The sequence below is a fragment of the Ereboglobus sp. PH5-10 genome (genome assembly GCF_029504735.1).
Lineage (GTDB): Bacteria > Verrucomicrobiota > Verrucomicrobiia > Opitutales > Opitutaceae > Ereboglobus.
On record NZ_JAQFIP010000011.1, the window covers coordinates 57,672 to 143,761 of the forward strand.

Annotated in this window: 56 protein-coding genes, 2 tRNA genes and 1 pseudogene (1 of these 59 only partly in view); 27 read left to right on the top strand and 32 right to left on the bottom strand. The window is 57.3% G+C overall.

Annotation, left to right across the window (positions count from 1 at the left end; all coding sequences use genetic code 11):
* From M2447_RS09850 to M2447_RS09860, 3 genes are all read right to left on the bottom strand, one after another.
* Window positions 1-8,146, bottom strand: the 5' portion of a protein-coding gene (locus tag M2447_RS09850; RefSeq protein ID WP_277558467.1) for a TonB-dependent receptor. 962 nt of this gene lie to the left of the window's left edge; only the first 8,146 of its 9,108 coding nucleotides appear in the window; it begins with the start codon at window positions 8,144-8,146; its stop codon lies beyond the left edge, outside the window.
* 276 nt (window positions 8,147-8,422) lie between these two features.
* Entirely contained in the window at window positions 8,423-9,562 is a 1,140-nt protein-coding gene (locus M2447_RS09855; protein ID WP_277558468.1) for a LacI family DNA-binding transcriptional regulator, read from the bottom strand.
* Between the two features lie 9 nt (window positions 9,563-9,571).
* The gene (locus tag M2447_RS09860; RefSeq protein ID WP_277558469.1) at window positions 9,572-16,018 is read right to left on the bottom strand and encodes an Ig-like domain-containing protein; all 6,447 of its coding nucleotides are present in this window, start codon (window positions 16,016-16,018) and stop codon (window positions 9,572-9,574) included.
* Between the two features lie 169 nt (window positions 16,019-16,187).
* Here M2447_RS09860 and M2447_RS09865 point away from each other — a divergent pair, with 169 nt between their 5' ends.
* From M2447_RS09865 to M2447_RS09895, 7 genes are all read left to right on the top strand, one after another.
* A complete protein-coding gene (locus M2447_RS09865) occupies window positions 16,188-19,283 on the top strand; it encodes a sensor histidine kinase (protein WP_277558470.1) in 3,096 nt (1,031 codons plus the stop codon).
* Between the two features lie 18 nt (window positions 19,284-19,301).
* Window positions 19,302-19,940, top strand: coding sequence for a response regulator transcription factor (locus M2447_RS09870; protein WP_277558472.1), 639 nt, complete (start codon window positions 19,302-19,304; stop codon window positions 19,938-19,940).
* Between the two features lie 419 nt (window positions 19,941-20,359).
* A complete protein-coding gene (locus tag M2447_RS09875; RefSeq protein ID WP_277558473.1) occupies window positions 20,360-24,109 on the top strand; it encodes a TonB-dependent receptor in 3,750 nt (1,249 codons plus the stop codon).
* Between the two features lie 180 nt (window positions 24,110-24,289).
* Entirely contained in the window at window positions 24,290-25,345 is a 1,056-nt protein-coding gene (locus M2447_RS09880; RefSeq protein WP_277558474.1) for an IS630 family transposase, read from the top strand.
* Between the two features lie 151 nt (window positions 25,346-25,496).
* The gene (locus tag M2447_RS09885; RefSeq protein ID WP_277558475.1) at window positions 25,497-28,406 is read left to right on the top strand and encodes a glycoside hydrolase family 2 TIM barrel-domain containing protein; all 2,910 of its coding nucleotides are present in this window, start codon (window positions 25,497-25,499) and stop codon (window positions 28,404-28,406) included.
* 350 nt (window positions 28,407-28,756) lie between these two features.
* Window positions 28,757-30,796 (top strand): glycoside hydrolase family 88 protein, encoded by a 2,040-nt coding sequence (locus M2447_RS09890; RefSeq protein WP_277558476.1) that lies wholly within the window; start codon window positions 28,757-28,759, stop codon window positions 30,794-30,796.
* A gap of 124 nt (window positions 30,797-30,920) precedes the next feature.
* Window positions 30,921-32,240, top strand: a complete 1,320-nt coding sequence (locus M2447_RS09895) for a DUF2264 domain-containing protein (protein WP_277558477.1) — start codon at window positions 30,921-30,923, stop codon at window positions 32,238-32,240.
* A gap of 138 nt (window positions 32,241-32,378) precedes the next feature.
* Here the strand turns inward: M2447_RS09895 and M2447_RS09900 are convergent, their stop codons facing one another.
* The 4 genes from M2447_RS09900 to M2447_RS09915 form a co-directional block, all read right to left on the bottom strand.
* Window positions 32,379-33,209, bottom strand: a complete 831-nt coding sequence (locus M2447_RS09900) for a DUF6602 domain-containing protein (protein ID WP_277558478.1) — start codon at window positions 33,207-33,209, stop codon at window positions 32,379-32,381.
* A gap of 644 nt (window positions 33,210-33,853) precedes the next feature.
* Window positions 33,854-35,116 (bottom strand): type II toxin-antitoxin system HipA family toxin, encoded by a 1,263-nt coding sequence (locus tag M2447_RS09905; protein ID WP_277558479.1) that lies wholly within the window; start codon window positions 35,114-35,116, stop codon window positions 33,854-33,856.
* A gap of 3 nt (window positions 35,117-35,119) precedes the next feature.
* A complete protein-coding gene (locus M2447_RS09910; RefSeq protein ID WP_277558480.1) occupies window positions 35,120-35,419 on the bottom strand; it encodes a helix-turn-helix transcriptional regulator in 300 nt (99 codons plus the stop codon).
* A gap of 105 nt (window positions 35,420-35,524) precedes the next feature.
* Window positions 35,525-38,497 (bottom strand): glycoside hydrolase family 2 TIM barrel-domain containing protein, encoded by a 2,973-nt coding sequence (locus M2447_RS09915; RefSeq protein ID WP_277558481.1) that lies wholly within the window; start codon window positions 38,495-38,497, stop codon window positions 35,525-35,527.
* A 244-nt stretch (window positions 38,498-38,741) separates the two neighbouring features.
* On the opposite strand from M2447_RS09915, the gene M2447_RS09920 reads away from it, so the two are divergent.
* Window positions 38,742-39,434, top strand: coding sequence for a metallophosphoesterase (locus M2447_RS09920; protein ID WP_277558482.1), 693 nt, complete (start codon window positions 38,742-38,744; stop codon window positions 39,432-39,434).
* Between the two features lie 814 nt (window positions 39,435-40,248).
* Here M2447_RS09920 and M2447_RS09925 read toward each other — a convergent pair.
* Window positions 40,249-41,307: a Panacea domain-containing protein gene (locus tag M2447_RS09925; RefSeq protein WP_277558483.1), complete on the bottom strand. Its 1,059-nt coding sequence runs from the start codon at window positions 41,305-41,307 to the stop codon at window positions 40,249-40,251.
* A 301-nt stretch (window positions 41,308-41,608) separates the two neighbouring features.
* Window positions 41,609-41,989 carry a hypothetical protein gene (locus M2447_RS09930; RefSeq protein WP_277558484.1) on the bottom strand — a complete coding sequence of 127 codons (381 nt, stop codon included), beginning with the start codon at window positions 41,987-41,989 and terminating at the stop codon, window positions 41,609-41,611.
* Between the two features lie 134 nt (window positions 41,990-42,123).
* On the opposite strand from M2447_RS09930, the gene M2447_RS09935 reads away from it, so the two are divergent.
* Window positions 42,124-42,399 carry a hypothetical protein gene (locus M2447_RS09935; RefSeq protein WP_277558485.1) on the top strand — a complete coding sequence of 92 codons (276 nt, stop codon included), beginning with the start codon at window positions 42,124-42,126 and terminating at the stop codon, window positions 42,397-42,399.
* Window positions 42,400-42,438: 39 nt separating this feature from the next.
* Here M2447_RS09935 and M2447_RS09940 read toward each other — a convergent pair whose 3' ends face one another.
* Window positions 42,439-43,050, bottom strand: coding sequence for a phospholipase D-like domain-containing protein (locus M2447_RS09940; RefSeq protein ID WP_277558486.1), 612 nt, complete (start codon window positions 43,048-43,050; stop codon window positions 42,439-42,441).
* Window positions 43,051-44,000: 950 nt separating this feature from the next.
* Window positions 44,001-45,155: a hypothetical protein gene (locus tag M2447_RS09945; RefSeq protein ID WP_277558487.1), complete on the bottom strand. Its 1,155-nt coding sequence runs from the start codon at window positions 45,153-45,155 to the stop codon at window positions 44,001-44,003.
* A 234-nt stretch (window positions 45,156-45,389) separates the two neighbouring features.
* On the opposite strand from M2447_RS09945, the gene M2447_RS09950 reads away from it, so the two are divergent.
* Window positions 45,390-46,127 (top strand): hypothetical protein, encoded by a 738-nt coding sequence (locus tag M2447_RS09950; RefSeq protein ID WP_277558488.1) that lies wholly within the window; start codon window positions 45,390-45,392, stop codon window positions 46,125-46,127.
* Window positions 46,128-46,214: 87 nt separating this feature from the next.
* Here the strand turns inward: M2447_RS09950 and M2447_RS09955 are convergent, their stop codons facing one another.
* The 5 genes from M2447_RS09955 to M2447_RS09975 form a co-directional block, all read right to left on the bottom strand.
* A complete protein-coding gene (locus tag M2447_RS09955; RefSeq protein WP_277558489.1) occupies window positions 46,215-47,699 on the bottom strand; it encodes a Fic family protein in 1,485 nt (494 codons plus the stop codon).
* A gap of 562 nt (window positions 47,700-48,261) precedes the next feature.
* Window positions 48,262-49,221 carry a hypothetical protein gene (locus M2447_RS09960; protein ID WP_277558490.1) on the bottom strand — a complete coding sequence of 320 codons (960 nt, stop codon included), beginning with the start codon at window positions 49,219-49,221 and terminating at the stop codon, window positions 48,262-48,264.
* On the bottom strand, window positions 49,172-50,155 hold the full coding sequence (locus M2447_RS09965) for a hypothetical protein (RefSeq protein ID WP_277558491.1): 984 nt from the start codon (window positions 50,153-50,155) through the stop codon (window positions 49,172-49,174). The genes M2447_RS09960 and M2447_RS09965 overlap by 50 nt, the downstream gene beginning before the upstream one ends.
* Window positions 50,156-50,171: 16 nt before the next feature.
* Entirely contained in the window at window positions 50,172-51,260 is a 1,089-nt protein-coding gene (locus M2447_RS09970) for a helix-turn-helix domain-containing protein (protein ID WP_277558492.1), read from the bottom strand.
* Window positions 51,261-51,297: 37 nt separating this feature from the next.
* Complete coding sequence (locus tag M2447_RS09975; protein WP_277558493.1) at window positions 51,298-51,654, bottom strand: hypothetical protein; 357 nt, start codon at window positions 51,652-51,654, stop codon at window positions 51,298-51,300.
* Between the two features lie 808 nt (window positions 51,655-52,462).
* On the opposite strand from M2447_RS09975, the gene M2447_RS09980 reads away from it, so the two are divergent.
* Entirely contained in the window at window positions 52,463-52,714 is a 252-nt protein-coding gene (locus M2447_RS09980) for a hypothetical protein (RefSeq protein WP_277558494.1), read from the top strand.
* Window positions 52,715-52,863: 149 nt separating this feature from the next.
* Here the strand turns inward: M2447_RS09980 and M2447_RS09985 are convergent, their stop codons facing one another.
* From M2447_RS09985 to M2447_RS10025, 9 genes and pseudogenes are all read right to left on the bottom strand, one after another.
* Window positions 52,864-56,103 (bottom strand): type I restriction endonuclease subunit R, encoded by a 3,240-nt coding sequence (locus tag M2447_RS09985; protein ID WP_277558495.1) that lies wholly within the window; start codon window positions 56,101-56,103, stop codon window positions 52,864-52,866.
* A gap of 85 nt (window positions 56,104-56,188) precedes the next feature.
* Window positions 56,189-56,779 (bottom strand): Fic family protein, encoded by a 591-nt coding sequence (locus tag M2447_RS09990; protein WP_277558496.1) that lies wholly within the window; start codon window positions 56,777-56,779, stop codon window positions 56,189-56,191.
* Between the two features lie 6 nt (window positions 56,780-56,785).
* On the bottom strand, window positions 56,786-56,959 hold the full coding sequence (locus tag M2447_RS09995; RefSeq protein ID WP_277558498.1) for a hypothetical protein: 174 nt from the start codon (window positions 56,957-56,959) through the stop codon (window positions 56,786-56,788).
* Entirely contained in the window at window positions 56,956-57,915 is a 960-nt protein-coding gene (locus M2447_RS10000) for an HAD family hydrolase (protein ID WP_277558499.1), read from the bottom strand. Before M2447_RS10000 ends, M2447_RS09995 begins: the two co-directional genes overlap by 4 nt.
* 9 nt (window positions 57,916-57,924) lie before the next feature.
* Complete coding sequence (locus M2447_RS10005; RefSeq protein ID WP_277558500.1) at window positions 57,925-59,073, bottom strand: restriction endonuclease subunit S; 1,149 nt, start codon at window positions 59,071-59,073, stop codon at window positions 57,925-57,927.
* A 17-nt stretch (window positions 59,074-59,090) separates the two neighbouring features.
* Window positions 59,091-59,249: pseudogene (locus M2447_RS10010) on the bottom strand (cell filamentation protein Fic); the annotation flags it as partial.
* Window positions 59,250-59,302: 53 nt separating this feature from the next.
* Window positions 59,303-60,916 carry a class I SAM-dependent DNA methyltransferase gene (locus M2447_RS10015; RefSeq protein ID WP_277558502.1) on the bottom strand — a complete coding sequence of 538 codons (1,614 nt, stop codon included), beginning with the start codon at window positions 60,914-60,916 and terminating at the stop codon, window positions 59,303-59,305.
* Window positions 60,917-61,099: 183 nt separating this feature from the next.
* Window positions 61,100-62,404 carry a hypothetical protein gene (locus M2447_RS10020; protein WP_277558503.1) on the bottom strand — a complete coding sequence of 435 codons (1,305 nt, stop codon included), beginning with the start codon at window positions 62,402-62,404 and terminating at the stop codon, window positions 61,100-61,102.
* Window positions 62,405-62,638: 234 nt separating this feature from the next.
* Window positions 62,639-62,715, bottom strand: a tRNA-Pro gene (locus M2447_RS10025).
* A 242-nt stretch (window positions 62,716-62,957) separates the two neighbouring features.
* Here M2447_RS10025 and nusA point away from each other — a divergent pair.
* The 11 genes from nusA to M2447_RS10080 all read left to right on the top strand — a co-directional run bounded on the left by nusA (window position 62,958) and on the right by M2447_RS10080 (window position 77,794).
* Window positions 62,958-64,181 carry a transcription termination factor NusA gene (nusA, locus tag M2447_RS10030; protein ID WP_277558504.1) on the top strand — a complete coding sequence of 408 codons (1,224 nt, stop codon included), beginning with the start codon at window positions 62,958-62,960 and terminating at the stop codon, window positions 64,179-64,181.
* Window positions 64,182-64,286: 105 nt separating this feature from the next.
* A complete protein-coding gene (gene infB, locus M2447_RS10035) occupies window positions 64,287-66,860 on the top strand; it encodes a translation initiation factor IF-2 (RefSeq protein WP_277558505.1) in 2,574 nt (857 codons plus the stop codon).
* A gap of 107 nt (window positions 66,861-66,967) precedes the next feature.
* Complete coding sequence (gene rbfA, locus M2447_RS10040) at window positions 66,968-67,324, top strand: 30S ribosome-binding factor RbfA (RefSeq protein WP_277510932.1); 357 nt, start codon at window positions 66,968-66,970, stop codon at window positions 67,322-67,324.
* 73 nt (window positions 67,325-67,397) lie between these two features.
* The gene (locus M2447_RS10045; RefSeq protein WP_277558506.1) at window positions 67,398-68,405 is read left to right on the top strand and encodes a bifunctional oligoribonuclease/PAP phosphatase NrnA; all 1,008 of its coding nucleotides are present in this window, start codon (window positions 67,398-67,400) and stop codon (window positions 68,403-68,405) included.
* A gap of 124 nt (window positions 68,406-68,529) precedes the next feature.
* Window positions 68,530-69,255, top strand: a complete 726-nt coding sequence (gene truB, locus M2447_RS10050) for a tRNA pseudouridine(55) synthase TruB (RefSeq protein ID WP_277558507.1) — start codon at window positions 68,530-68,532, stop codon at window positions 69,253-69,255.
* 483 nt (window positions 69,256-69,738) lie between these two features.
* The gene (gene dnaK, locus M2447_RS10055; RefSeq protein ID WP_277558508.1) at window positions 69,739-71,688 is read left to right on the top strand and encodes a molecular chaperone DnaK; all 1,950 of its coding nucleotides are present in this window, start codon (window positions 69,739-69,741) and stop codon (window positions 71,686-71,688) included.
* A gap of 145 nt (window positions 71,689-71,833) precedes the next feature.
* The gene (locus M2447_RS10060; RefSeq protein ID WP_277558509.1) at window positions 71,834-72,238 is read left to right on the top strand and encodes a hypothetical protein; all 405 of its coding nucleotides are present in this window, start codon (window positions 71,834-71,836) and stop codon (window positions 72,236-72,238) included.
* Window positions 72,239-72,520: 282 nt separating this feature from the next.
* A complete protein-coding gene (locus M2447_RS10065) occupies window positions 72,521-74,038 on the top strand; it encodes an RNA-binding domain-containing protein (protein WP_277558510.1) in 1,518 nt (505 codons plus the stop codon).
* Between the two features lie 72 nt (window positions 74,039-74,110).
* A complete protein-coding gene (locus M2447_RS10070; protein ID WP_108825293.1) occupies window positions 74,111-74,407 on the top strand; it encodes a co-chaperone GroES in 297 nt (98 codons plus the stop codon).
* Between the two features lie 79 nt (window positions 74,408-74,486).
* Window positions 74,487-76,112 carry a chaperonin GroEL gene (gene groL, locus M2447_RS10075; RefSeq protein ID WP_277558511.1) on the top strand — a complete coding sequence of 542 codons (1,626 nt, stop codon included), beginning with the start codon at window positions 74,487-74,489 and terminating at the stop codon, window positions 76,110-76,112.
* Between the two features lie 167 nt (window positions 76,113-76,279).
* Window positions 76,280-77,794, top strand: a complete 1,515-nt coding sequence (locus M2447_RS10080) for a TonB family protein (RefSeq protein WP_277510924.1) — start codon at window positions 76,280-76,282, stop codon at window positions 77,792-77,794.
* Between the two features lie 23 nt (window positions 77,795-77,817).
* Here the strand turns inward: M2447_RS10080 and M2447_RS10085 are convergent, their stop codons facing one another.
* The 3 genes from M2447_RS10085 to M2447_RS10095 all read right to left on the bottom strand — a co-directional run bounded on the left by M2447_RS10085 (window position 77,818) and on the right by M2447_RS10095 (window position 79,832).
* The gene (locus tag M2447_RS10085; RefSeq protein WP_277558512.1) at window positions 77,818-78,543 is read right to left on the bottom strand and encodes an SOS response-associated peptidase; all 726 of its coding nucleotides are present in this window, start codon (window positions 78,541-78,543) and stop codon (window positions 77,818-77,820) included.
* Between the two features lie 12 nt (window positions 78,544-78,555).
* Complete coding sequence (locus M2447_RS10090; protein WP_277558513.1) at window positions 78,556-79,362, bottom strand: tRNA threonylcarbamoyladenosine dehydratase; 807 nt, start codon at window positions 79,360-79,362, stop codon at window positions 78,556-78,558.
* A gap of 92 nt (window positions 79,363-79,454) precedes the next feature.
* Complete coding sequence (locus M2447_RS10095) at window positions 79,455-79,832, bottom strand: nucleotide pyrophosphohydrolase (protein WP_277558514.1); 378 nt, start codon at window positions 79,830-79,832, stop codon at window positions 79,455-79,457.
* A gap of 319 nt (window positions 79,833-80,151) precedes the next feature.
* On the opposite strand from M2447_RS10095, the gene M2447_RS10100 reads away from it, so the two are divergent.
* Window positions 80,152-80,553: an Hsp20/alpha crystallin family protein gene (locus M2447_RS10100; protein WP_277558515.1), complete on the top strand. Its 402-nt coding sequence runs from the start codon at window positions 80,152-80,154 to the stop codon at window positions 80,551-80,553.
* Window positions 80,554-80,663: 110 nt separating this feature from the next.
* Here the strand turns inward: M2447_RS10100 and M2447_RS10105 are convergent, their stop codons facing one another.
* Complete coding sequence (locus M2447_RS10105) at window positions 80,664-80,831, bottom strand: hypothetical protein (protein WP_277510917.1); 168 nt, start codon at window positions 80,829-80,831, stop codon at window positions 80,664-80,666.
* 104 nt (window positions 80,832-80,935) lie between these two features.
* The gene (locus M2447_RS10110) at window positions 80,936-81,358 is read right to left on the bottom strand and encodes a hypothetical protein (RefSeq protein ID WP_277558516.1); all 423 of its coding nucleotides are present in this window, start codon (window positions 81,356-81,358) and stop codon (window positions 80,936-80,938) included.
* A 12-nt stretch (window positions 81,359-81,370) separates the two neighbouring features.
* Here M2447_RS10110 and M2447_RS10115 point away from each other — a divergent pair, with 12 nt between their 5' ends.
* On the top strand, window positions 81,371-81,775 hold the full coding sequence (locus M2447_RS10115) for a hypothetical protein (protein ID WP_277510913.1): 405 nt from the start codon (window positions 81,371-81,373) through the stop codon (window positions 81,773-81,775).
* 108 nt (window positions 81,776-81,883) lie between these two features.
* Here the strand turns inward: M2447_RS10115 and M2447_RS10120 are convergent, their stop codons facing one another.
* Together M2447_RS10120 and M2447_RS10125 are read right to left on the bottom strand one after the other, a co-directional pair.
* Window positions 81,884-82,699 carry an MBL fold metallo-hydrolase gene (locus M2447_RS10120; RefSeq protein ID WP_277558517.1) on the bottom strand — a complete coding sequence of 272 codons (816 nt, stop codon included), beginning with the start codon at window positions 82,697-82,699 and terminating at the stop codon, window positions 81,884-81,886.
* Between the two features lie 22 nt (window positions 82,700-82,721).
* On the bottom strand, window positions 82,722-83,798 hold the full coding sequence (locus tag M2447_RS10125; protein ID WP_277558518.1) for a lactonase family protein: 1,077 nt from the start codon (window positions 83,796-83,798) through the stop codon (window positions 82,722-82,724).
* 196 nt (window positions 83,799-83,994) lie between these two features.
* On the opposite strand from M2447_RS10125, the gene hflX reads away from it, so the two are divergent.
* From hflX to M2447_RS10140, 3 genes are all read left to right on the top strand, one after another.
* Window positions 83,995-85,314, top strand: a complete 1,320-nt coding sequence (hflX, locus tag M2447_RS10130) for a GTPase HflX (protein ID WP_277558519.1) — start codon at window positions 83,995-83,997, stop codon at window positions 85,312-85,314.
* 28 nt (window positions 85,315-85,342) lie between these two features.
* Entirely contained in the window at window positions 85,343-85,750 is a 408-nt protein-coding gene (locus M2447_RS10135) for an ACT domain-containing protein (protein WP_277558520.1), read from the top strand.
* Between the two features lie 69 nt (window positions 85,751-85,819).
* Window positions 85,820-85,893: transfer RNA gene (locus tag M2447_RS10140), tRNA-Gln, on the top strand.
* The last annotated feature ends 197 nt before the right edge of the window (window positions 85,894-86,090 follow it).

Genomic DNA, 86,090 nt, shown 5'->3' on the forward strand with positions numbered 1-86,090 from the left:
CCCCAGTCATTATGTTTAATTTCGCAATGCGCATGGACCCCATAAGGTAGCCAGCATATACTTTCTCGTTAAAACGACGGGCATAGGTTTTTGCAGACGCATCGTAGGTTTCCTGATTGAAGGTAAACATGTCGGGGTTTTGGGCATAGTAGTCATAAACCTTCCAAGTGCTTATCCAGTTGGGAACAACGGTGTTGCTCTGGTTCCAAGAATCCTTGCGAACTGGATCGTAGAATTCACCGTAATTGGGGCGCGCGGCGCTGGTATCGTTGAGCGTCATGTTTGCGCGCTTGGCTGCGGCCGTGCGTTCCCAGTCTGTGTAGACAACGCCTGATTGAATAAGAAGGGGTTGCCCGAAGAGACGGGTCGGTATGCGAATGTTGGCCTTGCCGCCCCATTTTTTATCCACCGAATTGGCCTCGCGTATAGACATGGTAAGCGTATCGTAGTTGTCGAGGTTAAGATAGTCTGTTTCGGGTGTTATATCGAGTTGCTGAATGGTGAACCCCGACTTGGATTGAAGATCGCGAATAATAAAATGTCCCCTGGGACTTCTGTAGCTTGTGCTGTAAATGCCTCTTCGCGGCTCTTTGAAAGAGCGCGAATAATAACCATCGTAATCTATCTCAATGCCGCGGAACTTGTGTTTGACTCCGGGGTTGATGTGCCAGGCCTGGTTGCGTTCGCGCCGTGTCGGCGCGCTGCCCGCGCTGAGCTGCATGTAAGCGTTTTCAATTTCCACGGTATCGTAATTGGAATTGGCGGTGATCACGGTGCCGTAGGAGCCATCAAGACGGAAGCCAGCCGCTTGAGCAGCAAGTGTCTTGCCATCATTGTAGGAGGTGCGCAGGAAAACGGATGTGGTGCGGGAAAGCTTATAGTCTAGGTTGAGGGAGGCGGAGCGATTCTGCTTCCGACTGGACGATTCCGTCGATTGAATGGAGCTCATGTAGCCGGGTGAATCGCTTGAGGGAAGTGTATTGGTCGGTATGTCGAAATAGTAACTGGCTTGGCCGATTTGATTGGAAAAGCTGTAGGTTTCGTAGGCATTAAGATTGAGGCTTATGCCAAGGCGGTTGCCGAGAAACGCTTCCGAATATGCCAAGCTAAACCCGGGCGCCCAAGGGCGATCGGGCGTGCGACCGCCAACGGCCACAGGAGCGAAGTTGAGTGCGGCAGTGTTTAAACGAAGGCTACCTGCCATGGTGAAGCGACGGCCTTTTTGATCGAAAGCGTTTCGCGTCTTGGCGTTGATAACGCCGCCGTTGGCATTAGCGGGCGACGAAGGAGGCGGGGCCTTGAAGACTTCGAGACTTTCGATGTTGTCGATGGACATCGTTTGGAAGGCGACACCGCGGTTGCCGGAATCGGTGCCGATGTTGGTGGGATCTGTGGTGCTGTTGGCAAACTCGTTGCCGTCAACGGTGAAGCTGCCCTCGTTGCCGCTGATGCCGCGAATGCTCATGGTGGAAACGGTGTCCCCGCCAGTGTAATCAACGAAAACGCCCGGGAGGTTTTTTAGAAGCTCGCCGGGGTTGCTGTCGATGAGGTTGCCGAAAGCGTCAGCGGTGACGACCTCGACCATAACGTCGGACTGGCGCTGGCGTTGGATGGCGGCGGCCTGGCCCTCGCGCTCAGCGGTGATTGAGAAGCGTTCGAGCATGTAAATTTCGGAGGTCATTGCAAAATCGAGGTTCGCAGTGGCGCCGGATTCGAGTGCGACGGATTTGGTTTGAGGGTCGAGGTCGGAATAGGTGACGCGCACAGTGTAGTCGCCGGGTTCGAGTCCGCCAAAGCGGTAGGAGCCGTCGGTTTGCGTGATGGTGCGCGTGGTTTTGCCATCCAGCGCACTAAGCGTGACTTCGGCAGCAGAGAGCATAACTCCGCTTTTTTCGCTACTCACCACCCCGGTAATGACACCGTTGTTCGTGGATTGGGCGGGGAGTTGGGAGGGAGCGAACGCGACGAAAAAGGCAAGGATGATGAAAGACGTCACAGAGGTCGCACCTCCATTACTCGCGCGAAACACGCGGCGCGCGAGGACGAGGAACGCGAGCGCAAGCAGATACAGCCAGCCGGTCGCACCGCCGCCGCTGCCGCTGATCATGCCATCGCCTGTCGAGGGCGGTGGCACGGCACCGTTTATGCCGAGGACGGCGGAATCACTTTGAGCGGAGCCGGTCGCGTTTGTGGCAATCACAAAATAGGTGCCGGCATCGGTGCGCTGTGCCGAGGTGATGGTGAGCGTTGAATCAGTTTCGCCGGCCAAAGGCAGAGTGTCCTTATACCATTGGTAGGTTGGCGAGGGCGCACCGGAGGCTGCGACAGTGAAGGTGACCGCGGTGCCTGCATCAACCGTGCGCCCAATGGGCGAAGTAATAATGCGCGGCCCGGTTTGCAGGACGAGGATGGTGTTGTCGCCGGTATTCGTAACGTAGATTTCACCGACATCGTCGATGACGATGCCGCCGGGGGCGTTGAGTGTGCCGGTGTCAGTGATTGTGGCGGCGATACCCGTGGACGCATCAATGGCGCAAATGGCGTTGTTACCAGTGTCGACCACGTAGAGGATGCCGGCGGAGTCAACGACAAGCGCTTGCGGCGTGTTGAGGGTGACGCTGGTGACGTCGAGTGTGTCAACAAGGGCGGTAGCGAGTGTGATGACGCGGATGGCACTGTTGCCTGTATCGGCGACGCAAAGGAGTGAGGCGTCGGCGTTGAGCGCAAGGCCCATCGGCATATCGAAACTGGCTGCGACACCCGTGTCGTCGGTGGAGCCGGGCGTGCCATCGGTGCCAGCGAGGATAGTCATCGTGCCAGTGGCGGTGTCGATTTTTCGGATGATGTGATTACCAGTATCGGCGACGTAGAGATTGCCTGTTTCATCGATGGCGAGGCCGTGCGGAGTGTCGAGCACGGGCGTGCCAGTGATCGCAAGCGCAGTCACTGTGCCAGTGGCGGTGTCGATTTTCTTGATGCTGTTGCTGCCAGTGTCCGCGACATAGAGAATCGAGCCTGCGGTGTCGATGACGATGGCGGACGGCGAATTGAAGCCGGTGGCAAAGGTCGTGACGGTGCCATCGACGGCGATTTTGCGGATGACATTATTGTCGGTGTCGGCGACGTAGAGATTGCCTGCTTTGTCGGCAGCAGCGCCGGTCGGCGCAGAGAAACGCGCGTCCATGCTGGAACCGTTGACGAGCCCGGCGGGTTCGCTTGCCGAGCCTGCAAGCGTGGTAAGCGACGATTCGCCAGTGATGACAAGCGTGATGAGTTTGGTGCCCGGGCCAGTGCCATTCATTGCCACAAGACTGACAGTAAACGAGCCAGTGGCTCCGGGTTTTCCAGTAATGAGGCCCGTGGAAGTATCGACAGAAAGGCCGGCCGGAAGGTTTAGGGCGGCATAACTCGTCGGGTCGTTGGTGGCATCGATTTGATAGGTGAAATCCGCACCAACCATGCCGGATGCGGTGTCGGCATTTTGTATAACTGGCGCGGGAATGAGGACGGTAATGGTGACTGTCGCGGAACCGCTGCCGACAAGATTTGATGCAAAGACAGTGGCAGTGGTTGTGCCGGTTGTCGCAAAGGCTCCCGTGACAAGGCCCGTGGTGACATCGATATTGAAATCGACGGGAAAGCCGTCCGCCGAATAACTGAGCGGGTCATTGCTCGCAGTAATTTGATAAATAAAGGACTCGCCCTGAATGGTCGTCACAGAGGCCGGACTAGTGATTTCCGGCGGCGGCAGGGAAACAGTCAGTTCAAGTTGTGCGGTGCCAGTGCCGGCGATATTCGTGGCGTAAAGCGTGACGGCGTTTACCCCGGCGGCTTGAGCGATACCGCTGATCACGCCGTTGACGGCATTGATTGAAAGGCCGTCTGGCAGGTTGTCGGCGGCGAAACTTGTCGGATCGTTGCTGGCAGTGATGTTGTAGATAAAACCTTCCTCGCCGACAGTCGCCACTGCCGACACGGGACTCGTGATGACAGGGACAGGCGGCAATGTGTCGTAGATAATGATCACAAGCGTGGCGGTTGTGGCACCGCTGCTGTTGGATGCCGAGATCGTGAGATTGTATCTACCTGCCGCGGGTGTGCCACCGATGACACCTGTTGCGGAATCGAAGCTCAATCCGGTGCCATCGAGGCCATCGACACTCAACTGCGTGGGGCTGGCCGGGTCGTTGGTGGCCTCAAATGTGTATTGAAACGGGCCGGCAAGCGCATCGACGGTAAGCGCGCTGGTGATTGTCGGCTTGGCGATCGCGCCGCCGGCGATCGTGACCTGAAGTTTGTTGGAGTTGATGACGGAGAATGTAGCCGTGATCGCAGGATCGTCAGGATACGACCATGTGAATGTAGGTGTGTTAATGAAACCGCCGTCAGCCTCGAGGATCGTGTAGGTGCCGTTGACGAGGGTAACTCCATCGGGAGCGACGGGCGTAACGGTGAAACCTTGCGCATTGGCAGCCGGAAAGGTGACGCTGCCAACTACGGTGAGGCCGGCGAGCGCGCCTGAGCCGTCGGAGTCGGCGAGGAGCACCGCGTTATCGCCGTAGGAGACATCGGTGGCGACGATGCCGGAGCCGCCGAAAGCAGCGGAATCGGCGATGACGAGCGTGGTGGCGCCGAGTTCCCCTGTGGAAGCGACGCGAAGCGCGCCAGCGGCGACGGTGGTGGTGCCAGTGTGAGTGTTCACGCCTGCGAGCGTGAGCATGCCCGTGCCGATTTTTTCGATGGAGATGTTGGTCCCGCTAAACGATCCGGCAAAGGTGGTATCGAGGTTTTTTGCACCGATACGGTATGTCACCTTGCCTGTCGAGGCAGCGAGATTGCTGCGCGCGCCAGCGGCAAAATGCCCGCCGGTGCCGGAGAGCGCGGCTATAGGAAGCACCTGATTGGTGTTGTTGCCAACAATCGGCACGAGGGTGCCGGAATTAAAGACCAGCGAGGTGTCCGCCCAGCCTTCAGTCGCGAAATAATTAACACCCGAGGAATTCCTATCGGTAATGGGCAGTCGCAAATTTCCGACACCCGTTCCGGTGATTTCCAGTTCACCGTGAAAACCAGTGAAGTCGGCGCCAAACTCGGCAACGGTTGTTCCAATATAAACCGGGAAGTTCAAGACGAGCGTGCCCGAGCCTTGAAAGGAGCCGTTGTAGCGATACAATGCGGGCATGTTGAAGGTGCCGTGCTTGCCTTCCGGCACGATGATCGTGGTTCTGGGAATCGCACGCGCGCCCGTCGACAAATAGGTTGTCGAGAGCGTGCCGCCCGCCAAGACCACGGGGCCGAGCCCGAAATCGCCGTTGGACGGGCTCGTAATCCGGAGTATGCCGGCCTCGACGGTGGTCGTGCCGGTGAAGCCCGAGTTTGTTGCGGAGAAAGCAAGCATGCCGGCGCCTTTTTTGAGCAGGGGGACGGCGCCACTGAGTCCGTTGCCAGCCGTCGGAGTGAGTATAAGAGTGCCAGTGGTATCAACGGTAACTGAGGCGGGCGCGACGGGCGTGGTGATGCTGACCGAGCCGGTCACCGCCACGGAAGCGTCGTTGAAGAGAACTTTGTCGCCGTCGTTGTAATTGGTCGGGAGGCCGGCCATCGTCCAGTTCACAGTGGCCTTGTCCCAAATGTTATCAGTCGTGCCAGCCCAGACGAGTGCGTCAACGGCAGCGGGTTCGATGATGGCAATGGTAAGAGCAACCGTGTCGCTGGTTCCGTGACTGTTGGCAGCGGCGATGTAAACTTTGGAGAGACCGATTTCCGTTGGTGTGCCGGAAATGAGGCCGCTGTTTTCAGAGAAGGCCAAACCAGCGGGAAGCTCGGTGGTGGTGTAAATCGTCGGGGAATTGGTGGCCTCAATTTGGTAGCTAAAGGCCTGGCCGATCGTGCCGGTTACAGTGAGCTCGCTCGTGATCGAAGGCGCGGGCGACCAAGCGGCGGCGATGTCGAGTTGCAGTTGCGCGGTGGCGACACCGACTTGGTTTGTCGCGCTAATGGTGACCGTGGTCGTGCCCGCCGCCGTGGGCGCGCCCGAAATGACGCCGCTTGCCGGGGCGAGCGTGAGGCCATCGGGAAGGCCGGTTGCTCCATAGCTGGTCGGATCACCGGTTGCGACATTAGCAATCGAGAAACTAAATGCCTCGCCGACCGTGCCGCTCGCGCTGAGCGGACTTCCGGAAATTGCCGGCAATGGATAGGCGTTAAGCGTGAGTGTGGCCGTGCCGGTGCCGGAAGCATTGATCGCGCTGAGCGTGATTGTGTTCACGCCGGCGGCGGCCACAGCCAGCGTCCCGTTGATAAGTCCTGTCGATGTGTCAACCGACAAGTTTGCCGGCAAGGGCGTCGCGTTATAACTGTCGGGCAAATTGGTCGCTGCGATTTGATAACTGAAGGGCGCGTCAATCGTGCCAGTGACAGTCAGCGTGCTGGTGATGGCGGGCACTGGCGCGGCGGCGATAGTGATTTCGAGCGTCTTGGAGTCGGAACCGCCAAGGTTTGTCGCGGTGATGGTGACATTACTCACGCCAGTGCTCGTGGGCGTGCCAGAGATAACTCCAGTTGAAGTGTCAATATCAAGCCCGGCAGGCAAACCGGTCGCTGTGAAACTCGCGGGATTGTTGTCGGCGGTAATGGTGTAATTGAACGCCACGCCCACCGTCCCTGTCGCCACAAGTGAACTCGTGATTGAAGGCGCGGGTGGAAGCGCGGCGGTGATAGTGACGGTGATGGAATCGGCTGTCTGGCTCAATGAGGCCGACACGCCCGTGTCGGAATAATCCCATGCGAGTGTTGGCGTTCCCGTAATGCCGCCGGTTGCGTGCAAAACGGTGTAGTTGCCGGAAAGCACCGCCTCGCCATCGGAGACGACAGGGGTGATTTTGAGCGTGCTGCCAAGCGTGACAGAGCCAACAACTTTGAGGCCGTGCAGTGCGCCGGAAACAGAGGCGTCAACGAGCAATGTCGTGTTGTCTTCAAACGTGACAGTGCTGGTCGTGATCGTGCCGGAGCCTCCAAGGGCCGCCGAGCCGGCGACTTCAACGGCAGCAGTGTTGGCGAGCTGTCCGGTGACGTGGAGCGCACCCGCGCTCACGGTCGTCGTGCCCGTGTAAGTGTTCACGCCGGTGAGCGTGAGCATGCCCGTGCCGACCTTGGTGAGCGCGGCGTTGGCGCCGATGATCGCTCCGTCAAAAGTGGTGTCGAGGTTTTTGGCGCCGATGCTAAAAATAGTGGTGCCCGTAGCCCCTGCGACTTGGACGGAAGCGATGCCCGCGTTGTTGACGCTGCCGAGCGCGCCGATATCAAGAGTGCGCGTGGTGCCGGCGCTGGCATCCGAAATCAATCCGGCGGTGTCCAGAATCATCGAGGTGTTGAGCCAGCTCGCATTGGAAAAACCGGTGTTGGCGCGCGCGGTGGCCGAGCCGACAAGACGGAGTTCGCCGGAGAAGCCGGAGAAGTTGCCCGTGTTAAAGTCGGAGCGGGGCGCGGTGTGCGTTGCGAGGTTCATCGTCAATGTGCCGGAACCCAAAAAGGTTGTCCTGGTTTGGAAAGTGCGGGTCATGTTCATGACTCCATGAACGCCTTCAGGTATCGTGACAGGCGCTCCTAGCCGGAGGACGGAGGTTGCGTTCGATGAATTTGAAAACGTAACGGTGCCTCCGGATAACAAAATGGGAGTGCTGAATGTCCAACTTGATGAAGTTACGTTTCCATTGACGGCAACCATGCCGCCCTCGACGGTTGCAGTGCCTGTAAAGCCCGGAATGCCCGTGATGCTGAGCACGCCGTCATTTTGTTTAAGAAGCGGGCTGCCCCCCGTTATCATAGTGCCGCCGGCAAAGGCAAAATCGCCGCCCTTGTTCACCGTGATGGCTCCTGGCGAAACCGCGGCGGGAATGCTCACACTGGTCGTGGACGAAGTGTCGTCGAAACGCACGGTGTCGCCGTTGGCGAAGGCGGACGCGGCGCCGCCGGGGCCAATCGTCCAGTTTTGCGTGGCGGTGTCCCAGTTGGCATCGGTAGCGCCGGTCCAAACGAGGGAGTTTTGGGCAAGTGCATTGCCCGCAAGCAACAACGCGAAAATGGTTGTGATGATAAACGTGCGCACAGTGGCGGCAGCGCCGGAGTAGGAGGGTTTGTTGTTCATGTTATTTTGCGAAATTAGTTTTGGGTTTTGAGGGTAGAATGCAGGCACGCTGCGCATGTCAGAGAGCGGGATATAGGTAGAGGTTGTTGGGATGCGGGTAAGGGTTTTGGTGTTTGTTATAGAATAACAAAACGACGTGCTCATTTTCATCACAAAAACTGGTGATTCGCGCCTCACCAAAATTGGTGGGGGCGTTAATGGATGTATGGACACACCGCGCCGTTCATTCGAAAATAACAGGCTTTGTTTAACGGAGGGGCAGGCATGGCGGTTTGCCTAGTTTAGAGGCTGCTCCAACGGTTTTATTAAAGAAGCAGGATTCGTGGTAAATGATGGCGCAAGTGGTTGCTCGGCGTTCGGTTGGCGCAGCGTCGAGCCATCGACCCAGTGCGGCGAAATTGTCGTTGTCGCCGGATGCCCGGGGATGCCGTGTTCATTGCGATAAATCTGCCCGATGACTTGCTCCATCCCCAGTGCCCCGAGGACGCGCGCGTTCTGGTCGATGCCCGCGCAGGCATAATCGGGATTCTCGGTTATGTTGAGGCTGCAAAAGCCGTGTGTCTCCGGAACCCTGGCCCCGCACTCGCGCATCCAATCGATAAACTCCACAGTGTGCCCGATCACGACATCCGGATTGTGGGTTTCAAACCAGTGCATGAACTCGCGGCGTTTGTCATCCGATGACAGCAAAACGGGCGGGCCTCCGTTGCCGTGCTTGGATTGAAAAAGCGTGAACGCGTCGCTCCAGCGATGATGCAGCCGCTCGTCGCCACGTTGCTCCACCGCCAGCCCTGGGCGGCGGTAACCAAGCGCATGCAGCCGGTCGAGCATCAGGCGCATGGCGCCAAAATGATCCGGACAAATGCCGTGCGGCATACTCGGGCCTTCGCAGTAGTCGGCATAAACCGTCGCATGATGCGACCATTCCAGCCAGTCGAACGCGGCATGGTTTCTAACGGGCAGAATAAACGCGGCATGAATGTCCTCGTGCTTGAGCGAGGCGGATGAGACATCGTGGACTTGTCTCCGGACAAGTCGTGTTTTGAAGCCAAGCTCCGTGGCGCGCTCGGCGGCGCCTTCGATGAGTTCGCGAATATACGACGACGACGCGGGCGGGCGCCCCTCGGACCCGTCGAGATCGACAATCGCAACAGTGCCTTGAAACGATGCTCCGCGTTTGCGGCGCATCCCGGCCATGAGAGCCCCGACAAGCGGAGAGCATTCGTATCCGGCGGCCTTGGCTGCTTTCTGGATGCGTCTGCGCGTCTCTATTTTGACCGTCGGCTTGTCTCGAAGAGCCTGGGAGACCGTCGTGTGTGAAAGGCCGAGCATGTCCGCCAGTTCGCGCAGCGAGGCCGCCGGCGCCATGTTATCGCACGCATTGGCGCTCTTTTTATCGGCACGTGTTTGTGACATGGAAGGTTCTTATTTTTTCGAGCGGTTGGAGAGTCCCCGCAACGCGGCGAGGAGCGCGAGTGCGATGATATAATGTAATCCCGGCGCGCCACCACCTCCTCCTCCGCCGCCGCTTTCACCGGAGGTTGGCGGCGTGGTCGTGCCGCTCGTGGTGCCGCTGGTCGTGGCGGTCACGGTGAGCATGGCCGCATTGCTTGTAACAGAGCCGAGTTCGTTTGACACTACGACGGTGTAGCTGCCTGCGTGCGTTGTTTGAGAGGAGGCAATTGTGTAAACATAACTGGTCGCGCCTGAAATGGGCGATCCGCTTCGCCGCCATTGATAGGTCGGATTGGGCGCGCCGATGGCAAGCACGCTGAAGCTGGCCGCGGAGCCGGCGGTGACGTTTTTGTTTTCCGGATGTTTCAAGATGCGCGGACTGTCGAGCAATACGCGGATGGTGTGGTTGCCCGTGTCGGCTACGTAGATGTCGCCGGTGGTGTCGTCGATTGCCACGCCTGCGGGCGAATCAAGGCGCGCGTTTTCGCCGAGGCCGTCGGCGCTGCCGGAAACGCCGATGAGGCCGGCGCGGGTTGTGACTTGGTTTGTGAAGGTGTCGAGATGGCGGATGGCGTGGTTGCCGGTGTCCGCGATGTAGAGATTTCCCGCGATGTCGATTGCGAGGCTTCGCGGGTTGTTGAAGCGCGCGGCGGCGAGCGCATCGCCGTTTGCCGTGCCACTCACGCCTGGATCGCCAGCGATGGTGACGGTGGCTCCAGTGGTGGGGTCAATTTTGCGGATGGCGTGGTTGCCGGTGTCCGCGATGTAGAGATGGCCGTCGGGGCTGAGCGCAAGCGCGCCAGGGTTATTGAATCCGGTGGCGAGCGTTGAGGAAGTGGTCGCGCCCACGGCAAATTTGAGGACGATATTGTCCGACGTGGATATGTAGAGATTGCCGGCGGTGTCGCGCGCGAGACCTGCGGGGCGATTGACACCGGTGGCAAGTGTGGCGAGTTGCGCAGTGGCGAGATCAAGAGTGCGCACGGCGTTGTTGTTTGTGTCTGCGATGATGAGCGTCGCACCGCCTCCGTTGATGATTGCGCGGGGGGCGGCGAGTGTCGCGCCGTTTGTCGCAAGCGTGGAGACGATGCCGGGCGGGTCAATGAGCCGGATGGTGTTGTTGCCGGTGTCGGCGATGTAGAGGTTGCCGTCGGCGCGCGCGTGCAGCGCGGCAGGGGCATTGAAGCGTGCGAGCGTGGTTTGGCCGTTTGTCGCGCCGGTGCTTTTTGCCTGGCCCGCGAGTGTAACAAGCGCGGTGTGCGCGTCGGTGTCGGCGGCGGGCGCGATCGTGAGCGTCAGCTTTAAATCGGTGGAGCCGGCGGCGTTGGCGGCACGGATGGTGATCGTGTAGGTGCCGCTCGCCGTGGGTTTGCCTGAAATGATGCCGGTCGCGGCGTTAAAGGAGAGTCCCGGCGGGAGTCCGGTGACAGTGTAGACGGCCGTTGCGCCGCCTTCGAGCGTGGCGGCGTAGGTGAAATCGGTTCCGGCGCGCGCGGTGTCGGTTGCGGGACTGGAGAAGACGGGCGGGAGTTCGGTGGTCGCGGAAGCGACGGTGAGCGTGAGTGTCGTGCCGCTGACGGTGATGGTGCCGACGAGGTCGTCGTGGAGCACGATTGGAGCAAAGTCAGCCGAAGTGAGCGTGGTGACGCCAAAAGTGCCGAGCACTCGCGTGGAGCCGGCGGCGAGCGCGGTGGAATTAATGAGCGTGATGACGCGCGGAGTGGAACCGCTCTTCGCCAGCGTGCCTGTGACGACGAGGCGGTCGCCGCGCGAGATGTCGAGTTGGAGCGCGGCGGCGGAATCCCAGGTAAGCTTTGCAAATTTGGAGAGCGTGCCGCCAACCGCGAGCACGCCTTCGTTGATATTCGCCATGCCGGTAAATGTGTTCGATCCGGAGAGTGTGAGCGTGGCCGCGCCGGTTTTGGTGAAACCTCCGGTGCCGCTGAGCGTGCCGGCGAACGCGATATCGTGGGCGGTGTCGATGATGGTGTTTCCGGTGAGAACGACGGGATGCGCGGTTGTCCACGCGGCTTTCGCGCCGAGCGTGCCGCTGGCGAGCGTTATTCGGCTGGTTAGTGTGCTGGCTCCGTTTTTCACAATGCCGCCGGAGCCGAGGTGGAGCGCGCCGCCATCAACCGTGATTGCGGCGGTGCCGGAGGTGACGGTGTTATCATAACCGAGCGTGATTTTTTCAAATGTTGCCGAGCCGCCGCTGAAGGTCGCGATGCCGGGTGTGTTGACGTTCGCGCCGTTGGCTTTAGAGAGGATGAGACCATTGCTCGTTTCGATTGAGACGAGCTTGCCGCCACTAACCCGCAGGCCACTGGCGCGGCCGGAGGTTGTTTGGTTTCCAATGGTAAATGCGCCGGTAACGAACACACGGCCCCCCTCGACGGACATCGCACCACTGGAGTTGGCGGTGCCGATGCCGACTGTCGCAGCCTCGACTTCACCACCGCGCACGATGAAGCCAGTGGCGTAGTTAATGCTTCCGGCGCTACGGCGAATATTGATTTCGTTGGCGATGAACGTGCCGCCGGTGACGAGAACGTAGCCGTTGTCGGCGGTGGCGGAGCGGAAGGTGCCCATGCGCGCGCATCCGGATTCGACGAGGAACGCGGATCCGCCGCCACCGTCCATACGGCTGGTGGTTTGAAGGAGGCCGCCGTTGACTATGAGGCGCGCGGCGCCGGCGATACTAAAGACGCTGTTTCCGATGTTGAGCACGCCGCCTTCGCCGACGGCCATGTCGCCGACGCTCACGGTGACGCCGCCGGTGAGCGCGTTGGAACCGGTGAGCGCGAGCATCGAGCCGCCGGTTTTTATGAACCCCTGATTTCCGACGAGAGGGACGGCGATGGCGGCCTGCACATCGAGGGCAAGGCCGGAAACGTTGATTTCGGGTGTGCCGCTTGCCACGGCAAGGCGGAGCGTTGGCGCGTTGCCGGCCGCAGGCGGGGCGATGAGCCAGCCGCAAGATATTTCCGGATCGGAATCGCTAAAAAAGATTTTCCCAACGGTGCCCGATGTGTTCAAGAGGACGGTGGTATCTTCCGCAAGATTGAGTCTGCTGAAATCAGCCGTTTTGCCGATGCCTTGTGCTCGTGTGCCATCGATCCAATTGTCGGCGTCGCTCCAAAGACCGCCGGGCGTTGTGTTTGCCCACACGCCGTCGCCGAAACGGACTCGGGTAACGGTTTCGCTTGTGACCGGGGTGTCCGCGAGCGCATTGCCGGCGATGTCGGTGATGCCGGAAGAGATATTATTAATGTCGAGACGAAGCGTGCCGTCGCCGTCGAGATTACCGACAGTAACATTGAGAAATGCATTGTTGACTAGGGCGGTCACGTCGGTGATCGCGCCGGTTAATCCGTCGGCAAAAACGGGCGCAAACGATGCGATGGACGCGCCCGCGACAGTTTCGCTGAATTCAACTTGAAAGGTGACTGTCGAACCGGCCCCGGATTCGGGGCGAGTGATCGCCTTAACAACAGGTGCAACCGTATCGACGGTGACGGCAAACGCAGGCGCGGCAAGGCTGTTGCCAGATGAGCCGCCCTCCCCGCGGGTGGCGATGGCGGTAAACGCATAGTCACCATCAACGAGTCCCGATGCGTTCGCACATGCGATGCTCCATGCGCCGCCGGCATCGACTGTGGTCGAGCCAATGCTGCCGCCGGATCCCATGATTGAAATCGTGACCATATCGCCAACTGTCGCGGTGCCGTGTAGTATGACGTGTTTGTCGTTTGTGATGCCGTCCATGCTCGAAACGCCGGTGTCGTTTTCGAGGTGGGAAATCGTGGGTGTGGCGATGGATGTATTTATTGAAAAACCCGCGGAAGGCGAGATGGCGGCATTGCCAGCCTCGTCAACAGCACTTGCAACAAACGTGTAGTTGCCCGCGGAAAGCGGCTCGCATTGGAAACCCCACACTCCGTCGGCATCGGCCCGCACGGTGCCAAGATCGCCATAGGGCGACGCCGAGACGGTGACAAGACAACCGGGCTGCGCGGAACCGGCGAGCGTGTATGCGTTCGCATCGTCGGTGATGCTTTGAATGACAGGCGCGGGCGGCGTTGTGGTCATGACAACAACCGTGAGAGGTTGCGAGGATGCGCCGGTATAGCCATCGGCTCCGGTGGCCGTGGTGGTAAAGTATGATTTGCCTTCGGGAAGATTGATCGCGGTGCAATCGAGCATCCAGATTCCCGACACATCGGCGACAACCATGCCGATGACTCCCGTGCCGACGAGAGTGATGTTGACCGTTGCGTTTGGCTCGGCGAAACCATGGAGAGTGATGTTGGGATTTGACGTGATGAAATCAGCCGCTGAAAACCCGGTGTCGGGCTGGATGGCGGTGATGACCGGTGCGGGCGGGCCAAGAAGTTCGCCGAGTCTGGTAACGATGTTTGACGCGGGCGGCTGGCGCATGGCGTGGCCTAGGTAGAAACTCGGGCACGGGGCCTGCCTGTAACCGACATTTTGGCAGACTATGGCCATGCGATACTGGCGGTCGTGCATAAGCGTGTGGATGCGGTGCGTGGTCGGAATGGCCGTGGTGTAGATGCGCAGGGCGCGGCCGTCGGGCTCGGGCATTATCAACTCCTCGCGCCAGTCGCCGAAGAGGTCGGCGCAGAGCAGCGGCTTTTCATCGGCGGCAACTTCTGCGGAGGAAAACATCGTGTCGAGCTTGTTGGCGCTCCAATTCCATTTATATATAATATTATTATAAACGGGCGAGCGGAGCAGGTCGCCGTCCCACCATGCGGCAAAGGTCATGGAGGTTTTCATCGGGACGAGTTCCCTGTGCGTGATGGAGGAGCGGATGTTGCAGCTCTGCCCCCAGATTTCAAAGCCGGGACTGCGCGGGTCGATGTCGGCGGCCATGGCGCCGTCGGTGTCAGCGGTGGCGGGGATGCTGAAGAGCACCTCGCCAGTGGACGCCTTGCGGAGCGTATGACCGATGTAACCGTTTTTGCTAACTTCCTCGTGACATGCCCATACGAGGATGTCGTTGCTGGCCGGATCCATTTTGGAGATGATCATTTTGTCGCCGTGACGGAGGCCGGTCGAGTAAAGGCCTGTGCCGTCGTGATCGATAGTGCAAGCGCCGTAGATGATTTCGTCGCAGCCGTCGTCATCAACATCGGCAACGGCGATCTGATGGTTACCCTGGCCGGCATAGGCTTCGTTTCCGGGCGTGGCGGAGTCGAAATACCAACGTTGTGTGAGTTTTGCGGGTTGGTCGCCATCTTTGCGAAAATCCCAGGCGGCGACCACAGTGCGAGTGTAGATGCCGCGACTGTAAACAATGCTTGGGCGCTGTCCGTCGAGATAGGCGACACAGGCGAGGAAACGATCCATGCGATTGCCGGTTTTGTCACCCCAGATCGCGTTTTGACGGTCGAGCGTGGGATTGTCGTCGTGATTATCGGGGTCGCGTTGCGGCAGATATTGAATGGTGTCGAGCGCAGCACCGGTCAATCCGTCAAACACGGTGAGATATTCCGGACCGGAGATAACGCGCCCCATAAGTGTTTCGGTGTTGGAACGATGTTCGCGATGATCGGCGGCTGGATCGCCGATGACATTACCCAAACCGTCACGAGTGCCATCGCCAGTCTTAATAACGATCTGGGCCCTGCCGCTGCCTTCAAAGTCGTAAACCAAGATGTGATTGTGATGATAGGAGCAACGAATGTTTATGCCCATGTCGATGCGCCAGAGACGCACCGCGGAGGGGGCGGCGGTTTCTGTGGCGGGAACAAGTTTGTAGGCATCGTAATAAACATTGCCGTTGTAAGTGCCGCGAATACCGAGAGCGGAATCGGCAGAGGAAATCTGCATATTGGAGGGAATCCATTTGAGAATAATTTCGTATTGGCCGTCACCATCAAGGTCGGCGACGGAGCTTGCGCCCGGAAAATAGGAGCAAGTGGTGCCATCGGGCATGGTCATGTCGGCAGGGGGCGTAAGCGGTATGCTGAGGTAATTTCCCACGGGCGCGCCGGCGGGCAGGATAACCGTGTCGCCAGAATCGTCCATTGAGGGCTGCTCCAAGCCGCCGATAACTGGACGCACGATGTAAATGTTGGGGCGCGTAAAATCCGCGGTAGTGTCGGTGTAGTTTGTGCCTTGCGTGAGCGGCGAGGAGTTGAGCAGCACCGGCGCGCCACCATCGGTGATCCGGTAGAGATTGAACGCGGTGTCGGCGAGCTCGGTGCCGAGCAAGCGCCAGCTCACGAAGGCGCCTGTGTCCGAAACGCGCACGGCGACCACGCCGCGGTCGAGTTTCTCCATAAGCGAAGGGAGCGGCGCCGCGGCAAGGGTTGCGGGGATCGCAAGCAATGCACTGAAAGCAAACAGGGCCGCGCCAAAACTGCGCAGCAGCTTGAGGTATTCGTTTCTCATATATAAAATACTGTGTGCGTATAAACGCAAAAATAGTTTCAGGGTTGGGTTATTGTTATCGGCTCCACACCTTGTATAATACCAAACGCCCCTCTCCGATTGCGTCACCAAATCTGGTGAGATTTTCGCCATTGCACTTCGCGACGTCACAAATGAGATAATGCCAGACATGCTTCCCCTCGCCTCTCATGCTCCATGTATCCTGCGCGCGGCGGCCCGGCGCATCGCCCCGCCCGTGTTGTTACTTGCGGCATTATTGATTGGGATCGCGGAGGCCGCGGCGAAAACCTCCCCGTTGCGCGACGAGGACTTCGTATTTCGCGAGTGGTTTGTCGAGGACGGCCTGCCGCACAATGTCGTCAGCAACCTGCTGCGCGATCCGCGCGGTTTTCTTTGGGTGGGCACGCTTGGCGGTCTCGCGCGCTTTGACGGGAGGGAGTTCGTCAAGTTCAACATGCCCGACGAGTATATGGACGGCGGCTACAATATTCGCGGCCTGGCGATGGAGGACGAGCACACGCTGCTAATCATCACGGGAGGCAACAAACTCGTGCGCTTGCGCGACGGCGCGTTTGAGCTGCATCCGGCAAACGCGCTGCTGGAGGGGTTGCGTCCGCGCGACATCGCCGTGGAACCGGACGGCACCCTGTGGATTGGCGTCGGCACAACAATATCGTCAATCGTGCGCTGGGACGGCAGGGGCATGAAAACATTCGGGGCTGACGACGGAATAACGGGAAGGGGCGCGCATTTCTGCTTTGTGCATGACCGCCAGAACAACCGCATGTGGATAAGCGGCGCGGATTTTTTCGGCTGGCACGATGATGCCGGGCTGCATCGCTATGAAGGCGAGGCGGGGCACGAAATCATAATAGCGCCGGCCCGCTCGGGGGGATTATGGATTGGCGCGCGCGAGCACCTGGCCCGGTTCGAAAACGGAATATGGAGCGAAGTCATGTCCGGCGACGCATGGAAGGATGCGGGGAGTCTTGGTATACGCGACATCTTCGAAACAGTCGACGGCACCGTATGGATAGCCACGCGACGCGACGCGGTATTTCGCCTCGTCAACGGCACGCTCGAACGCGTTCCCTTGCGCTACGAACGCATACTGGCGATCACGGACGACATTGACGGAAACATGTGGGTGGGCGTTTACGGCGGCGGCTTGGTGCGCGCCACGCCGCGGAACTATGCGCTGCTAAACACCGCCGCGGGCATGCCGACGGACATGAGCTACTCGGTCTGCGAGGACGAGGAGGGCGCGCTCTGGTGCGCAAACCAAAACGGAGGCCTCGTGCGCGTGAAAGACGGCAATGTCAGCGTGGCCACGCTTCCCAATGGAAAAAGCGTTTACATAAGCATCGTTTGCGCGGACCGAAACGGCCGCGTATGGGCAAGCACAACCGGCGGGCTTCTTTGGACAACGAGCAAGGGCCAGCTCAACGACAACACCCAGGGAGGCGGGGCGCAAAAGTGGATTTTGCAACGCTACGAAGTGCCGATGCGCAATGTGCAGACGCTTTTTTGCGCGTCCAACGGCGACCTCTGGATCAGTTGGGACTACACGCACCTCGGCTTTCTGCGCGACGGCAGGTTGCACACGTTCAAGCACGCCGAGGGTTATCCCGGCGTTCGCGTCGCGGGCATTGCCGAGCGGCGGGACGGGGAAATCTGGGTCTGCCTTGAGCAAGGCAACCTGCTCAGGCTCGACAAAAACAGCGGCAAGTTTGTCGAGGAAACCAATTTCGACGACACACGCTCGATCCGCCTCATGACGCTGTTCGTGGACAGTCACGAACGCATTTGGCTCGGCACAACACACGGACTGTTGCTCTGGCGCGGCGAGCAATCGCGCTTCTTCACCACGGCGGACGGCCTTCCGGACGATATTATCAACCAAATTTTGGAGGACGGACACGGCCGCCTTTGGATCAGCAGCCGGGGAGGCATCTTTTATGTTTCGCTCGACCAACTCCTCGCCGCCGTTGACTCGCCGGGCGAAAAAATTCCGGCAACCCTGCTCGGCCGAGATGAAAATCTCACAGGCATTTCCGGCATGTCGGGAGGACAGCCAATGGCATGGAAAGGGCGCGACAATCGCGTCTGGTTTGTCACCTATCGCGGCGTGATCGGCTTTGACCCTCCGAAACCAACCGATGCGCGCCAGCCCTTGCGCGTCCTCATCGACGGCATCTCCACAAACTGCGGGCCGCTGCAAATCACGCCGCCGGAAAACACGATGCGCGTGCCATCCGGCGCCGCGCCGATGGAGCTGCATTTCACGGCGCTCAATTTTTCCACGCCGGAGCGCACGCGCGTGCGCCGCATGCTTGAGGGATTCGACATGGACTGGATCGACACCAGCAACGAAAACATCGCCATCTATCCCCGTCTTCCACCCGGACGCTACGTGTTTCGAGTGCAAGCCGGCACCGCGGGCGGCGGCATGGCAAGGCAATCGGAGGCGTCGCTCAACATCATCGTTGCCGCCGCATGGTGGCAAACATGGTGGGCGCGACTGCTGGCGGTGCTCGCATTTGCCGCCATCGTCGCGCTGTGCGCGCGCCGCGTTTCCAACCGCATCCTCAAGCAACGCCTCCGCCGCCTCGAACACGAGCACGCTCTCGAACGCGAACGATCCCGCATCGCGCGCGATCTGCACGACGACCTCGGCAGCCACATCACCAAAATCGGCTTCGCCGCCGACCGTCTCCAGCGAAACCATCCGGAGTTGTCCCGCGAAGAATCGCTCGGGCGCATCATAACGCACTCGCGGCAGTTCTCCGAGGATCTGCACCGCATCATCTGGACCGTTAATCCACAAAACGATCGCTGGCATCAACTCGCCACCTACATAGCCCACTACGCGCAACGCCATCTCGCTGACACAGGAATCATCTGCACCGTCGAAGGCGTCGATTTGATTCCAGACCTCCCTCTGACGCCCGAAATTCAGCATCATCTTCTCGCCCTCACCAAGGAGGCGCTCAACAACATGCTCAAGCACTCCAAAGCCGACCGTGTCACGATCCATCTCGCGACGCACAATGGACGCTTCCTCATGGAAATCGCCGACAACGGATGCGGTTTCGACACGAACGCCGCGAACACCGACGGCAACGGCCTCGCCAACATGCGCGCGCGCATGGCTGAAATCGACGGCTCCATCAAAATCACCAGCCATCCCGGGCACGGCACGCAAATCGCGGTCGATGTCCCGCTCGAATACAAGCCGCCAACCCATTTGACCAACACCCCCTAACCGCCAATACTCCCAGCCATGCCCATCTCCATCGCCATTGTTGAAGACGACGCCGACATCGCGGACGAAATTTCAAAACTCATCGAGGAAACACCCGATTTCAAACTCTCCTGCTGTTGCCGCAACATGCACAGCGCCCTTGAGCGCATCCCCGCGCTTGCGCCCGACGTCGTCATTATGGACATCAACCTGCCCGACGGCTCCGGTATTCAAGCCACCGCGCAAATCAAACGCATCCTCCCAAAAACCGAGGTGATGATCTTCACGATCTACGAAAACACAGAGGATATTTACCAGGCGCTCGAGGCCGGCGCCAGCGGCTACCTGTTGAAGCGCTCCAGCTCGAGCACGATAGTTTCATCAATCCGCAACATGATGAAAGGCGAGGTGCCGATGACCGCCGCCATCGCGCGCAAAGTCATCCAGTCATTCCAGAGGAAGGAAGCCTCCACGCAAAGCAATCCGGCAATGGCGAGCCTGACTCCGCGCGAATTGGACATACTGCAACTGCTCGCCAAAGGCCATCCGACCAAGGAAATCGCCAGTCAGCGCTCCATCAGCGTGGACACGGTGAATACGCATCTGCGGAGAATCTACGAAAAGCTCCATGTCCACTCCCGTGCAGAGGCAATATTGAAGTATTTGGACAAAAAATAACACACCACGAAGGGGCGAACTGCGGCCGTTTGATTCGCCCCATCCAAACACACCTACTGGCGGGAATTTAAGCCGAAAAAACTCCAATGGGGTGGGCCGGCGCAGGCAATAATATTGCTTACTGCGAGTTCTCGTCAATTTTTCAAAAACCACCAAAATTAGTGAATAAAAATCACCATTTTTGGTGACGCATAGTGTCCATTGTTTTTGTTATTATCGGGCAAGCATAGCAAACCCTGTCCCATAAATCCCCATACTAAGCCTGCCTCTATTATCATTTCGTGCCCCTTGTTGCCATCAGCGATAAACACTGACTGTTTTTCAGCAACGAAAACTCCCGTTTGTTGAAAAGAGCCGGATGTGCGCGCCTCACCACCACACATAAACTGTGGCTATGACATTCACCCATACCTACGCATATGAACTACACACCAAAACGTAATATATTAATGCGCCTCATCGCGATGTCAGTCAGTAGCCTGCCTGCATTAACCTCGTTTGTTATGGCGCAGGCTCTCAAGCAGGATGCAGCAACAGCATCACCTTCCGATGCCGGCATTCCTGTTATTACTCAAAGCATTGCGCCATCATCAAATTCAGAAGATGTTATAATGATGTCACCCTTCCAGGTGGATGCGACGCGTGACAAAGGTTATTATGCCGAAAACACGCTCGCTGGCAGTCGCATGAAAACCAACATCGCCGACCTTGCCTCTTCGATTTCCGTGGTAACCAAGCAGCAGCTCGAAGACACGGCATCCATGGATATAAACGATATTTTCAGGTATGAAGCCGGCACTGAGGGCACGCACACCTTCACATCCTATACCATCGACAAAAATGGGGGTGTCTCGGACGTGGGCGCAGGTTATGCACCCGGCGGCGGAGGAGGCACGCAGACGGCGGCAACCGCCAACCGCATTCGCGGGTTAAGCGCGCCAGACGCCTCTCGCAATTTCTATTCCGTTTCCTCCCGCATGCCGCTCGATTCGTATAATACGCAATCCATCGAAATCTCCCGCGGCCCCAATTCGCTGCTGTTCGGCAGTGGAAGCCCCTCCGGCATAGTCAATCAATCGACAACCGACGTCGATCTACGAAAACAACGGTTCAAAGTTCAGTTTCAAGTTGATAGCAACTCATCCACGCGCGTTACACTCAGTGCAAACGTGCCCTTGGTCAAAAACACCCTCGGTTTTTATGTCGCCGCACTCTACGACGACAAACAATTCGAGCGAAAACCCTCCTATGATATTACGAGACGGCAATACGGAGCCATTTCGTTCAAGCCATTCAAAACGACTCTCATTAAGGCAAATGTTGAAAATTATAATAATGCCAACCGCAGACCCAACACTGTGACACCCCGCGACGGCGTTACAACATGGCTGGACTCCGGCATGCCGGCCTATGATCCCGTCAGCGGAACTATCACAAAACTGGCGACAGGCGAAGTTGTCGGCCCATTTGTTTCCAGCACCACATCGGCCAACTATGTTGCCTCCATCAACCAAACACCCGCTTACTGGACCGCCAAATATGCCGCCGACGGTCGCCCTAACGTCAATATGTTCGCGAATGGCGGCGATGCGCTCAATTCTGTCAATTCCTACTGGCATATTCCCGGCATTGTATTTCAAAGCGGACTTAGCCGCCCCCTCATGCGTGTCGCCAACGGCTCCCTCGTGGATTATTGGGCCAGGCAGCCTTCCACTGTTTCGTCAAACAACGTCCAATATCCCTCCACCGCATATCCAACACAAGCGACTATAACTGCCGATCCGGCCATGCAGGCCATGTATGAACGCCGTTGGACGGCGTCGTCCCTGCCAACCGCACCAACCCAATATAGCAGTTATTACGCCCCCGGCGTTACCAACAAAGACATATATGACTGGGAGCATGTAAACACCATCCAAGCCAATCACGGCACTGTTAAGGGCGCCACTTACAACGTCGAGTTTGAGCAGCAGATTCTCCGCGACCTGTTTTTCAGTGCCGGGTGGCTGCGGCAGGATCTCGATTATAAAGACAGTTACACCATCTCACAACAATCTGGAGCCATATTGTTTATTGATACCAACTACCGGCTCCCAAATGGAGAGCTGAATCCTTACTTCGGCTTGCCCTATGTGGAAGATTCGGCGCCCGACACATTCACCGGCTCCGAGCTGCGTGATAATTATCGTGCGATGCTCTCGTTCACGCCTGACTTTACCCAAAACAAAGGCTGGACCAAATGGCTCGGCAAATACCGTTTTCTCGGCATGTGGGCCAAGGAACGCGTCACCACAAGCATGAAGCGCCACCGGGGCACACTCACTTCCGCAGATAACTACGATGGCAATCTCCGCTATCTTCCAAACAAGGCCAACGCCAAAGGCTGGCGCTATGCCGACACCACCATCAGACGCTCCTTCTATCTCGCAAATCCGGGTGATCCTTACGGCAAAGTCACTCAAGGAACAGGCAGTTTCGGCAATCCCGGCACATCGAGCGCCGACATCATGACCTACAACTGGGCAACCGGACAATTTGAAGCCGACACCGTCGGATTGGAGACCGTCATGATGCATGATAGCAGCGGTCAGAAATTCCGCGAAATCGAATCATGGAATCTGGGCATGCAGGCCAATCTTCTCGATGATCGCATTGCAGTGACAGTCGGCTGGCGTCGCGACAAATACAAGGCCCGCTCCACAACCACAGGAATCATAAGCGATCAAGATGGAAACATGCTCGAACCCGCGATCAGCAGCAACAAGGGACTCCTGTATCCCAACGGCTACGCCAACGAAGACTTGATTATGAATCGATGGAATCAGCAGTGGGACAAGCTTAATGCGGAAACCACCACGACGGGCGTTGTCGTCCGCCCCTTCAAAGATGTCTGGAGTAAAATAAGCATCGCTGCCGAACGAGGCAATGTCGCCGCCGAGTTCTTGAACAACATATCATTTCATTACAACAAATCGGACAATTTTAATCCGCCCCCGGATGCCAAGACCGACATGTATCGCCGCGCATTGCCAAAACCCGAAGGTGAGGGCAAGGACTGGGGCGTCAGCTTTAATCTCTTTCAAAACAAGCTCTACGCACGCGTCAACTGGTATGAAACTGTCAGCTACAATGAACGAACCAATTCGGCATCGTCATACCTCGGCAGAATGCGTGCGATCGATGATAATTTCATGGTGCCGTGGGCAACAATGATTGTTCGCATCCAGGATACGCAACCCGGCGAGCTTTACCCTTGGGAGCTGGGCTACTCAAATGTCACGCAGCCCGCGCTCACCGATGCGCAGCTGGATCGTGTCTGGAAAATGATCGGACTGCCCGCCAAATATTACGATGGCATTGATTATGCCGCCACCCAAACCAACCGCTCCAGGGGCACGGAACTCACCGTTATCTATAATCCACGCTCCAACTGGACTATCAAATTCACCGGTTCCAGAACCAAGGCCATGTATAATGACGTTGCGCCCGAAGGAGACTCCTGGCTTGCCAAACGCCTCCCATACTGGAAATCGGCCACGATTCCCTCCGGCTTGCCCGCAGAAGCCTATGCGGTGTTTGGTTACAACGGTGAAACCGTCACGAATAATCCATCCGGATCAGATTATTACATTGGTGATTTTTGGAACTCGTTTGGCTATAAGAGCGAAATAAAGCTGAACAACTCCGGTGACAAAACCCTCAAGGAATATTATACAACAACCGTCGAGGGACAAATTGCCATGGCAAAGGCGCTGCAAGGCCTTCCATCACCCAGCCTCCGTCGGTATCAAGCGGCTCTCACCACAAACTACAATTTCGACAAGGGCTCGCTGAAAGGATTTTCGATTGGCGGCAGTCTTCGATACGAGTCCAAGGCCGCCATCGGCTACTACGGCAAGGAGGGCGACCCGGATCGTCCCGGAATCATAACGATGAGCGACGTCAACCAGCCCATTTACGACAAAGAAAACTATTACACCGATCTTTGGGTTGCCTATAGAACCAAAATTCTCGGTGGAAAAGTTAGCATGAAAATTCAACTTAATGTATATGATGTCTTCGAAGACGGCGGCCTGCGCACCATCGGTGTAAACTGGGACGGCTCCCCATACGCCTACCGCATCGTCGACTCCCGCAAGTTCATCCTCAGCACGACATTTGATTTCTAGTGGTCGTTGCCAATGGAGCGCAAAAGGGCCGCTTAAAATAGCGGCCCTTTTGCGTTCCAGTCGTGTTTATTACTCTCGGGAACATGTCCAACAGCCATGCAATTTAGAAATTGGTGGTTAATACCAGCAGCCACTAGCTTTTACACTTTACAAGAGGGAAAGCGCCGATAGAGTGGACGCATGAGCCGAAAACTGCCGCCGGTGGGAATTGAAAACGCAAAACAGATAGAACAGGCCTGGGCAAAGCCGCAGCCTGAGTGGGCCAGACAAAGGTTGCTGGTTGCCCGGCTCATAGCGCGGCACCAGCTCAGCGCCGGCCAAATCGCAAAAATTGCGGATGTGAGTCGCAAAACCGTGTTCAACTACCGGGACAAGATTATGAAAGGCGGAATTGAGGAGTTGCTCAGGCGCGACTGGAAGGGGGCGCGCACGCCGGCGGTGCATGGCATGCTCGCCGGGGAGTTTGTCGAAAAACTTAAAACCGGACGGTTTCGCCAGGCCAGCGACGCGCAGGCGTGGATTAAAAAACGCACGCGCAAGACGCTGAGCCTGAGCGCAGTGCGCAAGGTGCTGCGACGATTCGGAGGCAGGCTCAAGAAGCCGAGGAAGTCGCACGCCAAAAAGGACGCGGCCAAGGCGAGCGAGTTCAAGGAGGAGCTGCCAGGACGGCTTGCGGCATTAAGCGAACAAGCCGGTGGCAGGCCTGTGAGGCTGTGGGTGCTCGACGAACATCGTTACGGGCTGCTGCCGGTGATACGCAGCACATGGGGGTTGAGAGGCGTGCGGGTAACCGCGCCCTATGCGACGCGCTACAAATGGGGTTATCTGCACGAGGCGCTTGAAGTGGACGCCCAGAACAGGTGCGAGCTTTTGTTCACACCGGCAATAGATCAGGACATCCACGCGCTATTGCTCAGGCAGATTGCCGAGTCGGATCCGGAGGCGCTGCACATAGTCATCGAGGATCAGGCCGGTTTTCATCTTGGGGCTGGGGATCCGCGCGTGCCCGCAAATGTGAAGCTGCTGCCATTGCCGCCGTATAGTCCCGAACTCAACCCGGTGGAGTGCTTTGGCTCGATGATAAAGGCGGGGGTATGCAACCGGCTGTATGAAAGCCTTGAAAAGCTCGAAAAACACATAGAGGCGGTGGCGCGACGCTGGAGCGAGCCATCAGCGGTGCGCGGACTCATCCACGACTGGCTGCTTGAAAAAACAAACGATGGCGCGACGGCCTAAAGTGTAATTGCTAGTGGGTGTTGGTATAAGTTTATTGGAAGTGATTATGTCCAAAAATCACCACATTTGGTGATGCGAAAAAACTGCTGTTCTTGTTATCATGGAAATCTGCCAAAGCCGCTCCGATACCCGTGATACAACACATCTCCCGATGAAAACTCCCCTGCACTTGTTCCTCTCCCTCGTTATGATTTTCGGCGCCACCATGGCGCGCGCGCAAACATCCGCTTCCACCGTCATCCCCGACACCACATTCTCGCTTAACGGCACATGGCAATTCGCGCTGGCCGCGACCGGCGCGGAGGCGGATGCGCTGGCCGATTTTCACAAGCCGGGTTTCAACGGCGAAAACTTCACCCCCTCCCCCGTTCCCTCGAACTGGTCCGTGCTCGGCTACGAGGAACCGGTCTACCGCGGCTTCAAGGACGATAAGGCGGGCGAAGGGTTCTATCTGCACGATTTCACTCCACCGAAGAATTGGAATGACAAGCGCGTGCTGCTGCATTTCGGCGGCGTCTGGTCTTCCGCTGAAGTCTGGCTCAATGGAGTCCGCCTCGGACGACACGACAGCGGTTACACCAGTTTTTCCTTCGACATCACCGGCAAGTTCAAGGCGGGCGAAAGCAACCGCCTCGCCGTTCGAGTGCGCCAGATAACGCGTGAATACAAGTTCGACGTTTACGACGACTGGACGCTCGGCGGCATTTACCGCGACGTCTCGCTCGAGGCGATGCCGCAAAAACGCTGGATCGACAGCGTGGTCGTTCAAACCGTGTTCGACGATCTGTTTCGCGACGCCGACCTGCGCGTGCGCGCAATGGTGGGCGACCGGCACAAAAACACACTGCCGGGCAATTATCCGAGTCCCGGCGAATCTTACGATTTGCGCGTCACGCTTTCCACGAACGAAGGCATCGAGATCGCGCGGCAGCAACTGACCGTCCCCGCGCACACGGCGACGGATCGCGAGCTGCGCCTGACCCTGCGCGCGCAATCCCCGCGCCACTGGAATGCCGAGACGCCTTATCTCTACAACCTGCGCGTCGATCTGTTGGAAAAGGGCGAGATCACGCACACGCGCACCGAACGCGTCGGTTTCCGGCAAATTTCAACCGATGGCGGTGTTTTCCGAATCAACGGACAGGCCGTGAAGCTTCGCGGCGTGAATCGTCACGACGAGCACCCCGATGTCGGACGCGCGACAACGCGCAAGCACTGGCTGCAAGACATCACGCTCATGAAGGTGGCGAATATCAACTTCATCCGCCTCGCGCACTACACGCCCACGCGAGGCTTCATCGAGTTGTGCGACGAATTGGGAATGTATGTCGGCAACGAGGTCTCGATCGGCGGCGCCGGCGACCTCATGTATGATCCGTCGTTTTCCGCCGCCGCGCTGCAACGCGCACACGAAACCGTCGTTCGCGACATCAACAGCCCGTCGATCGTCTATTGGTCGGTCGGCAACGAGGACCCGCTGACCTCGATCCACATGGCCTCGGTGAAACTCGTCAAGGCGCTCGATCCCACGCGCCCCGTCCTGCTGCCATGGCGTTGGGAGGAGTGGCTTCCGCCGGAAATCGACATGCTCGCTCCGCACTACTGGCACCCGCGGGAATACGACCGTCTCGCCGGCCGCGCCAACCGGCCGATCATCACCACGGAATACACGCACGCCTACGGCACCGACGGGTTCGGCGGCCTCGAGGCGCGCTGGAGAGAATTGACAAAACACCCCGCCGGCGCGGGCGGCGCGATCTGGCTCTGGGCCGATCAGGGAATCAAAACCCCGGTGCAAAAACCCAAGGGAAAGTCCGGCGACCGCAGCGACGGCGACGAATACATGCGCCTCGACTCAGCCGGCTGGGACGGCATCGTCGACGCCTACCGCAACTCGACGCGCGACTACTTGGAAACCAAAGCCGTTTATGCGCAGGTTTATCCCGCGATGGATAAAATCACCTTCACCCCCGGCGAAGCCTCCGCGCGCATTCCCATTCAAAACGACTATGACTTCACCGATCTCGATACCGTGAAAATCGCGTGGTCGATCCGCGAGGATGAAAACGAACTCGCCTGCGGCTCCGGCTCGATCAGCGGCCAGCCGCACTCCGTTTCCGCGTTCAAGCTGCCCTTGGAAAAACTGAAAACAATTCACGCGGGGAAAACCTACTACGCATGGTTCATTTTCACTGGCGCCGACGGTGCCGAAATCACACGCAAGGCTGTCGAGCTCGTCCCCCTCGCGAAACCCTCGCCACGCATTTCCACGCCGTTAAAACTGACAGTCTCGCAGGGGGAAAGCGTCACCGTCACCGCTGGCGGAGCGCGTTACGTTTTCGACCCGAAAATCGGGCGCCTCGTTTCCGCCGCGTTGCACGACAAAACGCTCATCACCGATTTGCGCCCGGTCATCTGGCGAAAACTCGACGACAGCGAAGTCAGCGTTGTCGGACGGCGCGCCGCTCGCGAGGCGAGCGATCTCAACCGTTACACGGCCTCCGCGACGACATGGGACGTCACGGAAGAAAACGGACGCGTCGCGATTCACGCAAAAGTGGATTACTCCATCGACGAGAAAAACCGCTTCGCCACGACCTACGACTACGAAATCGGGGCCGACGGCGGCCTCGAAGTTCGCTACGAAATTCTGCCCGAAGTCACGGTGCCCTGCGTTCCCATTGTTGGCATGGTTGTGCAATCCGCTCCGGAACTCGGAGCCATCCGCTGGCTGGGACTCGGTCCCGACAACGCGTATCCCAACAAACGCTCCGCGCCGATCCTCGGAGTATGGGGCGGCGCGGCGGGAAGCGCGGATGTGGCCGGCACAAAAGCCATGCGCTGGCTTGAACGAACCGGCGCCATGGGTGGCTTTCGTATTTCGAATGTTGGATATTTTGAGCACGACACATCCGCACCGGACACGGTGCGCATTTTGTCCGGTGTGGCCGCCCGTCCCGAAAAAGGCCGCAAGGCGGACGATGACTTTCCCCAACTGGCAACCGGTGCCGGCAAACCACTCGTCGGCTCCCTGAAAATCGAACTCAAGGGAAACGATTAAATGCACAAACGCTCCTGTTAAACAGCGTGCCATTCGCCGCCAAAGTTAAGGACAAGAAACCGGTGGCCGGTGGCCTCGCTGCCGGTCGAAACGAGTTCAGCATAACTCAAGCGATAAAAGATATAAGTGCTTATTTTTCCGCAATGGAGGGCTTCCCCACGAGGCCTCCCCATTCTGAGCGTTTTCCAAACCGGACGACTCGAAGGCCGCCCTTCCATTTCACGCACAACCGTGCCACCAGCACTGGTTAGGATAGAATCACCACATTTGGTGATGCGAAGACACAGTCAGTTTTGCTATTATCGGCACAGCAATCAATCCCGACCCTTGCTACGCAAAAACCTCTTTCGATGAAAACACCTCTGCTTCTATCCCTCGCTTTTGCCATGGCTTTCGGCGTGACGCTGCGCGCGCAAACAACCAAGCCCAAACCGCCCAAAAATCCGCCCGCAACTGTTAGTAAAATTGCCTACGGCGAACATGAGCGGCATGTGCTCGATTTCTGGCGGGCGCCCTCCGACAAACCCACTCCCGTGCTTATCTACATCCACGGCGGCGGCTGGGTGCGCGGTGACAAAAAGGAAGTGCCTTACGTGCAAAAATATCTCGATGCCGGCATCTCCGTCGTTTCGATAAACTACCGCTTTACCTGGCAGGCGCAACTCGCCGGTGTGAAACCGCCCGTTTCGTGGCCTTTGCGCGACGCCGCCCGCGCCGTGCAATTCGTCCGCTCAAAAGCCGCCGAGTGGAACCTCGACAAAACCCGCGTCGCCGCCTCGGGCAAATCCGCCGGCGCATGTTCAAGCCTCTGGCTCGCCTTTCATGATGACATGGCAGACCCGAAAGCCGCCGATCCCGTCGCCCGCGAATCCACGCGTCTCTGGTGTGCCGCCGTGAACATCGCGCAGACGACGCTCGATCCACAACAAATGATAGAATGGACACCCAACAGCCGCTACGGCGGACACGCCTTCGGCTTCATGGACCCGAACGACCTGAAAACACGCGACACCCGTTTCGCCGAATTTCTCGCTCACCGTGAAGAACTGCTGCCTTGGATAAAAGCGTATTCCCCCTACGCACTCGCCACCGCCGACGACCCGTCCGTTTATCTATTCTATACGGATCCGCCCGCCCTCGGAAAATCCCCGCGCGACCCGACGCACACCTCAAACTTCGGCGTGAAGTTGAAGGAAAAACTCGATCCCCTCGGCGTCGAATGCGAGCTTGTCCATCCCTGCGCCACCGATGTGAAACACGAGCGCATTGAGGATTACGTGATAAACAAGCTCGGCACAAACACCCCCGTGCCAAAATCAAACCGGACGACACGGCGCTCGTCCCTCCGTCAAGCGGACATCCTCGCCGCGATGGAAAAATCCGCCGACTGGCAGCTCGCAACCGAGGTCAACCCTATCCATAAACCCACGGGTTGGGTAATGGGCGCGTTTTATGCGGGTCTCATGGCAACAGCCGACACCTCAAAAAGCCCGCGCTTCCGCGAGGCCATGATCAAGATTGGCGAAACCAATAAATGGAAACTCGGAAAGCGTGTGTATCATGCCGACGACCACTGCGTCGCCCAGGCATACATTGAACTCCACCTGAGCGAAAAAAATACGAGGCCGGACAAAATCGCGCCCACACGCGAGCGGTTTGATTATATTCTCAATAATCAGAAAACCAGCGACACGCTCTATTTTGACAAAAAGCGGCGCGGCAACGGCGACCGCTGGTCATGGTGCGATGCGCTCTTCATGGCCCCGCCCGCATGGATCGGTCTCTGGAAGGCAACCGGCGATGCGCGCTATCTCGATTTCATGCTCTCCGAGTGGAGCGCCACATCGGAACTCCTCTACGACAAAGAAGAGCACCTTTTCTATCGCGACAGCCGGTTCTTTCCGCCGCGGCTTGAGGCCAACGGTAAAAAAATATTCTGGTCGCGTGGCAACGGCTGGGTGCTTGCGGGCCTTGCGCGGGTGATGAATTACCTGCCAAAGGATCACCCGGCGCGCCCGCGTTTTGAGCGGCAGTTCAAGGAGATCGCCGCAAAGGTCGTTACCTGCCAGCAAGCGGATGGTTTTTGGCGCGCCAGCCTTCTCGATCCCGAAAGCTACCCGAACAAGGAGTCCAGCGGCACGGGCTTCTTTGTCTATGGCCTTGCATGGGGCATCAACAACGGGTTGCTGGACGCAACCACATACGAGGCGCCTGTGATGAAAGGCTGGGCCGCCCTCATGTCGTGCCAGCAGGCGGACGGAAAAATCACAGGCATTCAGCAAATCGGCTCCAGCCCCACCGCCCATAGTGACGACAACAGCGAGCCCTACGGCGTGGGTGCCTTTTTGCTGGCGGGTTCAGAAATGTATAAGCTTGTGGATAAAAAATAGTTTTCAAACGCGGATGAATACAGATAAGCGCAGATAAATATCGTAAAGGCGTCGTTTGCGGCGCCCGGTTTGTCATCCGAATCAATCCGCTCAGTCCGAGGTTAAAAACAAATTTAATATAATCATGAATCAACGTCGCACCTTCATCAAAACATTCGCGCTCGCGGGCGGCACGCTCGGCCTTGCAAAGGTCGCGGGCCTGCGCGCCGAAACTCCGGCGAAAACCGCTGCTCCCGCGCCCTATTGGGCGTATGACAAAACCAATGTCGCCGCGATTCGTCCGTATTGGTGCGACATTGCAAAACGCCTTTCAACGCCCGTGCTTGAAGCGCTCTCCAAGCGTCAACTCAAGGCGACCATGCCGGTCGAGCCAAAGGGCACCATGCAACGCGAGGTGACTTACCTCGAAGCGCTCGGGCGTCTGCTCGACGGCATCGCGCCCTGGATCGAACTCCCCGCTGACGACACGCCCGAGGGGCGTGAACGCGCGCGCTTTGCCGCGCTCGCCCGCGAGGCCATTGACGCCGGCACCGATCCGAAATCGCCCGACTACATGCACTTCGGCGCGGCAAAAGTGAGGCAGCCGCTTGTCGATTCCGCATTTCTCGCGCAAGCCATGCTCCGGGCTCCGCGTGAGCTTTGGGAAAAACTCGATTCGCGGGTAAAAACCAACGTCATTGCCGCCTTAAAGCAATCGCGCTCGGTCGGAGCCAGCGTGCGCAACAACTGGGCGCTCTTTGCCGCGATGGTTGAAACGTTCCTGCATCGTCGCGGAGAAAAACGCGACGAGACTCGCCTCTTTCGCGCGCTCACCCTCTTTCGCGAATGGTATGCCGGCGACGGTTGGTATGGCGACGGCGCATCCTTTCACATGGATTATTATAATTCCTTCGTGATTCATCCCATGCTCGTGGAAATCCTCGACGTGGTCGGCGATGAAGCTCCCGAATGGAAAACCTTGCGCGACTCGGCCAATGCCCGCCTCACGCGCTACGCGGAAACGCAAGAACGCTTTGTCGCGCCGGACGGCTCATATCCTGCGGTTGGCCGCTCCATCATATACCGTGGCGGAGCATTTCAGGCGCTTGCGCTTGCGGCACTGCGCAAACAATTGCGAGGAAAACACGCCCCCGCCCAAGCCCGCACCGCGCTCACATCGGTGATGCGCCGCACGCTCGAAGCCCCCGGCACTTTTGACGAAAGCGGCTGGTTGCAAATCGGCCTCTCCGGGCGCCAACCCAGAATGGGCGAAAAGTATATAAGCACCGGCAGTCTTTACATGGCGAGTCTGGCGCTTTTGCCACTCGGTCTGCCGCCGGCCGACACATTCTGGACATCCCCGCACGCGCCCGGCACCTGGGAAAACGCCTGGGGCGGAGCCAACATCCACGCCGACTCTGCCCTCCGAGGCGAACACGGCGACCGTTGGATGGCGAAGGCATAAGACGGGGCCGTCCCATATTCAAAAATTGTCCGAACGGGCCAAAAATCCGCACAATAATAGCACGACACAACGATCTGTGTTTGGGCAAAAGTCGGCGCTAAAAATCAGCTCAGCTAGCCCTATTTTTTGCTCATAAAATCATGAGATTTTAGGAATTGGGCCGATGCATACTTTTGTTGGTTTAAAGCTTTGAATATATGGGTCTGGATTCAGGCAAGCAGACGAAAATGAAACGACCGACTGATTAATAAGAAGAAATAACATGAGAAGACTTCCATATCCGACATCAGACATTAACCATTGAAATGAATATGCTTCTCGCATAATATCATTAATATAGTTAATTGCGGTGTTATCAAAGTGTATAAAGCCTCGCCCCAAAACAAAAATCGCGTCAATGGAAGGACTTGCAATAGAAAACCGCTGCTGATGTTGTGGTGGTAACATTGGCATCTCTATACCTAGGCCTGAATGACTATTCTCCAACCAGCGATAGGCCGTCTGCATAGTCGATGGGCCATCATATGCCACAACATATGAAAGTATGCTTGGCGGCGGTTGTCCGATGGAAATTGTCCCCATCATGGTGCTGCGTTTAAGTTTTTTCAATTTGGAGGCAACCAACGCACTCTGATCTAATGCTGCTTGATTTAGCACAGATTTCACTTCTATTGTCGCAATGACCGATTCGGCCAGAAACCCATTTATGCCGCCGCCGAAATCCAGCTTAGGATAGTCTCGTTTATAAACAACTATATCAATCTGGTTACGTGGTTCTCCTGATTTCGAGTCTGCATCAATAATTTCTCCAGTTCCAATAGCTACACGTTCACTCAAATGTCCTGACAAAAATTCCCGTATGAAAATTTCACGAGGTGTTCCTTTATGCAAGTTGTGCCCCGTAGTCGATTGAACATCGGAGTGAGCTAATATAGATTTCTCAACTTTCTCAAAATGATTTGGTAGCATATCTTCGTAAGAAATTAGCCCACCATCCTTTTTGTGCAATTATTTTTTAATCACGTGATATCAAATCGAAGATCAACTATTTTATTATACCAACGTCCCTGAATTATTGAATTTTGGCGGGGCGAACCCTAAGGGGCGAGCTAGAGCGACGCCGACTCACTCGGAGAGTTCTTCCTACTCTGGATAGTCTGACGTTGGTATTAATCGTTACAGCGTAATACATTGAGGTTGCCTCGTTTTGTTTAGAACTGCAACGAAGTCTGTTGCGTGGTGTTTCATTTAATGCTCCGCTGCTTGCTGAGAGGTTTTTACTAAAAATATTTTCAGCAACTCACCCACGCATCGGCACAACCTCGAACGTTCCCTTGAACACCTTGGTCTTTTCCAAATCCAGATGCCACTCGAGACGTTCAGGCGGGAAGAGCTTTGTCCAGCCGCCGGATTGGTGCGTGAGGACTCGCATCGTATATCCTTTTGCCGCATCGCCGCCGAGTCGCGTGGCTTGCGCTCCCCGGATGTGAAGACTGGCGCCCCCAACCGTCGTGAGGCGCGTCCAGTCAGGGATCCATTTGTTGCCTTGCGCATGCGCTTCGGCCGGCGCGTAGCTCCGCGTGTGGCGGCCGCCATTCGCGGTTCAATTCAATCTACACGGCGAGGCTTGCAATCCCGGTGTTCCAAGCGTGGCGTATTTTTTCCAAAAACTCGCGCTCCGTGCCGCCACTCGACGCATCCGCCATGTGCGTGTCCAGTTCTGGCAGCGTGGCGCGCACGGCATCAACGGTTTTGTCGATGCTTTCACGCGCTTGCCGCGCGGTGAGCAGGCAGGAGTTGACGCCAAAACGCATCAGCTTCTTCCGGCTCGGCCAGCGTTTGCTGCCGTCCATCAGGAGCGCCCAGGTGTCGTTGGGCAGGTAGGGCGTCGTCGTGATGATGTCGTAGATCGGCGCGAGCCAGACTTGCCCCGGCGTGTCGTAGAGAACGCCGAAATTTTTCCTGTGCGCGTCGCCGTTGCGCACGGCGCATGAGAGAACGAGGGATTCGAAAAATATCCGCAACGCGCCAACAATCGGGACGCCGGCGACGGTTTGCGCGATGAGCTTGGCGGTTTGCTCGTAGGTGCCGTTGTATTTTTCAACGGAAGTCCTGCGATCCAGCGCGCAGCAATCCTCGAAGGCGAGGTAGCCGCCGTCCGGCTTCGTGTCGAAACGCTCGACGACGAGGCACCGGCGGTTTTCCGCGAGCCACACGGCGGGCACGGGCAGGCCGGCTTTTTTCGCCGCTTGCAGGCAGAGAAATTCGTTGGTGGCCAGCGCGGGATATTGCGCGGAGTCGAACATTTTCACGATATGCGTCGTCCCCGTCGCTGTGACACGCTCCGGCGTTTTGTCCGCGGAGGCGGTCGGCGACGCGGTTGACGGACTGAAGTAGCCCGCCGTGGAGGCCAGTGATCCGTTGTCGCGGGCGAGGACCTTTGGCTGCGCGCCGGCGATGCCGGAGTAACGCGCATAGTTTTCCAGCAAGTCGTCGAACATGTCCTCCGTCCCCGCGGAGGCGAGCAGGTCGTGCAACGGACGCTCCGGCACGGCCTTGATTTCCTCGACGGAGCCCGCAACGCGCAACCTGCCGATTTGCGAACGCCCCGTAATTTGCAGCATCGTGAGTTTGTCGATTTCCGGCAGCACTTTCAGAAACATCCTCCGGATTGCCTCGTGCAGCGCGCCTTCGGGGAGGTTCATGTCAAAAATGGGGTGGATTTCTCCGGGAGGCGCGAGGTAAGGCGTCTCGCTGAGCGGCATCGTCAACGAAACTGTTTGTTCGGGGCCGGCTTCGCGTTGGTAGCTGAACCGGACGTTTTCGCCCGTTCGTCCGAGCGCGCCAGCGTGTGCGTAATTGGCAAAAACATTCATGCCTCAGCCCAACCTTCCGTTCAGGATTTTATCAGTCTCGGCCAGCGCGGCGGCGCGTTCCGCCGAACGCTGCTTCATCAAGTCGTCCCACGCCGGCAATTCGAGTGGGGCCACGGTCAAGTCCAGCTTCAATTGCGCGCATATGCGCATCAATTTCCGCACACCCAAGTCGGTGATGTCGCCGGTTTCCAGCAGGGAAATAGTGCTTCGGCTCATCCCCAGTTCCCCGGCCAAATCCTGCTGGGAAAGTTTGCGAAGTTTGCGCTGCTTGCAAATTGTCGCGCCTATTTCAGAGAGGTTCATGTTTCACATAAGAAACAAAATGGCGCCAGATGTCAATAATTTGGTCGCGTTTGTTTTACACATGAAACATTAAATGTGTTCCACACTCACTATTAACGCGACCGCTTATTCTCGCACCGGAACAATCTCGAACATCCCCTTGAACACCTTGGTCTTTTCCAAATCCAGATGCCACTCGGGACGTTCTGGCGGGAAGAGTTTTGTCCAGCCGCCGGATTGGTGCGTGAGGACTCGCATCGTATATCCTTTTGCCGCATCGCCGCCGAGTCGCGTGGCTTGCGCTCCCCGGATGTGAAGGCTGGCGCCGTCAATCGTCGTGAGGCGCGTCCAGTCGGGGCTCCATTTGTTTCCTTGCGCATGCGCTTCGGTCGGCGCGTAGCTCCACCAACCGAAGCGTGTGGCTGCCGTTTTACCGGCAATCGAATTGAGCGGGCCATGGCCGAGCCATGTCAGGCGGCTGAGGTTTTTGCCGATTGAAAACTCAAGACCGCACTCGGGAATGAACGGCGCGTCGAGCCTGGGCTCCACTTCGAGCGCGACTCGCAGCACGCCGGTGTTCGTTATCGTGTAGGTGTAGGTTGCAACGGCGGTGTTGAGATCGTCAGCGCGGTATTCGGCCCTGGCTGTGATGCTCACTGCATTGGCAGACTCGGCGATGTTCCACTTGATGAGCTTGGGCGCTATATTCCGCATAAACGTGTCCCAGTCGTATTGACGTTCGCGTTTGTCGAGCGGATTGCGTTCGCCATAATCCACGGGCCGCCAGACGACAAGCGTCGCGCCATCGGTGAGGCGTTTGCCGGCCATGTCGATGGAGGCAATTTCGCCGGTGGAGGAGTTGAATTCATAGCGCGTCGCGCCCACCGCGACGGAAACAATGTCGCCGTGTTTTTCGATTTTTGGCTTGGTCGGGTTGTCCGCGGCGGGTTGCGGTGTGGCTTCGCAGCCGATGCGAACGCTTTTCCTTGTCATTTCGCTGCCATCGGCGCGGATGAATGCGATGTCGGCGTAATAAACGTGCTGTGCCAAATCAGTGATCTTGTCCGTGGGGACCTCGAGTTGCGCGATGGCTCTCGGAGGCGCATCAAGGGTGACTTCGTTTTTATCCATGACGTCGGCATCACGATAAAGGGTCCAGACAATCTTGACGGTATTTAGATTGAGGAAATCGTGATCGTTACGCACGGGGATGCGGAGCACGGGCTGGTTTGCGTTAAAGGCAATCCGCTCGGTGAGCACGCGCACGGGGGCGTAAACCGCCTTTGTTTCCCAGTAGTCGCGTTGCGGGGTGCGGTCGGCGTTGACGATGCCGTCGGCCCCGTCGTTGCCGTGTGCGTCGATAATCGCGGCGCCGTTTTCGATGATGCGTTCCGCGACGAGCTCGGTGCCGTAGGGCGTGTAGCGTTTTTTGTCGCGCATGGGGTGCAGGACTTCGCGTCCGTTGACTGGGCGGCGAATGCCCTGGTCGGCCCATATCCAGATGCAACCGCCCGCTCCCGCGGGATGCGCGGTGAGTGTGTCGAAGCGTTGCTCGAGCTCACCAAAGTCAAACTCGCCGGGGCCGAGCGCGTGCGAGTATTCGGTCGTGACGATGGGACGGCGCGAGTCGGCGGCGAGCTTGTCGTAGTCGGCGGCGCTCCAGTAATGCGGCGCAAGGATGTCGATTTCAGGCGGCAGGTGAGTGTCGGCGCGAAATGGCATGAGCACGGGACGCGTGGGATCGAGCCCCTTGAGCATGCGCAGGCCGGCGAGGTGTATTGACGTGAAAGGGTCTTCGTTTCCGAAATCCCAAATAATAACCGACGGGCGGTTGCGGTCGCGCGCGACGGTTTCGTGGAGGCGCAGAAACAGGCCCTCGGCAAGGATGGGGTTGTTCAATTCGCCGCCACCGTAACCGGTCGGTATTTCATTGAGAACATACATGCCCATTTCGTCGCAAAGGCGCAAAAATCCCTCGGCTGGCGGATAGTGCGCGCAACGAACCGTGTTTATGTTCGCGGCTTTCATCAGTTCCAAGTCCTGCCGCCAGTGCTCGGCGCGTGTGGCACGCCCCACATCGGGATATTCGTCGTGGCGATTGACGCCGCGCAGTTTCACCGGCTGTCCGTTTACGCGAAGAATGCCGCCGGTGGTCGAAACGTCGCGAATGCCGATGCGGTCGCTCCATGTGTGGACGTGTTTGTCGTGATAATAAAGATCGACGCGCAAGTCGTAGAGGTTGGGCGTCTCGGCAGTCCACGCGGCGGGCGAATCGACTCGCAGCGTGACCGGCACATCGCGGCCGTTATGACCGCTTGTGATCGTGGCGGCGGTGTAGGTGTGCGTGGCGACAATTTTGCCGGCGCGCGAAAGGGTGGCCTTGAGTTCGAACGGAGGCGACGGGGCGAAGATGTAGGCTTTTTCATTGCGGGAAACCATAGCCCGCACCTCGACATCGGCGTTGCGATACTCGGAGTCGAACACAGTGCGCACATCGACACTTTCGATATACAGCTCGCGAGGCGTGTCCTCAATCCATACGCTGCGATAAATACCCGGCAGCGCCCAGTCATCATTGGTGTCGAAGCGGTGCGACTGGACACGCTGACGCACACGAACGGCAATCTCGTTCTTTTTCCCGGGCCTTATGTTTTTTGTAACATCAAATGCGAATGAAGTGAACCCGCTGTCATGCCGGCCGATATTCTTTCCATTGAGCCAGACCTCGGCCGATACCCACACGCCATCGAAATGCAGCAGCACACGCCTCCCCTTCAGTGATGCGGGAGCCTCAAAACTGTGCAGATAAAACCCCTCGGAAAACGTAGGCCGGCGGTAATGCGGTGACTCGAACTCGTCGTTCGTCGTCCAGTTCGACGGAACGGTGATGGGCTTGAACGCGGAGGAGTCGAAGGAAGCCTCGTAAAACTTGCCAAACTTCGCATCGGCCTCCTCCGCATTTTGCGCCAGTGCAAACCGCCACTGACCGTCGAGCGGAAGTTGCCCGCTTGCAGAGGAGGAGGAGGTGCGCGCATTGAGCAAGTTGATGCCAAGCAAAAATACGAGGCCCAAGGAGAGGGGAAGGATTCGAGGTGTCATGATGCAAATTTATTAGTGAGGGTGAGTGTGACGACGGGCTCCGAAAATTAGGTTTTAAGCATAACAGTATGCCAAACCCACAGGTCCGATTGCATCACCAAATCTGGTGAATTCTAGAGGATATAATGCTGGCGAAAAAACGCCTGGATAAATCCCATTTTGCATGGTTTCGCTGTCTCATGATGGCTGCATGATTGCGTCTTTGTCGTTGAGATCACGTCATGGACTCGCTGAAATCCCCGCCATGCGCATCTTGCACGTAGCCGACCTGCATTTTCGGAAGGAGTGGTATGAATGGGTCGCGAGCCAGTCCGACGACTATGACGTGCTCGTGATCGCGGGCGACCTGCTCAACATGCTCCCGGTCGAAGCGACACCGTTGCCGCAGCAGGCGCGTGTTGTCCGCGACTGGTTGCAGGCGTTGCCGAAGCCGGTGGTCGTGTGCACCGGCAACCATGATGTCTGGCGGGGCGACCCGCTCGTCCCGACCGACGCCTGGGCCGAGGGCGGCTGGCTGCAGTTGTGCAAAAGCGAAAAACTCGTCGTTGACGGGCAGGTTGCGGATTTTCACGGCGAACGCTTTGCTGCCGTAAAATGGGGCGAATCGGATTGGCCGGACGAAGCGAGTCTCGTGGTCGCGCACGCTCCGTCTGCGGAGTCTCGCGTGGGCACCGACGCGAATGACGTGGATTTGGGCGACCTCGCCATCGCCCAACGCATCGTTGATAAACGCCCAAAATATATCCTCTCCGGGCATGTGCATAGGGCGCGTGACTGGGTGGCTTTTGACGGAAACACATACAGCTTCAATCCCGGTTGCGACTGGTTGGCGCTGACGCCGAATCATATTTTCATAGACACCGAAAACCGCATCGCTCGCTGGCACTCCGCCACGAGAGGCTGCGGTGAAAGAGCGTTGGATGAACGTGGTCTGTAATAATTGTCTGCATCCGATGCCATATCGCCCCGCGGCAAGCTCTGCGGCGGACGATTAAATAGAATGAAACTCGAGAATTGTATAATTCGATGATTTCGCCGTCCAATTCTGTCGAATTGCCATCCTTGGGAAATGCTCAAAACCCAATATTTGAAAAAGGGACTGTCGAAGGTAACTTTCCTGCCGTCGCGGGAAAAAATCTTCTTGGCAATCAAGCTGGTCACGGTGGAGTTCATTGAGCTGGGCGACTTGATTTTGTAATCCACGAGGGTTTCGCTGGCAAAAAGGGGACCGCACGGAGGCAATAACTTTCAGGGCTGTTTGCTGAATGAGGGAAAGCTGTTTCCAGACGGTTTTATAACAGGCGTTAAACTGATCGAGGGCAATGGCCCGGAGGGCTTTCGCGACCACCTTTCAGCCGGGATGATGTTTTAAGCGGCAATTGCAAACGCGATGTTGGCAAGGTGGATGATGTCTCCGGTGCAGGGCCCGGCCGCCGCGACAATTTCCGCCCGAGATTGAAGTTCGGAACCGCGGCTTTCTTTGCCGTTTGGTTCATCCAGTCCACCAGATGCTGCGCAGGAATACGATCAACATGCATGAGCAGCCGGCGCCCTTTCCCGGCGCATAGTTTTTTCAACCCGCGAAGTTGTCTGTCGCGGTTCGCAAACGACCAGCGCCCCGCCGGGCACGGTTTGTCTTACCGCATCCGCCAACTCCCGGATCTTTCCGGATAAAATATAATCTCTGGGAGTTTTATTATTTAAATCTTCACACTTTGTTCCCAGCCATTTTACAAAATCTGTCGTTGGCCTCAGCGTGTGCATTGCCTTGACGATTTCCTCGAACGGGGCGAGTGCCTTTTGAATGCCTGGGCTGCAAGGAGAGGGCTCAATGGATAGGGGCGGTTTGCCAAGTAGTTTTGAAAATTCGGACACGTTGATGCCGTATATTTTTCCATTATTCTAACATCCAGCCGTCCGTTCTCGTTTCGAATTGGCGATAGGTGCAGCTTGTCTTTTCCGCTGGAGCCCATGTGCAGGTAATATTCCATGATGAACTTGATGTAAGCAATGGCTTCTCTTTCGTTTTTTCCCGAGACACGACAGCATGTGACGCCATTGCGTGACAGAATCCAGCTCCCTCTTGACTTCCTCAGCGTCAAGGGCGCGTGCGCGTCATGGATAAACCATGGCGTGTCCGGCCAGATAGCCAAAATATCCTGGTGCGCCTTGATGCTGGCTTGCGCGCGTTCTTTATTCTTCGGGGTCAGCAAATGACAAAGTTCCGTTTTCGGAATCTCGGAATCCTCCAGAAACTCGAAGTAATTCATCAATAGGCGCGCCCTTGGCGCGGCAATGTATTTCTCACACGCTTTCCATTCGGGATAACGGCGGACGTATGCCGTTAATTCACGCGTTGATAGCGTCCGAAAATTGCCCCATGTCCATTCGAACGCCTTCATTTCCAATTCCGCAAGCGAAGCGGTATCCAATGGTCTTACGGTTCGATACGAGGTTTTGTTCACAGGCTCTATGTAGCTGCTGTTGTAAGCACGAAACTCTTCCCGGATGATGTCGTTTTGGGCAAATTGTTTTGCATTCCACGCCATGGGCCCGATTCGCGTGGCGTAGTAGGTGTCCCCGGTGATGGGACGCCAGCGATAGCGCAAATAATACCGGTCGGAAAAATATATAAGCATTAAAGCCCTGTTTTTGTTTATGACACCCCCGGCTTTGATTGCAAAAAAGTTAAGCGCCTGCGTGGTGGTGGTGCCTTTGAATTGAAAAGGCTCGGACAGGCAGCCGAGCGTGGCGTATGCCTCCCGGGATGCCGTCTGCTGAAATGTGCTCTTCGGTATTATATTAGGCATTATTGAAAATTGTTATATATGCGCTCCAGTATCGCGGAAATCATCTAATCCCGGTAAATATCCAGCTATGGCTTCACGCTTACGATACCCGGGCGGTTCCTGGTCAACCCGCGCGTGGCTGGCCTCGATCCATACTTGAAGAAGTTCTGTATCGGTTAACGGTTCGATTGGGAGCCCTCTTGCTGATGGAAAACCGGCATTTTTAGCGAAATCATATCGTCCGCCGGGCAACCCGTCGCGTAAGCGAACGCCGTGCCGTCTGGAGTTAAGCCTGCAAAATGATCGGGTGTCAGATAAACGCCTAACATGCGGGCGGGCTCTGTCTGCGTTTGCAGGGTGGCTTGTTGAGAGTTGCAATAGCTTCATTAAAAGCGGCGTCGGCCTCGTCCAGTAGCCTTTCTCGTCTCAGGTCATGGGATGCGGCTCGGATGCGACGGGAGAAACCTTGTCCGCTGGCGCGCACTTGTTCCAGTGGCTGGTCGGGCGCAGGCGCGTCTTCACCGTCTGTTTCGAGGACGGCAAGCATTCCGCCGAGAGCGATGCGCGCCTCGGTAAGCGCTTCTTCCTCGGTGGCGCCGTCCGCTAGCAAGCCGCGAAACGCGGGCACACGGGCGAGGTAGCGTTGACGCTCCGCGCTCCACCCGACTATGACACGGTAATCGTCTATTGTTCTTTTTTTCATTTACCCCCGTAATGTTTGGGTAGTTTTCCTTCTTTTGTCAGGACTCCTAATCTAATCAAAAATTTCATATTTTCGGCGGGGGATGATCTGCGCAGGCGGTTTCTCTGGATTCGCAGGAGGAGCAATTCCCTTTTTTGTTTCGCGGCACGGGAGGTGTTTTCGAGTCGGAATACGAATCTGCCGTTTACGACAGTTTTCTCAAAAATTTTGACCTGACTGATCAGGATTGCGAGATAGTCCTTTTGGTCGGGCGTCAATTTTTTGCCGGCGAGCGCGTCAATCATTTCGATGGTATTGTCGTAGGCGGTTTCGTCGTGGATTGGCCGGAGCAGGAGGATATTTGCAAGACCTCCGTAGGTTTTTGGGAGGCGCTTGGGGAATCTTTTGGGAATCGTTTTCAGGGTTCGTGATTTCGTTGATTTTGTGCGTTTCATATTGTGATTATATGCTCATCTTGCGCCCTGTGGCTTGATTTCCGGTGAGAGATTTTCGTTCGGAGCCATCCTTCTTGTTTCAATGCCATAATCGCCCTCCATACGCGGCCCCGGCGTCGAGGGTAAACCCACGTTTGTCGCTCCGTTCCAGATTACCGCGTCAAAGCGCTCAACCCAGCCGCTTATAATATCGGGATTGTTGGCCGACAAATGTCCATGATGGCTCGCCTTGTCCTCCTCGAGGAGGAATCGTTTTTCATCAACAATGCAGAAATTAATGTGCAAATCCCTCGGGTTCGCGTTCTCGCACACAGTTTTAAGCTGGATGCCGTGTCTTTTGATAACATCCATGAACTCCCTGTCATCGCCGTTGGGATTTTGATCCTGAATGACAATGGTGAAAACAACGCCCCTGTTCGCGGCATCGCAGACAGCCTTGGCAAGCGCCGGGCTCGCGAATATTTCGCCGTCCAGCCTTTCACTTAAAATGCGGACGGTCTTTTGGGCGCTTTTAATAAATTGATGGATTATGATTGATGCCTGTTTGGATCTCCAGCATTGCGCAACCAGGGGGGACTCTTCCACGATAAGGTTTTTAATGAATTTATTGTAATCGGATTTTTTCATATCAGCACCTGCTCCGGGTTTTTCAAGAGAGCACCCACGTCACAGGTTGTTTAAACCGGGCACCCGGTCATGGATTGGTTTATCATACGGAGGAATTCGGAGGAGTTTTCCGATGAGGGCATGCAGGCTCGCCCGAAACTTGAGGAAGTTGTTTTTGTTCTCCGGCTTTTCGAAAAAATGACTCCAAAGGTGTCGGGCAGGCGGTTTGTTGGAAGGATGTGTCATGTGTGCTTGGAATGGGAGTTGATGGCGGCGGGGCACATGCCGCCAAGTGTCGCGATGGGTTCTGTATTCCGTCGCAATCAAGATGCCGGTTGAAGGCCAGCGGCTTAAACATGGCTCCACTGGCATCCCTATATAGACGAGACTGGAAATTTAATTATTTTTTAGTAGATGATCCCGTTGGTGGAGTGATTTGTGTATTGATGCAAGATTTTTTTGAAAATTTATAGACATCCAGATTCGCAGAAACGAATTTCTGGAAAAGTTTTCTTAAACAAACTTATATTCAATGATTCTCACTCTAAACATTTTTAAAGTTACATGCGGTTATAATCATAGGTTTCCCTCGGAAAAATGAAACTTTCATATCGACCTGGATCTTAACTTCAGATTGGCATTGATAGGTTTTAATGTGATGTTTTTCAACCTGATTGAAACATTCATTTAACATTCAGCGCTATTGAATGTTTTCGCCTGAAAATGTTTTTGCTGAAATGTTCCAATCTCACCCTGGAAGTTTTTTGACCAAACTTATGTTGCTATTTTAACCGTTCATTGTCCGTTAAAGATTATTTGTGTTTAATATTTTAATAAGGTTATTTTTGATTTTCATTATTTATAGTTGACCTCGGAAAAAATGCTACGATGTCGCATGAAAAATGCGCGCCGTGCGGAACACGCGGGGGTCGCGGCCCGAAGGACCGCGACTCTCGCGTCGCCACATCTGCTCAGATGCAATCGTCCGGAAGCGGCAAAAGCTCCACCCATCCGAACGTCTCGATGATTTTTTCCTTCGCAATGCGCCGTTTCACCGCCGGCAGTTTTCCGAACTCATCCGCCTCCGGCCATGTCCCCGAGGTGAAAGCTCCAAACCTGTCGGTGACGAAGGAATAAAAGGGATTCACGCCCTGCGACGGCGGCGATTCCATCTCGACGATTTTGTCCAGGAGGTTGTTGACGATGACACTTTCGGCTTTCGTCAGCCCGGTGGTTTCCGTCGCGTCATCGCCCGCCTCGACCCACTGGAAGGCGTCCTCGATTTTGTCCGCCTTCCAGATGGCCCTCAAAATCGCCGGCAGGCGCAGCCACACCTCGTGGGAGATTTCGCGCTCGAGCCTGGTTCTGGCGTGGAAGTAGGCGTCAACCTGCCATTCGATGTCGGGCTGGTCCGGCAGCGCGTCGAAGAACTCTCGAAATGACTCAAGGAACGCTTGGTCAAGGCTGCGATGCTTGTGATCGGGCCGTCGCAAGGCGCCATGTTCATCGGGACGGATTTCGACGAGCGCGTGGGTGACGCCACCGTCCCCCGTGAGCGATTTGCCCTCAAGGAAAGTGCGAACCTCGCTGGCAAACTCCTCGCGTGTCATCGTGGTGAAGAGCGAGGATGCGATGAGGTTGAGCACCTCGTGACGTCGCACGAGTATCCAGCGATCCTCGGTCGTGGATTCATCCGGGGGAGACTTGAGGTTCGCCCTCATCGCGATGATCATGGCGTCGATTGATTTGTATGGCACGACGCAGACGGTGTAGGCCCAGCCCTCGTCGGGAGTGAAGTCTATCGCGATGCCGTAGAGCCGGGTAAACGCGGTGCCATCCGCGCTGATGGTGAGTGTGTCGAAGCGCAACTCCAATGCCGCGTCGCGGTCGGAGCGTTTCGTCCCGGGGTCCGGAGAGACGATGCGTTCGAGCGTTTTGACTTGGGCGGCTGTCGGAGTGAATCCGTCGAACATGGCGGCCTTCGTGAGAGCGGCGCGGCGCTCGCCGCCGGTTGATGTTTGCGCGGTTTGGGCCGCGCGAAAAAGGCGCAGGAATCCCTCCGGCGCCAGTTTGATTTCCCCTGTTTCGGTGACGAACTTCAGGGGGACGTTGTGTTGTATATTCATGTGTTTAAGAAAGCCCCCCGCACGAACCCCACCGCCGCGGATTGCGGACGGTTATAAAAGAGCCATGCAAGGGGCGATCAGCCCAACACACCCGCGCAAACCGCAGCCCGAAGGGCTGCGGTTTGCGACAAAAAACATATAACATTTTGAATATAAATATTTTAATTAATCAAAAGAGGTTCCTCGCTATTTTGAGTGGAAAGAGGGGACAGTAGTCAAAAGCTGAGGGGAACAATGACACCGGAAAATCTATTTCATCAATTACTGGGACTTGGGGACGAATGGCGGGTGAGCCGTTGCGAGTTTGAAGCGGAGCAAGGGGAGGTGAACCTATGGGTCGAGGAGCTTCCGCACTTTTGGGTGGTGGAGAGCGCGAGGCAAAAGCAGAGGGTGAGGATTTACGACTACACCAAGGAGCTGGAATGGCGCCATCTCAATGTGTTCGAGCACCATTGCGTGTTGCGTTGCCAGCTGCCGCGAGGCAGGCGGGAAGATGGAAGTGTCTATCGGGTGATCCGCACGTCCGGTTTGATGAGGGACGGGAGCGGCAGGTTGAACCACTTCCTGCTGCTTCTGCCTACTCTACAATATATTCTTTTATATAAACCAACCGCGGATGCCAAAAAGCCCTTCGTGGCGGGTCTCGTGGATGTCGAAACCTTGCGCAAAAAATACGCTGCATCTACGCCCGAATCTGCCAGTGTGACGGCGGCAAATGCAGCCTCGGTTAAACCAAAAGCAAACGGCAGAGAGGCCATGCCGCATCCGCATACGGACGACACCTCCACACCCAAACCGACGAACACTGCGCTGGCCGCGCCGCACACCAACGGGAAGGCCGCCTCAAAAATCGAATTGCAAACAACGCCAAAACCCAGAATGCGCAGAAGCAAAAACACTAATGATAAGAACCAGACCGATTTCGGACTGTGTTTCGGCGACGCATCCGGTGGCCTTTTCGACCGAACCTGAGCCAAAATGCGCCCGCAATGCCCCCGAAGCCTCGCGCTTCGGGGGTGTTTTTTGTCCATTCAAAATTGCTCCGGAACCCGCCCGCCCTCAGTCAAGAATCGCCGGCAGGCCAAATGGAGCGGCATGTTCGTCGAGCGCCTTGGTGCCGCGGAAATATTCGTGGGTTTTTTCAAACGACTCGAATGGCATGCGGCTGTTTAGCTCAATGAGCTTGTGGCCAAACGCGATGAAGGGCTCGGCGTCGCTTCGCAACGTGAGCGCCTCCAGCACCGTCAAATAATCGCTGCGGAAAGAAGTGGGGATGATCAGGCGCATCCGGCCCGCCGCCTCCAGATCCGCATTCATGCAAAGGCGCGAGATGCGTCCGTTGCCATCGTTGAAGGGATGCACCTCCGCCATGAGAAACAGCACGTAAAGCGCCCTCGCGACCGGCGACGGCAACGCGCGTCCCAGCGTCCATCCGCGCGCGAGTGTTTCAACAACGAGCTCCGGCGCGACAAACACCCGCGAGCCGACCTCGTTGTTTCGCGTCTTGAGGACACCCGGCTCGACCGACGCCCTGCCGGCCATCATGCGGGCATGGCGTCGTTTTATGAGGTCGATCAACTCGGACGGGCTTTCCGTCACCGCCGCGCTGATATTGGGATCGGCGACAAGCCGATAGGTTTCGCGCACATCGTGAGCGTCCTCGGGACGCGCGCTTTGCAGGCGCCCGGCCGCCGCGCCGGCGTAAACAATTGATTGCGCTTCCTCGACGGTGAATTTTGTGCCCTCGATGAAGTTCGAGAAATACGCTTCCCAAAAGGCTCGGTTGTCGAACTCCGGGGCCGGGGGCGCCGGCAGCTCCTTGAATGCTTCCGCCGCGAGGCGCGCGTGAAGGTTGCGGAAAAGAATGTCCCGCTCGGGGTCGTAAGGTTTTCCGTGGGCGCGCGAACGCGAAAGGTCGCTTGTGAGCCGGTAGGCGGAACGCCGCCCCAGCAATGCGTCGGCCAGATTTTGAAATTCCCGCTGTTCATTTTGCCAGCCAAGCCGCTCCGCCACTCCGGCTGTGCGCGTCCGCATCTGTTCAAGCCAGTCCGTGCCGAAGATGCGAATTTGGCGGTCAATCCAGTGCTCAAGTTCGGATTTCGAGAGGATTTTTGGTTCATCCCCGGCGCGCGCGCGCGCAATTTGCATGTTCTCCAAAAGCGCGCGCGGCTGGCTTGCGGTGAATAGCTTTTCGCTGTCGCCAAATGTCACCGGAATGTCGTCGGGTTGCGCCGCCGGGCCTCGCCAAAGCCGGATTTCCAAACCGGGCAACTTGCGCACGGGAGCCACCGCGTCCGGCACGCTTACATGAAGTTTGCCCGCAGGTGACGGTTTGTTGTCGATTGCAGAGCGATGGCTGATCACCGCGCCCGGATAAAAATGCGCGATAATCTCCAGGCGGTGCCGCTGCACGATAGTTTCGACAGGCGAGGTCATGTCGTCCGTGTAAATCTTCGTGGCAATTTTTCGCAGTTTTCCGGATGCGACTGCACGGGCGACTTTACTGGAGCGGATTGGATCGGATGAGCCGAAGATCAGGGACATAAATTTTCTATAGTTGGAGCATTGAAACAGACATGGTATGTTAAATTTCATATAAATAAAGGATAGATATGCCAATTTTCACAATAATAAACTGCTGATCGAGAGGACATTTGTCCTGAAGGCGGAGGCAAGAAATCTCGAAAATAGTCGTCGATATCATCGAAAAAGAAGAATTTAAGATGATTAGAAGTTAAATGTGTAAACTTTCATCGCATTTGAGCAATTATGACGCTCAACGCCACGTCTATGCTTCGGTGCACCCAACCTCAACAGGGTGCCAAGCGGCGAACAAGCCGGGCAGCACCGCCGCCGCCACCGGACGAGCTGTTATTGCCGCCGGTGTTGCCGCTACTTGTGGTGACGGTCAACTGTCGCCCGAATATGTATGAGTCTGGGCACAATGTGTCCGGCGTTGCGAGAATTGTTTCAGTGAAACATCATGGGACGTAAACTGCGTTGTGTTGTGCAACGACGGGCAAGGTAGAGTTTCGTTATACCCGTTTGATGCCTTCACTATTATAAATGTGATGTTTCATTGAAACACCATTACTCATCACGTGTTTCACGGGGCGCGGGGTGGTTCTCCGACGGGGGGTGGTTTGGGTGACTGCGGAGGGGGCGGCTGTGGGGCGGGGGCGATCTTGGGCGGGATGGGGACGGGCGCGCTCGCGCAGGGTGTTGCGGTCGCCGTGGTCTTGGATGCGGGCGTTTGCGTGACGGGGTTTGATGTGACCGTGTTGTCGGCTGAGGGATATGGACGGATGCCGATGGTGGCGAAGAAATCCATGACGAGGCCGAGATAGGTGGTGCGAGTTTTCCACGCAGATTGGATGTTCGGTTTGTTGCCGGGGTGGACGCTTTGCTTTGCCGAAATGTCACCCAGCTTTTGCAGGATGTGCTGGGCCTCTTTGAGGCTGCTGATGCTGAATTGTTTGGACGCCATGATTCCGTGCAGGATTAGTTTCCCCTTGTTCAGCGGCTTTTCCACCTCGTCGAGTATGCGTATGCACTGGTCGCGGCAGGTATTGGTAATTTCGCGCATCTTGGGCGTGTCGTCATCTTGATGCACCAGCCAATGACGGACGGCGATGGCGAGCTCGCGCGCGAATCGGTCGATGGTGCCCACAATGTCCCTCACCTCCTCGACCGAGTAGGCATGTGGCAGGTCTAAGCGCGGCTTGACGGAGGCCGCCTTGTCGATAGCAACACGGATGGCTGCGGAATTCGTAGTCACGCGACTGGTGCGCTTGATGGCGGTAAGCTTTTCAACATCGCTGCGGCTGCAACGGAGGATTATGCTAAACTCCCTTTTTTCTTTGCCGGGCGGCGGCTGTGCGGGCTCGGGTTTGGCGTCGCAGACGGCGACAATCTCTGCCTTGGTTTTCCCATCGAGAAATTTTTGAACATCCAATTCTTCGAGAAGATAGATCTCCAGTTTTGCGTGGTTGATGGCGGTATTTTTTTGACCGGTATCACGCAGACAATTCTGGATAATGCGGGCTAGTTTTTTGGTAGGTTTCATGATGTGAATGCTGACTCTGTATTACATGATTTTTTTGCGGTGTATCACGCCGGACGGGGTTCTTGGAAATGTATGACGCGCGCCACGTCTTGGCTCTGTTTTTGAATTTATCCTCCTGAGTCTCGGACGCGAATTGGGCGAGATAGCGTTCGACGAAACCCAGGAAATACGGGAGCGAAATTTCCAATGGAGGCTGAGCCTTGACGGGTTTATTAGCGGCTGTGCGGCGACCGGGTGGGGTCCAATAAAACTGGAAGTTGGAGTCGATTTCCCATTCGTCACGGTGGAGCCCGGCGGCGACGAAAACGCGGGGTAATTTTTCCCTTTCCATGGGCGAGTCGAGCAGCGATGGGGTGTTCCGGATGGTGTCGCCAATGAGGTTCACGAGCGGGGTAAAGGCAGGGGCGTTGTCCGCGTGCCAGGCGCGCTTTTGGCCTATCGCTGGGATGGGAAACTCGCCACAATCTTGGCGGGTTTCACTTACCTCCTGCTGCCATTCATCGGCACGGTGCCGGGCTCGGCGGATGAGGTTTACGTTGCTGGGACGCGCTAGCGCCGGACGATCCCCAAGGGTGATGTGGGGGATGATGAGGTTGAGGTCGGCAGCGCCGGAAAATTTGTGAATGTGCCAGGTTACGACGCAAAATTCAAAGCAGTCGAGGGCGCGCAAAATTACATTGAGGAATTGGGATTTTTCGAAATCGTCGAGGTAGCTGCCGGGCGCGAAGGCCGCAATCCACCATGTCGCGGCCGTGCGGATTTGATTTGAAGGGGCGCGCTCCATGTTCAAGAGGCGGAGCGCCTCATCCAACAGGGTCTCGAAATCTTGTGCATTTTCCGCGCCAAAAACCTGAGCGTGATCGATGTGGTAGAACCTGTGGTTGTGATGCTCTTGGTTTTCAAGATACCTCAACGCCCCAGAAGTCGCGGCCACGGATTTGATGGACTGCTTATTTACAACTGGCATCGGAATAGTCCTCGTTTTTGGGATCGTTGGGCGTGGTAAAAAAGTAGGCCAACTTTGTCTTTAGGTAACGTGTTATCGGATGAGCCGAGAGTTTGAGGCGCGCGCGAGTGTCTTTGGCGACGCCTGGTTCCCATTCGCTGGCAATTCTTGAGGCGACGCGCTTCACGGCATAGGTTGTCAAGTTTACTTGTTCTGCTTCCACGTCGGAGTTTTTGAGCTTTTCAATAAGAGGGATTAACGCCAGCAGGGACTCGCGAGCATCATAAGACGCGGCCCTGGAATGTCTCTCCATGTCCTCAAGCGCGCGGGTGACTGTGGATTTGGAAACATTCAGCGCTCGGGCTATATCGGCTCTGCATGTGTCACCTTTGCGCGGGGTTTCTTTGTTTATCTGGACGGTGATATCAGGGTGCGTTTGCAGGAAGTTTACAACAAAGCGTTTTTTATCGGAGCCTTTGATTCTGTTGCCTTGGCGCTGGTTGATTTCGAAGGCAATGTAGGGGGCGTATCGGAGCGGGAGTGTGACGATGAAGGCCGGAATGGTGGTGCGCAGGCAGTCTTTGGCGGTTACCACGCGGTGTTCGCCGTCGAGCAGCAGCAGGTTTTCTTCCTCGGGAATGCGCAGGAGCAGAACACGCTTCAATGGATGGCCTCGGCGCACCTTTGAGGCAAGTGCGTCAAGTGTGGCTTGGTTAAGTTGCGCTCGTGGTTGGATAGTTTTGTCGATTCTTATGTTGGCTAGAAGGACGTCTGCTTTTTCGAGGCATTTATCTTTACCGGCAGGTTCAGCGTCGAAGAGGTATTCCAGATAATCAACAATGTTGATTATCATGGAGCGGTGATGTCGTTCGGCAATTCGTGTGGCGGCAAGGCGGCCATCTTTGTGGGCTTGCCGCACCGCCCAATGGTTGACTCCGGTGAGTTCCTCAACGTCGTCGAGAAACATATACGTATCTTCAAAACCCAAGAGTTCGAACGGGATGTCCACCGGACCAATGAAATCTGGGCCGCCGACGGTGAAGTCTTGGGCTGTTTGTGTTGGCGTGGTCGGTGTTGAGTATGATGTGCTCATAAAATGTTAAATTGGAATAGGATATTGAGGGGCAGGGTTACTTGACCCACCAAGGCTTGGGTTTGGTGGTGTCTGTGCGGCGGTTGAGCCACACTTCATATTCGGCAAACGGGATCCTGTAGGGCTTGCCCCCTCGCATAGTTTGGATGACCTTGGCGCGACATCGATCCGAAACGAATTGGTGGCTTCGTCCAATGGCCGCCGCGAACTCCTTGACTAAAAAGAAACCGCGGGTTTCGCCGGTGAGGCGTGCGGCCTTGGCAGCCAGGGCATCGGCAGGGATTGCTATTCGCGGGGTGTTTTCGTTTGAGGCAAATGGGACGGCTTCCGCTGCCGAAGTATTTTTGGCCGGGTTTTGTTTAGTTTCGAAATTGGAGCCGTGGGAAGCTGACATGGTAGCGTATATATTGGACAAAAAAAACGGAAACCAAAGAGGAGTTTTAGGAATCGCAAAAAATCTTCTTCAATTTTAGAAAACAGCAGTTTGTTGTTAACCATAGTGCTATTAGTCGGTTGCGCATAAATCTGGTGAAGATGGCCCAGATTATTTTCTTTTCTGTGAAGTTTTTTGAGGGAGTTTTTGTCCGGGCGCGGCGTAACGGAAACGCAAGCTGGCCGTGGAATTTTTTTCCAAAGGCGGCTCGGATGGTTGCGATCAAAAATCCGAGGATTATAGGCCAAAAAATTGGGCAAAACTTTCTCTTTGGGAAATTGGGGACGGGCTTGCAAGAAAATGGGGAAACATTTTCAACTTTTTTTCGCCTTTAGTAGTAACTTCCTGTGACTGTGCGGGTTGCCCGATCCGAGTGTTTGTAGCATTCGGATTTGATAATCAGGCATCGGTTTTTATTTATGTTATAACCATCACGGATACAACTGGTTATAGATCAATTTAGGATTTCTGCTTATGAGGATTCCAGGGCGAATTCCGGAAGGATCGAAAACTTCAAACCTTTTGATTAATTGGCGCGATTGGCGTGATTCTCCGAGACGGAATTTTGGGCAAAATTTATTGCATTTATAGATTGGGGAAGCCCATGCAAGGTGCGGGGTGGGGTTTATTGAAAAGTTTGGGTGGGTTTATTGATTTCTGGCGGCATTTGCGAAAGCCCTCCGGGGTTGGAAAACTCAAACATTAAAGCGCAGAAAACTAACAAAACGGCTCGCGCGGCACGAAGTGTCGCGCGAGCCGTTTTGTTTCCATGAAACTATTTTTTTTACTCCTGAAGCGACGGAGCGGGATATTTTTGAATTTAGGAAATGAGGCGGATTTTGAGATTCTTGTGGTAACTACTGTGTGTTGCCTGGGCAGCGCCTTGATTTTGACGGGACGGGGTGTTTCATGGAAACAAATTTTGCGCGCTTTTATTTTTAGGTGTATGAAAAATTTTCAATGCATTGTCGGCGGCGTTGAAATCCAGGTGTGTGAAAATTTTTCACCACATGGAATGTGAATATTTTTCACATCCAACCGCGAAATACATATATATAAGTGTAGTATGGCGCGGAGGGGCGGGCATCGGCTGGAAGCTGATTGCATCTGCATGGGCGGCTCGCCCATGCCTCTCGATCCTCACGGGCTGGCGGCCCGTGCCACGCACGATCAGGCGGTGAGTTCGTTGGCGATTAGTTCCGCCTGCTTGAGCACGGTCTCGGTGGCGAGGAGTTGCATGTCTGGCGGGTAGCCGAACTTTCGAAGGGTGCGTTTGATTATCACCTTCAGCTTCGCCTTCACACTTTCCTTTAGCGTCCAGTCAATGCTGGCGTTGCGACGGACTTGGTCGAATAGCTCCACGGCGAGTTCCCGCAGCTTGTCCTTTTGCATAAGCTCCCGCGCGCTTTCATTGTTCGCCACCGCTGTGTAGAAGGCATACTCTGGGTCGCTCAGGTTCATCTCCTTGGCGGCGTTGTCGGAGTGGACGATCTCCTTGCCCATCTTGATGAGCGCATCCATGAACTCCGCGGCGGTCAGGATTTTGTTCTGATATTTTTTGATCGCGTCCTCCAGCATTTCGAGGAGGCGCTTGCTTTCAACCAGGTTCTTCCGTGCCCGGATTTTGATTTCGTCGTTGAGGAGTTTTTTCAGGACTTCGAGCGCGATGTTCTTGTGCTGCTTATTCTTCAACTCGGCCAGGAACTCGTCGGAGAGGATCGAGATGTCGGGTTTCTTGATGCCGGCGGCGTCAAAGACATCGACTACTTTTTCGGAGACGAGCGCCTGGTCGATGACTTGGCGGATGGTGGTTTCGAGCGATTCGTCGTCGGTGCCTTCGCCGCGCGGCTCGAACTTGACGAGGCGCGCCTTGACCGCCTGGAAAAAGCCGACTTCGTCGCGCGCGTCCATGGCCTGGTCGTGGGGGATGGCGATGGCGAGGGCTTGCGAGAGCGCGGCGACTTGTCCGATGTAGCGTTTTTTTCCGTTGTCGAGGCCGAGGATGTGCTCCTCGGCGGCGAGGATGATCGTGAGTTTTTGCGCGGTGCCTGCGGCGAAGTAGTTTTCGTAGGGGAAGTCGGCGCCCTCGCGGAACATCGCCGATACGATTTCCAGTTTTTCGAGCATGACCTTCACGGCCTGCTCTTGCGCGGTGGCGGGATCGCCGCGTCCGCCGGATTCGGAGTAGAAGGAGAGCGCTTCCTTCAGGTCTGCCGCGATGCCGAGGTAATCGACCACGAGGCCGGCGGGCTTGTCCTTGTAAACGCGGTTCACGCGGGCGATGGCCTGCATGAGGTTGTGCCCCTTCATGGGCTTGTCGATGTAGAGGGTGTGCAGGCAGGGCGCGTCGAAGCCGGTCAGCCACATGTCGCGCACGATGACGAGGCGCAGCGGGTCGTCGGGGTTGCGCATGCGCTCGGCGAGTGCCTTGCGCTGCTCCTTGGTGGTGTGGTGGCGCGCGACTTCGGGGCCGTCGGTGCTCTTGGCGGTCATCACGACTTTGAGGGCGCCCTTGGCGGGGTCGTCGGAGTGCCAGTCGGGGCGAAGTTTTATGATTTCGGCGTAGAGTTCGGCGGCGATGCGGCGCGACATGCTCACGACCATGCCTTTGCCGTCGGCGGCTTTCAGGCGGGCCTCGAAATGGAAAACGATGTCGCGGGCGAGCGTGGCGATGCGTGGCCTGCTGCCGATGAGCGCCTCCATTTTTGTCCACTTGGCCTTGGCTTTTTGCGTGTCGCTCAGGTCCTCTGCGTCAAGTTCGTCGTCGAGCTCGGAGATTAGTTTTTTGCCTTCGTCGGAGAGCGCTACCTTGGCGAGGCGGCTTTCGTAAAAGATGCGCACGGTGGCGCCGTCCTCCACGGCTTGCGCGATGTCGTAGATGTCCACGTAGTTGCCGAAAACCGCGGGCGTGTTTTTGTCGGTTTTTTCGATGGGGGTGCCGGTGAAGCCGAGGTAGGTGGCGTTGGGCAGCGCGTCGCGCAGGTATTTGGCAAAGCCGTAAACAACTTTTTGCCCGACGACGGTGCCGGAGGCGTCTTTTTCGTCAACGGTCTTTGCCTTGAAGCCGTATTGGGTGCGGTGCGCCTCGTCGGCGATGACGACGATGTTTCGGCGGGGGGAGAGTTGCTCGTAAACATTGCCGGTTTCAGGCTGGAATTTCTGGATGGTGCTGAACACCACGCCGCCGCTGGCGACTGCGAGCAATTCTTTCAGGTGCTCGCGGCTTTCGGCCTGCACGGGGGCCTGGCGCAGGAGCTGACGCGAGGCGGCGAAGGTGTCGAAGAGCTGGTCGTCGAGGTCGTTGCGGTCGGTGAGGACAACGATGGTGGGGTTGTCCAGCGCGAGGACGATTTTGCCGGTGTAGAACACCATTGAGAGCGACTTGCCGGAGCCTTGGGTGTGCCAGACGACGCCGGCCTTGCGGTCGCCGACGGGTTGCAGGGCGGCATCGGGTAGGCCGTAGGCGCCGGGGTCTTCGGCCACCACGCGGTTCGGCGGGGCGGAGGACATGGACAGGCCGCCCGTGCCACTCAACCCAGCCGCCCGAAGCGTGGAGGCGACGGCGGCGTTGACGGCGTAGTATTGGTGGTAGGCGGCGAGTTTTTTGACAGTGGCCACCGTCTTCTGCCTGGTCCCGGCGTCCCCGCGGCTGCCTTTCTCGAAGACGATAAAATGCCGCACAAGGTCGAGCAGCGTCTCGCGGTTCAACATGCCGCAGATAAGCACCTCCAGCTCGCTTTGGAGCTTCGAGGCCTCGACTTTGCCGTCGGAGCTTTTCCACTTCATGAAGCGAGTGAATTCTGACGAGATGGTGCCGGCGCGGGCATCCAGGCCGTCGGACACAACGACGATGGCGTTGGTCGTGAAGAGGCCTGGCACGGTCTGCTTGTAGGTGGCGATCTGCTTGAACGCGGAGCGGATGGTCGCGTTTTCGTCCGCCGGGTTTTTCAGCTCGATGACGACCAGCGGCAGGCCGTTGACGAAGAGCACAAGGTCGGGGCGCTTGTTAAAATGGTTTTCGATGACCGTGAACTGGTTGACGACGAGGAAATCGTTGTTGAGCGGGTTTTCGAAATCGACCAGCCACACGCGCTCGCCGCGCTCGGCACCGTCTTTTTGCAGGCTCACGGGGACGCCCTCGGTGAGCAGTCGGTGGAAGGTTTCGTTGTCCGCCATCAAGTCCGGCGAATGGATGCGCCGCACGACCTTGAGCGCGTCGTCGAGCAGGGCCGGCGGCAGGGTGGGGTTGATGCGCCGCAATGCCGTCTCCAGCCGCGCCGCGAGGAGCGTTTGCGTGTAGTCGGCGCGCTCGACCTCGTCGTCGGCCGCGTGGAGGTAGGCGTAACCCTGCGCTTCAAGCAACTGGATCGCGTAGTCTTCGATGGCGGATTCGGTGAGGCGGGTCGTCATGCGGTTTTACTTGAGTGGTTCTTGGGCGCTGCTTGGTGGTTACTTGAGTGGCGGGCGGCGTTTTTTGGAGGCGGGGCACGCGATGTTATTCCCCTTTTAACACAGCGAGCCCCCTGGCGGTCAGGCGGTATTTTTGCGTCGGACTGCGAGGCTTATCCGGCTGCGTCCTCTCGATAAACCCGGCGGTTAAGGCGGGATTCACAAAATTTCGCCTGAAGTTGACCACATCCCTCATCGCCAATTCTCGCATCAAATCGTCCCTGCTTTTTGTCGAGCTATGCAATGCCAGCAACAGGCTTATTACTTGATGGGTTACTTGATGGGTCGCCCGATTTTTCGTCACCCCTGTTTTTTTATTTAATCCTTTATTTTTCAATATGTTAACTTGATGGGTGGGCTTGGGGCTTACTTGATGGGTCGCCGATGCTTGTTCAATGCGCAAAGTCACCCAAAAACCGCCTTCCGCCTCCGTCATTTCCGGCTCCGCGAGGCCGGCTTTTTGGCAAGCCTCAATGATCTTTATCGTGCCCCGCCCCCAGCCGTCGATATAGCCGCCCTTGAACTCGTCCATACCGGGAAAAAGGCTGCCGCCCCTCGCGTTGGCGAAGCCGCAAATCCATTTGAGGTAATCGTCGTGCCAAGCCTGTTTATATTCGATGTTTTGGTGCTCGGGCATGGTGGGTTAGCGGGTTGCGCGCATGAGAACGGGAACGGGGCGGACGGGCAAGATTTGCGCGCGGCTGCCGACGGCTGTTGCGTTTAGCGTGCGCCGGATGGATTCGTCCTTGCAAAGCACGCCCGCCTTCACGGCTCCGTCGGTCGCGGAATATGGCAGGAACTGGTTGACGTTATTCATGGGTTTTGCGGAGGCGCGGCGCTTTCAGGTATTGGGATAGCGGGGGCGTCCGTCGCAAGCGTTTCGGTTTTGTCGGCGCTTTTTTCTTTCGGTTGGCCAATTTTTTCCAACTGAGCCGTCGCTGTTTCCAGACGACTTGCGGCAACGATTTTATCAATGATAGCGCAAACCAGTTTTTTCATTTGAGAGCCGCTTCCGTAGGAGGCGGGTGCCATGTAATTAATACGTTTGTTTGCCAGAAGCGCCTTTGCGCTTTCTAGTTTCCCGGCCTTTCTCTGATCATAAACGGCTATAGAATTGCCGCCTTTTTGCTTCACCAACTTCATGCAAGGCACATCAGTCGCGCCATCCCCAATATAAATCATTCTGGAAAATGGGATAGGCCTCTGGCTTTCAGGAATATACTCGTTAATCAATGTATTATCATTGTCGTCTTCTATGCCCTTGTTGATGCGGAACAGGAATTGCGTTTTTGTCGTATAATTAACGGCAACTGCAGGCCACTTGGCCGTTCCGTCCTGTTCGTCGTAAACGAATGAGCAAGCGTATATTTTTTTGAAATACTTTGCGATGGACGTGCCCTCGATCATCTCCTTGATTCCGGATGATACGATATAGTGTTCAATTATGACGCCGTTCTTTTTTCCGTAGGCATTGATTATCTTGAACCAGTCCTCGACGCCGTTGAAAAGCTTTACGCTTTTCCCGTATCCTTGAATGGATGCCTTGGTTGTTTTATTGCTGCCGACGTGTGCTTTGGCCTTGTCGATCATCAGCATCATGTAAGTTAGAATTTGGTCGGCATGGTTTCGCTTTCGGCATGCCTCGACTTCGCTCCAGAATGGCTGGGCTTTTGTTCCCAAGTCATTAAAGAAATCGTATTCTTGCATGTTCTTGGGCGATAATGTGCCGTCGAAATCGTAACAGATTGCTATGGTTGGTTTTATTTTACTCATGATGTGAAATTAGATGGTGCTAATTTTGCTTTCGCCGCCCATCAGTCTTGGCAACAGCATATTACGGATGGCTTCCAGGGTTTTTATTTGCGCTATATTTTTTTGTATTTTCTCAAGCGCGGGAATCGCAAAGGCATTGAAGGCGTTGATGGCTTTAGTGTCCGGAATCACAATTTCATATTGGCTCAAGGTGTTCCAGTCAGTGCGCGGCATTCGGGTTCCACCCGATCCAAGGTTGGCATATGCGACAACATCGTCTTGAAAGAATGCAAACAGGCAAAATGCCAAGTATTCGGGACGCTTGGGGCGCAAAACTAAAATGTCGGTCGAACAAATACCGGAGAACGGAGCGATGACGACCTTGTGAAAATACGGACGAAGTTTGCCGAACAGTATGTCGTTCTTTCCGAAGGCGGATTTATTGCTGCTGACCGCGTCCCCGTGCCCGTATTGATTTAGCGCAATGTTTCTTTTGTCGATATGCTCAAGGCCAATGTATTTTGTTTCAGCCAATATGTCTTCGGTCTTTATGGATTCCCGTATATTGTCCGTGACGTCTCCCAGTTTTCCCTCTTTCCAATCGGGTTGTGGCGATTCGATGAAGGTTTGGCGGAAGAGGGTTTCGGCGAGGGATTCGAGGGTTTTGTTCTGGCGATGTAGGAGGTCGATTTTGTCGTCAAGGATGCCCAGCATATCCGCTATCGCGCGTTGCTCGGGGAGCGGGGGAATTTTTACCGACGCCAGATAAATATAATTACGGTTTAACGAGGGTTGAGCACTGCCAGAATTATAACCCGAAAAATCCAATGTTTTCAGCAGGTAATAGGCGAAGCGCACATCGTTGCCCTTGAAGTCGGTGACATAGAGGGCGGTGTTGTGCGGCCAATAATCAACATCGCTGTAATGAACTTGTCCAAACGAGGCGCCGCTTCGCCCGATAACTATGCCCGGCCCTTTTGCCAGTGCGGTATCGTGGAAGCCGTTCTGCCCGGCTGAGCCCATGACGGGAATGTTGCCCGCGCGTCGCTCCGGATCGGTCAAGTCGTGTCCTCTTTGGAGTGATATAAAATCACCGAGAGTCGCATCCTTCCATTCGCTCGCGGCTGTTTGCCGGGGACGCGGGGCTTTTGCCTCGCTTGGTTGGGTGCGGGGTTTCATGCGGCACCTCCCGCAAAGACCTGCCGATACATGACTTTCTCGCTGGCGCGGGTGTCGCGGTTGCGTTCGAGGCGCTTTTTCCAATAGAGGCCGCCGCCGACTTGTTTCAAGGGGGCGTCATTCATGGCGAAGCGCGCCGATTTCACGCGGCAGCCGACTGCGATGATGCCGTCGATTTTCACGAGTCCGTCCGCGCTTTGGTAAATGATGAATTCTGTTTTTTCAGGGTTCATAGCTTCACCTTCGCGAGGTTTTGGCGGATGACTTCGTTGAGTTTTTGCTCCTCCAGCATCTGGGCGGCGAGCTCGGCCTGGAGGGCGGCGAATCTTTCGGGGAAATTAAAATCGTCCTCCTCGTCGGGGAGCCCGACGTAGCGGCCGGGCGTGAGCACGTAGTCGAGCTCGGCGACGCGGTGGAGCGGGACGGAGGCGCAATAACCGGGAATGTCTTCGTAAGGCAGGGCGTGTTCGCCGGGCGCGCCGCTTTTCCCCGCTCCCGCCAATTTCGGGGACGGCGGTTTCGGCGAAACCGCCCTACCTGTGCGCCATGCGTGGTATGTGCCGGCGATTTGTTGTATGTCCTCGTGCGAGAGTTCGCGGGTGCGGCGGTTGATAAGGTGGCCGAGGTTGCGGGCGTCGATGAAGAGGATTTCGCCGGGACGCGGGTGGGCGGTGGTTTTGCGGGCGCGATTAAGGAACCAGAGGGCGGCGGGGATTTGCGTGTTGAGAAAGAGTTTCGCGGGGAGGTTGACGATGCAGTCGATAAGGTTGCCGTCGGCGATCATGGCCTTGCGGATGTCGCCCTCGCCGGAGGTTTTGCTGGTAAGCGCGCCCTTGGCAAGAACGACGCCGGCCTTGCCGCCGGGGGTGAGGTGGGCGACGAAGTGTTGGAGCCAGGCGAAGTTGGCGTTGCCGACGGGCGGGCGGCCGTATTGCCAGCGTCCGTCGGTCTGGAGGAGGTCGCCGCTCCAGTCGCTAACGTTGAAGGGCGGGTTGGCGATGATGAAGTCGGCGCGGAGATCCTTGTGGGCGTCGTTGAGGAAGGAACCCTCGTTGTTCCACTTCACCTGCGTGGCGTCGATGCCGCGGATGGCGAGGTTCATCTTGGCGAGGCGCCAGGTGGTTTGGTTGCTTTCCTGGCCGTAGATGGAGATGTCGTTGACGCGGCCCTGGTGCTCTTTGACGAACTTCTCGGACTGCACGAACATGCCGCCGGAGCCGCAGCAGGGATCGAAGACGCGACCTTTGTAGGGTTCGAGCATGGCGACGAGGAGCTCGACGATGGAGCGCGGTGTGTAGAACTGGCCGCCCTGCTTGCCCTCGGCGAGGGCGAACTCGCCGAGAAAATACTCGAAGACGTGGCCGAGGACGTCGGCGCTGCGGGCCTTGGCGTCGCCGAGGGCGATGTTTCCGACGAGGTCGATGAGGCCGCCGAGGCTGGAGGGGTCGAGGTTTTGGCGGGCGAAGACTTTTGGGAGGACACTCTTGAGCTGGGCGTTGTCGCGCTCGATGGCGTCCATGGCGTCGTCAACGATTTTGCCGATGGCCGGAAGCTTGGCGCTGTTTTGAAGATAACGCCAGCGCGCGGCGGGCGGGACGAAGAAGACGCGCTCGGCCTTGTATTCGTCGGGGTCCTCGGGGTCGCCGCCGGAGGCTTTTTCGGCGGCGAGGCGGGCGTGGAGTTCCTCGAAGGAGTCGGAGATGTATTTGAGGAAGATGAGGCCGAGGACGACGTGCTTGTATTCGGCGGCGTCGATGTTTTTGCGGAGTTTGTCGGCGGCGCGCCAGAGTTGCTTTTCGAGCGGTTCGGCGGCGGGTTGCTTGGGTTTGGCGGTGCGAGCCATGTGCGATGGGCGAGATGTTTTGGAAAATGGGTTTGCCGTGTCCGTGATTGGCTAGCGGCGGCGGGAGAACGTTGCGAGTGCATTACATGCTTTTTACGCAAGGAATTGCAGCAACGAAAACGTGTTTTTTGCGAAATATATTGGGGCGAAAATTTGGCGCGGGTTGGCGGAAGGCGCGACAGCTCAGGATGATTTTTTCGCGGCACGCGCGGGCTTCGAAGCTGCGGTGGTTTTCGCAGCGGGCGTTTTTCCGGCGGCGGAGGAGGGGGATGTGGTGGCGGTATCGGGTGCGGTTTGAACCGCGGCAGTTTGCGCGGCGACGGCTTTCTTGAATGCGTCCCAGTCCTTGGCGGCGGCGACGGCTTGCGGCGTCATGGCGAGGTAGAGCTTTGCGTTCGCCTCGGTAGCCACGCCTTCATAAACTTCGGTGGTTTTTGTGCTGGTGTGCTGCATGAGGTAGCCGACGGAGGGCATGTTTTTCGTGTGAGCGAGCATATAGCTGGCGAAGGAGTGACGCCAGACGTTGCGCAGGCCGCGCAGGGTTTCCTTGTCGTCGTCGGTGGCGGCTGCCAGCGGGCGCAATCCGGCGCGAATCAGCGCGGCGCGTTTCCATTCGCGGTAATTGAGGAATGTCATCGACCAGCACGCCTCCGGCGCGTGCGCCAACCATGCCCAGAGGACGTCGGGGTGCCCCTGCCGCCATTTGCGTTTTCCGCTTTTGTGAAGGGAGCCCGGCATCTCGATGCCTTTTTCCTCGAAGCTCAGGTGTGCCTTTTGGATGCGTCCCGCCGAGGAGTAGCGCAGGCCGCCGAATGCCTCCAGCGCGATGCGTCCGGCAACGGGCTCGTGCAGGTTGGCCTTGAAAAATTTGAAAGCGTCCTCGGGCGAAATGACAACTACGTCGCCGTCATCAACCTCGGGCACGGCGACGATTTCGCAGGGGTTGCGGAGTATCCAGCCTTCCTTGCGGGTGCGGTCGAGGAAGGTGTTCACGTCCTTGCGGTGGTGTTTTTTCGTTTGAGCCTCCATAGGCTCGCCGGTCTTCGGGTTGGTGAGCTTTGCCAGCCACCGGCGGATGTCGTCGGCCTCAAGCTCGTTGAGTTTTTTGTCACCGTAGTCGTTGCAGAAGCGGATGCCGACGTGTTTGTCGATATGCCGCCAGGTGTCGGCGGAGAGTTTTTCCTCGGTCTCGCGGATCGCGCGGTATTTCACGTAGGCCTCGCGCACGGTGAGACTTTGCGCGCCGCCTTTTCCGATGCCCTGACGGTAGGCGAGCCATTCGTGGGCGACGATGATGGGATCGGTTTCATCGCCGACGAGTTTTTGAAAATCGAGGTAACGCGCCCAGCGTTTCGGATCGAAGGCGAGCACGTCCGTGCCGTGTTTCTCGCGTTTCTCGGCAAGATCCCTTGCGGCGACCTCGCGGGCGGCGGCGTCCTTGAAGCCGGTGGCTTCGCGGCGACCGGATTCGCGGTCGGTCCAGTGCAAATAAAAAGGGGCGTTTGGCCTGTCTTTTCGGTAGGAATACCGAATTCCCCGAGGTGGCGACCACTTGCCTCGTTTTTTCGCCAAACTGCGTCCGACTGTTGGTTGCTGTTCTGGTTGCTGTTTCGGTTGCTGTTTCGGTTGCTGTTTGGTTGTCATTTCTGCTGTTTTTGACAGTAAACCAATCCAGTCAACAATAAAGCCCCCTCCTATGAGGAGGGGGCTTTATTGGTAAAATGGTCGGGCCGGAGAGATTCGAACTCTCGACCTCTTGCACCCCATGCAAGCGCGCTACCAGGCTACGCTACGGCCCGAACAAAAGGAGACGCAGCAAGGCTGACACCGCGCAAACTTGCAAGCGGTTTTTTCTTAAAAATATTCGTCCCCGTTTAATCGCAGCCTCGCGCCCGGCTCACTTTCCGCGCAGGGCTTGACAAGACTTTCACGCAATAGTTAATTTCGCACGCATATATAAACGTTCACTTTGCGAAAACCAAAGGTGGGCCTCTTGGCCTGCTTTTTTTTTCCTCACACACCAACACCTTACAACATCACTATGAGCAACGAAATCCTCGCCGTCCTCGAATACATGGAAAAAGAAAAGGCCATTCCGCGCGCCGACATGATTGCCGCCATAGTGAACGCAATCAAAACCGCCGCGCAAAAGGGCGTTAACGCGGGCCAGGAGCTCAAGATCGAAATCGATCCCAAATCCGGCAAGCTCAAGGCGTGGGCGCTGCTCAAGGTCGTTGATTCCGTAAGCAATCCGAAGACCGAGATTCACATCGAGAAAGCCCAGGCACTCCAATCCGGCGTGCAACTCGGCGATATTATCGAGCGCGAAGTCGACCCCGCCATGCTCGGACGCATCGCCGCGCAAACCGCGCGCCAGACCGTCATGCAAAAACTCCGCCAGTTTGAGAAGGATCGCATTTACGACGACTTCAAGGACATGGTCGGAAACATCGTCACCGGCACCGTTCGCCGCAGGGAGCGCGGGGACATCGTTGTCGATCTTGGCAAGGCCGAGGCGCTCCTCACCAGCAAGGAACAGGTTCCCGGCGAGGAATACCAGGCGGGCGACCGCGTGCGCTGCATCTTGCTCGAAATCGAATCCACGCCGCGCGGCCCCGAGATCATTCTCAGCCGCGCCAGCCAGAAATTTGTCCGCAGGCTCTTCGAGCTTGAGGTCACCGAAATCGCCGACGGCACCGTGAAAATCGAGTCCTTCGCGCGCGAGCCCGGCTACCGCACAAAAATCTCAGTCTCCACCAACGACCCGAAAGTCGATCCCGTCGGCGCGTGCGTCGGCGCCCGCGGCGCCCGCGTGAAGACCATCGTTCGCGAGCTCAACGGCGAGAAAATCGACATCATTCCTCACCACGACGATCCTCAACAATTCATCATCGAGGCCCTTAAACCCGCGGTTCCCCGAGACATGGTCTTCGACGAGAAAAACCACCGTGTCTCCCTTAAGGTTGACTCGGAAAACCTCGCCATCGCCATCGGCCGCAAGGGGCAGAACGCGCGCCTCACCTCGCGCCTTGTGGGCTGGAAACTCGACATCGAGGAATATAAGGCCGCCTCGTCCGACCCGCGCGAGGACGCCATCCAGTCGCTCATCAAGAGCCTCGGCCTTGACCGCGCGATCTCGGAGCGCCTCGTCAACATCGGCATGAACTCGCCCGCCGTCCTCGAGGACGTCGAGCTCGACGACCTCACCGAAGCCGGCTTCTCCGCCGACGAGGCCAACGGCATTCTCTCGAAGCTGCGGAAATAAAACCCCCGCGCTTCCCGCTCACACCATCCATCGCACGGCGTCCCGCGCCACTCGCCACCCAACACCACACGATTAAGATTCACAGCGCAGCAAACACTTACCTGAATGAGTATCCGCATCCACGAACTCGCTAAAAAAATCGGCATGAACAACAAGGAATTGTTGGCCATGCTGAAAGAGCGCAAATTTGACGTTAAAAGCGTCTCCAGCACCATCGACAATATCAGCGCCGAGGCAATTGTGGAGGAGTTTGCGGAAAAGAACAAGGCGTCCGCGCCCGTCGAGCAACCACCGCCCCCTGCGCCGGAGCCGGAGGCCGCGCCCGCGCCCGCGCCCGTTCATATTCCCACGGTAAAATCCGCCGCCGATGTCGCGCGCGAAAAAGAGGAGGCGGCTCGTGCCAAAAAAGCCGCCGAGGATGCCGCCAGGGGCGTGGTGTCACCGAGTCCCGCCGTTCCCGTCGAAAAACCCGCGGCACCCCGCAAGGCCGCCCCGGCTGTTCCGCCGCCGCCGCCCGTCGTTTCCGCGCCGAAGCCGCCGCCCGCAATTCCCGCGCCCAAGCCGGCCGCTCCGCGTCCCTCGAGCATTCCTTCCGTCCGCTCCGCGCCCGCGGTTCCACCTTCGCCTCCTCAAACCCCCGGAGTGCGCCCCGCGCCCTCGACCGCGCAATCCGCTCCGCGTCCGACTCCGCCGCCGCCCTCGGCACCGGTTTCCCGTCCGGTTTCCGCGCCGCCGCCACCAGCTCCGCGTCCTGTTTCCGCGCCGCCCCCGCCGCCGATCGCAAGCGCGCCGAAGCCGCCGCCCGCAATTCCCGGCACCACGCCTCCAATTGCCCCGGCGCCCACAGCTCCCGCGCAGCCAACCGAAGCCGGTGACGGTGAGCTGAAAGTAATCAGCCTCAAGCCGCCCGTGATCGTGCGCGATTTTGCGCCCGCGCTCGGCCTCAAACCTTTCAAGCTCATCTCCGAGCTCATGGGCATGGGCGTGTTCGCCTCCATGAATCAGGCGATCGACGAGGGTGTTGCCATCAAGGTCGCCGAAAAACACGGCTACCTCCTCGAGGTCAAACACCGCGGCGACGCCGCCTCGCAGCAAGCCGCCAAGGCCGAGGAAAAAAAAGCCCGCGCCAAAAAAGCCGCCGCCGAGGACGACCCGAAAAACCTCGCCTCGCGCCCGCCCGTCGTCTGCATCCTCGGTCACGTTGACCACGGCAAGACCTCGTTGCTCGACAGCATTCGCAAGGCCCATGTCGCCTCTGGCGAAGCCGGCGGTATCACGCAGCACATCGGCGCCTACCAGATCGAATACAACGGCCGCAAAATCACCTTCCTCGACACGCCCGGCCACGCCGCGTTCAACAAGATGCGCGCGCGCGGAGCCGACGCCACCGACATCGCCATTCTCGTCATTGCCGCCGACGACGGCTTCAAGCCGCAAACCGAGGAGGCTCTCGCCCACGCGCAAAATGCCAAGGTGCCGATCATCGTTGCCGTCAACAAAATGGACGTCAAAGGCGCCAACCTCGACCAAGTCAAGGGCCAGATGCAGCAGCACGGCATCGCCCCGGAAGACTGGGGCGGCGAGACAATCACCGTTCCCGTTTCCGCAATCAAGGGCACCGGCATATCCGACCTCATGGAGATGATTCTCCTTCAGTCCGACGTCCTCGAACTCAAGGCCAACCCGAAGGCCGATCCCAGCGGCGTCATCATCGAATCCCAAATCGATGTCGGCCGCGGGCCGCTCGCCACCGTCATCGTGCAACGCGGCACGCTCAAGGTCGGCGACTCCATTGTGTGCGGCCAGCAATGGGCCAAAATCCGCGCCATGTATGACGACCGCGGCAACGCAATCAAGGAGGCACCTCCCTCGACGCCCGCGCGCGTCATCGGCTGGTCCGGCGCGCCCGACAGCGGCGCCACCTTCAAGGCAGTCAAGAACGCCCGCGAGGCCGAGCGCCTTGCCGAGGATGCGCAGCACGCCGCCAAGCTCGCGGCCACCTCCCAAGCCGCCGCGCCCAAGGAAACTTCAATCGACGCGCTCTTCGCCAACATCGCCGCCTCGCAACAAAAGACGCTAAAGATCATCATCAAGGCGGATGTTTACGGCTCCACCGAGGCGGTCCGCAGCGTTCTCGAAAACATCAAGTCCAGCAAAGTCGCGCTCGAAATCGTCTCGACCGACGTCGGCCTTATTTCCAAGAACGACGTGCTCATGGCCAGCACCGGCTCCGCCACGATCATCGGCTTCAACACCAAGCTCGAAAACGGCGTCACTCCGCTAGCCAAGCACCACAAGGTTCGCATCGAAACATTCGGCATCATCTACGAACTCGCAGACCGCGTGCGCGAAATGATGGCCGACCTCCTCGAACCCGATCTCAAGGAAGTCAAACTCGGCGCCGCCGAAGTGCGCGCCACCTTCCCGCTCGCGAAGGGCTTCGTCGCCGGCTGCCTTGTCACCGAGGGCAAGATCACCCGCAACGCGCAAGCCCGCCTCCGCCGCGGCAACAAAATCGCCCACGAGGGCAAAATCGAAATGCTCAAACGTTTCAAGGACGACGCCAACGAAGTGCGCGCCGGCCTCGAGTGCGGCATCAAGCTCGGCGACTACAACGCCTACGAAATCGGCGACGTCATCGAATGCTTCGAAATTCAAAAAGTCAGGGCGACGCTCTGAGAAAAAGACTGAAAGGCTGAAAAGCTGAAGGACTGAAAGAAAAACAGCCTTCAGCATTTGCCATTTCTTCAGCCTTTCAGCCCTTCAGTCCTTCAGCTTTTCCCGCCATGTCCAACCGAACACTCCGCGTCAACGAACTCATCCAGCGCGAACTCAGCGACATTCTTCGCAAGCGATATCAGAGCGAGGCGGTGACGATCACCATCAGCGCCGTTTCAACCGCGCCCGACTTGCGCGACTGCCGCGTGCACGTCTCCGTGGTGGGCGATCCCGATTTCGCCGGGCAAAAACTCCGCTGGCTGCGCAAAAAGGAAAAAGACCTTCGCCAGGAACTCGGCCGCCGCATCATCCTCAAATACATGCCCAAGTTCACCTTCGCGCTCGACACCTCCACCGCGCGCGGCAACCGCATCCTCGGCATTCTCGACGAGCTGGAGGAAAAGGCTGAAAAACCGAAAGACTGAAGAGCTGAAAAAGCAGCCTGCGGTCGTCGCCAAGTATTTTAGCCCTTCAGTCTTTCAGCCCTTTTCTTCCGCCATGTATTTTCCAAAGCTCTCTCCACTCTTCAAAACCCTCCTCGACTCCGTTTCCGGCCAGCCTGTGGCCGTGATCGGTCACGCCCGGCCCGACGGCGATTGCATTGGCTCCCAAATCGCGCTCGCCCGCGTTCTCCAATCACTCGGGATTAAAACAATCTGCGTCAACGGCGACCCCGTTCCCCGTCGCATCCAGTATCTCGTCACTCCTGAAACTCCTTTTTTCCTCCCCGACGACATGCTGTCCGGTTCGAGCACCGCAGGCTGGACCGCCATCTTCGTCGATTGCGCCGACCACGATCGCGGCGGCGCCAAGGTCCGAAACCGCTTCCCCTCGCCCGCGGGCTGCATCGACCATCACCTCTCCAACGCCGATTATGCCGCGCACAACATCGTCGATCCCGCCGCCGCCGCCACGTGCGAAATGCTCGCGGGCATGTTTCTCGACCTCGGCCTTCCCATCGACGAAATCACTGCCAGGGCGCTCTACGCCGGCATCAACACCGACACCGGCCAATTTCGTTTCGGCAGCACCACCCCCCGCACTTTCAAACTCGCCGCCGAGCTCGTCGCGCGCGGAGCCAGCCCCGCCGAGGCCGGTTACGAAATCTACGAGCGCGAAAGCTGGGGCAAACTCAAGCTCCTCGACGCATTCCTCCGCTCGCTCACCCGCGAGTGTGACAACCGCGCCTGCATCGGCATTCTCCCCGACGGCATCTTCGACCTCACCGGCACCACGCCCGAGGACACCGAGGGGCTGGTCGATTACGCGCGTTGCATCGACGGCGTCGAAATCGGCGTGCTCATTGAGGAGCGCCCCGGCGCGATCAAGGCCAGCCTTCGCGCCAAAAATCCCGCCATGCGCGTTGACCGCATCGCCGCCATTTTCGGCGGGGGAGGGCACGCCTGCGCCGCCGGCCTCAACATGAAAAACGCCCCGTCGCTTGCCGAGTTTCGCGCGCAACTCGTCACCGCCATCGCCGCGCAACTCGACGCGGTAAAAAATTAAGAACTAAGATTTTAAAAATTAAAAAACAAACCCTCAGGCATCGCACATGCACTCGAACTCGTTTCACACGCGGCGCGGCAGCGCCCGCTTCTTAATTCTTAAATCTTAATTCTTAATTTCCATCATGTTGGTTCCACCCAAAGAACTTGAGGGCGTCCTCCTCATCGACAAACCCACCGACCACACATCGCACGACGTGATCGCGCGCCTCCGCGGCATCTTGAAAATGAAACGCATTGGCCACGCCGGCACGCTCGACCCGATGGCCACGGGCATTCTTATCGTGCTCGTTGGCAAGGCCACTCGCGCCTCGCAATACCTCATGAGCGTGGACAAGGAATACACCGGCACGATCTCCCTCGGCAAGGTCACCAACACGCAGGACGCCGAGGGCGAGATGCTTGAGACGCGCCCGGTGCCGCCCTTCACGCAGGAGCAAATCCTTGCCGCCATGAAAACCTTCGTCGGCGACCAATACCAGACGCCGCCCATGTTTTCCGCCATCAAGATCGACGGCGTCCCGCTCTACAAAGCCGCGCGCAAAGGCGAGGAAATCGAGCGCGAGCCGCGCTTTATCCGCGTATCCAAATTTGAACTGCATCGTTGGGAAACACCCGAGATCGACTTCACTCTCCGTTGCAGCAAAGGCACGTATGTGCGCACCATCGCGCACGACCTCGGCCAGAAACTTGAATGCGGCGCGCACCTCTCGCGCCTCCGCCGCACCGGCACTGGCAAGTTCACCGATGCCCAATGCGTGACCTTGGAGCACCTGCAAAAACTCCCGCGTCCCGAAATCGAAAAACTCCTCATCCCCGTTCACGAAGCCGTCCCCAGCGTAGCATTGTGAGGGGCATAACATTGAATTGACCGGATCGCGTCGAGTGGCGCGGGCAGTCAGCGTGTGGGTTTCATCGAATGTTCGGGTTCCCTTGCCGCATTGTGGCAGGGCGTTCCGGGCAAAGCGACTGTTTGACTATCGTCTCGGTGAGTCTCGGCCATCCTCACTTCGAAAAAACTTCCCGGTTCTAGCTTTTGGGCGATGTGGAAACGTCGGTTATAACCAAATGGCGAAATGCCAAAGCCCAGAATTTCAATATCTGAAAATCCCGCAGTTTGGATTTTGCCTCGCCTGTGTCACTGCTTGGCGCGCGTCAAAATCAACTGCGTCAATTTTGTGTCAACCTGTCTCACTTTATTAACTTTTTCGGTATTTATCCCCGTTAATTTTAGCCTCATTGTCCCATTTATAAATTTTCTACTCATTGATTTTCATCGATTAAAGTAAATCGTTATTTTTGACGGCACGCGCATTGCTTAATGATTCCACATTATGAGCCGCATTTTAGGAATAGACCTTGGAACAACCAACTCCTGCATGTCCGTCATGGAAGGTGGAGAGCCCGTTGTCATCCCGAACGCCGAGGGCGCGCGCACCACGCCGTCCGTCGTCGCGTTCACCAAATCCGGCGAGCGTCTGGTCGGCCAAGCCGCCAAGCGCCAAGCCGTTACCAATCCGCATAACACCATTTTTTCAGCCAAACGCCTCATCGGGCGCAAATTCTCCGAGATTCAGCAAGAGGCTGCCAATTTTCCTTTCAAGGTAGTCGAGGGCAAAAACGGCGACGCCTACATCGAGGCCAGGGTCGGCGACAAAACCGAGACCTTCGCGCCGCAACAAATCTCCTCGTTCGTCCTCGCCAAGATGAAGGCCGACGCCGAGGCCTACCTCGGTGACAAAATCACGCAAGCCGTCATCACCGTCCCCGCCTACTTCAACGACGCCCAGCGCCAGGCCACCAAGGACGCCGGCAAAATCGCCGGCCTCGAAGTCCTCCGCATCATCAACGAGCCCACCGCCGCCTCGCTCGCCTACGGCCTCGACAAAAAGAAGGACGAAAAAATCGCCGTCTTCGACCTCGGCGGCGGCACCTTCGACGTCTCCGTCCTCGAAATCGGCGACGGCGTTTTCGAAGTCAAGGCCACCAACGGCGACACACACCTCGGCGGCGACAACTGGGACGAAGCCCTCATCACCTGGCTCGTTGACGATTTCAAAAAGGACAACGGCATCGACCTCCGCAAGGACCCGATGGCACTCCAACGCCTCAAGGAAGAGGCCGAGAAAGCCAAGATCGCCCTCTCCTCCACGCAGTCCGTTGACATCAACCTGCCCTTCATCACCGCCGACGCCACGGGTCCGAAACACCTCAACGTCACGCTCACCCGCGCCAAGATGGAGCAAATCTGCGACACCCTCTTCCAGCGCTGCACGCCGCCCTTCCAGAACTGCATGAAGGACTCCGGCCTCGCCGCCAGCAACATCGACGAACTCGTGCTCGTCGGCGGCATGACCCGCATGCCCAAGGTCGTTGAAATCGCCAAGCAACTCGCCGGCAAACAACCGCACCAAGGCGTCAACCCCGACGAAGTCGTCGCCATCGGCGCCGCGATCCAGGGCGGCGTCCTCAAGGGCGACGTGAAGGACGTGCTCCTCCTCGACGTCACGCCGCTCACGCTCGGCATCGAAACCGCCGGCGGCGTCTCCACGCCCATGATCACGCGCAACACCACCATCCCGTCAAAGAAGACCCAAATCTTCTCGACCTACTCCGACAACCAGCCCGGAGTCGAAATCGTGGTTCTCCAGGGCGAGCGCCCCATGGCGCGCGACAACAAACAAATCGGCACCTTCAAGCTCGACGGCATTCCGCCCGCGCCCCGCGGCACCCCGCAAATCGAAGTCACCTTCGACATCGACGCCAACGGCATCCTCCACGTTTCCGCCAAGGACCTCGGCACCGGCAAGGAGCAAAAAATCACCATTCAAAACTCCTCCGGCCTCTCCAAGGAGGAAGTTGAAAAAATGACCAAGGAGGCCGAGCTCCACGCCGAGGAGGACAAGAAGCGCAAGGAAGCCGTCGAAACCAAGAACCAGCTCGACAGCACCATCTACCAACTTGAAAAAGCCATGAAGGACGCCGGCGACAAACTTCCCGCCGACGTGAAAGGCAAAGTCGAGCCCGCCCTCGCCGACGCGAAAAAAGCCTTGGAGAGCGACAACGCCGACCAAATGAAGTCCGCCCTGGAAAACCTTCAAAAGATCGGCGCCGAATTCTATCAACAAGCGCAGGCCGCCCAGCAAGCCGCCGGAGCCGCGGGCGCAGCTGACGCCGGCGCGCAACCGCCGCCCGCCGGTGAGCCGAAAAAAGACGAGCCCAAAAAAGCCGACGTGGTAGATGCCGACTTCGAAGTCGTCGATGACGACAAGAAGAAGGGCTGAAAACCAGCCGCAGGTGAACACAGATAAACGCAAATAATAGAAATCTATCTCCGGTTTTATCTGTGTCCGTCTGTGGTTAAAATATCCCCTGAATACACACTTCGAGGAAGCCTGAATTCATTAATAATAAAATAAACATATAATTATGCCTGTCGTATTATCATTTGATCTAAAAAACGCCACATCCACCGATTACGGCCACCTGCAAAGCATGTTTGAGCGATTTGGGTTTGAAAACCTTGGCGGGTCTTCATACCGATACCCACAACTAGGCACTCACCCACATACCGAGGACTGGTTTAATCATGTAATTCCAGCCCTGATGCTTTTTAGATCGTATGCAGTAAAATCAAAGAAAATAAAAAAAATCACATTAGATATACAAACATCTACAGGATATGCACCTGTTGCGAAATTTGGAACCGCCCCGAAAACAAGCAGTGAAATAAAATTTTATAATCCTAATAACGCACAATTTGGACTAAGCAATCTGAAAGACTGGTTGGACGGTGTTACGTTTCCCTATGATACAACTAGTGACAAAATATGATTTGAAAACACCAAATGGGGCAATCCGGGTATTGCAACAAGATTGATACTTTAAAAATTATGAATTAGGCACAGAGGGTCGCAAGACATCACACACATCATACGCAATTCACCATCATTTTTGTAAAATCAAAAATTGAAGCCATAAACACACAGAAAACAACCCCACAGCCGGACGGCCCTCCCAAACTCTGTGCCGCGACGGCTTGGCGGCGCGCTCTGTGCCCTCTGTGTCTAAAAAACAACCCAAAAAACTTTTTTGGTATTAACGAAAAGCATAAACATGAACACCGAATCCAACCGCGTTGAATTCAAACTCAAACTTACCGACAAGTTTGAGCGTTCTGTCGTTGCTTTTCTCAATTATCCGGGCGGTGGCGAGATTCTTCTCGGCATCAATGACGACGGCTCCACCGCGGGGCTCGCCGACGCCGACGGCGACCAGCTAAAGATCGTTGATCGTATCAAAAACAACATTCGCCCCGCCACGCTCGGCCTGTTCGATGTCATTCGCGAGCAACGCGACGGCAGGGACATCATACGCGTCGTGGTTTCCGGAGGACCACAGCGGCCCTACTATATTCGCGAAAAGGGAATGAGCGAAACAGGATGCTTTATTCGCGCCGGCAACTCCGTCCAGCCGATGACGGAGCAAATGATAGAGGGGCTTTTGTCAAAACGGCACCCCGTCTCGCTTCAAACCACGCCCTCCCCCAGGCAAAATCTGACTTTCGAACAACTGAAAATTTATTATCAGGAGCACGGCTATGAAATCACGTCGGAATTCATCGCCAACCTCGATTTGCTTCTGCCATCAGGGGAATACAATTACGCAGCCTATCTGCTGGCCGACAACAACGGCGTGTCCATGAAAGTCGCCAAATACGCCGGAACCGACAAATACGACCTGGTTGAGAATTACGAATACGGCAATTGCTGCCTGCTGACGGCGACAAACCGAATTTTAGAAAAGCTGCTGGTTGAAAACAAAACCTTCGCGAAAATCTCCTATCCGACCCGCCTTGAAAAAAACATGGTGGACAAGACGGCGCTGCGCGAGGCGGTCATCAACGCCATCGTGCACAACGATTACAGCCTCACCGTTCCGCTCGTCGAAATCTACTCCGACCGCATGGTGGTGACCTCCGCCGGCGGCCTGGTCGAGGGACTCTCGCAGGATGATTTTTTCAATTGCCGCTCCATGCCGCGCAATCGCGTCTTGATGCGAGTGTTTCGTGACGCGGAGCTGGTTGAAAACCTCGGCTCCGGCATGACGCGCATACTCCGAGCCTATGACCGCTCGATTTTCAACTTCACGCCAAGTTTTCTGGAAATAACTTTCCAGTTCGACGAAGACTACAAAGCCGGCAATAGCACCGACGGCTCCGACCAAGCCACCGCGCAAGATAACCTATTGGACGAAAGCCTGTTGCAAGAATTGGCGGGAGCTTTGACATTGCCCACCGCGCAAGTCACCGCGCAGGCTACCCCGCAAGTCACCCCGCAAGTCACCCCGCAAGTCACCCCGCAAGTCACCGTGCAAGTTAAAAAGATACTTCAAGCCGCTATTCATCCAATGAATCGCGAACTGTTGCAGCAGGCGTCCAATCTCAGTGACCGCGAGCATTTTCGCAAAGCTTACCTTGAACCGCTTGTCTCCGCAGGCTGGCTCGAACGCACTATCCCCGACAAACCCACCAGCCGCCTTCAGCAATATCGCATCACCGAAAAAGGCCGCGCGTGGCTGCAAAAAGCAACCGGAACGACCGCCGCTGAAAAAAGCGCTTCCCAACCGGCATGACTCTCGCGCACAATTTTCCCTTTTCCCTCATTTTTCCTCTAACCCACAACCACAACCAACCAAAAACACACTATGGCAAAAATCAAAATCAAGCCTGTCGGTGATCGCGTCCTCGTGAAGCACATCGAAGAAAAAGAACAAGTCCGCGGCGGCATCATCATTCCCGATTCCGCCAAGGAAAAACCGCAGGAGGCCGAAGTCATCGCGCTCGGCTCCGGCAAGAAAGACGACAGCGGCAAAGTCGTTCCCTTCGAAGTGAAGGTCGGCGACAAGGTCCTCATCAGCAAATACGGCGGAACCGAGGTCAAAATCGACGACGAGAAATACACCCTCGTCCGCGAAGACGACATCCTCGGCATCTTCGCCTAATCCGTCAAAAAACGCATCCAAAACACAAACGCGTTTTCTCAATCCAAAATCCAAAATCTAAAATCCAAAATCTACCAATATGGCAGCCAAACAACTCCTCTTCGACGAAGCCGCACGCCAGAAAATGCTCAAGGGCGTCGAGCTTCTCTCCAAAGCCGTCAAGGCCACGCTCGGTCCCAAGGGCCGCAACGTCGTCATCGACAAAAAATTCGGCTCTCCCACCGTCACCAAGGACGGCGTGAGCGTCGCCAAGGAAATCGAGCTCCCCGATCCCTATGAAAACATGGGCGCGCAAATGGTGAAGGAAGTCGCCTCCAAGACCTCCGACGCCGCGGGCGACGGCACCACCACCGCCACCGTCCTCGCCGAGGCCATCTACAAGGAAGGCCTCAAGCACGTCACCGCCGGCGCCAACCCGATCTTCCTCAAGCGCGGCATCGACAAGGCCGTCACCGCCGCCGTCGCCGAGCTCAAGAAACAATCCAAGAAGGTCAGCGACACCGAGGAAGTGCGCCAAGTCGCCACCGTCTCCGCCAACTGGGACACCGAGATCGGCCAGATCATCGCCGACGCCATGAACAAGGTCGGCAAGGACGGCACCATCACCGTCGAGGAGGCCAAGTCCATCGAAACCACCCTCGACGTCGTCGAAGGCATGCAGTTCGACAAGGGCTACATCTCGCCCTACTTCGCCACCAACAACGACACGCTCGAAGCCGTCCTCGAGGACGCCTACGTGCTCATCCACGAGAAGAAGATTTCCAACCTCCAGGAATTCCTTCCCCTCCTCCAGACCGTCGCCAAGACCGGCAAGCAATTCCTCATCATCGCCGAGGAAGTCGAAGGCGAAGCCCTCGCCGCGCTCGTCGTGAACAAAATCCGCGGCACCATCAACGTGTGCGCCGTCAAGGCCCCCGGCTTCGGCGACCGCCGCAAAGCCATGCTCGAGGACATCGCCATCCTCACCGGCGGCAAGTGCATCACCGAGGACCTCGGCCTCAAGCTCGAGAACCTCACCATCGCCGACCTCGGCAAAGCCAAGCGCATCGTCGTTGACAAGGAAAACACCACCATCGTCCAGGGCGCCGGCAAGTCGTCCGACATCCAGGGGCGCGTGAAACAAATCCGCCGCCAGATCGACGAAACCACCAGCGACTACGACCGCGAGAAGCTCCAGGAGCGCCTCGCCAAGCTCGCCGGCGGCGTCGCCGTCATCAATGTCGGCGCGGCCACCGAAGTCGAGATGAAGGAAAAGAAAGCCCGCGTCGAGGACGCCCTCCACGCCACGCGCGCCGCGGTTGAGGAAGGCATCGTCGCCGGCGGCGGCGTCGCCCTCCTTCGCACCGCCAAGGCAATCGACGCCCTCGAACTCGAAGGCGACGAAAAGATCGGCTCGCAAATCGTGCGCCGCGCCATCGCGCACCCCCTCAAGCAACTCTGCGCCAACGCCGGCATCGACGGCGGCGTGGTTGTGAAGGAAGTGCTCGGCTCGAAAGGCGCGATCGGCTACAACGTGGCGACCGACAAGTTCGAGGACCTCGTGAAAGCCGGTGTTGTTGACCCGACGATGGTCACCCGCACCGCGTTGCAAAACGCGTCCTCGATCGCCGGCCTGCTCCTCACCACCGAGTGCATGATCACGGACATTCCTGAAAAGGAAAAAGCCGCTCCCGCCATGCCCCCCGGCGGCGGAATGGACTACTAATTGATTCCCGCAGGGGCGCCGCCTGGCGTGCGCCCTCGCGAAACAAAAACTCTCAAGGCGCGCCGCACTCCGGCGCGCTTTTTTTTACCCTTGGGCATACGCGTCCCGCCCCATTTTCCATTGCGCGCCGGTTTAATTCACACCATGAAAAGCGGAAAAACCTCCCCATGAAAATCCCCTCGCACAGCATCTTGCCGCTTTTGCTTGTCGCACTCCTAGCCCTTGGCGCATGCAAGGATTCCAAAACCTCCGCTCCCAAACAAACATCCGCCGCTTCTTCCGAGCCACGCCAAGCACAGTCTGCTACGACACCGCAAACCAGCGCGAATGACGCCGATTTCGCGGATATCCCTGCCGACCTCGCCGAGCGTTACAAGACCGCGCTTCAATCCAATAACGCCGCAGCCCTCCTCGAAATCGGCAAGGAAGCCCGGGACAAGGCCGCCGCCATCGAAAATTCTTCGCGCGCATCCACTGCGCTCGCCGTTTTTTCCGCGCGCGCAGTTGCTGCATCCGCGCGCCTCGGCAACACCGAGGCCATGTTGCTCGCCGCCCGCAATGCGCTGGATGGCTATGGCGTTCCGGTTGACCGCGCTGCCGCGCTCGAACTCTACACTGCCGCGGGCGACGCTGGCGAAGCCGCCGGCTACAACGCCGCCGCGCGCATGCTTGTCGAGGGCAAAGACGCGCCTCTCGATGTGTCCGGCGCTCTCGCCCTTATCGAAAAAGCCATCGCTCTCGGTAGCACCGAGGCGAAGTTTCTCAAGGGCTCGATCATCCTCGCCCAAGGCGGCGACTCCGTCCCCGAGGCCATGCGACTCCTCATGGAAGCCGCGCGCGCCGATAATGCCGAGGCGCAATACCTTCTCGCAAAACTTCACCGCGAGGGCAAATACGCGCCCCGCGACGAACAGGCCGCCGCTGAATGGACAAAATATGCCGCCGATCTCGGGCTTGCTTCCGCAAGCACCGATTACGCCCGCCTCACGCTTCGCGGAAAATCCGGCGCCGACGGGGATGTTCGCGCCGCCATCGATCGACTCATTTACGCTGCCGACCAAGGCAACTCCAATGCCGCCCTGCAACTCGCTTTCTTTTTTCAATCCGCCAAAAATCCCACACCCGAGGACTTTGCCGCCGCGCAGCGTTATGCCCAAATGGCTCATGACAATGGCGAATCCGACGCCGCCTTGGTGCTGGCCACTATCGCACTGCGGAACAAGGACTACACCGTCGCGCTCGAGTGGTTGGAAAAAGATGCCAACAATTTGAACTGGCGCACGAAATACGCCTACGAACTCGCCACCAAAAGCAGGCAACCTCTGGCAACCGCGATCCGCACCGCCACTTACGCCAAGCGCGAGGAGGCCATGAGGCATGCAACTGAAAAACCGGCCACGCCAGGCGGTGACAAACGCCCCGCTGTGATCAAGGCATTCGAGCCTCCAATCCCGCCATCCCTCACATCGCTCGACGCCCAAATCTCGGTTAACGTGCGGTTTATTGTGGATGAAAACGGCGTGCCCACGGACGTCAAATTACTCAACCCAAGCCCCTACGAGGAACTCAACCAATCCGTGCTCGACACCGTTGGCCAATGGCGTTTCTCACCCGGCGTTAAAAACGGAGTCCCCGTCAAAACGCGCATGCAATTGCCCCTGGTCGTCAATACCAAGCGCTGAACGCGCGCCGCGGCCTGCCTCCCTCAAAACAACATTCCCTGCCGCCCGTCGGGCTCGTCATCAGCCGCGGGCGGGGCGACGCACTCCGGGCCTGCGTTGCGCGTGTTGTTCACATGGCTTGAAACGCGCCTCGCGCGCATCAACGCATCCTCGAAAGGCAGCAACAATAGCGTGCTCATGCCGTCTCGCGCATCGCCGTCGAGCCACCTGGTTGCGTCCTCGGCCGGCACGATCATCGGCATGCGGTGATGGATTGGGCGCATCACGTTGTTTGGCTCGGTCGTGATGATTGCGCACGCCCCGTTCGCGTCGCGGTCGGGCAAGCGGTCCCAGATGCCCGCCAGAAAAAACGGCCGTTTATCCCTCAACTGAAAAAGCCACGGAAAACGCGCCCGCCCGGCCTTTTCCCATTCATAAAAACCACTCGCGGGAATCAGGCAACGGCGCGACATCAGCGCCTCGCGAAACCCCGCTTTCGAGAGCAGCGACTCCGCGCGCACATTCACAATCGGCGGCGCGCTCGTCCGCTGCACCCCGGCGCCATGCCATCGCAATCCCCAGTGCAGCGACACGCATTCGCGCTCGCGTTTCACGCGCCCCGGTTTTGCCCGGACCACTTTTATTTTCGACGACGGCGCGATGTTGTAGTTGTCGCCTGGATACGCGGTGTCGCCCTCCTCGTCGGGAATGCCCGCCGCCGCGAGAAGATCCCGCGCATCTTTCCCCAAAAGCATGTAACGGCAGCACATTGCGCCCTGAAGTTAGGCGCCTGAAGTTTCCCGTGGCAATTCCGCAATGAGCCTCACCGCTTCACCCGCCGCCGCGAGGCCGAACGCCCCTGTCACAAACACCGCCGTGCCAAAACCGCTCTCGCAATCGAGCTTCAGATTGCTCCCCGGTTCCTGCTCGGTCGAGCATGTGCCGTTCGCCCACGGATAAACCGGTTTCTCCGCCGAATACACGCAGCGCACGCCGTAGCGGTTTCCCTCGCCGCGCGCGAACCCGTGGTCGCGGCGCAATTTTTTTCGCACCAGCCGCAACAAATCATCGCTGACGGATTCGCCGAGGTCGCCCGTGCGGATCGCGCTCGCGTCACGCTTGCCGCCCGCGCCGCCCACCGTCACGCAGGCGAGCCCGCGTTGCGCGCAACTTGCGATGAGCAGCGCCTTGTTTGTCACCGAGTCAATCGCGTCGATCACGCAATCAAAGCGTTTCGAAAGCATCCGCTCCGCGGTCGCCGAGGTAAAAAACTCCGGCAGTGTTTCGACGCGGATTTCCGGATTGATCAGCCGCATGCGCCGCGCAAGCACGTCGACCTTGGGCCGTCCGATCTCGCCCTCGATTGCGGGCAGCTGCCGGTTCACATTGGTCACGCACACATCGTCGAGATCGATGAGCGTGAGCGCGCCGACACCCGAGCGCGCCAGCCCCTCGACCGCCCACGAGCCCACGCCGCCCACGCCCACCACGCACACATGCGCGTCGTGCAAACGGGCCAGCCCTTCGCGTCCGAATAATCGTCCCACACCGCCGAAGCGGGCCTGATAGTTCTGGGAAAGTTTTGTCATTCTGTTTTTCGAGGTAGGGCGAAGCCTCCGGCTGAGCCGAAATCGTGTTTCACGCAATGGCTCACCGGGACGGTTCGCCCTACCATCGCATTTTATAATTCCGTGTATTTTTCCGAGCGCCCGCGCGCCTTCTCGACCGGATATTTTTTCCCGTTGGCCTCCATCTTTGATTCGATCGCCGACGCCACGTCGATGCCGGTCGCGTTTGCAAACTCAAGCGCGTAGATGATCACGTCGGCGAGTTCCTCCTCGATTTTTTTGCGCCGGGCCGGATCATTTTTTGCGATGTCGCGGGACGCGCCGGCCTCGGCCCAGAGAAAATGCTCCATCAATTCGCCCGCCTCCGCGGCGAGCGCCATGCTCAGGTTTTTGGGCGCGTGAAACTGCTCCCACTCGCGCTCGTGCACGAACGCGAGGATGCGCGCCTTAAGCTCGGCCACCGTTGTCTTATCATCATTCAGTGATTTCATAATCGGGTAAAATCTATGCGAAATATTCGCGGGACAAAATAAAAACTTGTCGGGAACCTGTGGACGAATATCCATGTCACTCGTCAAGTCCATCACATGAATCTGTCATCACAGCATTATCGCAGCCACGCCGGCGCTTCGTTTACGAAGGCCCGCGCGTGTGTTTTCTGCGTTCAATTGCGACAGATTTCCGTCATGTCCTGGACAAAGAAAACGAACGGCACGGGCAATACGGCATAAACATCCGTTTTTCTTTCGGAACACGTTTTAGCCAATCAAGCCCGGCCTTCTCAAACCCGAGAGAGGAGTAACTGCACACATGCACACAATGATCCACACCGACACCACAACCGAAACCGACAGTAGCAACCGCATTGCCAAATCCGAGTTCCGCAATCCGCACTACGATTGTCAGCACGAGGGTGACTCCATGAAACTCATCGTCTACGTTCCAGGCGTCGACGCAACCGGGGTGGACATTACGATGCACGGCCCCGATCTCACGATTACGGCGCGCAAAAAACGATTTATCCGGCGAAACTGGAACGGCCTCCAGCTCGAGCGCGTGCAGCGCGACTACATGCTCCGCCTGCGCGTCGGTTACGGTTACGATCCGTCCACGATGACGGCGGACCTTCGCAACGGCATCCTCACGCTCAAGCTGCCCGTTCGCGCGGCGAGCGTCGCGCCGCCTGTTCCCGTGCTCGCCGGGGCCGCGTGATAAGCGCGACCAGCGGGAGCCGATTGCCTTTCGCAGCGCATCGGCAACGGTTCCCCTGTGTGAGCGCGCATTATCCAATGTCGTTTTAACCGGGGCAGGTGAATCGAACTTTATGAAAAAAGCGCGTGGCGAATTCGCCGCCACGCCGGGGTCTCCACGCCTTCGGGTAACTCGCTCATCGCGCCCAAAAACCAATTGCGGCCCGTCACACCATTGTTATCCGTTGGATTATAAAATTGGTTCTGGTTTATAATCACATCATTATTGAACGCGATCATGACAGATCCATGGTTTCGAACGCGAACCGCACAATACATTACTGTCTTGGTGCGATAATTATCCACATAAAGCCAACCAAAAAATATATACAAACATGAGCAAGCTACCTTCGAAACTCGGCAATACGCACGACTCCGCGGCATGGAAAAAAGTCAAACCGCTCAAGGATTATGACCTTACCAAGCATCTCGACACACTTGATGTGCTTTTGAAATTCGCCCACAAGAATCCAACCGCGGAGCAATGCGAAAACATCCAGATTGTCTGCGATAAAATTTGCACGGCGGCCACGTCTGCAAAGAAAAACAACAAGTCGAGCGAGAAGATCGTTGAATTTTGTGATCGTGTTTTCAAAATTGCCGTTGGCACGCACAAAATAGCAGGCGACATCGAAAACGAGTTGGCCTCGAATGCAAAAAAAGAGGATAAAAAAACCAAGTCCTCCGCCGGCGGAGATGCCGCAAAACTTCCGGTTAAAACGCATTTTGACTCGGTCTGCGCCGCGCTTGCGAAATGCTCGGCTCACAAAAACAAAGCCGTGACCGCATTTTGTGAAAAGGACGCCTTTGTCATCGGTGAGGGGAAAACCAAGGATGGGGAGCTGGTTGGTATTCAAGCGCAGGCCAAAAAGAACCTGAAGTCATATAAGGCATTCATGGCGGCGCTCGAAAAACTCAAGGGGAAAAAACTGCCCCGGACGGAAGCTCTCAAGGCAATCAAGAAAGTTCTCTACGACGGCTCCGCGTTTATTTATCCGATGGACGGCGGATTGCAGGCGCAAGTAGGCGAATGGAAGCATCGCGCCTTTGCATTGCACAAGGGCAATGCCGCCGAATTTCAAAAGAGCCTAGCTTTTCAAATCTATACCGCCGCGGCAATGACCATTCAGGCGGATGCTACGATCATTCAAAAATGCGAGGGTGCATTGGCCCGTGAGGATTGAGCGATCGTGAGGATCAAGGGCGTGGGGCAGGATTTCACGCCCTTGCTTTTCGCGTTTCCTGAAAACCACTCACCGCGGGCTTGTTCCGCCACCGCGTATTTCGTCCCCTCACGCAAACTCATAAAACATCGTGCTCTCGCCCGGGGGCACGATGGCAAACGGACACCGCAGTTTCGCGTCGATTCCGGCAAGCGCGCGCTGGATCGCCTCGGCGCTGTTGCATTCGCGGCTGAGGTGCGTGAGGTAAATTTGCCGCCACGCCGGGCTCTCCACGGATTCAAGCAGTTCGCGCACCGCGTGATTCGAGAGGTGCCCGTGGCGGCCGCTGATGCGCTGCTTGGTCGACCACGGGCGCCGCTTGTCCGCCTGCAACATTTCCGGGCAATGGTTCGCCTCGACCACCAGCACCTCGGCGTTGCGAATGTGCTCGTGGATGTGTCGCGGCGTGTGCCCCAGGTCGGTCAGCCACGCGACGCTGTGCGCGGCGCCGTTGTTCTCCGGCGCGGCATCGCCTTGATGCGTGAACAAAAAACCCACCGGTTCCTGTGCGTCGTGCGGCACGGAAAAACTTTCCACCTGCAGATCGAGAAAATCAAAGCGCGCGCCCGTCTCGAACAACTGCCACGCCGGGGTGTGCTTTAGTTTTGCCTGCACAACGCGCGCCGTCGCCCGGTTCGCGAACACTTTTATTTGCGCGTGTTTCGCCAGCCCGCAGATCGCCGACGCATGGTCGCCGTGCTCGTGCGTGATAAAAACCGCGTCGATGTTCGCAAGCGACTCGCCCACGCCCGCAAGCAGTTCGTTCGTGCGTCGCGCGGAAAATCCCGCGTCGATCAGCACGCGCGCGCGCGGAGTCTGGAGCAGCGCGCAATTGCCATCGCTGCCGCTCCCCAAAATACAAAAACGCATGCGCGGAACACTCATTTTTCGAGAAACACGGACGGGATCACTTCGCGGGCCAAAACACAACACACACGCACGCCGGCACGCCAAATCGTTTTGCGGGCTGCGCGAGTTTCCCCGTCGTCGCGTCGATGCGGAAACTTGCGACGTCATTCGCATCCTGGTTCGCGCAGAGCAGCCAGCCGCCGTCGGGGCTGATCGCAAAATGCCTCGGGTGCGCCAGGCCGCCCGTGCGCTGCAAGAACGCCAGCCGCCCGCTCGCCGGATCGACGGCGAACGCCGCGATGCTCTCGTCGTTCGCGCGATTTGACGCATACAGGAATTTTCCCGAGCGATGCATCGCCACTTCCGCCGACCAGCGGCGTCCCGAAAAATCCGGGGGAACCGTCGGGGCGGTTTCGATTTCGCGCAACCCGCCCGACGCGGCATCGTAGGCGAAAACCGTCACCGTTGCGGCCAGCTCGTTGATCGCATACATGAACCGCGCGTCCGGGGAAAATGCCAGGTGCCGCACGCCGCAACCTTCCGCAAGCGCCGCGGCCACTTTGCTGTCGGCCAGTTTGCTTTCAGATGTGATGCGATATGAGAAAATTCTGTCCGCCGCCAGGTCCGCCGCAAATGCGAAGCATCCGTCAGGGGACACTTTGATGCAATGCGGATGAGGCGCTGATTGCTGCGGATGTTTTCCCGTCAGCGTGTGCTCGACACGCGACGCGCACTCGCCGAGCGAGCCGTCCGCGCGAATCGGAAACGATTGCAAATACCCGCCCGAATAATGCGCCGTGAGCACTGTGCGCCCGTCCGGTGTGACCGAGATGTAAGTGCCGTTTGTCGCACCATCGGCGACTTGGTTGATAAGCGTGAGCCCTCCCGATTTCGGATCAATTGTGTATGCCAGCACAATACCGCCCGTCTTGTCGTCGCCGCCCACCGCGTAAAGCACCGGCAGTGTCGGATGCGTTGCCAGAAAGGTCGGGTTCGCCGCTTCCGCCGCCAGCGTCGGCTCGGATGTCGCGCCAACTTTTTCGTCAAACCCCGCCACATAAATCCCCCTGCTTGGAGGTTTGCGTGTGTAAGTGCCAAAATAAACGAACTGCCCGGATGTCGCGAGAGAAGTCATGATGAAAAGAAAAGTTGAGAGAAATAAACGCATGCGAAGCCAAACCCTGTTCCAAGTCTATGGGAACGGATAAAAGGCGCGCCGCATCCGTTCGCAAGGGCGCAATTAAAAGAAAGATCGCCTCCTCTCTCCGTTCCGACGCTTTCGGCTTCCATTTTGCCCGATTCCCGCTTCCTCTACGCGCTTTCAAACACACATGGCAGATTTTCTCACAGCCACGCCATCGACCGATGATTCCAAGAAATGCGAGCGCGCCTTTCTCGTCGGCGTGCAAACTCCGGGCATGAAACCCGGCGAGGCCCGCGAGCTGCTCGATGAGCTTCGCGAACTCGTTGAAAACCTCGGCATCGGCGTCGTCTCCGAGGAGCTTGTCAATTTGCGCGCGCCCAATGCCGCCACGCTGCTCGGCTCGGGCAAGACGCACGCGGTCATCGCGGCGGCCCGCGCCGCGCACGCCGACTTGATCGTCATCGACGAGCCGCTCTCGCCCGCGCAACAGCGCAACTGGGAAAAGGAATCCGGCGTCGCGGTTATCGACCGCGAGGAGGTGATTCTCGATATTTTTGCCGAGCGCGCCAGCACGCGCGAAGCCGTCCTTCAAGTCGCGCTCGCCCGCATGGAATACTCGTTGCCGCGCCTCACTCGCGCGTGGACGCATCTTTCGCGCCAGCGCGGACGCGGCAAGCTCGGCGGCGAGGGCGAGACGCAGCTCGAGCAGGACCGCCGCATCGTGCGCGACCGCATCACGCACCTGCGCCTTGAGCTCTCCAAGGTAGTCAGCCAGCGCGACGTGCAGCGCCACCGGCGCATGCGCGTGCCGGTGCCGACCGCGTCGATTGTGGGCTACACCAACGCGGGCAAGTCCACGCTCATCAACAGGCTCACCGGCGCGCAGGTGCTCGCTGAAAACAAACTCTTCGCCACGCTCGACCCGACCACGCGCCAGCTCGTGTTGCCAAACAACCAGAAGCTCCTGGTCACGGACACGGTCGGCTTCATCCGGCGCCTGCCGCACCGCCTCGTCGAGGCGTTCAAGGCCACGCTTGAGGAGGTGATCGTATCCGATTTTCTGATACACGTTATCGACGTCTCGAACCCCGATTTTGAAAAGCACCACGCCACGACGCTCGCCGTGCTCGACGAGCTCGGCGCCGCGGACAAGACCATTGTCACCGTCTTTAACAAAACCGACCTCGCCGATGACACTGCGCGCGCGCATGCGCTGGCGCTTGCGCCCGACGCGTGTTTTGTGAGCGCGGCCACTGGTGAAAACGTGGACGTCCTGCTGGCCCGCTGCGCCGGACTGATCGCAGACCAATACGCGTCCGCGCGGCTGTATATTCCCCACGCCCGTTACGACCTTGTCGCGAAACTGCACAAGCTCGGCCATGTGCAACACGAGGAGCAATTTGACACCGGCGTGTATGTCGAGGGCCGCATTCCGCCCGCGCTTGCCTCCGCATACGAATCGTTTGCCGTTGCGAAAAAGCCGGCGGGAAAGAGACGAAAACGCTAACCCTTGGTCCCGGCCCGATACCCCGACAATGCAGTTTCGATTCCAGTTGCTCCCGGGCGCTTACGTCGTCGCAAAACTTACCGGTTCCGTCCCTGCGTTTCCAATGGAGGTGAAACCCAGTGCGTTGTTTTCGCTCACACTCACCGATGATGAAATCTCGCTTGTGTGCGAGGAAAGCGAGGTGCCTGCATCGGCAGTGTGCGCAAGCATCCAGCGCGACTGGCGCGTCTTGAAAATTGAAGGCATCCTGGACTTTTCGCTTGTGGGAATCCTCGCGCGGATCACGGGAGTGCTTTCGTCGAAGGGCATCAGCATTTTTGCGCTCTCGACCCACAATACGGATTACATCCTGGTGCAATCGAAGTCGCTTCCAGCCGCGATGAGCGCCCTGAAGGCGGATGGACATGCGATATTTGGGCAAAACTCGGATATGTGAAAAATCACGCCATGTGAAATCCCGCACTTGACGTGCAAGGGAATCGCGCCAACGTCATCCCTCCTAATTTGCCCGATGGTGTAATGGCAGCACAGGCGACTTTGACTCGCCTAGTCATGGTTCGAATCCATGTCGGGCAGCCAATGCCGAGTCGGGGTGTTTTTGGGGATTCCCAAAAAACAAAGTTTCCCTCCGGCTTTCTCTGAAAAGAAAATGGTGCAAGCGCCGGGAGTCGAACCCGGATCAACGGCTTCGGAGACCAACCCCGCCCCTTATGAAAACAGGGGGTAGTTGACCATAGGTTGACATCATAACAGCTCCAAAAACACGATCACAGACC

Excerpts from the sequence above, each read along its gene's own strand:
- M2447_RS09855 (WP_277558468.1), bottom strand. The coding sequence starts at position 9,562 with ATGTCACAAACACGTGCCGATAAAAAGAGCGCCAATGCGTGCGATAAC.
- M2447_RS09860 (WP_277558469.1), bottom strand. The coding sequence starts at position 16,018 with ATGAGAAACGAATACCTCAAGCTGCTGCGCAGTTTTGGCGCGGCCCTG.
- M2447_RS09865 (WP_277558470.1), top strand. The coding sequence starts at position 16,188 with ATGCTTCCCCTCGCCTCTCATGCTCCATGTATCCTGCGCGCGGCGGCC.
- M2447_RS09870 (WP_277558472.1), top strand. The coding sequence starts at position 19,302 with ATGCCCATCTCCATCGCCATTGTTGAAGACGACGCCGACATCGCGGAC.
- M2447_RS09875 (WP_277558473.1), top strand. The coding sequence starts at position 20,360 with ATGAACTACACACCAAAACGTAATATATTAATGCGCCTCATCGCGATG.
- M2447_RS09880 (WP_277558474.1), top strand. The coding sequence starts at position 24,290 with ATGAGCCGAAAACTGCCGCCGGTGGGAATTGAAAACGCAAAACAGATA.
- M2447_RS09885 (WP_277558475.1), top strand. The coding sequence starts at position 25,497 with ATGAAAACTCCCCTGCACTTGTTCCTCTCCCTCGTTATGATTTTCGGC.
- M2447_RS09890 (WP_277558476.1), top strand. The coding sequence starts at position 28,757 with ATGAAAACACCTCTGCTTCTATCCCTCGCTTTTGCCATGGCTTTCGGC.
- M2447_RS09895 (WP_277558477.1), top strand. The coding sequence starts at position 30,921 with ATGAATCAACGTCGCACCTTCATCAAAACATTCGCGCTCGCGGGCGGC.
- M2447_RS09900 (WP_277558478.1), bottom strand. The coding sequence starts at position 33,209 with ATGCTACCAAATCATTTTGAGAAAGTTGAGAAATCTATATTAGCTCAC.
- M2447_RS09905 (WP_277558479.1), bottom strand. The coding sequence starts at position 35,116 with ATGAATGTTTTTGCCAATTACGCACACGCTGGCGCGCTCGGACGAACG.
- M2447_RS09910 (WP_277558480.1), bottom strand. The coding sequence starts at position 35,419 with ATGAACCTCTCTGAAATAGGCGCGACAATTTGCAAGCAGCGCAAACTT.
- M2447_RS09915 (WP_277558481.1), bottom strand. The coding sequence starts at position 38,497 with ATGACACCTCGAATCCTTCCCCTCTCCTTGGGCCTCGTATTTTTGCTT.
- M2447_RS09920 (WP_277558482.1), top strand. The coding sequence starts at position 38,742 with ATGCGCATCTTGCACGTAGCCGACCTGCATTTTCGGAAGGAGTGGTAT.
- M2447_RS09925 (WP_277558483.1), bottom strand. The coding sequence starts at position 41,307 with ATGCCTAATATAATACCGAAGAGCACATTTCAGCAGACGGCATCCCGG.
- M2447_RS09930 (WP_277558484.1), bottom strand. The coding sequence starts at position 41,989 with ATGAAAAAAAGAACAATAGACGATTACCGTGTCATAGTCGGGTGGAGC.
- M2447_RS09940 (WP_277558486.1), bottom strand. The coding sequence starts at position 43,050 with ATGAAAAAATCCGATTACAATAAATTCATTAAAAACCTTATCGTGGAA.
- M2447_RS09945 (WP_277558487.1), bottom strand. The coding sequence starts at position 45,155 with ATGAATATACAACACAACGTCCCCCTGAAGTTCGTCACCGAAACAGGG.
- M2447_RS09950 (WP_277558488.1), top strand. The coding sequence starts at position 45,390 with ATGACACCGGAAAATCTATTTCATCAATTACTGGGACTTGGGGACGAA.
- M2447_RS09955 (WP_277558489.1), bottom strand. The coding sequence starts at position 47,699 with ATGTCCCTGATCTTCGGCTCATCCGATCCAATCCGCTCCAGTAAAGTC.
- M2447_RS09960 (WP_277558490.1), bottom strand. The coding sequence starts at position 49,221 with ATGAAACCTACCAAAAAACTAGCCCGCATTATCCAGAATTGTCTGCGT.
- M2447_RS09970 (WP_277558492.1), bottom strand. The coding sequence starts at position 51,260 with ATGAGCACATCATACTCAACACCGACCACGCCAACACAAACAGCCCAA.
- M2447_RS09975 (WP_277558493.1), bottom strand. The coding sequence starts at position 51,654 with ATGTCAGCTTCCCACGGCTCCAATTTCGAAACTAAACAAAACCCGGCC.
- M2447_RS09980 (WP_277558494.1), top strand. The coding sequence starts at position 52,463 with ATGAAACTATTTTTTTTACTCCTGAAGCGACGGAGCGGGATATTTTTG.
- M2447_RS09985 (WP_277558495.1), bottom strand. The coding sequence starts at position 56,103 with ATGACGACCCGCCTCACCGAATCCGCCATCGAAGACTACGCGATCCAG.
- M2447_RS09990 (WP_277558496.1), bottom strand. The coding sequence starts at position 56,779 with ATGCCCGAGCACCAAAACATCGAATATAAACAGGCTTGGCACGACGAT.
- M2447_RS09995 (WP_277558498.1), bottom strand. The coding sequence starts at position 56,959 with ATGAATAACGTCAACCAGTTCCTGCCATATTCCGCGACCGACGGAGCC.
- M2447_RS10000 (WP_277558499.1), bottom strand. The coding sequence starts at position 57,915 with ATGAGTAAAATAAAACCAACCATAGCAATCTGTTACGATTTCGACGGC.
- M2447_RS10005 (WP_277558500.1), bottom strand. The coding sequence starts at position 59,073 with ATGAAACCCCGCACCCAACCAAGCGAGGCAAAAGCCCCGCGTCCCCGG.
- M2447_RS10015 (WP_277558502.1), bottom strand. The coding sequence starts at position 60,916 with ATGGCTCGCACCGCCAAACCCAAGCAACCCGCCGCCGAACCGCTCGAA.
- nusA (WP_277558504.1), top strand. The coding sequence starts at position 62,958 with ATGAGCAACGAAATCCTCGCCGTCCTCGAATACATGGAAAAAGAAAAG.
- infB (WP_277558505.1), top strand. The coding sequence starts at position 64,287 with ATGAGTATCCGCATCCACGAACTCGCTAAAAAAATCGGCATGAACAAC.
- rbfA (WP_277510932.1), top strand. The coding sequence starts at position 66,968 with ATGTCCAACCGAACACTCCGCGTCAACGAACTCATCCAGCGCGAACTC.
- M2447_RS10045 (WP_277558506.1), top strand. The coding sequence starts at position 67,398 with ATGTATTTTCCAAAGCTCTCTCCACTCTTCAAAACCCTCCTCGACTCC.
- truB (WP_277558507.1), top strand. The coding sequence starts at position 68,530 with ATGTTGGTTCCACCCAAAGAACTTGAGGGCGTCCTCCTCATCGACAAA.
- dnaK (WP_277558508.1), top strand. The coding sequence starts at position 69,739 with ATGAGCCGCATTTTAGGAATAGACCTTGGAACAACCAACTCCTGCATG.
- M2447_RS10060 (WP_277558509.1), top strand. The coding sequence starts at position 71,834 with ATGCCTGTCGTATTATCATTTGATCTAAAAAACGCCACATCCACCGAT.
- M2447_RS10065 (WP_277558510.1), top strand. The coding sequence starts at position 72,521 with ATGAACACCGAATCCAACCGCGTTGAATTCAAACTCAAACTTACCGAC.
- M2447_RS10070 (WP_108825293.1), top strand. The coding sequence starts at position 74,111 with ATGGCAAAAATCAAAATCAAGCCTGTCGGTGATCGCGTCCTCGTGAAG.
- groL (WP_277558511.1), top strand. The coding sequence starts at position 74,487 with ATGGCAGCCAAACAACTCCTCTTCGACGAAGCCGCACGCCAGAAAATG.
- M2447_RS10080 (WP_277510924.1), top strand. The coding sequence starts at position 76,280 with ATGAAAATCCCCTCGCACAGCATCTTGCCGCTTTTGCTTGTCGCACTC.
- M2447_RS10085 (WP_277558512.1), bottom strand. The coding sequence starts at position 78,543 with ATGTGCTGCCGTTACATGCTTTTGGGGAAAGATGCGCGGGATCTTCTC.
- M2447_RS10090 (WP_277558513.1), bottom strand. The coding sequence starts at position 79,362 with ATGACAAAACTTTCCCAGAACTATCAGGCCCGCTTCGGCGGTGTGGGA.
- M2447_RS10095 (WP_277558514.1), bottom strand. The coding sequence starts at position 79,832 with ATGAAATCACTGAATGATGATAAGACAACGGTGGCCGAGCTTAAGGCG.
- M2447_RS10100 (WP_277558515.1), top strand. The coding sequence starts at position 80,152 with ATGCACACAATGATCCACACCGACACCACAACCGAAACCGACAGTAGC.
- M2447_RS10105 (WP_277510917.1), bottom strand. The coding sequence starts at position 80,831 with ATGATCGCGTTCAATAATGATGTGATTATAAACCAGAACCAATTTTAT.
- M2447_RS10120 (WP_277558517.1), bottom strand. The coding sequence starts at position 82,699 with ATGAGTGTTCCGCGCATGCGTTTTTGTATTTTGGGGAGCGGCAGCGAT.
- M2447_RS10125 (WP_277558518.1), bottom strand. The coding sequence starts at position 83,798 with ATGACTTCTCTCGCGACATCCGGGCAGTTCGTTTATTTTGGCACTTAC.
- hflX (WP_277558519.1), top strand. The coding sequence starts at position 83,995 with ATGGCAGATTTTCTCACAGCCACGCCATCGACCGATGATTCCAAGAAA.
- M2447_RS10135 (WP_277558520.1), top strand. The coding sequence starts at position 85,343 with ATGCAGTTTCGATTCCAGTTGCTCCCGGGCGCTTACGTCGTCGCAAAA.